90 protein-coding genes, 1 tRNA gene and 2 pseudogenes (1 of these 93 only partly in view) are annotated in these 115,343 nt (G+C 70.6%); 34 read left to right on the top strand and 59 right to left on the bottom strand.

Going from position 1 to position 115,343, the window contains the following annotated elements; translation table 11 throughout:
• A protein-coding gene (locus KYK13_RS17320) for a deoxyhypusine synthase family protein (RefSeq protein WP_223645681.1) crosses the window boundary here: on the bottom strand, positions 1 to 701 show its 5' portion. It extends 322 nt beyond the left edge of the window; only the first 701 of its 1,023 coding nucleotides appear in the window; it begins with the start codon at positions 699 to 701; its stop codon lies off the left edge, out of view.
• A 153-nt stretch (positions 702 to 854) separates the two neighbouring features.
• The gene (gene rph, locus KYK13_RS17315) at positions 855 to 3,461 is read right to left on the bottom strand and encodes a rifamycin-inactivating phosphotransferase (protein WP_223645680.1); all 2,607 of its coding nucleotides are present in this window, start codon (positions 3,459 to 3,461) and stop codon (positions 855 to 857) included.
• A 268-nt stretch (positions 3,462 to 3,729) separates the two neighbouring features.
• Between rph and KYK13_RS17310 the strand changes: the two genes are divergently transcribed.
• From KYK13_RS17310 to KYK13_RS17300, 3 genes are all read left to right on the top strand, one after another.
• Positions 3,730 to 4,629, top strand: a complete 900-nt coding sequence (locus KYK13_RS17310) for a hypothetical protein (protein ID WP_223645678.1) — start codon at positions 3,730 to 3,732, stop codon at positions 4,627 to 4,629.
• Between the two features lie 118 nt (positions 4,630 to 4,747).
• Entirely contained in the window at positions 4,748 to 7,108 is a 2,361-nt protein-coding gene (locus KYK13_RS17305) for an SH3 domain-containing protein (RefSeq protein ID WP_223645676.1), read from the top strand.
• Between the two features lie 8 nt (positions 7,109 to 7,116).
• Entirely contained in the window at positions 7,117 to 7,503 is a 387-nt protein-coding gene (locus KYK13_RS17300) for a hypothetical protein (protein WP_223645674.1), read from the top strand.
• Between the two features lie 9 nt (positions 7,504 to 7,512).
• Here KYK13_RS17300 and KYK13_RS17295 read toward each other — a convergent pair whose 3' ends face one another.
• Together KYK13_RS17295 and KYK13_RS17290 are read right to left on the bottom strand one after the other, a co-directional pair.
• Positions 7,513 to 8,310: an endonuclease/exonuclease/phosphatase family protein gene (locus KYK13_RS17295; protein WP_223645672.1), complete on the bottom strand. Its 798-nt coding sequence runs from the start codon at positions 8,308 to 8,310 to the stop codon at positions 7,513 to 7,515.
• Positions 8,311 to 8,385: 75 nt separating this feature from the next.
• On the bottom strand, positions 8,386 to 9,138 hold the full coding sequence (locus KYK13_RS17290) for a collagen-like protein (protein WP_223645670.1): 753 nt from the start codon (positions 9,136 to 9,138) through the stop codon (positions 8,386 to 8,388).
• Between the two features lie 100 nt (positions 9,139 to 9,238).
• On the opposite strand from KYK13_RS17290, the gene KYK13_RS17285 reads away from it, so the two are divergent.
• The 7 genes from KYK13_RS17285 to KYK13_RS17255 all read left to right on the top strand — a co-directional run bounded on the left by KYK13_RS17285 (position 9,239) and on the right by KYK13_RS17255 (position 22,101).
• A complete protein-coding gene (locus KYK13_RS17285; protein WP_223645668.1) occupies positions 9,239 to 9,568 on the top strand; it encodes a helix-turn-helix transcriptional regulator in 330 nt (109 codons plus the stop codon).
• On the top strand, positions 9,565 to 12,015 hold the full coding sequence (locus KYK13_RS17280; protein ID WP_223645666.1) for an excinuclease ABC subunit UvrA: 2,451 nt from the start codon (positions 9,565 to 9,567) through the stop codon (positions 12,013 to 12,015). Before KYK13_RS17285 ends, KYK13_RS17280 begins: the two co-directional genes overlap by 4 nt.
• Before the next feature lie 75 nt (positions 12,016 to 12,090).
• Complete coding sequence (locus KYK13_RS17275; protein ID WP_223645664.1) at positions 12,091 to 12,843, top strand: bifunctional 2-polyprenyl-6-hydroxyphenol methylase/3-demethylubiquinol 3-O-methyltransferase UbiG; 753 nt, start codon at positions 12,091 to 12,093, stop codon at positions 12,841 to 12,843.
• 235 nt (positions 12,844 to 13,078) lie between these two features.
• Entirely contained in the window at positions 13,079 to 14,620 is a 1,542-nt protein-coding gene (locus KYK13_RS17270; protein WP_223645662.1) for a hypothetical protein, read from the top strand.
• Positions 14,621 to 14,665: 45 nt separating this feature from the next.
• Positions 14,666 to 17,413 carry a TonB family protein gene (locus KYK13_RS17265; RefSeq protein WP_223645660.1) on the top strand — a complete coding sequence of 916 codons (2,748 nt, stop codon included), beginning with the start codon at positions 14,666 to 14,668 and terminating at the stop codon, positions 17,411 to 17,413.
• 1 nt (position 17,414) lies between these two features.
• Positions 17,415 to 18,338 (top strand): hypothetical protein, encoded by a 924-nt coding sequence (locus KYK13_RS17260; protein WP_223645658.1) that lies wholly within the window; start codon positions 17,415 to 17,417, stop codon positions 18,336 to 18,338.
• Between the two features lie 169 nt (positions 18,339 to 18,507).
• Positions 18,508 to 22,101: a VWD domain-containing protein gene (locus KYK13_RS17255; RefSeq protein WP_223645656.1), complete on the top strand. Its 3,594-nt coding sequence runs from the start codon at positions 18,508 to 18,510 to the stop codon at positions 22,099 to 22,101.
• 91 nt (positions 22,102 to 22,192) lie between these two features.
• Here the strand turns inward: KYK13_RS17255 and KYK13_RS17250 are convergent, their stop codons facing one another.
• Positions 22,193 to 23,599 carry a hypothetical protein gene (locus KYK13_RS17250; RefSeq protein WP_223645655.1) on the bottom strand — a complete coding sequence of 469 codons (1,407 nt, stop codon included), beginning with the start codon at positions 23,597 to 23,599 and terminating at the stop codon, positions 22,193 to 22,195.
• Between the two features lie 197 nt (positions 23,600 to 23,796).
• Here KYK13_RS17250 and KYK13_RS17245 point away from each other — a divergent pair, with 197 nt between their 5' ends.
• The gene (locus KYK13_RS17245) at positions 23,797 to 24,531 is read left to right on the top strand and encodes a DUF1361 domain-containing protein (RefSeq protein ID WP_223645654.1); all 735 of its coding nucleotides are present in this window, start codon (positions 23,797 to 23,799) and stop codon (positions 24,529 to 24,531) included.
• A 42-nt stretch (positions 24,532 to 24,573) separates the two neighbouring features.
• Here the strand turns inward: KYK13_RS17245 and KYK13_RS17240 are convergent, their stop codons facing one another.
• From KYK13_RS17240 to KYK13_RS17230, 3 genes are all read right to left on the bottom strand, one after another.
• Positions 24,574 to 25,227 carry a hypothetical protein gene (locus KYK13_RS17240; protein ID WP_223645653.1) on the bottom strand — a complete coding sequence of 218 codons (654 nt, stop codon included), beginning with the start codon at positions 25,225 to 25,227 and terminating at the stop codon, positions 24,574 to 24,576.
• 17 nt (positions 25,228 to 25,244) lie between these two features.
• Positions 25,245 to 26,102, bottom strand: coding sequence for an endonuclease/exonuclease/phosphatase family protein (locus KYK13_RS17235; protein WP_223645652.1), 858 nt, complete (start codon positions 26,100 to 26,102; stop codon positions 25,245 to 25,247).
• 82 nt (positions 26,103 to 26,184) lie between these two features.
• The gene (locus tag KYK13_RS17230) at positions 26,185 to 26,823 is read right to left on the bottom strand and encodes a glutathione binding-like protein (protein ID WP_223645651.1); all 639 of its coding nucleotides are present in this window, start codon (positions 26,821 to 26,823) and stop codon (positions 26,185 to 26,187) included.
• Between the two features lie 106 nt (positions 26,824 to 26,929).
• Here KYK13_RS17230 and KYK13_RS17225 point away from each other — a divergent pair, with 106 nt between their 5' ends.
• Together KYK13_RS17225 and KYK13_RS17220 are read left to right on the top strand one after the other, a co-directional pair.
• Positions 26,930 to 27,859 (top strand): LysR family transcriptional regulator, encoded by a 930-nt coding sequence (locus KYK13_RS17225; RefSeq protein ID WP_223645650.1) that lies wholly within the window; start codon positions 26,930 to 26,932, stop codon positions 27,857 to 27,859.
• Positions 27,860 to 28,078: 219 nt separating this feature from the next.
• On the top strand, positions 28,079 to 28,765 hold the full coding sequence (locus KYK13_RS17220) for a DUF72 domain-containing protein (protein WP_223645648.1): 687 nt from the start codon (positions 28,079 to 28,081) through the stop codon (positions 28,763 to 28,765).
• A 32-nt stretch (positions 28,766 to 28,797) separates the two neighbouring features.
• On the opposite strand, the gene KYK13_RS17215 is transcribed toward KYK13_RS17220, so the two are convergent.
• The gene (locus KYK13_RS17215; RefSeq protein WP_223645646.1) at positions 28,798 to 31,197 is read right to left on the bottom strand and encodes a M20/M25/M40 family metallo-hydrolase; all 2,400 of its coding nucleotides are present in this window, start codon (positions 31,195 to 31,197) and stop codon (positions 28,798 to 28,800) included.
• A 289-nt stretch (positions 31,198 to 31,486) separates the two neighbouring features.
• On the opposite strand from KYK13_RS17215, the gene KYK13_RS17210 reads away from it, so the two are divergent.
• The 4 genes from KYK13_RS17210 (at position 31,487) to KYK13_RS17195 (ending at position 36,612) form a co-directional block, all read left to right on the top strand.
• A complete protein-coding gene (locus tag KYK13_RS17210; RefSeq protein ID WP_223645644.1) occupies positions 31,487 to 32,248 on the top strand; it encodes a hypothetical protein in 762 nt (253 codons plus the stop codon).
• Between the two features lie 517 nt (positions 32,249 to 32,765).
• A complete protein-coding gene (locus KYK13_RS17205) occupies positions 32,766 to 33,593 on the top strand; it encodes a crotonase/enoyl-CoA hydratase family protein (RefSeq protein ID WP_223645642.1) in 828 nt (275 codons plus the stop codon).
• Between the two features lie 167 nt (positions 33,594 to 33,760).
• Positions 33,761 to 34,786, top strand: coding sequence for a methyltransferase (locus KYK13_RS17200; RefSeq protein WP_223645640.1), 1,026 nt, complete (start codon positions 33,761 to 33,763; stop codon positions 34,784 to 34,786).
• Between the two features lie 131 nt (positions 34,787 to 34,917).
• A complete protein-coding gene (locus tag KYK13_RS17195; RefSeq protein WP_223645638.1) occupies positions 34,918 to 36,612 on the top strand; it encodes a DUF4114 domain-containing protein in 1,695 nt (564 codons plus the stop codon).
• A 139-nt stretch (positions 36,613 to 36,751) separates the two neighbouring features.
• Here the strand turns inward: KYK13_RS17195 and KYK13_RS17190 are convergent, their stop codons facing one another.
• From KYK13_RS17190 to KYK13_RS17170, 5 genes are all read right to left on the bottom strand, one after another.
• Positions 36,752 to 37,267, bottom strand: coding sequence for an OmpA family protein (locus KYK13_RS17190; protein WP_223645637.1), 516 nt, complete (start codon positions 37,265 to 37,267; stop codon positions 36,752 to 36,754).
• 107 nt (positions 37,268 to 37,374) lie between these two features.
• A complete protein-coding gene (locus KYK13_RS17185) occupies positions 37,375 to 37,704 on the bottom strand; it encodes a helix-turn-helix transcriptional regulator (protein WP_223645635.1) in 330 nt (109 codons plus the stop codon).
• Positions 37,704 to 38,330: an SRPBCC family protein gene (locus tag KYK13_RS17180; RefSeq protein WP_223645634.1), complete on the bottom strand. Its 627-nt coding sequence runs from the start codon at positions 38,328 to 38,330 to the stop codon at positions 37,704 to 37,706. The genes KYK13_RS17185 and KYK13_RS17180 overlap by 1 nt, the downstream gene beginning before the upstream one ends.
• A gap of 222 nt (positions 38,331 to 38,552) precedes the next feature.
• Positions 38,553 to 39,155 carry a fimbrial protein gene (locus KYK13_RS17175; protein ID WP_223645633.1) on the bottom strand — a complete coding sequence of 201 codons (603 nt, stop codon included), beginning with the start codon at positions 39,153 to 39,155 and terminating at the stop codon, positions 38,553 to 38,555.
• Positions 39,156 to 39,212: 57 nt separating this feature from the next.
• Complete coding sequence (locus KYK13_RS17170) at positions 39,213 to 39,566, bottom strand: hypothetical protein (RefSeq protein WP_223645632.1); 354 nt, start codon at positions 39,564 to 39,566, stop codon at positions 39,213 to 39,215.
• A 293-nt stretch (positions 39,567 to 39,859) separates the two neighbouring features.
• On the opposite strand from KYK13_RS17170, the gene KYK13_RS17165 reads away from it, so the two are divergent.
• On the top strand, positions 39,860 to 41,017 hold the full coding sequence (locus tag KYK13_RS17165) for an alkaline phosphatase PhoX (RefSeq protein ID WP_223645631.1): 1,158 nt from the start codon (positions 39,860 to 39,862) through the stop codon (positions 41,015 to 41,017).
• Between the two features lie 29 nt (positions 41,018 to 41,046).
• Here the strand turns inward: KYK13_RS17165 and KYK13_RS17160 are convergent, their stop codons facing one another.
• From KYK13_RS17160 to KYK13_RS17125, 8 genes are all read right to left on the bottom strand, one after another.
• Positions 41,047 to 41,535, bottom strand: a complete 489-nt coding sequence (locus tag KYK13_RS17160) for a tenascin-X (RefSeq protein ID WP_223645630.1) — start codon at positions 41,533 to 41,535, stop codon at positions 41,047 to 41,049.
• A gap of 39 nt (positions 41,536 to 41,574) precedes the next feature.
• Entirely contained in the window at positions 41,575 to 42,006 is a 432-nt protein-coding gene (locus tag KYK13_RS17155; protein WP_223645629.1) for a MauE/DoxX family redox-associated membrane protein, read from the bottom strand.
• A 101-nt stretch (positions 42,007 to 42,107) separates the two neighbouring features.
• Positions 42,108 to 43,319 carry a proprotein convertase P-domain-containing protein gene (locus KYK13_RS17150; protein ID WP_223645628.1) on the bottom strand — a complete coding sequence of 404 codons (1,212 nt, stop codon included), beginning with the start codon at positions 43,317 to 43,319 and terminating at the stop codon, positions 42,108 to 42,110.
• 42 nt (positions 43,320 to 43,361) lie between these two features.
• Positions 43,362 to 44,861: a methyl-accepting chemotaxis protein gene (locus KYK13_RS17145; protein WP_223645626.1), complete on the bottom strand. Its 1,500-nt coding sequence runs from the start codon at positions 44,859 to 44,861 to the stop codon at positions 43,362 to 43,364.
• A 220-nt stretch (positions 44,862 to 45,081) separates the two neighbouring features.
• Positions 45,082 to 46,185, bottom strand: a complete 1,104-nt coding sequence (locus tag KYK13_RS17140) for a class I SAM-dependent methyltransferase (RefSeq protein ID WP_223645624.1) — start codon at positions 46,183 to 46,185, stop codon at positions 45,082 to 45,084.
• A 42-nt stretch (positions 46,186 to 46,227) separates the two neighbouring features.
• Entirely contained in the window at positions 46,228 to 48,141 is a 1,914-nt protein-coding gene (locus KYK13_RS17135; RefSeq protein WP_223645622.1) for a hypothetical protein, read from the bottom strand.
• Positions 48,138 to 48,869 (bottom strand): PIG-L deacetylase family protein, encoded by a 732-nt coding sequence (locus KYK13_RS17130; RefSeq protein ID WP_223645621.1) that lies wholly within the window; start codon positions 48,867 to 48,869, stop codon positions 48,138 to 48,140. The genes KYK13_RS17135 and KYK13_RS17130 overlap by 4 nt, the downstream gene beginning before the upstream one ends.
• Positions 48,862 to 49,863 carry a hypothetical protein gene (locus KYK13_RS17125; RefSeq protein ID WP_223645620.1) on the bottom strand — a complete coding sequence of 334 codons (1,002 nt, stop codon included), beginning with the start codon at positions 49,861 to 49,863 and terminating at the stop codon, positions 48,862 to 48,864. The genes KYK13_RS17130 and KYK13_RS17125 overlap by 8 nt, the downstream gene beginning before the upstream one ends.
• Positions 49,864 to 50,212: 349 nt before the next feature.
• Here KYK13_RS17125 and KYK13_RS17120 point away from each other — a divergent pair, with 349 nt between their 5' ends.
• From KYK13_RS17120 to KYK13_RS17100, 5 genes are all read left to right on the top strand, one after another.
• Positions 50,213 to 50,596: a PEGA domain-containing protein gene (locus tag KYK13_RS17120; protein WP_223645619.1), complete on the top strand. Its 384-nt coding sequence runs from the start codon at positions 50,213 to 50,215 to the stop codon at positions 50,594 to 50,596.
• A gap of 56 nt (positions 50,597 to 50,652) precedes the next feature.
• A complete protein-coding gene (locus tag KYK13_RS17115) occupies positions 50,653 to 52,602 on the top strand; it encodes a serine/threonine-protein kinase (RefSeq protein ID WP_223645618.1) in 1,950 nt (649 codons plus the stop codon).
• Between the two features lie 75 nt (positions 52,603 to 52,677).
• Positions 52,678 to 53,940: a hypothetical protein gene (locus KYK13_RS17110; RefSeq protein ID WP_223645617.1), complete on the top strand. Its 1,263-nt coding sequence runs from the start codon at positions 52,678 to 52,680 to the stop codon at positions 53,938 to 53,940.
• 136 nt (positions 53,941 to 54,076) lie between these two features.
• Entirely contained in the window at positions 54,077 to 54,988 is a 912-nt protein-coding gene (locus KYK13_RS17105; protein WP_223645616.1) for a serine protease, read from the top strand.
• 308 nt (positions 54,989 to 55,296) lie between these two features.
• Entirely contained in the window at positions 55,297 to 56,256 is a 960-nt protein-coding gene (locus KYK13_RS17100) for an alpha/beta fold hydrolase (protein ID WP_223645615.1), read from the top strand.
• A 4-nt stretch (positions 56,257 to 56,260) separates the two neighbouring features.
• Here KYK13_RS17100 and KYK13_RS17095 read toward each other — a convergent pair whose 3' ends face one another.
• The gene (locus KYK13_RS17095) at positions 56,261 to 57,910 is read right to left on the bottom strand and encodes a general secretion pathway protein GspE (protein ID WP_223645613.1); all 1,650 of its coding nucleotides are present in this window, start codon (positions 57,908 to 57,910) and stop codon (positions 56,261 to 56,263) included.
• Positions 57,911 to 57,969: 59 nt separating this feature from the next.
• Positions 57,970 to 58,359 (bottom strand): VOC family protein, encoded by a 390-nt coding sequence (locus KYK13_RS17090; protein WP_223645611.1) that lies wholly within the window; start codon positions 58,357 to 58,359, stop codon positions 57,970 to 57,972.
• Positions 58,360 to 58,386: 27 nt separating this feature from the next.
• Here KYK13_RS17090 and KYK13_RS17085 point away from each other — a divergent pair, with 27 nt between their 5' ends.
• Positions 58,387 to 59,748 carry a response regulator gene (locus KYK13_RS17085; protein WP_223645609.1) on the top strand — a complete coding sequence of 454 codons (1,362 nt, stop codon included), beginning with the start codon at positions 58,387 to 58,389 and terminating at the stop codon, positions 59,746 to 59,748.
• On the opposite strand, the gene KYK13_RS17080 is transcribed toward KYK13_RS17085, so the two are convergent.
• The 6 genes from KYK13_RS17080 to KYK13_RS17055 form a co-directional block, all read right to left on the bottom strand.
• Entirely contained in the window at positions 59,732 to 62,815 is a 3,084-nt protein-coding gene (locus tag KYK13_RS17080; RefSeq protein WP_223645607.1) for a hypothetical protein, read from the bottom strand. The two genes, KYK13_RS17085 and KYK13_RS17080, sit on opposite strands and share 17 nt — an antisense overlap.
• A 24-nt stretch (positions 62,816 to 62,839) precedes the next feature.
• Entirely contained in the window at positions 62,840 to 66,445 is a 3,606-nt protein-coding gene (locus tag KYK13_RS17075; protein WP_223645605.1) for a flagellar motor protein, read from the bottom strand.
• 74 nt (positions 66,446 to 66,519) lie between these two features.
• A complete protein-coding gene (locus KYK13_RS17070) occupies positions 66,520 to 68,424 on the bottom strand; it encodes an Ig-like domain-containing protein (protein WP_223646638.1) in 1,905 nt (634 codons plus the stop codon).
• Between the two features lie 182 nt (positions 68,425 to 68,606).
• Positions 68,607 to 69,575, bottom strand: a complete 969-nt coding sequence (locus KYK13_RS17065; RefSeq protein WP_223645603.1) for a FecR domain-containing protein — start codon at positions 69,573 to 69,575, stop codon at positions 68,607 to 68,609.
• Positions 69,576 to 69,607: 32 nt separating this feature from the next.
• Positions 69,608 to 71,446, bottom strand: coding sequence for an ATP-binding protein (locus KYK13_RS17060; protein WP_223645601.1), 1,839 nt, complete (start codon positions 71,444 to 71,446; stop codon positions 69,608 to 69,610).
• Complete coding sequence (locus KYK13_RS17055; protein WP_223645599.1) at positions 71,443 to 74,787, bottom strand: response regulator; 3,345 nt, start codon at positions 74,785 to 74,787, stop codon at positions 71,443 to 71,445. The genes KYK13_RS17060 and KYK13_RS17055 overlap by 4 nt, the downstream gene beginning before the upstream one ends.
• 196 nt (positions 74,788 to 74,983) lie before the next feature.
• Here KYK13_RS17055 and lexA point away from each other — a divergent pair, with 196 nt between their 5' ends.
• Complete coding sequence (gene lexA, locus KYK13_RS17050; RefSeq protein ID WP_223645598.1) at positions 74,984 to 75,652, top strand: transcriptional repressor LexA; 669 nt, start codon at positions 74,984 to 74,986, stop codon at positions 75,650 to 75,652.
• 49 nt (positions 75,653 to 75,701) lie between these two features.
• Here the strand turns inward: lexA and KYK13_RS17045 are convergent.
• From KYK13_RS17045 to KYK13_RS17025, 5 genes and pseudogenes are all read right to left on the bottom strand, one after another.
• Positions 75,702 to 75,944: pseudogene (locus KYK13_RS17045) on the bottom strand (imm11 family protein); the annotation flags it as partial.
• Positions 75,945 to 75,947: 3 nt separating this feature from the next.
• Positions 75,948 to 76,179: pseudogene (locus KYK13_RS17040) on the bottom strand (hypothetical protein); the annotation flags it as partial.
• 106 nt (positions 76,180 to 76,285) lie between these two features.
• Positions 76,286 to 77,428 carry a lipopolysaccharide assembly protein LapB gene (locus tag KYK13_RS17035; protein WP_223645597.1) on the bottom strand — a complete coding sequence of 381 codons (1,143 nt, stop codon included), beginning with the start codon at positions 77,426 to 77,428 and terminating at the stop codon, positions 76,286 to 76,288.
• Between the two features lie 17 nt (positions 77,429 to 77,445).
• Positions 77,446 to 78,492: a hypothetical protein gene (locus KYK13_RS17030; protein ID WP_223645596.1), complete on the bottom strand. Its 1,047-nt coding sequence runs from the start codon at positions 78,490 to 78,492 to the stop codon at positions 77,446 to 77,448.
• Between the two features lie 63 nt (positions 78,493 to 78,555).
• Positions 78,556 to 79,338 (bottom strand): SDR family oxidoreductase, encoded by a 783-nt coding sequence (locus KYK13_RS17025; protein WP_223645595.1) that lies wholly within the window; start codon positions 79,336 to 79,338, stop codon positions 78,556 to 78,558.
• A 176-nt stretch (positions 79,339 to 79,514) separates the two neighbouring features.
• Here KYK13_RS17025 and KYK13_RS17020 point away from each other — a divergent pair, with 176 nt between their 5' ends.
• Together KYK13_RS17020 and KYK13_RS17015 are read left to right on the top strand one after the other, a co-directional pair.
• Entirely contained in the window at positions 79,515 to 81,044 is a 1,530-nt protein-coding gene (locus KYK13_RS17020; protein ID WP_223645594.1) for an acyl--CoA ligase, read from the top strand.
• Positions 81,041 to 82,051: a 2-dehydropantoate 2-reductase gene (locus tag KYK13_RS17015; protein ID WP_223645593.1), complete on the top strand. Its 1,011-nt coding sequence runs from the start codon at positions 81,041 to 81,043 to the stop codon at positions 82,049 to 82,051. Before KYK13_RS17020 ends, KYK13_RS17015 begins: the two co-directional genes overlap by 4 nt.
• Here KYK13_RS17015 and KYK13_RS17010 read toward each other — a convergent pair.
• Genes KYK13_RS17010 through eno form a run of 3 tightly spaced genes read right to left on the bottom strand, consistent with a single transcriptional unit; the run spans position 82,048 to position 85,066 of the window.
• Positions 82,048 to 82,929 carry a peptidoglycan DD-metalloendopeptidase family protein gene (locus tag KYK13_RS17010; protein WP_223645592.1) on the bottom strand — a complete coding sequence of 294 codons (882 nt, stop codon included), beginning with the start codon at positions 82,927 to 82,929 and terminating at the stop codon, positions 82,048 to 82,050. The genes KYK13_RS17015 and KYK13_RS17010 overlap by 4 nt on opposite strands.
• Positions 82,930 to 82,973: 44 nt before the next feature.
• On the bottom strand, positions 82,974 to 83,765 hold the full coding sequence (gene surE / locus KYK13_RS17005) for a 5'/3'-nucleotidase SurE (RefSeq protein WP_223645591.1): 792 nt from the start codon (positions 83,763 to 83,765) through the stop codon (positions 82,974 to 82,976).
• Between the two features lie 2 nt (positions 83,766 to 83,767).
• Complete coding sequence (eno, locus tag KYK13_RS17000; protein ID WP_223645589.1) at positions 83,768 to 85,066, bottom strand: phosphopyruvate hydratase; 1,299 nt, start codon at positions 85,064 to 85,066, stop codon at positions 83,768 to 83,770.
• An 80-nt stretch (positions 85,067 to 85,146) separates the two neighbouring features.
• Between eno and KYK13_RS16995 the strand changes: the two genes are divergently transcribed.
• Entirely contained in the window at positions 85,147 to 86,235 is a 1,089-nt protein-coding gene (locus KYK13_RS16995; protein WP_223645587.1) for an ADP-ribosylglycohydrolase family protein, read from the top strand.
• A 105-nt stretch (positions 86,236 to 86,340) separates the two neighbouring features.
• Here KYK13_RS16995 and KYK13_RS16990 read toward each other — a convergent pair whose 3' ends face one another.
• The 4 genes from KYK13_RS16990 to KYK13_RS16975 form a co-directional block, all read right to left on the bottom strand.
• A complete protein-coding gene (locus KYK13_RS16990) occupies positions 86,341 to 86,520 on the bottom strand; it encodes a hypothetical protein (protein WP_223645585.1) in 180 nt (59 codons plus the stop codon).
• Between the two features lie 404 nt (positions 86,521 to 86,924).
• A complete protein-coding gene (locus KYK13_RS16985) occupies positions 86,925 to 87,350 on the bottom strand; it encodes a type II toxin-antitoxin system RatA family toxin (protein WP_223645582.1) in 426 nt (141 codons plus the stop codon).
• A gap of 44 nt (positions 87,351 to 87,394) precedes the next feature.
• Positions 87,395 to 88,360, bottom strand: coding sequence for a class II fructose-bisphosphatase (gene glpX, locus KYK13_RS16980; RefSeq protein ID WP_223645580.1), 966 nt, complete (start codon positions 88,358 to 88,360; stop codon positions 87,395 to 87,397).
• A 42-nt stretch (positions 88,361 to 88,402) separates the two neighbouring features.
• A complete protein-coding gene (locus KYK13_RS16975) occupies positions 88,403 to 88,813 on the bottom strand; it encodes a thioesterase family protein (protein WP_223646636.1) in 411 nt (136 codons plus the stop codon).
• A gap of 93 nt (positions 88,814 to 88,906) precedes the next feature.
• Here KYK13_RS16975 and KYK13_RS16970 point away from each other — a divergent pair, with 93 nt between their 5' ends.
• Positions 88,907 to 90,526 carry an alkaline phosphatase family protein gene (locus KYK13_RS16970; protein ID WP_223645578.1) on the top strand — a complete coding sequence of 540 codons (1,620 nt, stop codon included), beginning with the start codon at positions 88,907 to 88,909 and terminating at the stop codon, positions 90,524 to 90,526.
• Between the two features lie 92 nt (positions 90,527 to 90,618).
• Here KYK13_RS16970 and nadC read toward each other — a convergent pair whose 3' ends face one another.
• From nadC to KYK13_RS16950, 4 genes are all read right to left on the bottom strand, one after another.
• The gene (gene nadC / locus KYK13_RS16965) at positions 90,619 to 91,497 is read right to left on the bottom strand and encodes a carboxylating nicotinate-nucleotide diphosphorylase (protein ID WP_223645576.1); all 879 of its coding nucleotides are present in this window, start codon (positions 91,495 to 91,497) and stop codon (positions 90,619 to 90,621) included.
• 10 nt (positions 91,498 to 91,507) lie between these two features.
• On the bottom strand, positions 91,508 to 94,966 hold the full coding sequence (locus KYK13_RS16960; protein WP_223645574.1) for a valine--tRNA ligase: 3,459 nt from the start codon (positions 94,964 to 94,966) through the stop codon (positions 91,508 to 91,510).
• A 53-nt stretch (positions 94,967 to 95,019) separates the two neighbouring features.
• Positions 95,020 to 96,297: a PleD family two-component system response regulator gene (locus KYK13_RS16955; protein WP_223645572.1), complete on the bottom strand. Its 1,278-nt coding sequence runs from the start codon at positions 96,295 to 96,297 to the stop codon at positions 95,020 to 95,022.
• A gap of 117 nt (positions 96,298 to 96,414) precedes the next feature.
• Complete coding sequence (locus tag KYK13_RS16950) at positions 96,415 to 97,281, bottom strand: chemotaxis protein CheW (protein WP_370645379.1); 867 nt, start codon at positions 97,279 to 97,281, stop codon at positions 96,415 to 96,417.
• Here KYK13_RS16950 and KYK13_RS16945 point away from each other — a divergent pair.
• Positions 97,280 to 98,671 (top strand): diguanylate cyclase, encoded by a 1,392-nt coding sequence (locus tag KYK13_RS16945; RefSeq protein WP_223645568.1) that lies wholly within the window; start codon positions 97,280 to 97,282, stop codon positions 98,669 to 98,671. The genes KYK13_RS16950 and KYK13_RS16945 overlap by 2 nt on opposite strands.
• A gap of 13 nt (positions 98,672 to 98,684) precedes the next feature.
• Here KYK13_RS16945 and KYK13_RS16940 read toward each other — a convergent pair whose 3' ends face one another.
• Complete coding sequence (locus KYK13_RS16940; RefSeq protein ID WP_223645566.1) at positions 98,685 to 99,074, bottom strand: demethoxyubiquinone hydroxylase family protein; 390 nt, start codon at positions 99,072 to 99,074, stop codon at positions 98,685 to 98,687.
• 152 nt (positions 99,075 to 99,226) lie between these two features.
• Here KYK13_RS16940 and sinK point away from each other — a divergent pair, with 152 nt between their 5' ends.
• Positions 99,227 to 100,744 carry a hybrid histidine protein kinase/response regulator SinK gene (sinK, locus tag KYK13_RS16935; RefSeq protein ID WP_223645564.1) on the top strand — a complete coding sequence of 506 codons (1,518 nt, stop codon included), beginning with the start codon at positions 99,227 to 99,229 and terminating at the stop codon, positions 100,742 to 100,744.
• Between the two features lie 90 nt (positions 100,745 to 100,834).
• On the opposite strand, the gene groL is transcribed toward sinK, so the two are convergent.
• Positions 100,835 to 102,478: a chaperonin GroEL gene (gene groL / locus KYK13_RS16930; protein WP_223645562.1), complete on the bottom strand. Its 1,644-nt coding sequence runs from the start codon at positions 102,476 to 102,478 to the stop codon at positions 100,835 to 100,837.
• Between the two features lie 180 nt (positions 102,479 to 102,658).
• Entirely contained in the window at positions 102,659 to 103,015 is a 357-nt protein-coding gene (locus KYK13_RS16925) for a response regulator (RefSeq protein WP_223645561.1), read from the bottom strand.
• Positions 103,016 to 103,104: 89 nt separating this feature from the next.
• On the opposite strand from KYK13_RS16925, the gene KYK13_RS16920 reads away from it, so the two are divergent.
• Both KYK13_RS16920 and KYK13_RS16915 read left to right on the top strand, forming a co-directional pair.
• A complete protein-coding gene (locus KYK13_RS16920; protein WP_223645559.1) occupies positions 103,105 to 104,178 on the top strand; it encodes a metallopeptidase family protein in 1,074 nt (357 codons plus the stop codon).
• Positions 104,179 to 104,207: 29 nt separating this feature from the next.
• Complete coding sequence (locus KYK13_RS16915; RefSeq protein ID WP_223645558.1) at positions 104,208 to 104,492, top strand: hypothetical protein; 285 nt, start codon at positions 104,208 to 104,210, stop codon at positions 104,490 to 104,492.
• A gap of 10 nt (positions 104,493 to 104,502) precedes the next feature.
• On the opposite strand, the gene KYK13_RS16910 is transcribed toward KYK13_RS16915, so the two are convergent.
• Positions 104,503 to 105,804: a hypothetical protein gene (locus KYK13_RS16910; protein WP_223645557.1), complete on the bottom strand. Its 1,302-nt coding sequence runs from the start codon at positions 105,802 to 105,804 to the stop codon at positions 104,503 to 104,505.
• Positions 105,805 to 106,096: 292 nt separating this feature from the next.
• Here KYK13_RS16910 and KYK13_RS16905 point away from each other — a divergent pair.
• Positions 106,097 to 106,195: transfer RNA gene (locus KYK13_RS16905), tRNA-Sec, on the top strand.
• 154 nt (positions 106,196 to 106,349) lie between these two features.
• Here the strand turns inward: KYK13_RS16905 and KYK13_RS16900 are convergent.
• From KYK13_RS16900 to KYK13_RS16860, 9 genes are all read right to left on the bottom strand, one after another.
• Positions 106,350 to 106,700, bottom strand: a complete 351-nt coding sequence (locus tag KYK13_RS16900) for a DUF2019 domain-containing protein (protein WP_161666642.1) — start codon at positions 106,698 to 106,700, stop codon at positions 106,350 to 106,352.
• Entirely contained in the window at positions 106,697 to 108,208 is a 1,512-nt protein-coding gene (locus KYK13_RS16895; protein WP_223645556.1) for a hypothetical protein, read from the bottom strand. The genes KYK13_RS16900 and KYK13_RS16895 overlap by 4 nt, the downstream gene beginning before the upstream one ends.
• Entirely contained in the window at positions 108,198 to 109,529 is a 1,332-nt protein-coding gene (locus tag KYK13_RS16890; RefSeq protein WP_223645555.1) for a hypothetical protein, read from the bottom strand. The genes KYK13_RS16895 and KYK13_RS16890 overlap by 11 nt, the downstream gene beginning before the upstream one ends.
• Before the next feature lie 134 nt (positions 109,530 to 109,663).
• Complete coding sequence (locus KYK13_RS16885) at positions 109,664 to 110,908, bottom strand: protein kinase (protein ID WP_223645554.1); 1,245 nt, start codon at positions 110,906 to 110,908, stop codon at positions 109,664 to 109,666.
• 173 nt (positions 110,909 to 111,081) lie between these two features.
• Complete coding sequence (locus tag KYK13_RS16880; protein WP_223645553.1) at positions 111,082 to 112,917, bottom strand: serine/threonine-protein kinase; 1,836 nt, start codon at positions 112,915 to 112,917, stop codon at positions 111,082 to 111,084.
• A gap of 10 nt (positions 112,918 to 112,927) precedes the next feature.
• Positions 112,928 to 113,830, bottom strand: a complete 903-nt coding sequence (locus KYK13_RS16875) for a DUF2381 family protein (RefSeq protein ID WP_223645552.1) — start codon at positions 113,828 to 113,830, stop codon at positions 112,928 to 112,930.
• Between the two features lie 95 nt (positions 113,831 to 113,925).
• Complete coding sequence (locus KYK13_RS16870) at positions 113,926 to 114,222, bottom strand: hypothetical protein (RefSeq protein WP_223645550.1); 297 nt, start codon at positions 114,220 to 114,222, stop codon at positions 113,926 to 113,928.
• Positions 114,219 to 114,725 (bottom strand): hypothetical protein, encoded by a 507-nt coding sequence (locus tag KYK13_RS16865; RefSeq protein ID WP_223645548.1) that lies wholly within the window; start codon positions 114,723 to 114,725, stop codon positions 114,219 to 114,221. Before KYK13_RS16865 ends, KYK13_RS16870 begins: the two co-directional genes overlap by 4 nt.
• 26 nt (positions 114,726 to 114,751) lie before the next feature.
• Positions 114,752 to 115,321: a M15 family metallopeptidase gene (locus KYK13_RS16860; RefSeq protein WP_223645546.1), complete on the bottom strand. Its 570-nt coding sequence runs from the start codon at positions 115,319 to 115,321 to the stop codon at positions 114,752 to 114,754.
• Between the last annotated feature and the right edge of the window lie 22 nt (positions 115,322 to 115,343).

The following is a 115,343-nucleotide window of genomic DNA, read 5'->3' as shown; positions in this document are numbered from 1 at the left end:
CCCTGCCCCGCGGAGAGCTCCGCGTAGCGATCGTAGAAGTCAGCCATGTATTCGATGCCGGACTTGGCGATGCTCGCGTTGCATTCGCCTGTCTTCACGTAGGACGCGAAGATGTTGCCGAACGTCGAGTCCTCGTAGCCGGGGACGACGATGGGCAGCCGGCGCTTCGCCGCCTCCAGCAGCCAGCAGTCCTCGGGGTTGCCCTCGTACGCGGACGGCTCCAGCGCCAGGACGATGTCGTAGAAGTACTCGTGCCAGAAGCGCCGCTCGCCCCGCTCGGAGGCGCCCTTCCACATCGGGACGACGATCTTCTCCACCGCGCGGAACGCCTCGTCCTCGGGGATGCTCGTGTCGGTGACCCGCCGCATCCGCTGCTCCAGGATGCGCGTGTCGTCCTGCTTGGTGAAGTAGCGGTACTCCGGGAAGTCCTTGTAGGAGTCATGCGCGACGAGCCGGAAGAGCGACTCCTCCAGGTTCGCGCCCGTCACCGACAGGCCGTGGATGAGCCCCGCGCGGATGGCGGGGGCCAGGGTGATGCCCAGCTGCGCGGACGACATCGCGCCCGCGACGCTCCAGAACATCCGGCCTCCGCTGGAGACGTGCTGCCAGTACGACAGCAGCGCGTCGCGCGTGGCGCGGGCGTTGAAGTTCTTGTAGTTCGACAGGACGAACTCGAGCAGGGGGAGCTCGGACGTGCTCATGGGGTGCCTCCGGCGACAACGTGGTTGAAGCTCGGGAGGCAACGGTTGAGCAAAGCCACCCGAGGACACCCCTACGGTCACGACGAGACGTCGCGCCGCCATCGGGAGTGTCGGGTGGCTGCGGCGCCAATACCACGGCGGGCAGCCTCGTGGCTATGACAGCAGCTCGATGTAGCCCTCCGTCCCATGAACGCGGATCCGCTGTCCGTCGCGGATGCGCCGGGTCGCCTGCTCCACGCCCACGACGGCCGGCAGGCCGTACTCCCGCGCGATCACCGCACCGTGGGTCATGAGGCCACCGACCTCCGTCACCAGGCCCTTGATCGCGACGAACAGCGGCGTCCAGCTGGGATCCGTGTAGGCGGTGACCAGGATGTCGCCCGCTTCGAGGTCCGCGTCCGCCATGTCCAGGATGACGCGCGCCCGCCCCTCGATGAGCCCCCCGGAGACCGCCAGACCGACCAGCGCGCCGGCCGGCAGGTCGTCGCGCCGGTAGGCCCCGTTGATGGCCTCTCCATCCGACGTGAGCACCCGGGGCGGCGTGAGCGCCTGGTATGACCGGAACGTGTCCTTGCGCTGGCGGATGAGCGCGTCATCCACCCGGTTCGTGCGCACGACCTCGTGGAGCTCCTGGAGCGTGAGGAAGAAGCTGTCCTCCTTCTCGCGCAGCACGTGGGCCTGCACGAGCCGCTCGGCCTCTCCCAGCAGGGCCTGCTTGTAGATGAAGTAACGGTTGATGATTCCGTACTTCGGATACTCCCGGTACCCGATGAAGGTCCGGACGCGGTCGATCATCCGCTTCGTCTCTTCGGCCTTCGCCCCGCCCTCCGGCAAGGCCCGAAGGCGCTCCAGCACCTCCTGTTCCTTCTTCCAGGCCGCCTGACGCCCCTGCTCGAAGCGCCGCGCGCCAGCGCCCGGCTCGAAGCCCTGGATGTTGCCGAGGAGGATGGGCACGAGCGTGGCGGGACGCTCGCTCCAACGCGTCTTCGTGATGTCAATCTCCCCCACACAGCGCATGCCGTACTTGTCGAGGTAGCCCTGGAAGGCGTCTCGCGCTTCCTGCCCGCCCGGGAGCCGGGACAACGCGTCCAGGAGGTCTCCGTCGAAGCCGTCGGCATCGACCTGCCGCAGGAAAGCCACCACCTCCGGATGCGGGCGGACCACGTCCGCGACATCCAGGAGCGCGAGCCCCATCTCCGATGTGACGTTGTTGGGAGCGGACTGCGTGAGCGTGTCGGCCGCGTTCTTCTCGCCCAGCCACGCGCGCAGCTTCTCGTTGAGCCACCAGGTGGCATCGATCGCCGCCATGATCGCTTGATGGCTCTTCGGTTCGAGCAACAGCCGCTTCAGCTCCTGGATGTCCTCCTGGATGAAGTCGAACAGCGCCGAGCCGGTCTTCGTCTGGATGTCGCGCTTCAAGGCGGCGAGGGACGCCTGGGTGCGTGCGATCAGTGCGTCGACGATGGCCGGATCGGCCTCGATTGGAGAAGACCCGGCACCCGCCGGGAGCCGGCCAGGGCTCGCGTCCGGGAGCGGCCGGATGAAATCGCCACGGTTGAGCAGGATCTGAAGCGCGTCCCGGAACAGCGGATCGGATTTCTCCATCATCTCCAGCAGGCCCGCGCGGATCGCAGGTGAAGCCAGGGCCTGGGTGACGTCGACGAACAACCTCCCGCCGGCCTCGTACATCGGCCGCAAGGCCGTCAGCTGGAACAGGGAGAGTCCCAGGGGCTTCATGGCGTCAGTCATCATCTGCTGATGACCCACGGAGAGGTAGACGTGGTTCTCCCCGTCGCCAGCCGCGGGAATGGGGAACAGCGTGGTGATGGGCCGGCTCTGGACGAACTGGAAGCCGTCGTCGGTCAGACACCATTCGATGTCCTGGGGCCGGCCGAAGTGCGCTTCGATCCGCCGGCCCAGCTCCACGAGCCGCACGACCTGCGCATCCGTCAGCGCGGGCTGCTGCTGCCGCTCGGGCGCGATCGCCTCTTCGCGCGTCCCCCCTCCCGGCAAGGCATGGATGGCCCGATGCTTGGTGGCGATGGTCCTGTCGATGAGCTCGCCATCCCGCACCTTGTAGATGTCCGCGTTCACCAGACCGGAGACCAGTGTCTCTCCGAGCCCGAAGCTGGCCTCCACGGAGGCAATCTTCCGATTCGAGGTGACAGGGTCGGCCGTGAACAGGATGCCGGACGCCTGCGGGAAGGCCATCCGCTGCACGACCACCGCCATGCGGACCTTCCGGTGGTCGAAGCCGTTCCGCAGGCGATAGGTCACGGCCCGCTCGGTGAAGAGCGAAGCCCAGCACCGGCGGACGTGCTGGAGGATCGCCGCGGCCCCCACGACGTTCAGGTATGTGTCCTGCTGGCCCGCGAAGGAGGCCGTCGGCAGGTCCTCCGCCGTCGCACTCGAACGCACGGCGTAGGCGGCCTGCGCACCCGATTGAGCAAGCGCGTCGGTGATCGCCGCCGCCAGCTCGTCCGGGATGGCCGTCTCTTCGAGGGTGCGGCGGACCTCGGCGCTGAGCGCGCGGAGCTGCTCCCGGTCCGCTGGCTTCAGGCGCGACAGTGGATCGAGCAGCGCGTCGATCGACGGCGCTTCCGCCAGGATTCGCTGGAAGGCGTCCGTCGTCACGCAGAAGCCGGGCGGCACGGGGATGCCTTCGAGCCTCGAAAGCGCCCCCAGATGCGCGCCCTTGCCGCCAACGACCGCGACCTGCGTCGGGTCGATCTCGTGGAACCCCAACACGTAGCAGCGCATGCGCATACCTCCCACTCGGGCAAGGGCGGCACTCCACTCCTGCCCCCCGGAGTGAAGCGCAGCGAAGGCCCCGCCACCCATGCAAGGTTTGCCGGGCATGCGCAAGCCTTGCCGTGTCGATGCGAGCCAACATGCAAGCCTTGCGGGACATGGACGCCCACGGAGCCCGGTGACAGGGCGAGCGCCCTGCTTCGGGGTTGGCACCCGGGTTGCTCAAGGGAATGCGTGCCCGCCCATCCTCAAGACGGGTCAGACAATGAGGCTGCCCTTGAGAACCCGAGTCCTCCTATTGCTCGCAGCGTTGTTCTTCATTCACGTCCCGCTCGCCGCCCACGCCGACGAGCTCGACTCCCCGATGTGCGGCACTCCACCGAGGTGGTGGTGGAACAAGAACGGCCTCTTCCAGAAGGTCGATATCCGCAACTGGAACATCCAGCAGGTCGGCCGCGGGTTCCAGATCAGCTTCGACGCCGTGAACATCACGGACAGCATCATCGACACGGGGCCGGTGTTCACGTTGTCCCACGCGGCCGTGGACCCGGCCGGATACCGGGATCCCTCGTCGCTCACCCTCCCTGATGATCCCACCGCGATCCTGGGCACGGAGACGCTCACCCAGGGCCGGCTCCCGTCCCTGCGGCCCGGCCAGTCCGTCACCATCCGCGCGGAGGCGGAGGCCAGCGCCTTCCGGGAGGGGGCGAACCACATCCTGACGATCGCCTTCCTTGATCACGAGCAGGTGCGCCTCGTGTCGGCCCCCGAGCCGACGCCCTGGTTCTGGCTGCGAGTCCTTCAGCCGGACGAGCGGAATGCGCAGCTTCGCACCGTGGCGACGTCCCTGGAGCCCGCGCCCTCACGGATCCCCGGGTATGAGGCACGCCGCGTCAGCGTCACACTCCAGAACGTGGGCAGCGTCCCGCTGCGCGAAGGCACTCCCGTGGCCATGGGGCACGCCAGCGCGTCGTCCGCGGGGGGCATCTGGAGCCCGGAGGATGACAAGGGCCCGAACGATCCGGGCAACCCCTACGCCATCATCTTCCGCACGCTCCCGTTCCGGGGGGTGCTCGACAGGGCGCTGGCGCCGGGTGGCACCATCACCGTGGTGGGAACGGTGTATCTCCCGCCGGGCCCGTGCATCCAGCAGATCACCGTGTCCGTGGGCCACTGAGTCACGGCGACGAGGAGTACCGGAGGGCATGTCCGCCACAGCTGCCCCCCGAAGGGCCCCTGGTCCACCCTCCACCAACTGGCTAGCATCCATGGCTCCCGTCACCTGAAGGGAAGCCATGTCGAAGCAGTGGGTACTCTCCGGCGGCGGGGCCTCCTTTGTCGTCGTCCTGTGGAACGACGCGGAGGCGAAGGACACGAGCCGCCGGGTCGCTCCCGCCGTGATGCAGATGTGCCTCGACGGGTGGATGCGCACGCACCGGCAGGCCGTCCGGGAGATGTACACCGCCTGCGCGGCGACGGCGGGCTCCGCGACGTGGCCCGCCGATGCCGTGATGAAACAGCGCCTGGCGGATGCCTTCAAGACAGGCAAGCTCGTGGGGCTGACGCGCGCCCATACCGTGTCGGCCATCAAGCCCGTGTCCCCCATGCCCGTGCGCCCACCGGACGCGGATGCGTCCCCCGCGCAGGGCGTGGGCATCGTCGTGTGGAACAAGGCGCCGCCCCTCCAACTGCGCTCCAGCCCCGAACAGGGCAACAACGTCATCGGCAGCCTGGCGTTCAACACCGCCGTGCAGGTCATCGCGCCGATGCCCGGCGGCTGGCTGTCGGTGAGCACGCGCGACGGGCGCGTGGGCTTCGTCGCCGCCGACTACGTCTGGTCCGCGCCTCGCCACCCGATGCCCGAACCGAACGCCCGGCTCCACCGCGTCGCCAGCGGCATTGATGGCACCGCCATCGCCATCGCGGAGACCTACTACGGCGACATCGCGCGGGCCTGGGGCGCGGACCTGCGCTTCTTCGTGGCCGTGCTCGCCCAGGTCAACCGGCGGGCCATTCCCAACACCACGGCCGGCTGGAAGTCGCTCGAGTTCAAGGCCGACACGCTCATCTGGATTCCCAGCAAGGAGTTCGCCCAGGGGCTGCGCGGCACCGTCAACTCCGGCTCGTACAGCTTCAACGCGGTGGACGCGATCGCGTCCGGCTTCCAGCGGGTGGCCGAGCTGCTGGGCGACATCTGGGAGGCCATCAAGCTGTCGCTCCAGTACATCCCCGAAGCCATCGAAAGGCACGTCGAGCAGGCCCTGCGCACCGTGCTCATCGCGCTCCTCGAGATGGCGGTGGGCGCCATCCTCTTCCTCGCCATCTGCACGGCGGTGGGCGCCGCGCTGGGCGCGCTCGCGGGCGGCGTGGGCGCCGCGCCGGGGGCCGCCGCGGGGCTCGAGGTGGGGCTCGCGCTCCTGGACTGGATGGGGTTGGCCTTCCTCGCCACGTGGATCGTCGACGCGCTCAAGAAGATCAGCTCCGCGTTCGCGAAGTTCTTCGGCAAGGTGTGGGACGCGCGCGGGAACGCGCAGCGGCTGGACGAGGCGGCGCGCGAGCTGGCGGAGGTCATCGGGGTCCTCGCGGGCGTCCTCGTCGAGGTCCTCGCGCTGTGGGCCGCGGCCAAGGGCGTGGGCACCGCGCTCCGGTTGCTCAAGGGCACCGCCGTGGAGAAGTCCTTCGGCTCGACCCGCCTCGCGTCATGGCTCAAGGAGCGCGCCGCCAATCACGCCGCGGGCAAGTCTCCGATGCCCGGCCCCCGAGAGGCCGCCAAACGCCTGCGCGAGCGCGAGACGCCGCTCCCGCAGGCGCTCCTGGAGCTCGCAGAGAAGGCCTGGTCCCGCTATGCCAGGGAGCTGGAGCCCGCGCGCAACCTGATCGCGAAGGTGTTCAAGGGCATGGGCGAGGTGCAATGGCGCGCGAAGGATCCCGTCTCCGCGGCCAACCGGTTGCAGCGCGCGATCGAGCAATTCAAGGCGAAGGTCACCACCGTCGAGGAGGCCATCGCCAACCTCTGGGATGCCATTGGCACGCGGCTCGTCCTGTCGGACACCTCGCCGGCGGCGATGACGCGGGTGGTGAACCGGCTCGCGGACGCCATCCGTCTGGGCGAGCTGGAGGTCGTCGAGCTCAACAACCTCCACGGGCCGGGCGGAAAGCCCTACTTCTCCCCCGAACACCTGGAGACCTTGAACATCGCGGCCATCCAGGCCGGCAAGCCCCTGGTCATCAACAACAAGCGGATGGAAAGCGGGTACACGGTGGTGTGCGCGTACCTCAAGCATGCCAATGGCGTGCGGGGCGAGTTGCAGATCATCGGCAAGGAGGTGCTGACCATCGCCAACGCGGAGCACATCCCCTACGACGTATTGCTGCGCAAGCCGCTCGTGCGCAATGTGCCGAAGGCCGCGGAGGCGGAGCTCCAGAGCCTGGTCAAGCCCATGGAGGCCGCCATGGACGCGCTGAGCGAGGCGCAGAAGGCGCAATACCTCCAGTACCTCAATCAGGCATACATCCATGCCCGCATGGTGGAGCTCGGCCACGCGTCCCACCCGCCCCCGCTGCCTCCGGGCCTGAACCCCATCCTGAGTGTCGAGCGGATCCAGGCGCTCGAGCGCTCCATCGCGGCCATCAAGGCCCGATACAAGTCTCCCTGAGGAATCGCATGCAGGTCGTCCTGAACGAACAGAAGCTGCAGCAGGCGATTGGCGCCGCGCTCCACGAGCTGTCGGAGCGCGCACGCACGAGCCTTCCCGACACGGGGACGTTCACCGCGCTGAGCAGCCGCTTCGCGGGCGGCGCGCTCGTGGACGGCGTGGGGGATGTCGAACTGCACGTGGCCCCGCTGAGCGGGGACAAGGGCAAGCAGGAGCGCTACTTCGAGGTGCGGATCTTCACCGCCAGCGGCGCCGGCCGCTCCTCCATGTGGGTGTTCTACGGGAAGACGCCGGCCCTCAAGGAACTGCTCAAGAACGAAGCGACCCTGAAGGGGAAGATCCGCGCGGCCATCGTGGCGGAGGCGGAGTCCCTCCAGCGTCACGAGCTGACGTGAAGGTGCGCCTCACGCGTCACTGAAGCTCGCGGTCAGCGCGTGGTGATCCGAGGCCGTCCCCACGTCCACCACCTGGGCCGCGAGCAACCGCCGGGCCAGCGCGGGCGAGGCGAAGACGAAGTCCGTGCGGAAGTCGATGCTCTCCCCATCGCGTTGGCGCCGGGCGGTCGCCCACTGGGGCGAAGCCGGCTTGAGCCGCAGCGTGTCCACCCAGCCAAAGCCCTCCAGGTCGTCGATGACGTCGAAGCGCGGAGGATGGCCGTACTTGTCCACCCGAGCGCGGCGGACGCGGTCGGCCAGGTCCACCGGATAGGGATCCGCGCGGGACAGGGAGTTGAGGTCGCCGGCCAGCACGAAGGCCCGCTCACCGAAGGCCGCGGGGTCGATCAGGGAGCGCAGATAGCGCGCCTCCACGAAGCGCAGGGACTCGTGGTGGGAGTCGAAGTGGGCCACGAAGACGGTCAACGGGGCCGCGCCCGTCTCCAGCTCGCATTCGAGGAGGCAGTGGCCGATGAAGTGGGCGTTGGCGTGGGCGCGGACCGAGCGCAGCGGCAGGCGGCTCGCGATGGCGACATGGTAGCGGCTGCCACTGGGACGCGGGCGGGCGATGCCCAGCCGCACGTGCGCCTCCGTCGCGGGGAGGTTCAGCGCGGCGGCGACCTGACACAGACGCTCCCCCTCTTCCCAGCCCAGGCACTCCTGCAGCACGAGCACGTCCGGGTTCTCGCGGGCGATGAGGGCCAGGAGCAGCGGCATGCGCTCCTCGCCTCCCATCAGGATGTTCAGCGTCATCACCTTCAGCGGCATGCCGGGCAGACTACTCCATGCCCACCTCTCCCGGGCTCTCTGATGGCTCCGCCCCGTCGTCGAGCGCCTGACACGTCAGACGTCGCCGCCAGCGGAGCCCACGAGGCGGATGTCTCCCGAGCCCGGATTGCTGCAGGTCACATCAAGGCTGACCCGCCAGCTGGGAACATCCGAATGGACGATGAGTGACCCCGTCCACGCCGAGCAGGGAGTCGTGACGCCACCCGACTCGATGTGAATGCGTGAGTCAGGCAGGGTCACCCGCTGGCCTGGCGGCGGAAGGGGGCGACTGACGATGACATGGACGGAGCGGCCGATCATCACGGGGCACGTTCCCGTCGTCCTGGGCGGGTTGATGTAGAAGGACAGGCTGTCCTGGGCGCAGGTCGAAGGCGCCACGCAGTAGTTCTCTTTGTCTCGCGATCCGTCGTAGTCGTAGGTCCGTCCGGAGATGGCGGGACTCGTGAAGGACCACTCACACGTGGCCTTCCTGGGACGGCAGCAGGCGGCGGCGCCACCTCGGCAATCCGTCGTGAAACAGCCCACGGGATTGGTCGCGGAGCCTCCAGCGCAGGCGCCGAAGGTGACCGCATCCGTTCCGGAGCGAGTGCAATAAGAGAGGTTCTCGCCGTCGCAGAAGGGCTTTCCACGCACGCAGATGAACGGTTCCGGGTTGCCGCCGACCTCCTGGGGAGCAGCCGGCGGCAGGGCGCCCGTGAACACGGCGACGTCCTCGGGGACCGCGAGGCCTGGGGGGCTCTCATCTCCCAGACACGCGGCGACAAGAGACAGGCAGACACACCATGAAACCAAGACCAGGGAGCGCATGGACATGGCGGATCCAATAGGCCTCTTCCCTCCCTTGATGAATCCCTCGGAGGAGTAGGTCACGCTTGACAACACATAAGCACGAACTTATGCGTCGGACATGCAGCGCGTGGCCGTGGCCGAGAACAGGATCTTCCAGGCGCTGGCGGACCCGAACCGCCGGGCGATCCTCGAGTCACTCACGCGTGGCGAAGCGGCGGTGAAGGACCTCACGGCGCGATTCGACATCTCGCAGCCCGCGGTCTCCCAGCACCTCGCCGCGTTGAAGGAAGCCGGCCTGGTGAAGGGCCGGCGTGAAGGGCGTTGCACCTACTACCGGGTGGATCCCCGCGGAATGAAGCCGCTCATCGACTGGATCGCGCACCACCGTGCGTTCTGGTCGGAGCATGTCGACCGCCTTGAACAACTGCTGGAGAAGATGGACCCATGACCTCTTCCGACAAGACCGCAGCGCTGAGCCGTGCGAACCCCGCGGACAACCATGACCTGATCCGCGTCCAGGGCGCCCGCGAGAACAACCTGAAGGACGTGAGCGTCGAGCTGCCCAAGCGGCGGCTGACGGTGTTCACCGGCGTCTCCGGCTCCGGCAAGTCGTCGCTGGTGTTCGGCACCATCGCGGCGGAGTCGCAGCGGCTGATCAACGAAACCTACAGCGCGTTCGTGCAGGGCTTCATGCCCACGCTGGGCCGGCCCGAGGTCGACGTCCTGGAGGGACTGACGACCGCCATCATCGTCGACCAGGAGCGCATGGGCGCCAACTCCCGCTCGACGGTCGGCACCGCGACCGACGCCAACGCGATGCTCCGCGTGCTGTTCAGCCGGTTGGGCAAGCCCTACATCGGGTCGTCCAACGCCTTCTCCTTCAACGTGCCGTCGGTGCGCGCCACCGGCGAGATGACCGTCGAGAAGGGCGAGGGCAAGACGGAGAAGCGCGTCTTCAACGTCACCGGCGGCATGTGCCCGAAGTGTGAAGGCATGGGGACGGTCAGCGATATCGACCTGACCCAGCTGTACGACGACAGCAAGTCGCTCAACGAGGGGGCGCTCACCATCCCCGGCTATACGGCGGACGGCTGGCACGTGCGCATCTTCGGGGCCTCGGGCTTCATCGACCCGGACAAGCCGATCCGCAAGTACACGAAGCAGGAGCTGAACGACTTCCTCTACAAGGAACCGACCAAGGTGAAGGTCGAGAAGATGAACCTCACCTACGAGGGGCTCATCCCGCGCATCCAGAAGTCGTTCCTGACCAAGGACGTGGACGCGATGCAGCCGCACATCCGGGCGTTCGTGGAGCGCGCGGTCACGTTCGCCTCCTGCCCCGAATGCAAGGGCACCCGGCTCAGCGCGGCCGCACGCTCCTCGAAGATCAAGGGCATCAACATCGCGGACGCCTGCGCGATGCAGATCAGCGATCTGGCCGAGTGGGTCCGCGGCCTCGACGCGCCATCCGTCGCCCCCCTGTTGAAGTCGCTGCAACACACGCTCGACTCGTTCGTGGAGATCGGCCTGGGCTACCTCAGCCTCGACCGGCCCTCCGGCACGCTGTCAGGCGGTGAGGCGCAGCGAACCAAGATGATCCGCCACCTCGGGTCGTCGCTCACCGACGTGACCTATGTCTTCGACGAGCCGACGGTCGGCCTGCATCCGCACGACATCCAGCGGATGAACGACCTGCTGCTGCGGCTGCGCGACAAGGGCAACACCGTGCTCGTGGTCGAGCACAAGCCGGAGATGATCGCCATCGCCGACCATGTCGTGGACCTGGGGCCGGGGGCCGGCACCGCCGGGGGCGAGGTGGTCTTCGAAGGCACCGTCGAGGGACTTCGCGAAAGCGGCACGCTCACCGGGCGGCACCTGAGCGACCGGGCCTCACTGAAGCCCTCCGTGCGCAAGCCGTCCGGCGTCTTGAAGGTGCGCGGCGCCAGCACGCACAACCTGAAGAAGGTCGACGTCGACATCCCGCTCGGGGTGCTGGTGGTGGTCACGGGCGTGGCCGGGTCGGGCAAGAGCTCGTTGATCCACGGCTCGGTGGGGACCCGGGAGGGGGTGGTGTCCATCGACCAGGCCCCGATCCGCGGTTCGCGGCGGAGCAACCCGGCGACGTACACCGACCTGCTGGAGCCGATCCGCAAGGCGTTCGCGAAGGCCAACGGCGTGAAGCCCGCCCTGTTCAGCGCCAACTCCGAGGGCGCCTGTCCGACCTGCAACGGCGCCGGCGTCATCTACACCGACCTGGCGATGATGGCCGGCGTCACCACGGTCTGCGAGGACTGCGAAGGCCGCCGGTTCCAGGCGTCGGTGCTGGAATACAAGCTCGGGGGGCTCAACATCGCCCAGGTGCTCGACCTGCCCGTGAAGGACGCGGTCGGCTTCTTCGGCGCGGGCAAGGCGCAGACGCCCGCCGCGTCCGCGATCCTCCAGCGCATGGCGGACGTGGGCCTGGGCTACCTGCGGCTGGGCCAACCGCTCACCACGCTGTCGGGTGGCGAAAGGCAGCGGCTCAAGCTCGCGACGCACATGGGGACCGAAGGCGGCATCTACGTGCTCGACGAGCCGACCACCGGCCTGCACCTGGCAGACCTCGAGCAGCTGCTCGGGCTGATGGACCGGCTGGTGGACTCCGGGAAGTCTGTCATTGTCATCGAGCACCATCAGGCGGTGATGGCGCACGCGGACTGGATCATCGACCTGGGGCCGGGCGCGGGTCATGACGGCGGACGGATTGTCTTCGAAGGCACTCCGGCCGAGCTGGTGGCGGCGAAGTCGACGCTGACCGGCAAGCACCTGGCGGACTTCGTGGGCGGTCCGTCGAAGACTGCGTCGGAGAAGGCAGCCGAGCCGCCCCGCGCGCGCGCCCAGAAGAAGGGCCGTTGATTCCAGGCCCCGAACTTCCCGGCGGACGCAGTGATAGCGTCCGCCGGGAAGTCATCCCGTCACGCCGGGGGAGTCATGGGAATCACGTTGTCACCGCGGGAGTACGCCACGGCATTCCACCTGCTCGCGGCGGCCGCGCGGCATCCGCGAAACATCCACCAGCTCGTCACGGAGCGGCTGTTGCCAGGGTTTTCCGCGCACCCCACCCTGCTGGACGTGGGCGCGGGAGCGGGCAAGGTGGCGGAACGGCTCGCGCCGCATTTCGCTTCACTCACCCTGCTCGAACCCCACCCCGAGCAGAGCGCCGGCTTCCATCATGAGAAGGCGAAGGTCCTCCCGGTCACCCTGGAGCGCTACGACGCCCAGGACCGGTATGACCTGGTCGTCTGCTCACACGTCCTGTACCACGTGGCTGTCTCGGAGTGGGGCGGCTTCATTGACAGACTCCTGGGCTTCGTGCGCCCGGGAGGAGCCTGTCTCATCGTGATGGCCGCCTCCCGCGGCCCGACTCATGCGATGTGCCGGGAGTTCTCCAGCACCCTGTACTTCAGCGAGCACGTCGTCACGGAGCTGCAACGCAAGCAATTGCGTCACGAGGCGGTCGCGACGATGAGCGGGTTCGCCGCGAAGACCTTCGAGGAGATGCACACGCTCTGCCGCTTCCTCGTGCTGGAAGGGTGCTTCACGGCCGCGCAGCTGGCGGCCATGAGCCCGGAAGAGGCACGACAGCTGGATGCGCGAATCCGCGTGCACGCCGAGCGTTGCCTGCAACCGGACGGAACGTACCGGCTGGAGCAGGATGAAGACGTCATCCTCATCCCCCGGTAGGCCCGGTGCTCCGAGGCGGCTTGAGGCCGCCCCCAGTCCGCCCGGTCGGAGGTTCATGGCCGGGAGGCTGGGACCTAGAGTGAACCCACCTCCAGGGTCCGGCGAGGAGCGCGGCGCATCGGATCCTGATGGTGTCACGGCGAGTCCTAGCGCATCCTCCCGCGCGAATGGCTCCCCGGTCCGCCCCCCACGTCGCGCTTCAACGCCCTCCCCTCGCAGCCGCCCGGGTGAGGCCTTGAAGCGGAGCTTCGCGGAGCTCCTGGCGCTGCTGGGCTGGGCGCTCTCGCTGGCGCTCGCCCTGCTCTGCCTCCAGCCGGGGCTCGGGGGGCTCCCGCCGCTCAACTCCGACTCCGCCGTTCCACTGCTGATGGCGCAGGCGGAGCGGGTGGACCTGTTCCACGCGTACTACTGGGGGCAGGACCGTTTCGGGGCGTGGCCCTTCCTGCTCGCCCGGCTCGTGGGCGGACGGGACTGGTCCGCCGGGGGACTTCAAGCGGTGCTGCTCGTCGTGACCTGGACCGCGGCGTTCCCCCTGTCACGCCTGGTCCGCGCCTCGGCGTCCGCGGCGGCGGGCATGCTCGTGGTGGTGCCCCTGGCGCTGGCAGGCCCGGCGGAGGTGCGCAACCACGTCCTGGAGCTCGCGCAACCCTACGGCTGGCAGTTCACGATGCTCGCGTGGGGGTGGTGGAGCCTGCGGCGGCTGCTGGAGGCGGACGAGCGCCGGGCCCGCGTGGGCTGGGGCGTGGCGGCGACGCTGGCCGCCTCGCTTGCGTGCTGGGTGTCGACGTCGAGCATCCCCATCCTGGCGGTGGTGTGGGGCGTGGAGTCGCTGCGCGTCCGGGTCCGGGGGCACGCCGGCTGGCGTCCGCGGGTGACGGCGGCGGTCCCCGTGTTGCTGGGCGGTGTCTTCGAACGGCAGCTGCGGCGGCTGTATCACCGCTACGGCTCGCGGACGTACGGCACGACGTTCCGCACCAAGGTGGAGCTGGATTGGGGACACCTCTGGGACAACGCGGGCAAGGTGCTGGCCTCGTTGTGGTCGGGACCGGTGCCGCAAGGCGGCCTGCTGCTCGTGGGCTTCGGGCTCGCGGGTACGTGGCTCGTGCGCCACGCGCGGCGGGGACGGGCCGCGTGGGCGGAGCTGTCCGAGCCGGCATGGATGGCGCTCGCATGCGGGCTCGCGGCGCTGGCGCAGCTGGCGTTGCTGGTCGCGGTGGAGCACGTGCGCGTCAACCTCTTCGCACCGCGCTACTTCGCGCTGGCGCACCTGATGCTCCTGGTGGGCCTGTGCTCACTGCTCCTGCACCACCTGGCGCGATGGCTGCCAGCCCGGGCGCTGCGAGTCACCGGCGCGTCGGGCGTGACAGCGATGGGGGTGGCCCTGGCCTGGAGCTGGGCCCATCCGCCGCGAGTGCAGGAGCAGCACGAGCAGCTGCTCGACGCGGCTCAGACGCTGGCCCGGATGGCGCCCGGAACCCTGCTGGTGGGGGGCTACTGGAATGTCTATCGGCTGGCGGCGGTGCAACCGCTGGAGGTCCAGGCGAAGCCGGTGCCGGCGCCCAACTACGCCCAGCGTTCGCCCTTCCACATGGCGGAGCTGGCGCGGACACGGACGCTCGTCTGGGTGCGTACCCCGGATGACGACGAAGCAGGGGAGCCCCAGGAGCGGGAGCTGCACGGCCTCCGCTTCGTCCGGGACCCTGCCCCCATCGCCCAGCCTTCAGGCTTCACCTTCTGGCGCTACACGCGGGCGTCCCCCCACGAAACCGGAAGCTGAGGAACGGCGCGCGGCGCGGGCCGCATCCCGTATGCTCCGCGCCCCATGTCCCTGAACCTGAACGCCCGAAGCGCGCTCGCCGCGGCCTCGCTCCTGCTGGGAACTCCTGCGCTGGCGCAGGCGCCGCAGGCCGGCGCGCCGCCCGCGGAAGCGGCCCCGCCCGCGCAGGCCCAGCCGGTGATGACGAAGCCTCCGGAGCTGCTGCGGCAGGTGGAGGCCCCCTACCCGCCTGAAGCGCTCGCGGAAGGGCTCACCGCCTCCGTGCGCCTCATCATCACCATCGCCGCGGACGGCTCCGTGTCGGACGTGCTGCCCACGGAGCCCGCGGGCCACGGCTTCGACGAGGCGGCCATCGAGGCGGTGCGCCAGTTCCGCTTCTCTCCGGCGGAGGTGGACGGGGTGCCCGCGCCCGTGCAGGTGGAGTACGTCTACCACTTCACCCTCAACGCTCCCCCCGAGCAGGCCCCCACGACGGAGCAGGCCCCGGAGGCGAGGACGGCGACGCTCAAGGGCCAGCTCATCTCCCGCGGCAGCCGCTCGCGCGTGGCCGGAGCCACCGTGCGCTGCGGTGACGACCCGGAGGCCCCCGAGGCCGTGTCGGACGCGGACGGCCGCTTCAGCCTGGAGGTGCCCCCGGGCGAGTGCGCCGTGCGCGTGGTGGCGTCCGGCTACCAGCTCTACCAGACCAAGGAGCTGCTCCAGGAGAACGAGACGACGGAGGTGAACTTCTTCCTCGCCCCGTCCGGCGGCGCGCTGGAGACGGTGGTGCGCTCCGAGCGGCCGAAGAAGGAGGTCGTGCGCCGCACCATCACGCGCCAGGAGGCGCAGCGGACGCCGGGCACCTTCGGAGACCCCATCCGCGTCATCCAGACCCTGCCGGGCGTGGCGCGCGCGCCGTTCATCTCCGGCGAGCTGCTGGTGCGCGGCTCCAACCCCGGCCAGACGGCGACGATGATGGACGGGGTCCGCATCCCCCTCCTCTTCCACCTCCTCGGCGGCCCCTCGGTGGTGAACGCCGAGTTCATCGACCAGCTCGACTTCTTCCCGGGCGGCTACGGCAGCCAGTACGGCCGCGCGGTGGGCGGCATCGTGGAGGTGGGCACGCGCAAGGGCGCCGCCGACACGTTCCATGGCGCGGCGAAGGTGGACCTGCTGGACGCGGGCTTCTTCCTGGAGGCCCCCGTGACGGACGGCGTCAGCGTGGCCGCCGCCGCGCGGCGCTCGTACATCGACGCGCTCCTGCCCGCCGTCCTCCCCAAGGACGAGGGCAGCACGCTGTCCGTGGTGCCGCGCTACTGGGACTACCAGGTGCGCGTGGACTTCGGCGCGAAGCGGGAGGCCCGCTCGGAGGAGGAGGCGCAGTCGCTGGCGGGCGGCGGGCGCAGCACCGGCTACGTCATGGCCTTCGGCAGTGATGATCAGCTGCGCCTGGTGTCCTCCGGCCCGGAGACCGAGCGCGACCTGACGGTGGACACGCACACCCTCTTCCACCGCATCAAGGGTGACTGGACGTACCGCAAGGGCAACCTCACCTCCGTCTTCACGCCCTACGTGGGCTACGACGGCACCAGCTTCAAGTTCGGCTCCGCCAAGCAGGACGGCGTGGGCTACACCGTGGGCGCGCGCGAGGTGCTGGGCCTGGAGCTGTCCCCCGCCGTCACGGTGCGCACGGGCCTGGACCTGGTGTACGAGCACCAGTCCTTCGACGTGGAGTTCCCCGCCCCGGAGAACTTCGAGTATGTGGCCTTCCCCGGCGCCGAGTCCGTGGGCGAGCTGCTGGTGGAGCACATTGGCCTGGGCTCCTTCGACGGCGCGCTCTTCGTGGAGGCGGACTGGAAGGTGGGGCGGTTCACCTTCACCCCCGGGCTGCGCGCCAACTACCAGCGCGCGGGCGACGCCCGGAACGTGGCGTTGGATCCCCGGCTGTGGGTGGCCTTCAACGCCACCGAGCGCACCCAGCTCAAGGGCTCGCTCGGCCTCTACAGCCAGCCGGGTGAGACGTTCCGCTTCATCACGCTGCCGTACGGCAACCCGGACCTCGCGTACCAGCGCGCGTTCCAGAGCAGCCTGGGCGTGGAGCACCGCCTGACCGACGTCTTCAACGTCGACGTGACGGGCTTCTTCAACCGCCGCTTCAGCAACATCGTGGCGCCCGGGCAGATCGTCTCGCTCCCCGGAGGCGGCGTGTTCCAGGTGCCGTACTCCAACGACGGCATCGGCCGCGCCCTGGGCGTGGAGGTGATGGTGAAGAAGCAGCGCGCGTCCGCGACGGACAAGTGGTCCGGCTGGTTGTCGTACACCTTCAGCCAGTCGCTCGACGGGCGCGCGGGCCGCGTCCCCGAAAGGAGCGGAGACTTCGGAGGCTTCGGTCCCACCGGCGACGATACGGCGTACGGCCTCAGCCCCTTCGACCAGACGCACATCCTCACGCTGGTGAGCAACTACGTGCTGGGCAACGGCTGGGAGCTGGGCGGGCGCTTCCGCTACACCACCGGCCGCCCCACGACGCCGCTCGACCACACGTTTGACGTGTACCAGGTGGACCGCAACCGCTTCAGCGGCACGTACGGCCCCTACGCGTCGGCGCGAATGCGCGGCTTCCACCAGCTGGACGTGCGGGTGGACAAGAGCTGGCAGTTCCAGCGCTGGACGCTGGGGCTCTACCTGGACGTGCAGAACCTCTACAACGCGAAGAACACCGAGTTCACGTTCAACGACTACCGGCAGCGCCGCGAGTACGAGGTGCCCGGCATCCCCATCCTCCCCGTGGTGGGCGTGAAAGGAAGCTTCTGACATGAAGACCCTGCTCAACGCCGGAGTCCTGCTGCTGTGGGGGCTGGCGGCCGTCGCCTGCGTGGACCCCGAGGACAAGCCGTCGAACGTGCATGACCTGCGGGTGCTCGGCGTCTCCACGGAGCAGCCGGAGCTCATCGCCTCCACCTGCGAGCAGACGCCCGAGGCGTTCGACGAGCTCGCGGCGGAGGTGACGTACCGCGCGCTGCTGGTGGATCCCGCCGGAGAGGGGCGCCCCATCCAGTATGCGCTGTGGGCGTGCGCGGCCCAGGCCGACCGCACGTGCGCGACCGTGGCGGACCGGGTGCTGCTCGCGGAGGGCACCACGACCGCGGGCGAGCTGACGCTCCCCATCCGCCCCGGCGCGGCCCGGGTCGCGGGGGACAGGCTCCTGCTGGAGCGCGTGCTGGAGGAGGACTCGTACAAGGGGCTGGGAGGCATCCGCATGCCGCTCGTCCTCCGCGTGTCCGCGGGCAGCGAGGAGGTCTACGCGCAGAAGCTGATGGTCTTCTGGTGCCCGGTGGTGGAGGGCATGAAGGCCAACGTGCAGCCGGTGCTCCCGGGCCTGCGGGTGGACGACGTGCCCTGGCCGGAGAACGAGCCCCTGGAGCTGAGCGGCCCGGGCCCCTTCGTGGTGACGGTCGACGACGTGTCGGACCGGGAGGAGGACTACGTGGTGCCGGGCCTGCGGCTGGAGGCCATCCACCTCAAGGAGGCGTGGGTCATTGGCTGGTACAGCACGCTGGGGAAGTTCAACCTGTCGGAGACGGGCGGCGCGGACATCGGTGGCCAGCAGGGACGGCACCGCGTGGAGTGGGAGCCGGCCGAGGGCGCGGCGGCCCAGGAGGTGACGTTCTGGGCCGTGGTGCGCGACGGGCGCGGCGGCAGCTCATGGGTGGTGCGCCGGGCTCGCTGGAGCCCCTGAAGCAGCGTTCCCGCCAGGCCAGGGGCCAGGTGTTGCCGGGGGGGCCACATCCGAGTGGGCTTGTGGCCTCCCAGGCCACGGGGGCGTGGGCGCGGGGGGGGTGATTCCAGGCGGTTGAGCGCGGCCATCGCCTTGCAGCGTCCGTGGGCACTCCCACGGAGGTCCCCGCATGAGACGTCACCGACTCATTGCTTCATTCCCCTGGCCCCACATCCGCCCAGCCCTGGGCGCGCTGGTCCTCGCAACCTCCCTGGGCGCGGCGAGCGCCGAAGCCGCGGCGCTCCGGGTCATGCCCCTGGGGCTTGGCTCCGGCACCGTCACGGCGACGGGCATCAACTGCACCGCCAACCCGGCCAGCGACTGTGACGAGACGTACGCATCCACCGCCAGCGTCACCCTCACCGCCACGCCGTCCGCGGGCTCCACCTTCGCGGGCTGGAACATCGACCTGGACGCGGACCTGACGTCCACACCGGACTGCACGGGAACGGCCAGCACCTGCACCCTGACCATGAACGTGGCGCGCTCCGTGAAGCCGGTCTTCCGGCTCGCCGCGGGCACCGTCAATCCCATCCCCGTCGCCAACGCCAGCGCCATCACGCCGGAGGAGATCGAGGCGTACCTCAACGACCCCATCAACGCGGCGACGAACACCGTGGCCCGCTTCATCAGCGCCCTGCCGGACGAGTACCGGGCCAGCCCCATCCTGATGGCGCGCTCGGAGAGCCTCCAGACGGGGACGGCGGAGCACCCGCGCCTCCTGCTCGCCAGCAAGAACGCCCGGTCCGTCTTCTCCATCGGGCCCGCGCCGCACGCGTCCTATCCGGGCTCGCATCCGGACGTCATCGAGTACATGCAGTGGGACGAGGCGACGAAGAACTTCCGCTTCCATGAGATCATCCTCACGTCCATCCCGCAGATGGGCGCCATCCCTCCTCGCTCGCGCCACATCGAGAAGGATGACGTGAAGTGCTCGAGCTGCCACTCGACGCGCAACGTGCTCAACCGCACGGGCACTCCTGGGACGGACGGCGTTCCGCCGGGCCTCGTCAAGACGAAGAACAAGCCCAACTGGGACCCGTACGACAGCTGGGGCGGGATGCTCCCCTTCAACCGGGACCGGCTCTACCAGGGCTCGGTGGACACCGCCGCGTTCCGCAAGCTCTTCAATCCCTGGACGTGGCGGACACAGCCCGAGGTGCGGCGGCTCATCGAACAGCTGCGGCTGCAGCCGCCGGGACGGCTGCCCGCGGGCAGCCCCCACCTCATCACGCGCTACCGGGGCGGCCCCGGCGACGGCACGCCCCGCTTCTCCTTCGACACGTCGGCCCCGGTGACGACGGAGCCCGCACCGTCGGGGACCGCGACCATCGCGACGGCGTACTCCTTCGACGGGCTGGCGGGCACCGGCGCGCTCACGACCGTTCCCCGGGGCGGCGCGTCCGTCACACTGTTCCATGACTCGCCCATCTCCTCTGACGAAGGGCGCGGCGTGCAGCTGTTCGACCTGCTGGGCGGCCTGGACGGCAGCCTCAACCAGCGGCGGATCGCCGACGAGCTCGCCAGCCATCGCTGGGCGACCGGCAGCGTGTACGTCGACCCGCGCCCGGTGGCCCTGGCCATCACCCAGGGCTGCCTCAGCATCAACGCGTCGCTGAACACGGTGCAGAGCACCCCCGCGGGCCTGGCGGTGGACCAGGCGTTCTTCACGTCGCGCAACGGCATGAGCATCAATGCCCTGCGCGCGAACACCCTGGCGCGCACCCAGAGCATCCCGCGCCGCAAGGCCGATATCGAAAAGCTCAACCTGAGCCGCACGGGCGACGTGTACCTGGTGACCGGAACGACCGTGAATGGCCTCATCGCGCAGTACGGCGCGGCGACCAGCGCGTCGACGGATGCGTCGCTGTCCCGGCTGCGGGGCGAGGTGTTCCGCCGCCCCATCGACAATCCGGGCCCCGACGCGACGGTCATGGGCGGCATCCTCGTGGACCGCGAGCGGTACAACGACAACACCGATCCGGTGACGCTCTATCGATACTTCCTGGAGCCGCTGGGCGTGTCGGTGGACAAGTGGTCCATGGGCGTGCGTGGCCGCTCGCGCGCCTACGGCTTCGCGGACGTGTTCAGCACGTACCAGAGCGCCCTCCAGACGGAGCTCTCCGCCAGCCTGACGGCGGACCCCTTCCCCGGCCTGTCAGCGCCCTACACCTGCGCCAACCTGATTCCGGCGGTGAACGCCTCGCTGGCCTCGCTGCCGGCCGCGAACGCCGTCCCGACGTACACGGACGTGCAGCGCATCTTCAACAAGGGCTGCGTCGAGTGCCACGGCGGGCTGGACTACCCGCCGTACAAGAACCACAGCACCTTCCTGAACCTGGCCGAGGACCAGAGCAGCCCGGGCGTGAGCCCGCTCCTGGCGCCGTTCAACAAGGCCGTCCTCTACGCCACCAGCCTCGCGGGCCCGCTGTATGACCGCATCACCCGCACGTCCGAGGACTGCCCGTTCGGGATGATGCCGTGTGGGGGCCCGCCGCTGAGCAGGACGGACATCGAAACCATCAAGCGGTGGATCCTGGGCGGCAATCCCTCCACGTGGGGCGACCCGCACCTGACGACGGTGGACGGCGTGCGCTACGACTTCCAGGGCGCGGGCGAGTACGTGCTGCTGCGCGACCTGGACCTGGAGCTCCAGGCGCGCCACACGCCGGTGCAGACCGAGCAGCCCGTGGGGCCGGATGAGCACACCGGCCTGACGGGCTGCGTGAGCATCACCACGGCGGTGGCGGCGCGCGTGGGCCCGCATCGCATCAGCTACCAGATGAACGTGGAGAAGCCGGAGCTGCTGGAGCTGCGCGTCGACGGCAAGCCGGTGACGTTGGACAAGGAGCTGCTGCTGCCCTCCGGAGGACGCATCACGTCCACGCCCGCGAGCGGCGGCATCCGCATCGAGTCACCGGGAGGCACGCGCATCACCATCACGGTGGATTGGTGGGCGCACTATCACCTCTGGTACATGAACATCGGCGTGGAGCAGGCGCGCGCCACGGAGGGCCTGCTGGGCCCCATCGCCCCGGGCAACTGGCTGCCCACGCTGTCGGATGGGTCGCAGCTGGGGGCGCTCCCCGGGGACCTGACGGACCGGCACGTCGGGCTGTACGAGAAGTTCGGCGAGTCCTGGCGGGTGACGAAGGAGACGTCCCTCTTCGACTACGCCTCCGGGTACTCCACCGCGTCGTACACGCTGCGCGGCTGGCCGGAATACAAGGCGGACCAGTGCCGCATCACGAAGGCGCCCGTGGGCATTCCGGTGGTGGATCCGCTGAAGGCCCTCCCGCTGGAGGAGGCGGAGGCGCTGTGCAAGGGCGTGTCGGAGGAGCGCCGGCGCGAGTGCGTACAGGACGTGTCATCGACGGGTGAGCCGGGCTTCGCCGGCACGTTCATCACCACGGAGAAGCTGGGCCGGAACCTGCCGCCCGAGTCGCCGGCGCTGGTGTCGCCGCAGGAGAACACCGTCACGTCGTCGGCGGCGACCTTCAAGTGGAAGGAGGCGTACGACAAGGACGGCGACATGGTCTCCTACCGGCACTGCGTCTGGAACGTGAACACGCGCTTCACCTTCGCCGCCTGCACCAAGGTGGGGGCCGAGCAGTCCAGGACGGCGACGCTGGAGGGCGGCCGGGACTACTTCTGGAAGGTCCTCGCCGAGGACGGCCAGGGTGGCACCACGGAGAGCCCCACCTGGCGGGTGACGGTGAAGTAGCCGGATACGGCTGCTGAAGCACGAAGGCCCCGGACCGCCCGAGCGCGTCCGGGGCCTTGCTGTGTGACGCCTCAGCCCTCCTGACGCTGCATCACGGCTTCATCACGCCCGCGGCCCTCAGAAACTGCAGCATGGAGCGGACCTGCGGACTGCCCCTGGCATCCATGGCCTTCAACTGCTCCCCCAGCTTCGGGGTGTAGGACTCCAAGATGGCCCGCTTCAGCGGTTCCTGGTCGAAGCCCCAGTCGGCCATCGCCTGGGAGAGGAGCGTCACGGCCCTGGGGTCCTTCAACCGCACCAGCGCCGCGACGGCCGACGCCTTCCCCTGGGGACACTTCTGCGCGAGCTCATACGCCTTGTCCGCCGCCGCCTTCGTCCCTGCGTAGCCCAGCAGGGACAGGTCCCGTTGATCCACCCCGTTGCGGCAGAGGATGAGCCTCTGGATGGCGGCCCTGGCCTCGGGGTTGCCCTGCCGCACGGCGGCCTCCAGCTCGACCTGGTTCCAGTCGAGCCTCGAGGCGTCGAAGGTCACCTTCTTCTTCACTTCATGGCCCGCGATCACCAGCTCCGCGGCCGTCCGGTTGCGCTTCTGCTCCGGCACGTGCTCCAGGTCGCGCGCGAGCCGTTGTCCCGCGGCCTGCCGGAGCTTCCAATCGCCTTGCATCATGGTGGCGATGCTCATGATCAATCCTTCTTCGTAGGTGCCCTTCGCCGCCGCCGCGTCATAGGCCGCCACCGCGCACGCGGCGCTCAGCTCCACCCGTTCGCCGTTCTCACGCCGCACGTAGAACCTCATGGAGTCATCGGTCCCGGACCACCCCGAGGGCGTGGCCAATCCCTTGACCAGCTCCTCCACGAGGACCGGCTCCAGTTCCTCGGGTTCAACGCACCGCAGGGGCGCCCGCACCGCGTCCGCCAGCTCCTCCAGCTCGCGCGACGCGGCGCTCAAGGCCTCCTCGGAGCCGTCGTCCCGTTTCGCGGCCAGGCGCGTGAAGCACTCGGCGAACGAGGTCGCCCACAGCCGCAGCTTCGGGTCGGGCTCCATCCGCATCGCCATCAAGGCATCCACTTGCGTCGCGGGGGTCCGGGCGGATGCCGCGAGGGCCAATCCCCGGTCGAAGGGGTCCTCGGACCGCTGCGCCTTCTGCCGGAGGGTCGCGTCCTCCGCCAGCATCCGTCCCAGCAGCTCCGCGGCCCTCGATGACAGCGACGCGCGGTTCGGCTGCATCTCCCGGAAGCGCTGCTGGACGGTGAAGCTGCAGGAGGAGGGGTGACCCATGGCCTCCAGGGCCTGCTCCATCCCCCCGACCCGCGCGACCTTCGCCAGGACGCCGTAGGCCGTGGCGCCGCCCTTGAGCAGCGTGGCCTCCGAGCTGGCTCGGACCGCGGGGACGGGCTGCTCCAGCGAGAAGATCGCCTTCCACATCGCGGCTTCATCCGGAGCGGGCGCTGCGCCCGCGAGCATCAGCGCCGCGAGCAGGACTGGAGCGTGGACCATGACTCACCTGGGGAACGGGACGGGGCCCAGTCTCTCCCAGAATTCCCTCGCCTCGCACGCAGGGTGCTGGCCCGCGCATTGCTCCAAGCCCAGGCCGAAGGCTCCATCGACGGCGCACCCGGCTCCACGCCCTTCCCGGGGCCGCTTCCTCCGTGGTCATTCCGCCACGGGGCGCGGCTGGCTCGCCACACGCCACCATGTCCAGACCTCCTTCCCCCCCGTGCGGCCATGGCCTGCTGCCCGCGATTGTCTGCAGCATGCTCGCGGTGGACCTGCTGGCCGTCCGGCTCGACTGGAGCGAGCGCGCCAGCTACGCCTTCCTGTCGTGGAACCTGTTCCTCGCGTGGGCGCCCTACACCCTGGCCCTGGTCGCGCGGGTGCTCATGGCGCGAGGCCTGGACCGGCCGTGGCTCCTGACACCGCTGGCGTTGGGCTGGCTCGCGCTGTTTCCCAACGCGCCCTACCTCGTCACGGACTTCATCCACCTGCGTCAGCGGCCCGTGGTTCCGCTCTGGTTCGACGCCGCCCTGCTGGCCCTGTTCGCCGCCATCGGGTGGATGCTGGGCCTGCTGTCATTGGAAATCTGGAAGCGGTGGCTGGAGGAGCGCTGGGGACGCAAGGCGGCGTGGGCCTTCGTCGCCGTCACGTCCGTCCTGTGTGGCTATGGCATCTACCTGGGCCGGGTGGAGCGCTGGAACAGCTGGGACGTGCTCTCGGAGCCGGGGCGCCTCCTCGCGGCCATGGCCTCACACGTGAGGGATCCGCTGGCCCACCGCGCCCTGCCCCCGGTCACGCTCTTCTTCGCCCTGCTCGTACCCCTGTCCTACGCCGCCTATGAGGCGCTCGCCGCCCGCCGGTTCCGCCAGCGCGCCCCACCGGAGCCCGGATGCGACATGCGCTCCGAAAGGGATTGGCCGGCACGGAAGGACTGACGTGGGCCCCCTTGACGCGGCTGGCTCACGATGGCTTTTGCGTCAATGACGGCCGGTGTGTCCCCACCGCAGCGTCAGCCCGGCATAGCCGCCCGGGTGACGACGGCCCTCGCGCACGTCGAACGGCAGCTCGAGGCCGCCCTCGGCGCGCAGCTCCATGGACGGCGTCAGCCGGTACGCGACACCCAGCGAGCCTCCGGGAGAAACGAGGAGGCTCGCGCCGGCGAACCGGCCCTGGAAGACGGTGAGCGGGCCCGCGAAGCCTCCCATCAGCGACGCGCCCCCGGTGAGGGTCCACCTGGCATTGAGCCGGTAGTCGACCAGCGCCTGCGCGCCGAGCCGGAAGTTGACCGGCTCCGTGGAGTTGTTGGTGACGGGCACGTAAAAGACGCCCACGCTTGGGGCGAGTGACAGGGTCCAGGGCGAACGCTCGACGAGCCGATGCCGGGTCCCCAGCTCGAGTCCCAGGAGCGTGAGGCGGCCGCCCCAATCCCAGTTCTCGCCAGCCCCCTTGCGGAAGGTGAGCTCGGGGTTGGGCAGATACGCCCGCTCCCGGCCGCGCTCGAAGGCAATCGTGTTGACGGAGACGCCGACCTCGGTCGTCCCCACGGGCGTCGTCGCCGCGCCCAGGTTCCGCGCCCCGCTCATGCAGCCGGGGGCGACGAGGAGCAGCGCCCCCGCCCCCAGCGCCTTCATGCCGTGCCTCGGTGTCATCACGGCCATGCGAAGCGCACCCACACCGGCTGGTGATCACTCCCGGAAGGACGCTCGTCCACGCCGCGCGCCACCGGAGTGAGCCCCCTGGTGAAGACGGAGTCGAGCGTCAGCTTGCCGATGATGGAGTCCACGGTGTCCCCCGCGCCCTCGGAGGCCCAGGTGAAGCCCCAGTCCGTGAACAGCTTCACGGTCTGCTTGAGGCTGCCCGGGTCGGAGGTGTTGAAGTCACCTGCGATGACCTGCGACGGCGCCGCGCCTTCCACCGCGTGGATGACGGTCTCCGCCTGGTCCAGCCTCGCTCCCAACCCGACGATGGGCGTCGCGCCGTGCACGGAGACCACCTGGAAGGGAGTCCCCTGGATGTCCACCGTCGCGGCGACGCCGATGCGGTGTTGCTGGTGATACGGGTCGTCGTGGGGAAGGTTGATCTTCTTGTCCGCGATGATGGGCCAGCGGCTCAACACCGCGTTGCCGAAGTCATCGCCGTCCTTCGCCACGGAGGCCGGGTAATAGACATAGGCCAGCCCCAGCTCCTTCGCGATCCGCTCCACGGAGGGCGCGTCCATCTCCTGCATCGCGATGACATCCGCCCCCGCGAGCGGAGGGCTCGACAGGGATGTGATGGCCTCCGTGACGTGCTCGGCGAAGGCGAGGTTGTACGTCACCACGGTGACCGAGGAGGGAGCCCCGGTGGCGGTGGGGACGACGGGCCGGTAATCCCCGCCGTAGCGAGGCCCGGCCTCGTCGGGGTAGCTGGCCATCAGCGGACACCCGGTCAGCAGACCGAGCACCAGGAGGGCCCACAGCGGTGAAGCGACCGGGCGAGCCTTGTTGCACCGCGGGGACTTGCTCATCACCCACACGAACATTATGTGCCGCCCGAAATTGCACGACTCTCGGCGGCACTGGCTGCTCGCCTGCCCAGGGACCCGCGCTCTACGTGCGCGCCTTGCGCCTTTCGAGTTCGGCCCCATAGAGCTTCCGCTCCTCCAGGAAGGCCTTCGCGACGCTGGGCCGGTCCTGCAACCGTGCGAAGTACGCGAGGAGCGCGGGCCACTTCGACAGATCGATGGGCGTGGCCACGTGCCAGTTCAGCACCGTCACCAGGTACGCGTCCGCGACGCTGAAGCGGTCCAGGAGGAACTCACGGCCGGCCAGGTGCTTCTCCAGGTAGGAGAGCCGTCCGGCCCCCTTCTCCAGGGCGTAGCTCTTCGCCCCCTCGTTCGCCGAGGCGTCGAGCAGTGGGGCGAATGTCGCCTTGTGCAGCTCGGTGCCGATGAAGGACAGCCACTGCCGGAGCCGCACGCGCCCCCGGCTGTCCGCGGGTGCGAGGCCCGCCTGGGGCAGCGTCTCCGCCAGGTATTGCAGGATGGAGGCATTCTCCGTGAGCACGTCGCCGTCGTCGGTGCGCAGCGCGGGCACGAGCCCCAGCGGATGGACCTCCAGGTAGTTGTTTCCGTCATGCGTCCGCTTCGTCTTCGAATCGACTTCGATGAACGCCGCCTCCGCCCCCGCTTCGTACAAGCAGATGCGGGTCGCGGCGGAGCACGCCAGGGGAGAGAAATAGAGCTGCATGGGATGTCCTCCAGGACGTCAAACGTGGGCCTTCGCTGAACGACGGGGCACACTCTCCGCCTCCGGGAGGGATGCGTCCAACGCATCGTTTGCATAGGCTCGATGCATGGATGACATTGCTCCTCCGCCCTCCCCTCGCCTCGACGTGCGCGACCTGCGCGTGGTGCTGGCCCTGGCCTCCGCGGGCACCACGGCCCGGGCCGCGGAGGTCCTGCACCTCACGCAGCCGGCGGTGAGCCGCGCCCTGCTCTCCGCGGAGGAGCGGCTTGGAGCGCGGCTCTTCGACCGGACCCCTCGCGGGTTGGTGCCCACGCCCGCGGGACAGGAGCTCGTCGAGGGCGCCACGCGGCTCCTCGTGGAGTTGGGCGACCTGGAGCACCGCGTGCGCGCGCCAGTGGCGCCGTCCATCCGCCTCCGGCTCGTGTGCGAGTGCTACACCGCGTACCACTGGCTGCCGTCCGTGCTGGTGACGCTGCGCAAGAGCCTGCCGGGCCTCCACCTGTCCCTGGCGGTGGAGCACACCCGGGACCCGGTTCCGGCGCTGGTGGCGGGAGAGCTCGACGTGGCGCTCCTCACGACGTCATCCGTGCCTCGCGCCGGGCTGGAGGTACGGCCGCTCTTCTCGGATGAGATTGTCTTCGTGGTGGCCGCGACACACCCGCTGGCCTCCCGACGGGCGCTCACCCTGGAGGACCTCCGTGAGAACACGCTCCTGGCGGGGCAGACGCCCGCGGCGGAGTCGCACTGGTTCATGTCGCAGGTCTTCGGCCGCGAGCGCCCCCGGCTCCGCATGGAGCGGCTGCCGCTCACGGAGGCGATCCTCGACGTGGCCCGCGCGGGCCTGGGCATCGCGGTGCTCTCCGAGTGGATCACCACTCCGCACCTGGGCAAGGGCGACCTCGTCGTGAAGCGGCTCGCGTCCGGGCCCCTGCGGCGGCCCTGGCGGATGGCCTGGCGCAAGGAGATCGGAGACGCCGCGCTCCGCCTCTTCGCCGCGCTCGAGCCCACGGTGCCCCGGGGGCTCGCGGCGGGATGAAGGGTCCCAGCTCCTCCCAGGCGTGGTCCTCCGGCGAGGGCTTGACACCATGGCCCAGTCGGGCGCGCACACGATTTTCACCATCGGCGGAGCCCGCTCGACAGCGCCCATGCCGTCACGACCTCTCGTGCCCAGATTCCCGGCATGCGCCAGGGACCGTCCACGCATGTCCACGAACGCTGTCACGTCGGCTGTGCCGGCTGGAGCCTGTCGAGTGCGATGGCTGAGCACTTCCCCACGACGGGCACCCACCTGGAGCGCTATGCGCGCGTCCTCCCCGCCGTGGAGATCAACTCGTCCTTCTACCGGCCGCACCGGCCCGGCACCTATGCCCGCTGGCGCGACAGCGTTCCGGAGGCGTTCCGCTTCGCGGTGAAGGTCCCGAAGGTCATCACCCACGAGCTGAGATTGCGCGACGCGCGGGAGCCGCTCGAACGCTTCCTGGGGGAGGCGGGCCACCTGGAGGCGAAGCTGGGATGTTTGCTGGTGCAGTTGCCGCCCAGCCTCCCGCACGAGCCCGGCACGGCGCGCGCCTTCTTCCAGGCCCTGCGGGAGCGGACCGGAGTCGACATCGTCTGCGAGCCCCGACACCGGAGCTGGGCCACGGACGAGGCCCGGCGCACGCTGGACGATGCCCGCATCCGCTACGTCCGGGCGGATCCGCCCGCGGTGGAGGTGCCTCCCGTCCCTGACGCGGAGGTCGTCTACTACCGGCTCCATGGCTCGCCGAAGATGTATTCCTCGGCCTATTCACAGCCGTACCTGGAGACGTTGGCAGCGGACATCGCCAGCCACGAGCAGGCCGGCCGGCGCGTGTGGTGCATCTTCGACAACACGGCCGAAGGGGCGGCCCTCCCGAATGCCCTGACGTTGCTGCGACTCGACGGTCCACGTGCGCCGCGCTGAGCCCGCGGCTGTCTCCAGAGAGACGCCGGCGGTCAGGGCGTGGGGCTGGGAGAGACCGCTGGGGCCGCCGCTTCCAGCCGCAGCGTGCGCGTCACCCGCGTGCCCTCGTCCAGGCCTTCACCAAAGGGCACCGGCATGGTGTCCTCCGGGCGCGCGGGCAGCCCCTGCGTCACCGGCGCGGGCATCGCATAGGTGTGCTCCCCCACCCTCACGGTGGGACTGGCACCGGCCATCAGCTCCAGCTCCAGGTCGAAGCCTTCGGCGGACGGCACCCAGTAGCGCAGCAGCACGCCCTGGGCCGCGTCGCGAGTCCGCAGCACGTCACCCGAGGCCTGCTGGCCCGCGAGCCGCACGGACGCCACCGCGTCCCCGGGCAGCACCTGCACGTCCACGAAGGCCGCGTCCGGATGGGAGGGAGTGATGTGGAGCGCCACCTTCCGGCGCCCGCCCTCCCCCGGCTCCATTCGTGAATCGACAGCGGGGCCGCGCATGTCGTCCCCCGGCGCGGGCGCGGGCGCGTTCCAGAACGGCCCCTTCACCTCCGGCAACGCGTCCACGGCCTCACGCTTCGGGGCGTTGCCCAGGTAGGCCCGCGTCCAGTCGTTGAGCACCGCATCCGAGGACACCCAGCGCGCGGTCTTCGCATCCGCGTCCACCAGGTACAGCACGCCCGAGGGACGCGCTTGCTTCGCGTCGAAGCGCTGGCCCACGGCGAGCGACACCAGCAGGCCCAGCGCCAGGAGCGCGGCCCCGCCCGAGGCCCACGGCAGCGCCCGGCCCGCCAACCACAGCCAGCCGGGCGCGAGCAGGCAGATGCCGAGCATCACCAGGTCGGACGGCACCGCGGCCCGCTCCAGCGGAAGCACCGTGAAGAAGGTGGCCAGCACGGACGGCAAGAGCAGCAGGAGCGGCAGCGCCGCCAGGCCCCACAGCGGCACGTGCCATGGCGTGAGCGGCTGCGCCCCACGGCCTCCCAGCCACAGGAGCAGCACGACCATGCCCGCCAGGGGCCAGAGGAACAGCGCGCTCGCGCCCGGCAGCACGACGCTCACCAGGACGCAGAGCACCGCCCACGGCACGCATCCGCCGGCCGCCAGCTCCAGCACCGGGGCGCGCCGGCGGAGGAACAGCCCCACGCCCATCACCGCCATCACCAGCAACACCACCGCGAGGAAGAAGCGCGCGTTGTCCTGCGTCTCCGAACGGCTGACGGCGCGGAAGGCGGGCTGGAGCACCTTCAGCAGCGGCCACGAGAGCCTCGTCAGGCTGCTGGCCAGGAAGCCCACGACCAACAGCACCGCCGCCTCCCGGAACACGGCCCACACGCGCAACTGCTTGCGCCGGCGCGCCCGGAAGACCGCGAACACGAAGAGGCCGACCCAGACGAGCGCCAGCGGGACGGCCCAGGCCCTGGGGTAGTGGACGCGCAGCGGGCCCGCGTTGAAGTAGATGAGCTCCTCGCCCTGGGGCACGGACGCCTCGCGGGAGATGCGCCGGGTGAGCGCGAGCAGCGTGTCGCCCTGCTGCTGGAGGAGCCCGTCGGAGACCACGTCCACGGTCTCCTTGCGCGAGTGGTAGGCCTGCGTGCCCTCCACGTTGGCGAAGTTCAGCCCCTGCCACCCCCCCTGCCGGAGCGCCGTGAAGTCCGTGGCGTTCTTCATGCGCTGGTACACGGCCGTGAAGAGCGAGCCGGCGCCCACGTCCGGGGCCTCCTCGGCGAGCCTGCGCACGAGCCAGCCGCCGCCCGGGGAGACCTCGAACATCAGGAGCGGCCCCGCGTTGCCGCGCGCATCCACGTTGAGGATGACGCCGGATTCGCGGGCCCAGGGATGCGACGCCGCGAAGGCGGTGCTGCCCAGGAGGTGCTGCTCCTCCGCGTCCGTGAACAGGAACAGCACGTCGCCCGCGAGCGCCGGCCCCTGCTGGAGTGCCCGCGCCACCTCCAGGATGGACGCGACGGCGGCCCCGTTGTCGGACGCGCCCGGGCCCGTGGGCACGGAGTCGTAGTGGGCCACCAGCATCACGGTCGTGCCCTTCGCGCCGTCCTTCGCGCGCAGCCGGCCGACGATGTTCTCCACGTTCGCCGCGGGACGGGGAACCCCCTGCGCGGGCGCGAAGACGGCCTCCCGTTGAAGCTGGACCTCGGCGCCCAGCTCGCCCAGGCGCGCCTGGAGGTAGTCGCGCACCGCCGCGTGCCTCGGCGTTCCAATCGCGTGAGGCTCCGCGCCGATGAAGCGCAGGTGCTCCCGAGCGCGCGCGGCGGAGAACCGCTCCCCGGGCGCCGAGGCAGGCACCGGCTCCGGCAGCGGGCTTGCGCGCAGCACCAGCAGGACCACGCCCAGCCCGAGCACCGCGGTCACACACCGCGCGAGCCACGACGCGCGCAGGGAGGCATTCCGTTCCAGGCCCGCGGTCGCGGCGGGGTCGCTCATGGCTCAGTCCTTCAAGTGCGCCCCTCGTCCGGGGAGCGCGGGGCGCGGATCCGCGGCCACTCTACGTCACCCCGCATCCGGCGCACACGACGGTGTCACCCGCCCTGCCCCGGGCCATGAGACAGGGCGAGCCGGCCGGCGGCGCTCCACCTCAAACTGCCGAGCGCTGATCCGCCGCCTCGATTTCCATTCTATCCGTGGACATGACAGCATTCACCCCGGGCTCTCGCGAGCCCTCAAGGGGGGCATCATGAAGAATGTGTCACGAATGAATGGGATGTGGCGGTGGATGGGCATGCGTGGGGCCGCGCTCGTGGCCACGCTCGCGCTGGGGTGTGGAGGCGCGTCCGAGGAGCCGTTGGAGTCACCGGCCCCCGCGGCGCAGGAGGCGGCGCTCACCGTCAGCGGCGACTTCGATGGCGACGGCACCACCGACCAGCTCACCACCAGCCTGACGGGCATCTCCATCTACCACCCGTCGAAGGGCACGACGAAGGTCTACAGTTTCACAGGGAGCTTCGCCGTCAACAACGCCACCATGGATCTGGATGGGACGGCGGGCCTGGAGGTGGTGGTCGTCACCAGCGGCGGCATCAGCGTCATCACCGACAAGAAGGGGACGTCGAGCTTCTACAGCTTCACCGGCAACTTCTCGATCGTCAACGTGAGCGACACGGACGGAGTCGCGGGCGCGGAGATCGTCACGGCCGCGGCGGGCGGCGTCAGCGTCATCCGGCACCGGAGCGCCAACAGCACCTTCTATCCGTTCTCCGGCACGTATCAGATCAACACGGTGGTCGACACGAACGGCGTCGCGGGCGCGGACATCGTCGTCGTGGCGCAGAACAGCTCCGGCCAGGGCATCTCCATCATCCACGACTCGAGCCGCACTTCGCAGTACTACGCGTTCAGCACCAACTTCACGATCACCGCGGCGTGCAACTCGGATGGGGTCGCGGGCGCGGAGCTCTTCATCTCCACGTCCACCACCAAATATATCCTCACGGACCGGACCGGGACGACGACGACCACGCTCAAGACGGGCTGCTGAAGCCCAGACGTGCGCCGCGCCTCTCTTCGCCGGGAGGCGCGGCCATCCCTTGTCGCCGGGAGGGTTTCGCGTACGGGAGCCCAGGGGAAACGTCAGCTCCGGAATGCAGGATGCCATTGGCCTCGCGCGGAAAGCCACGCGGCCCGCATTGTCATCCCCATCCTCATGACAGGAGCACCGGTGCCAGCGTCACCACCCACGTTACACATGCCGAAGGTGTGCGCGAACCAGCTGTAATAGCTGGTGTCCGGGTCAAGGTCACACACACCCATTGCCTCCGAGGACGTCGGAATGGTCAGCGAAGCGAACACAGCCAGGGCCGCTGCCAACGAAGCGAGCTTGCTTGCCTTCACGAGTGCCTGCCTTGCACGGCTGCCGCGCTACTCCTGCAAAGCTACATAGTGGATGAACTCAATGTCGACGCAGGGCGGACAATTGCAGCGCCATCAAAACACCCACGGTCGACGCCGCGGTATCTGCTCAAGTGCCGTCCGCACACTTCGCCAGGAGGGAACGGATGGACGGCACATACAAGTCATTGCGCATCGAGAAGGGCGACGGGGTCGCCGAGGTGGTGCTCACCGGGCCGGGCAAGGGCAACGCCATGGGCCCCGACTTCTGGCGGGAGATGCCCGAGGTGCTCCGCGCGCTGGACTCCGACGACGCCGTGCGCGTGGTGCTGGTGCGGGGCGAAGGCCAGAACTTCACCTACGGCCTGGACCTGATGGGGATGATGGAGTCCCTGGGGCCGCTGCTCGCCGGCGAGAGCAACCTGGCGTTGGAGCGCGGCAAGCTCTTGAAGCTGATTGGCGACATGCAGCAGGCGACGGAGGGGCTGGCCCGGTGCAGGAAGCCCGTCATCGCCGCGGTGCATGGCTGGTGCATTGGCGGGGGCATGGACCTCATCGCCGCGTGTGATTTCCGGTACTGCTCGCAGGAGGCGAAGTTCTCCCTGCGCGAGGTGAAGGTCGGCATCGTCGCGGACCTGGGCGCGCTCCAGCGGCTGCCGCGCATCATTGGCGAGGGGAACACGCGCGAGCTGGCCTACACCGGCGGCGACGTGGACGCGGCGCGCGCGCTGCGCATGGGCCTGGTCAACGAGGTCTTCCCCTCCCCCGAGGCCCTGCTCACGGAGGCCCGCGCGACGGCGCGGCGCATCGCGGACAACCCGCCGCTCGTGGTCCAGGGCGCCAAGCAGGTGATGGAGTACTGCGCGGACAAATCCATCGCGGACGGGCTGCGCTACGTGGCGGTGTGGAACTCGGCCTTCCTCCAATCGCACGACTTCGCGGAGGCCTTCTCCGCGTTCGCCGAGCGCCGCCCGCCCCGCTTCCAGGGACGCTGACACGCGCGGACAAGTCCGCCACGAAATCCGCCCCAGCTAGACGCTGAGCCGCGCCGGAGGGACGGCGGGAGGCGTCATCCGCCAGTCGCATCCCGGGTCAAATCCAGCCGGCACCCCACCGCAGGCAATGGGGCGCCGGCTGAAAGAAACGGGATTAGAGTCACGCCATGGACTCCACGCTCGGCGAAACACCGTCCCCCACGCAGCAGTTGCACGCGGCCATCACAAGCTACTGGCGCACCCAGGTCGTTGGCACGGTGGCGCTGCTGGGGATCGCGGACAAGCTCGCGGGAGGTCCTCGCGACAGTGATTCGCTGGCGGCCGAGCTGCGAGTCCACCCGGACGCCTTGTTCCGGCTGATGCGCGGCGGCCTCGCCGCGGGCCTCTTCGTGGCCTTCGCCGAGCGGACCTTCGCGCTGACGGCCATGGGCGAAGGCCTGTGCTCGAACGTCCCCGGCTCGCTGCGGGAGCTGGCCATCACCCAAGCCAGCCCGTCGCACTGGCTGCCCTGGGGGCGTCTCACCGACGCGATCCGCACCGGGAGTTCTCCGGTGCAGGCCGCGCTCGGCTGCGACATCTGGGAACACTTCGCGCGCAACCCCGAGGAGGCGGAGCACTTCGCCAGGTCCATGGGGAACTGGTCCGAGATGGTGTCCAGCGAGGTGGCGCACCACGTCGACTTCGCCCGCTTCGCGCGCGTGGCGGACATTGGAGGAAGCCACGGCGACCTGCTGGCGCAGGTGCTGCGCGCCCACCCGTCCTGCCGGGGCATCCTCTTCGAGCTGCCCCAGGTCGCCGAGAGCGCGAAGCCCGTCCTGGCGTCCCGCGGACTCGCCAACCGGGTGGAGGTGGTGGCCGGGAGCTTCTTCGAGCCCGGCATCCCCGCCGCCGAGGCCTACCTGCTCAAGCACATCCTCCACGACTGGGATGACGACGTCTCCACGACGATCCTGCGCCGGCTCCATGAGGCCGCCCCTGCCGGCGCGCGGCTCTTCGTGGTGGAGCTGGTGATTCCGGACAACCGGAACCCGGACCCCACCCACCTGATGGACCTCAACATGCTGGTGGTCGCCAGCGGGCGTGAACGCACCCGCGAGGAGTTCTACTCGCTGCTCACCGCGACCTCCTGGAAGGTGGAGCGCCTCATCGCCACCCAGAGCGGGAGCAGCATCATCGAAGCGGTGAAGGGCTGAGCAGCGGCGCGGCGGGTCGCGCGGAGTGAGCGACTGCACGGGCAGGACATCCCAGCCCGCCGCCTGTTGTCAGATGACGTCAGGCATTGCCCGTCCCATTCAGCCAGCCCCTTCCACCGAGGAGTCACTTCGTGCGCCTGCATTCCCTTCACGTCCTGGGCTTGATGGCCTGGGGCACCTTGCTGTCCGTGGCGTTCCCAGGACCGGCCAGCGCCCAAACGTCGCAGCCCGGTTGCTACAATCTCGACCTGGAAGCCGATTGGGAGCCGCCCTTCTCGGAGGAGTCCTTCGAGTACCTGCAGCAGATGACGCTCACACCGCAGCAGACGCTGCGCGCCACCCCGCCACTGGCGCTCACGTCCGCTGAAAGCATCGTGCTCCCGGTGAACCAGCGGGTGACCGCCACGTATGTGCATGACGCCTCCGGCACGCGCCCCTCCCTGGGCTACCTCTACGTGGATGAGCTCATCACGCGGGGCTACCTCGACCTGAATGGCAATCTGCGGGATTCCAACGGCAATGGCATCGCGGACCTGCAGGAGGACATCTACAACCTCGCCCCCGCCACCGGCCCCCAGGCCCGCCCATACGTGGGCGCGACCCGGCGCTGCAACAAGGCCTTCACCTCGGGAGGCTTCACCTACAGCCAGCCCGATCTGGCGCTGAGGGAGGGCTGTGACAGCACCTTCACGTCCGGCGCACTCCTGCCGGACGCCCGCCCCGGCACGCACCCCGACGTGAGAGTCGACGTGGTGGGAAGCAACATGGTCGCCGTCCCGAGGACGGGGTTCTCGGACAATGGGCTCTACGCGCGCATCCCCAACCTGCTGGAGCCCGCTCACGCATTGAACAACTACCGAGGACTGGGCCACCCCGTCTTCTTCCCGGGGAGTGGACAGACGGTGGACCTGGGAGCCATCAAGGCGGAACGGGAGCTCGTCTTCTACCTGGTCGTCGCGAACGACGCCGTCACCAGCCCTGATGAGGGCCGGGTGTATCCGTGTCTGCGCAAGGCGGCCAACGGGCAGTGCACCCTGCACCTGAAGACCTCCACATCCGTGTTCTTCTCCAGAGCGAAGTGGAACCTGGACCAGGACCCCGTGGGCAAGTCGCCTGTCGCGGCCCGCAACATCGGATGCGCGTACTCAGAGGAGTGCCTCCCCGAACAGCCCAACCCGCGCAGCGGTGCATGTGCCGTCGCGGCCACCGGCCAGAACCTTTGCGGCTGGCTGGACCCGGAAGCCCTGACCCGGCTCGGGACGGCGCCCTACGGCAACACCTCGCTTCCCATGGAAGCCCGCGTCGTTCCTGTCTCGGGCAACGGCAACATGCCCCACGTCATCCTGGCGGCGCCCAGCGACACCCCGCGGAATTGGCTCCTGGCCTTCGAGGATTTCAGCGGGGGCGGCGACCGGGACTTCAATGACGCCGTCTTCCAGTTCCGGGGAGACGTGAGCAGCGAGGTGAGGTCGTACGTGAGGTATCCCGGCACCCGCACGATGCTGCCCTGGTGCGCCATCTCCCAGGTGCGCTTCCGCAAGGACGACGCGCTGGACTCCGGTTGTGATGCCAGCGCCGCCATTTCGTATGCGGTGGCCACGGACTGCCGCGTGTGCGACAGCCAGGACTTCTGCATTCGCAACTTCACGCCCACCTGGCAGCCGGTGACGTTCCCCGCGGGAGCCCAGGAAGTCATCCTCGATGTCTCCAGCCTCCCGGGCAACCAGCTCTGCTGGAAGGCCAGCATGGCCGGAACGAGCCCGACCTGCCTGCCCACCATCAGCAACGTGGACGTGGGTTACGTCCTTGTCCCCAGGTCCCCCTGAGCAAGGTCCACCTCGGCCTCATTCATTTCGCACGGCCTTTCCTGGCATCCCCCTGCCACGGAGGGAGTCTAGTCGTGCGCCCGTCTGGAATGGCAAGGGCGGCGCCAGGGACGCCGCCCTCGGTCCTCCGTGAGAGGGATTACAGCCGGACCTGGAGCTCGTAGCGGCGGTTCTTCGCCTTCTTCGCCTCGGTGTTGTCCGGCTTCTCCAGGGGGCGCTCGGAGCCGTAGCCCACGGCGGTGATTTCGCCGCGGGGGATTCCGCGCGCGACCAGCTCCTTGACGATGGTCTCCGCGCGCTGCTCGCTGAGCGTCTTGTTCTTCGCGGCGTCACCCGTGGAGTCGGTGTGGCCGGAGACCTCGAACTTGTAGCTCTTGACGCCAGCGGCGACGAGCTGCTTCTTCGCGTCGATGAGGACGTTGGTCAGCTTCTTGAGCTTCGCGTCGCAGCCGGGCGCCAGCTCGGCGGTGCCCGTCTTGAAGCTGCACTGGTTCTTCTTCGCCTCCTCCGTCAGCTTCGTGTTGACGCGCTTCTCGACGGTGGACTTGCCGGCGTCGCCCGCGGCCTTCTTGATGGAATCGAAAGGGCTTTGCGCGGCGGCCACGCCCGGGACGGCCAGCAGCGATACGGCGATGCAGAGCGCCTTGAGCTTCATTCGTGGAACTCCTTGGGCTCCAGGGGAAAGGGAGCCGGAGCCCGAGGCTGCCGAGGGACGCGCGTCGCGTCCAGCGACAAGGTGTGCCCGCGTGGCGCGCCTGCTCGCTAGCCGCCGCGCTTCTTCTTGCCCCGCGCGACTTCTGTAGCCAGGGCGTCCAACCTGGGCGTCCAGAACGCGCGGAAGCGGTCCAGCCAGGCGTCCACCTCCGCCAGCGGCGCGGCGTCCACGGCGTAGAGGCGCCGGGCGCCGTCCACCCGCACCGTGGCGAAGCCGTTGTCCCGCAGGACCTTCAGGTGCTGCGAGACGGCCGACTGGGTGATGCCGAACTCTCGCTGGATGACCTCCACGACCTCACCCGAAGCGTGCTCGCCTTCCGCGAGCAGCTCCAGGATGCGGCGGCGGACCGGATCACCGAGGACGTCGAAGGCGTGCATCAGCCCCCGGTATAGAACGCGGCCGTGCGCTCGGCCATCCCCCGTGCCACGTCCGGCGCCTCCCCGGCCGCCACGTGGGCGTCGGCCCAGGCCTGGGCGCACGCTCGCATGAACGCCTTGGCCTCGTCGGAGGCAACCCAGGAGGCGGCGGCCTCCGCGGCCACGTCCTTGCCGGTTGCGAGGTGCTCGCCCAGGCCCAGGAAGCCCAGGTCCCATCCCACGCCCGTGGCGCCGGGACCGAACTGGCTCCAGAACTGTTCCACGTCCGCGCTGTGCACGATGTGCTCGAGCGTCAGCCGCGTGCCCTTGCCCTCCGGCGTCAGACGGACGGTCACCCAGCTCATCCCTCCGTTCATCTCCCAGGTCAGATCGAACGCCGAGGGCTTGTCACAGCGGGTGATCGTCCCGCCCGCGTTCCCCTTGATCTGATAGCGGCCGCCCTTGTGCAGCGCTCCCTCGACGGGCGCGAACCACCGCGGGATGCGCTCGGCGTTGGTGACCGCGTCCCACAGGTCCTCGATGTCCGTGGGGTACACGCGCTGCGCGACCACCACGTGGGCCGGCTTGCCTTCGTGATCGCGTTCCACGCAGGTGCGGAACTGGGCGCCAATGAGCTGGTGAAGCATGTGCGGACCTCCTCCGTTCACCGGAATCACTACAGTCCGCACTCATATTAGTCAATCCTAATATAACCCCCTCCCTCAGTCGCGCTCCAGCAAGACGAACTGGAGGACGTACGAGGGCTCGTCGATCCACAGCGCCTTGCACACCGAGAACGCGTGCTACGCGGGTGGTTCGCGCATGAGCGGAGGGGCTCCGAGCCACACCGAGTGACGGCGGCGAAGCCGTCACTCCTGGGTGTCGTCCACGAGCTGCACGGGGACACCGGGTTCCGCGGCATCTCCGTTCACGTCCTGGAGGTCCAGCGGACCGGTGGAGAGGATCCAGAGGTCCAGGGTCGGGTCGTCGTCCGTATTCCCCGCGCAGACCAGGGTGATGTCGCAGGCGGGGCATTCGCCGGAGACGCCGAGCCGAGCCTTCACTGAGAGAGGAAGTGCCTCCACGTCGAGGGGACGCAGGTAGGTGAACCGGAAGGTGTCCACCCCGATGGCCACCGCCCCCTCGGGGATGTCGCTTCGCTCTGTGCCGCGGAGCTCCATCGGCCCCGTGCCCGCGAAGTAGGCATAGCGGTTGTTACGCTCGGGCGCGAAACCCACCTTCGCGAAGACCGGCTCGTAGGTGCGCGTGTCTCGGAAGTGGGCCTGCTGACGCTTGTACCAGGCTCTCAGGTTCGACTTGCACTCCGCCGCGCGGGCACGCTGACCGAAGCGCACGAAGTTGCGGACCGTGTTGACGGCCACGATCCCCAGGAACGAACAAGCCATCACGCCCAGGACGATGAAGAATCCCTTCCGTCCGGAACGCCCTTCCCCCTCCGGGCGCGGGCTCATCCCTGCACGTCTCCCGGATGCAAGAAGGCGCCCCACCCTGTCGTCTGATTCATGGCCTCACTCCTCTCCTGCGAAGGCGGAGACCACCCGTTCGATGACGTCGCGGCCGGCCTCGTCCGTCGCATCGGCGGTTGCCCACACGAGCCAGTCTCCGTTGACCGTGCCGGCGCCCTGCTTTCCCTCGGGCACCTGCTTCATCAGCCGCACCTGCGCATGGCTTGCTTCGTCGTAGCCGTCGAACAGATAGACCGACGCCCGGGCCGAGCACGCTGTCCAGGTCTGGCCGAACCCTGCTCGGGCTCCGAGGTCCTGCACGGCGGGAGCCGGCTCGGCAGGCAGGACCGCGTCGCGGCCGGTGCCATGGCGCAACAGCGCCTCACCGCGCTTGAGGGAGGGGTCATCCGGATTCATGGGGCTCCTTCGCGGCAGGCGCTCCTCGCCGGGCTCCTCCGCACGCTGCGATGGACCGCTGGCGCACGCGCCTGTCAGCACGGGAACGAGCAACGCGGAGGCGACGAGCGGCGCGAGGCGAGAGCGCATGGCCCCCTGCGATAACACCTCCGCGCGCCGCACCGCCACCCACCCTGCCCCCATCGCCGTGACGCGCCTGTCAACCCGTTCTCACGCCGACGTGGCGACACCAGGGGCCGGCGGACGTGAAGCTGCGCGCTCCCATTGTTCCGCTTCTGCCTGGAGGAGCACGGATGCGCCCGGACCGTCGTCACTTCCTTCGACTCTCCGCGCTGGGAGGTGGAGCCCTCGTCCTGGGCCCCGCGTTCTGGCGCAACGCCTACGCCGCCCCCGCGAAGCCCGGCCCCGGGCCCTACGGCGCGCTGGCGGGAACAGCGGATGCCCGGGGCGTGCGGCTCCCCGCGGGCTTTACGTCCCGCATCGTCGCGCGCTCGGGGAGCGCTGTGGCCTCCACGGGCTACACGTGGCACGCGGCGCCCGACGGCGGCACGTGCTTCCCCAGCGGGGATGGCGGCTGGGTGTACGTGTCCAACAGCGAGATGACCTCCGGCGGCGCCAGCGCGCTGCGCTTCGACGGCAGCGGCGCGGTGGTGGACGCGTACCGCATCCTGTCTGGCACACGCAGCAACTGCGCGGGCGGGCCCACGCCGTGGCAGACGTGGCTGTCGTGCGAGGAATACAGCGGAGGCCGCGTCTGGGAATGCGACCCGCTGCGCCCGTCCCAGGGCTCGGTGCGGCCGGCGCTGGGCACCTTCGCGCACGAGGCCGTGGCGGTGGATCCAGTGGAGCGGCGGCTCTACCTCACCGAGGACAGCACGAGCGGGCGCTTCTACCGCTTCACCCCTTCCGCATACCCCTCGCTGAGTACGGGCACGCTGGCCGTGGCAAAGGTGACGGGGGATCCGCTCACCGGCGCAGCGGTGAGCTGGGTGACGGTGTCCCCGGCGCAGCCGGCGTCGCAGCAGTCCAACGCATCCCAGTCCACCGTGTTCAACGGGGGCGAGGGCTGCTGGTACGACAGCGGCGTCATCTACTTCACCACCAAGGGGGACAACCGCGTGTGGGCGTACACGCCCGCCACGGCACGGCTGGAGATCATCTACGACGACGACCTCTACGCGAACTCACCGCTGACCGGCGTGGACAACGTGACGGTGGCGCGCTCGGGCGACATCTACGTGGCCGAGGACGGCGGCAACCTGGAGCTCTGCCTCATCACGCCGGACAGGGTGGTGGCGCCGTTCCTCCAGTTGGTGGGGCACAACGCGTCGGAGATCACCGGCCCCGCGTTCAGCCCGGATGGCAAGCGGCTGTACTTCAGCTCGCAGCGCGGCACCACCGGCGCCAGCGGCAATGGCATCACCTTCGAGGTGACGGGGCCCTTCCGCTGAAGGCCCCGCCGCCAGCACATCCACCCCTGCTACAGGTTCTGCGGCTGCTGCGGGCAGTTCGGTCCGGTGCAGGGCGGAGGGCAGTCCGCCGTGCACCAGTTCATCTCGCTGAAGTCACACAGGCCGTCACCGCAGGACGGGCCATTGCAGTCCTGCGGGCAGGTCGCGGACGTCTCCGCGCCGTTGCAGCTACCGTCGCCGCACCAGATGACCGGGCCGCAGTCCTGGGGACACGTGCTGGACGTCTCGCCGTTGTTGCACCAGCCGTCGCCGCAGGAGGCAAGCGGAGGGCAGTCCTCGGCGCAGTTGTCGCTGGACTCTCCGTGGCGGAAGTCACAGACGCCGTCGCCGCAGATGAAGGCACACGGCAGACAGTTCGACGGGCCCACGCCCCCACAGGGACATTCGGCGCCGAGCTCGGACTCCGACTGCGTCAATGATGCTTCATCCACGTTGCCGCAGGCGGCAAGCAAGCCCAACGACAACGACGCGAACACCATCCACAGACGTGCTTTCACGGAGACTCCCGGCTGAAGAGACTCCCAGTGATAGCACACCTACCCCGCGCGACGGGCCCGCCGCCACGCATCCACGGAGCGGGAGTCGTGATGGGCGGTGGCGAGGAGGACGACGTAGAAGCCCAGGTAGGTCATCTGGATGCTCGCCGCGTTCCAGTTCTGCGCGGAGCAGGCGCCGCCAATGAGCAGCAGCATCAGCAGCGCCCCCGCGACGAGCACGCGCCGCACCTCCACGCCCAGAAACAACAACAGGCCAATCACCGCCTCCGCCACCGGGATGGCCAGGCTCACCGCGTACACCCACGCGGGCGGCAGCGGGCTCTTGTCGAAGGAGTCGCGCATGCCCGCCGCGAACGCCGTGAGCTGCGGCAGGCGGACGAGGCCGTGAAGGGCGATGTTGAGCCCCAGGCCCACCCGGGCCAGGGCGTACGCGAGGCCGGCGTTGTCCGCGGGCTGCGAGGGCACGGTCATCGGGAAGACCTCCGGTGGCGTCCTGTGTCCCTCCGAACGCCCGCGAGGACAAGCCCCGCGGGCGTCAAATCATTCTTCGATGGACTCGAAGGATGGGCGCATCAGTCCCAGCGGCTGGTGAGCTTCAGCTTCCACTCGCGCAGCTTGCCGTTGCCCGTGCCCGACGGGTTGACGACGTGCAGCTTCCACAGGCCGTTGACGGAGCCGTCGCGCGGAATGCCTCGCGTCACCGGGATGCGCTTGGGCGGCGTGCCCTCGTTGGGGCCGTCCCACAGGAGCGCCGTCTCACCGCCCGGATCCTCCAGCGTGAGCACCAGCTTGGACGGGTTGTTGTGCGCCAGGTCCAGCTCCACCGTGATGTCCTCCGGCACCGTCGCCAGGCCCACCACCGGCTGCGTCGACGTCCGCGGCGTCGTGTTCCCCGGCAACGCCAGGTCCGCGAACGCCGTGAACTCGCCCGACATCCACGCCGGCCGGCACCAGCCCTCCGTCGCGCCCGAGTCCAGCCCGTGGCACGCGAGCCCCTCCTCACACGGCACGAAGCGCGAGCACGACGCGCCGTCGCCCGGGATGCTCGCCGTCGTCACACAGCGGCCGTAGGGGCTGGAGCCGTCATACGGGATGCCCTCGCAGTGCAGCCCCGTCCCGCACGTCGCCGCGCCCGTGCACGGGTCGCCCTCCGCGCCCTCCTGCGTGGCCGCCTTGAGGTTCTGCAGCGCCGCCGCGTCCACGGACGGCAGCCGGCCCAGCTTGAGGATGTCGTAGAACGGCCGCGCCGCCACCATCGCGTCCGCCGCCACCGCCGGCACGTTGTACGTGGTCTGCAGCGCCGCCAGCGACTGCGTGTTCACCACCGCCAGCACGCGGCGGGCCTCCGCCACGTTGAAGGACACGCCCTGGAACGTGCCCACCCAGCCGTCCACCGGCAGGTCCACCCGGCCCGTGCCCCGGGCGTACGTCTCCAGCGCCGTCAGCGCCGCCGGTCCCACGTTCTGCAGCGCGGCCACCTGCTCGATGGAGACGAAGCGCCGGTCATCCGCCGTGTGCGCGATGCCATCCGGCCCGTAGCGGAAGTTGATGATGCTCTGCGCCGCCTGCGAGTTGAGCGGCACCTGCGTGTCCAGCACGGCGAAGGTCGTGGCCCACTCGTTGAGGAACAACACCACCCCGTTGCCCGCGGGCGTGCCCGAGGCCAGCTCCTGCGCCCGCGCGGACAGCGCGTCCGCGGGTGTATCCGACACCGCGGCCGCGCCGCAGCTCAAGAAGAGGGGAACCGAGGAAAACGAAAGAAAACGACGGAGTCTGGAGTTCATGGCGTCCATGTACTCCAAGACAGGCCGCGTGTCGGCGACCGTTCAGGTCCTCTCTTGATAGAGCGCGATGACCGCGTGGACCTGGTCGGTGACCTGCTGGAGGCGGTCCGCCGCGGCGTGGGTGGCCTCCACGCGGGCCACCGAGGCCTGCATCACCGCGTTCAGGTCCGACACGGCGTTGAAGATTTGCGACACGCCCGCGGACTGCTGGCTCACCGACGCCGAAATCTGCCGCACGGCATCCGCGTTGCCCTTCACCAGGCCGGACAGCATGCCCAGCCGTTCGCCGGAGGCCCGGATGGTCTCGATGCCCCGGCCCATGCGCTCGCCACCCTGGCGGGTGAGTTCCACCACCCCCTGGATTCGCGAACGCGTGTCATCCAGCACCGCGCGCACCTGTTGCGTGGCCGTCACGGACTGGGACGCCAGGCCTCGCATCTCCCGTGCCACCACCGCGAAGCCCTTGCCCACGTCCCCGGCCCTCGCCGCCTCGATGGCCGCGTTGATGGCGAGCACGTTGGACTGGTCCGCCAGGTCCTGCACCGTCCGGGTGATGCCGGCGATCCGCTCCGTGTGCGTGGCCAGCGCCTGGATGCGCTCGGTGAGGTCCACCGACTGCGCGCGCACGTCCGCCAGCCCCTCCACGCTGCGGCCGATGGCCTCCTCCACCGCCTCGCCCACGTTCCCGGCCTCCTGCGTGGCGCCCAGCACCCGGGCCGCCTGCGCGGAGGCCGCCAGCGACGTCTGGCGGATCTCCTCCGCCGTCACCCGCGTCTCCTCCAGCGCGCGGGCCTGCCGGGTGAGCTCCTGGCGCTGCTCGCGGGTGGACTCCATCAGCGTCGTCACCGAACTGCGCAGTGCGCTCGCGGTGCCCATGAGCGGCTGGACGACCTGCTCCTCGACCGCGGCCCGGGACAGCTCCAGCTGCGCCTCGCGCCGGGCCATCGTCTCCAGGGCGCGCTGGCCCTGCACGCAGGCGACGATGAGGAAGAGGTCCTCGAAGGCCACCCACGCCGTGTGCTCCAGCCACCGCCAGGCTTCATGCGCGTGGACGCCGAAGATGGACTCCGGCCAGAGCGAGCCGCGCAGGACGAGGTCCGCCACCACCACGCCGCTGAAGGTGAGCAGGACCTTCCAATCCCGGTAGAAGGAGAACAGCGCCAGCGAGCCGAAGATGTGGAAGTGCGTCTCGATGCGGCCGCCCATGAGGTGGACGAGCAGCCCGGACATCAGCGCCTGCCCCACCGCGATGACGTGCCGGGTGGACGCGCGACCGGGACGCGTCAGCGCGAGCACCACCGGCGGCGCGCTGAAGAGCAGCCCCAGCCCCACCGCCGCCTCCACATGGAACCGGACCGCGCTCTCCAGGCCCGCCCAGACGCGCGGCGACACGAACACCGCCGCCGCGATGCCCGCGAGCCACTGCAACACCACCAGGGCGACGAAGGTCCGGTCCGTGCGCCGCGCCAAAGACAGACATTGCGCTTCATAGAGCTGGCGCGACCGCGTGGACACGTCGGCTTCGGACAGGTGGATTCTCATCGCGGAGCTCTCCGCACGGGGATGCCCGGGCCGGGGCATCCTCGGGGCCATGCCCGGCAACGGGGGCTGCGGGCATGGCCATGCTGGAGAGTTCGCGCGGGATTGGCAATACACTCTTCTCAGACACGGATAAGCGTCAACTCCAGACGCCAGAGCGTTCCGCGAGAACCGAGCCCCCTCCCGCGGGAGACCCCGGAGTCTCACCCGTGAATTCTTGTGTTCACTGTTCCCAGAGCCGGATTTCAGTGCCCGCGCGGCGCACGAGCAGCGGGCTCGAAGCGCCGTCCACGGGCTCGATGCGGCCCGGAAGCGCCGCGGCCTGGACGCACCTCCAGCCTCGCCCGGCGAGCGCGGCGTGCACCCGGGCGCCGAAGCCTCCGCCGTAGGACGTGAGCACGTGGGACGCGCGCAGCCGGTCCAGGAGGTCGCGGCAGGCGTCGTCGGAGAGGTAGTAGAGCACCTCCGCGAGCAGCACCAGGTCCGCCTCCAGCGCCACGTCCTCCGCGCGGGCCTGCACGATGCGCACGCGCGCGTGGCGCCCCAGCCGCTCCCTCAGGCGCGCGACGAAGCGGGGCTCCGACTCCACGGCCTGGACGTTCGCGTCCGGGAAGAGTGACAGCAGGTGGCCGGTCATCATCCCCTCGCAGGCGCCCACGTCCACCACGCGCCGGGGCGGGCCCGCGTGGCGCAGCGTCGCGAGGACCTCCTCCGTGAGGGCGAAGCGCTCGACCTCGTAGGTGGAATGGGCGAAGCCCCACGGGTCCGCGAGCTCCGCGAAGACCTCCGGCTTCGTGAGGGACAGGGCGCGCACCATGTCCCCGGCCCGGACTTCGGTGAAGGCCTCGATGCCGGGCCCGTCGCGCACGGGGTCCGTGCATGCGCCGGAAGCGGCTCCATCCGGACGCTCCCGGTAGAGCGAATTGAGCAGGCCCAGCTTGCGCTGGAAGGCCGCGTCATCCAGCACCGTGCAGACGGTGGGCCGCGCCCCCGTGGCGGGCACCCACAGCCGGTCGAAGGCGCGGCTGGCGAGCAGCGCCACCTCGCGGTGCAGCGGCGCGTCCTCCTGGGGGCTGTGCGTGTAGACGCGGACGTCGCTCCGGGCGCGTTGCTCGCGGCACCACGGCCCCACCTCCGAGGGGCACAGCAGGAGGTGCGTGCTCCTCGCGCCCAGGGCCCGGCCCACGGCCTCCAGCTCCCGGCCCGTGCTCCCGTGCTCCATCACCACCGCCACGTCCGCCCCCGGCGCCACCGTGCTGAACAGGCGCACGACGTCCTCCGGGTGGGCCACGACGATGAGCGCCGGGGCCTTCTCCATCTCAGCCATGCTTCGCACTCCCACTTGGAAAGGGACTCCGTCAGGGGCGGCTCAGCCGAGGGCCGCGCTCCAGTCGGACACGTCCTGCGCCTCCTGCTTCGGGAAGCGCAGCAGCGGCAGCAGCTGTTCGCGGATGAGCGGCTCCCAGCGCAGCCGCTCGGACAGCGCCCAGCCCGTCGCCAGCAGGAGGCGGCCCTCGTGCGCGTCGCGCGGGAGGCGGCGCACCACCTCCTCCGCCACGCGCTCCGCGGTGCGCAGCTCCTCTTCCCGCAGCACGCTCGCGGGCAGCGCCTTCCACGTCTCCACCGAGTGCGCCAGGCGCGCCGCCCGGGCATCCGCCACCGGATCCGACACCACCAGGTTCGGATGCGCCGCCTCCGACAGCCCCTGGCGCTCGCACAGCGCCTTCAGGGCGCGCCGGGCGCCGCTCACTCCGGAGATGACGCAGATGGCGCCGCAGCCCAGGGCCTCCAGCTGCGCCAGGCCGTACGACTCATACAGCGACTGGCCCAGGGACACGTCCGTGGCGCGGTGGAGGTCATCCCGCGTGAAGTCCAATCCCTCGGGCCACGTGGGCTGGTTCACCAGCGCGATGTGCAGGCCCGTGTCCTTCGCGTTGAACGCGTCCACCCGCGTCCTCAGGGCGCGCAGGTTGTCGGACGGCTCCGCGTCGTTCCACTCCGTCACCATCACCAGCAGCGCGGGCTTGCGCTCCGGGGGCAGCCGCGTGGCCAGGTGCTCGCACACGTCCACGTCGCGCCAGAGTCCCTTGCAGACCTCGTCCCTCGCGATGTGCGTGAGCAGCAGGCGGAAGTCCCTCCCCCACTGCCTGCGCGCATGGGCCAGCACCTTCGCCCGCGAGGCCTCCTTCGCGTCCCAGCCCGTCTCGATGGGCCGGTGCCCGTGGGGCACCACCGTCACCGGCTGGAGCGAATAGCGCGTGTCCAGGAAGCGCAGCTCGTCCGCCACGGACGCGCTCACCGCGCCCACGCGGTCGCACAGGTGGCCGTTGCGCAGGATCTGGAAGCTGGGCCAGGTGCCCACCGGATACACCTCGTCCAGCGTCTTCCCCTGCTCCATCGCCAGGCGCTGGATGTTGTAGAAGCGCGCGTCGGACGGGCCCTGCCCTCCCTGGCCGTACTCCACGAGCACCCGGGGCGTGCGCACCTCGCCCGCGTAGTACACGGTGCGGCACCAGGCGCGCCCGTCCAGCAGCGCCTTGTACGCGAGCGGCAGCGACAGGTGCTCCTGCGCCAGGATGACCGTCCCCGCGCCATCCTTCGGACGCAGCCGCTCCAGCGCGTCGAAGACGGGCTCCGCGAGCACGATGGCCAGCATCGCGTCATGGTCCAGCGCGGGCGCGTCCAGCAGGCCATGCCGCACGGCCTTGCGGAACAGGCGGTTGACCCAGGGCGCCGCGCCCAGCCGCGTACCGAAGCGCTTGCGCCACATGCGCGACAGCCCCCGCCACGCCGCCGGACGCGGACCCCGGCAGTCGAACGGGAGGTCCACGCCGAGCAGCGTGTGCAGCCGCGCCAGGAACTTCGGCAGCGTGCCCAGGCGCACCCGGTAGCCCCGGAGCACGTCCGTGAGGTCCACGAGCAGCACCTCCACGGGGCCGCCCGGCGCGTCGCGCCGCCCGTAGATGAACGACACGTCGTGCTGCTCCTCCACCGGCTGGAAGACGCGCGTCCACCGCTCCGGGTTGTCCCGGCGCAGGCCGCTGTAGAACACCTCGCCGTGCGCCTCCAGGTCGCGCGCCAGCGACTCCTCCGGCGCGTAGGTGCCCAGGCCGCACGGCCGCACCGTGGGGCTCACCAGCAGCGTGCGAGGGAAGGCCTGCCGGTACTCGGGCGCGGACACCAGGTGCTCCAGCACCACGCCCATGCCGCCCAGCGTGCGGGTGGCTTCATAGGAGAGGTGCACCAGCATGTCCCCCTCCGCCCAGGGTTCCCGCGTGCTCATGACGCCACCGTCCAGACGCGCTCGCACAGCCCCCGGCCCGAGCCCAACCGCCGCGCGTGCGCCTCCACCGCGGGCAGCGTGTGGGGCTCCAGCTGGCTGGCGTAGAAGGACAGCCCGCGCACCTTCGCGGCCCACAGCGCCGTCATGTCCAGGCACCGGGGCGACAGCCCGAGCGCCCAGGCGTAGTCGACGATTTCGTCCTCCGGGTGGTGCGCGGAGTACGGCAGGTCCTCGTAGTAGACGACGTTCCGTCCGCCGCGCAGGGCCCGCACCGCGTCGCGCACCATCAGGTGGTCCACGTGGCTGGAGATGCCCAGCGGCACGTAGCAGACCGCGTCCGGGGAGACGTTCACGAGCACCTCCTCCAGGGCCAGCCGCACGCGCGAGGCCAGCGCGGCCCGGGCCTCCTCCGGCTCGGGAAGCCCCCCCGGTGGTGCACGCAGGCTGGTGTCGCGGAAGCCCAGGTGCACCAGGTCCGCGCCGTGCGCCCGGGCGAACCGCCGGTCCTCGCCCATCCGCAGCGACGTCACCGCCATCGCCCGCGAGGGGTCCACCGGCAGAGCGAACTCCCAGCAGCTCTGCGAGAAGACCGTGACGAGGGTGGGCACGACGCCTCGGGGTACTCCGAGCAGGCTCGCGTACGCGCACAGCGCCACGTCGTCCGGATGCGGGGAGAAGAAGACGTGCTCCGCTGCCTCTTGCTTCGGGTCGCGCGCGCGCTCAGCCACGGGCGCCTCCCGCGAGCGGCGGCGTGGGCCACGCGTCCAGCGGCAGGTCGTGCAGGTCGCCCTCGGGCGTGACGAAGCCCAGGATGACCACGCGCTCGCCGGCGTTGTGCACCGTGTGGCGGAACGCGCGCACCGGCGCGTCCAGCTCGCGCGTCAGCCCTTCCGAGAACCGGCCGGAGGTGATGAGCCAGTGCCCTTCATCGTTGGGCATCAGGCGCGGCGTGTCCCCATCCAGCCACACCAGCCCCGGGCGGGACTCCCCCATGTTGAAGGTGAAGAAGCTCTTGTCCGAGTGCGGCTCCGACGCGTGCGCCACCACCTCCCGCCTGCGCCGCGCGGTGCTGGGCGCGTGGTACTTCACGAACCGCACCGCCCCTTCCGTGCGGCGGCGGAACAGCCGCGTGAGCCCACCGGCGCGCAGGCCGTAGCCCCGCTCCAGCGCCTCCAGCAGCGCGATGCCCACGGCGTGGCAGGCGTCGTACGCGTCCTCGGAGGCCTCCAGGAGCTCCCGCACCGGCTCCGGCACCACGCGGCGGCGGAAGCCCGTCCACATCGCGGGCTTGGCCATGAAGGCCTCGATGGGCTGGCGCACCTCCGGCGACTCCGGGAACCAGGTGGCGTTGTAGCCCGTCTCGAACACCGTGGCCGCGGGCAGGAGCGCGTGCAGGTACGGATGCGCGAGCAGCGCGTGCTGGAAGGTCGCCTCGTAGCGCTCGAACAGCCCCGCCAGCGCGTGGCGCTCCAGGAAGGCCGCGGGACGCTCCAGGTAGAAGAAGCCTCGCTCGGACAGGTAGGTGACGAGCCGCCGCGCGAAGGACTCCCGCTGGCGCGGCGTCCCGGACACGAAGTCCTCCAGCCGCAGCGGCCGGATGTCCGCGAAGCGCTGGGGCTGTCTGCGCACGAGGCCATCGCGCGCGGAGGCGAAGGGTCTGGGAGGCAGGGACGGAGCCGGTGTCCGTGGCGCGGTGGCGGGCATGGGATGTCGGGTCGTCATGGGTGGGACTCGGGCTGGAACGTGTCGCAGGTTACGGGCGGCGTCTGACATGCATGGATCCGCCTTGACCCAGCCCCCGCCCAATGCCTCTCAAACCCAGCCACCTGCCGGGTCCTGCGGACCGCACGCGGCGTCGCTCGGGCGCACGGCGTCATGGGCCACGGACGGCGCCCGTCCGCCCACATGCGAACATCCCTTATTCGCTCGGGATGACGGCCTGGGCCGGTGGGTCTGGAAGGCACCTCCCGCGAGCGCTGCTTTCGCCGGGTTGTATGGGTGGGAACAGCGATTGCGACGCGAGGGCCGGTGCCTTGACGGAGTCCCCCGCGCTCACGCTCCAATCCCTGTCATGCCTGCGCATCCGAGACGCCGCTTCATCCTGCTCCTGATGGCGGGGGCCTGCGCCTGTACGCGCGCCCCGGCCCCGCGGGACGTCGATGCCCTGGCGCTCTTGCGGCGGAAGGACTTCCGTTCCCTGCGGCCCGCTCCCGCGGCGAAGCCGGAGCGCCCGGGGGTGACGGGGCTGCGCCTGGACGTGATGCCGGAGCACGCGCGCGTCTTCGTGGATGGCCGCGCCATGGGGCTCGCGCGGCAGATGGGGGCGCTGCTGCCGCTCTCGCCCGGCGTTCATCAGGTGAGCGTGCGATTGGAGGGCCACGCGACGTGGCGGGCCGAGGTGATGGTGGGCGACCGGCCGGAGCCCATCCAGGTGACGTTGACCGCTTCGCCCTGACGCGAAGCGGGCCGTGACGCGCAGCACACCGGCCATCCGTCGGGGGAGGCACACGCGTGAAGCAGCCAAAGAGGAAGGGCCGGCTGTTCCGGTTGCCGTTCGCGGATGCGCCGGAGTCCCGCGCGCGGCTGTGGAAGAGCATGACGGAGCACGGCCTGTTCGTCCCCGAGGACACGCCGCAGCCCATCGGGACGGAGTTCGCGCTCCAGGTGGCCTTCCAGGGGGACGGGCCCGTGGTGTCCGGCCGCGTGCGGGTGATGGAGCACGGCGTGTCCGGCTGGGTGCGCGGCTACTTCGTGAAGTTCGTCGCGTTGGACGCGGGCAGCCTGCCCCTGCCCCTGAGCCCCCGCGAACCCCCGCCCCCCCCGGTGGCGGCGCCCGCCGCGAGCTCCCCCGGCGGCGCGCCCGCGGCGAGCGAGGCGACGTGGAGGGAGGAGCCGACCCCGGTGGGCATCCGGCCGCGCTCCACCGTGGATGGCATGTCCGCGCTGAATGACTACTCGCACCTGGAGCTGCTGCACGTGCGCGACCCGGAGGCGTGGCAGGGCGGGCTGCGGCCGTTCGACGCGTTCGGGCGGTATCAGCTGCTCCAGCGGCTGGGCGCGGGCGGCATGGCGGAGGTCATCCTCGCCCGGCGCACGATGGCCGAGGGCGTGGACAAGCTGGTGGCGCTCAAGCTGGTGTTCCAGGAGTACGCGCGCCACCCGCGCCTGTCGGCGCTGTTCCTCACCGAGGCGCGCTTGAGCGCCACGTTTCAGCACCCCAACGTCATCCAGGTGTTCGACGTGGGCAGCGCGGCGGGCCGGCCCTTCATGGCCATGGAGTACGTGCACGGCCGCAACGGCGCGGACCTGGTGCAGGCGCTGCGGCGGCGCGGCCGGCCGCCGCCGGTGGCGCTGGCGGTGGCGGTGGCCATCGAGCTGGGCAAGGCGCTGGAGTACCTGCACGGGCAGCGCGACCTGGATGGACGCCCGCTGCACCTGGTGCACCGCGACGTGAGCCCGGGCAACGTGCTGGTGGGGCTGCACGGCGAGGTGAAGCTGGTGGACATGGGCGTGGCGTCCGCCAGCATCGCCAGCGGCAATGACCTGCTGGTGGTGGGCAAGCGCGCGTACATGGCGCCGGAGCAGGCGGCTGGCGGCCGTCCGGAGCCCGCGTGGGACATCCACGGCATGGGGCTGGTGCTCTATGAGCTGCTCACGCTGCACCGGGCCTCGGAGGCGGCCTGCGGCACGGAGGGGCCCCCCGGGCTGTTGAAGCCGTCCCACTTCAACTCCCAGGTGACACCGGAGCTGGAGCGCCTGGTGCAGTGGGCCACCGAGCCGGAGCCGTCCGCCCGGGCCTCCAGCGCGAAGGTGCTGCGGCAGGCGCTGGAGCAGGTGCGGAGCACCCTGCCCCCCTTCGACCTGGTGCAGACGATGCACGAGCTGTTCGGCGACTCGCTGGATCAGGCCCGGCGCGAGACGGAAGCGCTGATGGGGATCGCGCGGAACAAGGACCGGTCGCATGCGTTCCCGCGCTACCGCCGGTGGCGCCATGCCGTGGAGCGGCGCATCCCGGCGGCCGTGAAGCTGGCGGCCGCGCGGCACGGGCGCGCGCTGCGGTGGGGCGCGCTGGCGCTCACCGTCCTGTGCGCGACGGGGGTGGCGTTGCTGTGGCCGCTGCATACGAGGGAGGTGGCGCTGGCGCGGCATCTGTCTCGCGCGGACCGGCTCATCGCGGTGGCGAAGCTGTCGGGCGCGGGCGAGGACACGGCGCTGGCGCAACTGCAGGCCGCGCGGGCGCTGCGGCCCGAGGATCCACGCGTGCGCTCCAGGCTGGCGGCGCTGGCGGATACGTTCGAGCGCCTGGCCACGGAGGCGACACGGCGCGGGGACGTGGCGGAGGCGATGGCACACCTGCGTGCCGCGCTGGAGGCGGCGCCCGAGCGGAGCGCGGTTCGCGTCCGGCTTCGATTCCTGGAGGAGGAGTTGCGCAAGGCGCCCTCGGGTTGGAGGGTTCGGTGAGCGCGCCCTTCCCGCGTGGAGGCCGCCGCGGCGCGGGCGATCCACCGGGCGCGGTGGCTCCGTATGACTGACGCCATGCGCGATTCCGAGCTTCCACGTTGCAGCGTCCTGGGGTGCGTCCTGCTCCTGTGGATCGCGGGTTGCGCCCGGACCTCGGAGGACGAGGGGGCGGTGGGGACCGTGTCTCAGGAGCTGGACGCCATCGTGGCCACGTGCGCGGTCGCGCGCGGTCACGTGGACGCGCTGCGTACGGCGAGCGCTTATTGGGAGCCGTTCGAGGCGGGCGCCACGTTCCGCTCCGGCGACTGGGTGCGCACCGGTCCGGATGCCTCCACGCGCATCGAGCTTCGGGGCGGTGGCCGCATCGAGTTGGAGGAGCGCACCGTGGTCATGGTGGAGCGGTCCGCGCCTTCGGCGGAAGCCGGCTCGGTGGTGGCGCTGGAGTCGGGAACGGCCCGGGGCCTGATCCCCGAGGACGCGCTGTCCGGCGGGCCGCTCGTGCTTCGCGGAGACAACGGGCGGCAGGTGGCGCTCACGGCGGGGGCGCACGCCGGCACCACGGAGTTCCGCGTCACCCGCACCGCGCGCGGCATGCACCTGAGCGTGTCCCGCGGTCGGCTGCTGCTGTCCGAGGGCACGCACCGCCGCACCCTCGAGGCGGGCAACGGGCTGGACGTCGCGCGAGGCCTGGAGGATGCCGAGCACGATGGCCCGCCCTTCCCCACCAGCCTCTCGCCGGGCGTGGACGCGCGCATCGCGTGGAGCCCGGAGCTGCGCATCCCCCTGAACTGGAAGCCGTTGGACGGCGCGCGCAGCTACCAGGTGCAGGTGGCGCGCGACCTGGGCTTCCGCCAGCGCATCGTGGACACGCAGGTGGAGGGCCTGGCCTTCACGTTCGTCCCGCCGGGGCCCGGCGTGTTCGTCTGGCGCGTGTCCGCGCTGGACGCGGAAGGGCGGCCCGGCGAGTCCGGCTTCGCCCGCCGCATCTTCGTGGAGCGCCAGTTGCCCCGAGGGCTGCTCGTCACGCCACGGGACGGCTACCAGTCCCCGGCGGGTCCGGCATCCGAGGCCCTGGTCTTCGCGTGGCAGTCCCCCGGCGGAGCGCCGAGCTACCGGCTGGTCGTCGCGCGTGACCGGGAGCTGAGGAACCCGGTGCTCGTGCGAGAGGGCAGCCCGCAGCAGGTGGTGGTGCCCGGCCTCCCTCCCGGCGAGTACTACTGGGGCGTCTACATGGCGGAGGATCCACCCGTGCCACTGTTCCAGAAGGCCCGCAGGCTGGTGGTGACGGGGCCGGCCGAGGACCGCGCACGCGACGCGGTCGTCTCCATGGAACGCTGACGCGTCATGTGCCTCCGCTGACGTGTCACACGGCGACGTGCTGGCGCGCGTCTCCTCCAGACAGCCAGGGCGCATGCTCGCGGCATGTCGCTTGCTTTCTCACTCCGCACTTGAACCAGGAGGTTGCGTGCGCTTCATGAGTGGAGTCGTCGTCGCGGTCGGTCTTCTCGGGTGCGGTGGTTCGGAGTCCGAGCAGGACCTGATCGATACAGTGGGTCAGACGGAGCAGGAGATCGTCGGAGGCATCGACGCCCGGCCGAACTCCATCCCCTGGATTGTCAGCCTTCAGCAGAACGGCAGCCATTTCTGCGGGGGCAGCCTGGTGCGCGTGGGCGACAAGGAGGAGAGCGACATCGTCCTCACCTCCGCCCATTGCGTCTATGACGGCGTCTCCAACGTCACGGCATCCGCGGGTGCGCATGACCTGAACCGCCCCACGTCCACGCAGGTGACAGCCCGGGTGATGCGAGCCGTCTATCATCCCCAGTACAACCCGCACACGACGATGAACGACATCGCCGTCCTCAAGCTCGACAAGCCCATCAAGTTCGATACGGCCGTCGCCAGGGCCTGCGGCCAGTCCTCGGGCATGCGCCCCAACGTGGCAGCTCCGCTCGCGGGCGGCAATACGCGCGTCCCTGTCTGCCTCCCCGCGTCCGGGGAGCTCGTCGCTGAAAATACGATGGCGACGGTCGCCGGCTGGGGCAAGACACGGGAGGGCGGATACGACACGTCCAGCCTCTTGATGCAGGTGGGAGTCCCCGTCCTCAGGCATCAGGACGTCGCCAACAGCTACAGGCGTCAAGGAATCACCATCGACGAAAATGCCATGTTCGGGGCCGGGTATCAGGAGGGGGGCAAGGACGCATGCCAGGGCGACAGCGGCGGGCCGCTCGTCGTCCAAGGTCCCCAGGGCTACGTGCTCGAGGGCATCGTGAGCTTCGGGGTGGGCTGCGCGCGGGCAGGGTTGCCCGGCATCTACACGCGGGTCTCCCACTACATCCCGTGGATCAACACGCAGATCCGGATCCTCAGCGCCGTCAGGTAGGGCGCCAAAGAGACGAATGTGGATGCCTTCCAGGAATGTGATGCCGCCGGCCTCACGAGCCAGTTCGGTCGCGAGCCGAAAGAGCGCCAGGACCAGGCCGTGATGCCGGGGCGCTCGCTGGGCATCCGGGCTCCAGGACCTCTGCAAGGAATTGGGCCGGCGGGCCCCCGCCTGGCGGAAGCCCTGCCAGCACCTGACAGACACCGCCGCGCCTTGAAGCGGCGGGAGGCCAACCCGGCCCTTATGATGCGCGCCGTGTCACGGGCCGTCCGCCACAAGGCGCCGGCCCCTCCGTCCCGGGTGAGTGCATGTTCGTCGCTCTTGGAGTCCTCGCTGGCGCCGCCGTGCTCGTGCCCACCGCGCGCTGGTGGTTGATGCACCGGGTGGGCATGCCCCGCGCGAGCGAGCCCTTCGACGGACACGTCTACCGGGTGGGCAAGGCCGTCATCGCCGAGCGTCGCTGCGAGCACCCCCGCGCCACGGTCATCGTCATGCATGGCTTCGCGGCGGACATGCGCTACTTCACGCACCACTACCGCGAGCCCGACCTCCAGCTCATCCTGCTGACGAGCTGCGACTACCACCTGCCCATCACCGACCCGCGTGAGGAGTCCGCCCCGTGGGCGAGGGTGCCAACGGAACCCGAGGGCACCATCGCCCATGACGCCGCGGTGCTGGTGCAGGCCCTGGAGCACCTTCCCCGGACGGACGTGGTGCGCGTCCATGGACATTCGCGGGGCGGCGCAGTGGTGTTGGAGGCCGCGCAGCTGCGGCCGGACCTGTTCGAGCGCGTGGAGGTGGTGCTGGAGGCGCCCGTGCTCCCGCAGGCCCGCCCCTACCGGAGCCTGACGCCCTCGCAGCTCTGGCTGCTGCCGTTCCTGCTTCCCCTGTGGCGGATGGCGCCCATTGCGCGGCACAACCGGGACGCGTGGGGACCGCTGGAGAACGCTCGCAAGCGCGAGCTCATCATGGCCTTCCCGTTCAACCCGAAGCGGGTGGCGACGATGATGGCCAACCTGCGGGACATCGAGGCGTGGAGCCAGACGCGCGATGCGTCCCTGTTCGCCAACGTGCGGCGCGGGACGGTGCTCGTTCCGGGGAAGGACCGGGTGCTGGAGTCCGCCTCCATGCGGGAGAGCGCCGGGCGCGCGAAGCCGGGGCTCGACGTGGTGGAGCTGGACGGGTGCAGCCACTTCGTCCTGTGGGACCGTCCGGATGCGATGCCCGTGCTGGGTGGCGCACCGGAGCGGGCCACCGGCGACGATTGAGGCGCTATGCGCTCTTGCGACGCCGCATCATCGCTTCGTACGAGCGGCCCACGCCCTGCGAGAGGATGAGCAATTCGCCCACGTCCGGCGGGGTGAACTGCTCCGCGCCGTTGTCCACGTAGAGCAGGTGGACCACCTTGCCGCGCACGAGGAGCGGCAGGATGACCGCCGTCGCGGGGAAGCCTCCGCCGAGCAGGCGGTAGAACATGCCCATCGCCGCGTCGCGCTTCACCGGACCGACGTAGTGGGAGCGCAGGTCGCGCACGAGTCGGAAGGTGCTCTGGTCGCGCAGCGGCACGCCGATACGGCGGACGGCTTCGTTGCTCACGCCCTGCCCCATGCCGTGCCAGCCGGTGACGAGGTTGCCCTGCACGGACAAGAGCAGGCACCGGCGCCACTTGCCCATCGCGAAGCGGAGCACCGTGCGGGCCACGTCCTCGCGGTCCGAGCTGCGCGCCAGCTCCGCCTGGGCCTCGGGGAACGTGAGCGGCGTCGGAGGAGCCACCTGCTTCGCGGCCACCGGAGGAGTCGCGGGCGCGCCCGTCGCGCCGGCCTGCGCCGCGACCTGCGTGGGCACGCCGACCCCGCCACGAGCCTGCGCTGGCACTCCCGCTTGGGCCGCTACGCTCCGCGCTCCAGGCGGAGCCGCGAGATGCGCGGGCACGCCCGGTGCGCCCGCCTGGGCCGCCACGTGCGCGGGCAGGCCCGGCGCTCCCGGCTGACCTGCGAGATGCGCGGGCACTCCTTGTGCTCCAGCCTGAGCCGCCGGACGCGAAGCCGTGCCCTGGGTGCCCGCCTGAGCCGCGACATGCGCCGGCACACCCTGCACCCCAGGCTGCCCCGCCAGATGCGCGGGCACTCCCGCGCCCTGCCCCGCCGGATTCCCGGCACGGGCCGCCTGCGCGGGCACTCCCTGCGCCGGAACCGGCGGCGCGATGTGCGCGGGGATGTCCACTCGCGGGGACGCGGTCGCTCCGGCTCGCGGCTGCGCGGGCCCGCCCTGCGGCGGCGCGGCCACGGGCGCCTCCATCACCTCCTCGCCGGTGATGACAAGCTCCCCTTCCAGCACGTCCGCTTCCGCATCCGAACCGCCGCGCAGCGCCTGCGCGTAGACGGACTGGAACTCCTCCTCGCTCATCAGGTCCGGCGGCCGCTCCGCTGCCTTCGCCACTTCCGCCGCCGCGCCCTTCGCGGGCCTCGGGCGGACCGCCTCCATGTCGATGGCGCGCAGCTGCCGGAACGCCTTCGCGTGCCGGCGCAGCAGCTGGTTCATCCGGAACTCGGGGATGACCACCGGCACCACGCGCTTGCCCGTCTTGAACGCGATGGCGTCCAACGTCGGGAAGTCATGCGGGTTCACCACCGCGACGCTCAACCGCGTCGCGTCCGCCCGCATCGGCAGGAACTCCTTGTCGTCCGCCTCGTTCAGGTTCACCAGCGCCACGGCCTTCGGGTCGGGTACCATCTCCCCGGACGCGTAGGCACAGTTGTGAAGCCGGCCCAGCGCCTTCGCCAGGTCCTGCTCGGACAGGAGCCCCAGCTCCACCAGGTTCGTCCCCAGCCGGCCGCCGTGGACCACCTGCGACTCCAGCGCCTCCTCCAGCCCCGCCGCCGACACCAGGCCGTCCTTCACCAGCATTTCACCCAGGCGCATGGGGCCGCTTGTAGCCATGCCCCATCCCCCTCCGCAAGCACCCGGCCAGGCGCGCAGCCCTAGTCGTCCGGATGGTGGCTCAGCCCCACCCGGTTGCCCTCCGGGTCCCGCACGTAGAGCGTCCAGCGCGTCTCGTGCTCCAGCGGCACCCCCGCGCGGGCCAAGGTCTCCACCACCCCACCCCGCGCCTCGCGCGGGATGCGGAACACCACCATCAAGAGCCCCGGCGCGGAGTGGCGGAACGGCACCACCTCCGGTGTCCCGTCCACCGCCTCGATGGCCAGGAAGGCGCCCCCGGGGACGCCTACCCAGATGCTCCGCAGGGTGCCGTCCTCCCGCAGGTGGCGCTTGAGTTCCGGAAAGCCCAGCAGGTCGCGATAGAACGCGGTCACGCGCTCCACGTCCTTCGCCTGAATCGCCACGTGGTGGAAGCCCTGAACGTCCTTCATGGGGATGATGGTAGGGTCTGCCGGCCCATGGCGCGACTGCTCATCGTGGAGGACAACCAGGAACTCGCCTCCCTCATCGCCACGGTCGCGCAGACCCGGGGCCATGAGGCGGTCACCGTCTTCACCGGTGAGTCCGCGCTGGAGGCCCTGGGCCCCCACACCCGCTACGACGCCGCGCTCGTGGACCTGCTCCTGCCGGACATCCGCGGCAGTGAAGTGCTGGGCGCCCTGCGCGCGCATGGCATCCCCGCCATCGCCGTCAGCGGCGTCTACAAGGGCGACCGCTTCGCCCAGGAGGCCACGCAGGTGCACGGCGCGCGCGCCTTCTTCGAGAAGCCCTTCGAACTGGACGCCGTGATGGACGCGCTGGAGGAGGCCGCCGGCGTGCCGCCCGTGACGCACGGCGAGCTGCTCGACGAGGTGGACCTGCTCGTCCTGGAGGAGCTGGTCGAGGAGCCGGAGCCATCCACGCCACAGGAGCCCGCGCTCGAGTCCGTCCTCTCCCCTTCCGAGCAGCCGGAGCCCGTCGCGCCCGAGGAGGGCTCCGACGTGTCGGAGGCCCTGCCGCTGCCCTTCGCCCAGCGCGACGCCGTGTGGACGGAGGCCGCGCCCGCCCGCGTGCGCCAGCGGCGCCAGCTGCCCGAATGGTCCCTCAGCGGAGACCTGGCGCACACGTCGGTGCCGCGGCTGCTCAACGCCTATTACGAGTCGCGCCACCACGGCGAGCTGAAGCTGCGCCAGGGCACGGTGCTCAAGGTCGTCTACTTCGAGGCGGGCCGCGTCGTGTACGCCGCGTCCAACCTGGCCCCGGAGCGCTTCGGCCGCTTCTGCCTGCGCAAGGGCGCGCTCACGGAGGCCCAGCTCGCGGAGGCGGCGGGCTACGCGCGCGAGCACTCGCTGCGCACCGGCGAAGCGCTGCTCAAGCGCGGCCTGCTGAGCCCGCGGCAGCGCCGTCAGCTGCTGGAGGAGCAGGTGAAGGACATCCTCTGGTCCACCTTCGGGTGGACGGAGGGCGGCTACGGCTTCAGCCCCATGCGGCCGCAGCGCGCGGACCTGGTGCCGCTGTCGCTCTTCCCCGGCGACCTCATCCTCGAAGGCGTCGCGCGCACGGAGACGCTGGTGACGCTGCGCCAGCGCATGGCGCCCGGACGCCGGCTGTTCCCCGCGGCGGATCCGCCCTACGGCCTGCACGAGCTGAAGCTGGCGGGGCCGCAGGCGATGCTGCTCGCGTTCGCGGACGGCACGAAGACGGTGGAGGACCTGCTCGCCCTCACGGACCTGTCCGAGCGCGAGGCCCTGGCCACCCTGCGCGGCCTGGAGCTGTCCGGCGTGCTGGAGGAGCGTCAGCAGACGCCCAACCGCCGCCAGCGCATCAGCTTCGGGCTCTGACGCCCCGGCGGCGGCGCGCGGCCCACGCCAGCGCCCCCAGCCCGAAGGCCGTCACGCCCGAGCCTCCGCCGGAGCACCCGCAGCCCGACGTGGAGTCCGGCGGCGGCTCCGCCCGGGACACGACGACCTCGCGCAGCGTCGCCGTACCGGAGTACTTCGGCGGGGTCAGCAGCCCCGTGCGCACCACGTACGTGAGCGTCGCGGAGGAGCCCGCGGTCAGCGGCACCGGCTCCAGCGCGAAGTGCTGCTCGGACGCGTCCACCGGCGTCACCGGCTGGCCGTTCAGCGTCACGCTCTGGGGCACCACCTGCGCGCCGGTGACGCTCTCCACGTAGCGGATGGAGCGCACGTCGCAGGCCGTGTCGTTGCGCAGCGTCACCGTGACGCCCACCTGGCCGGCGTTGACGCCCGCGCCCGGCTCCGCGCGCCGCTCCACCGTCACGAAGGGCCGCGCGCCAATGCGCACCGAGTGCTCGCGCGCCGCACCGCTGGCGCCCTCGCCCGTGGCCGACACGTCCAGGGTGACGTGCGCGCCCACCAGGGACTCCAGCTCCGTATCCACCGTGGCCAGCGCCGCCGAGTCCCCTTCCGTGACGAGCCGCTCCAGCGCCGGCCCTCCGGTCGGTGCCCACGACAGGTCCACCGTCGAGCAGGCCCCCTCCGGAATCGTCTGGCGCAGCGTTCCCCGCGCGCCCTCGCCGCAGGTGGCGATGAGCTCGCCGCTCAGCTCGCCCAGCACCACGTCGCGCGCGTCCCGCGTGACGGACTGGACCGCCTCGGGAGCCTGGACGGTGCCGCCGTCCGCCGACGACTCCGAGGAGCGGACCCGCACGGTGTAGCTGGCGCTGCCGCAGGTGGGGGGCAGGTCCAGCTCGAAGGTGCCCGCGGCCCACGGGTACGCCTTCGTATCGAACACCCGGCCCGGGTCCACCGGGTCCTCCAGCGTCACCACCGTGGTGAGGGGCCGCGAGCCCGCGCAGTTGACCAGGGGCTCCGTCGCCACGCGGCCCCGCACCTTGCGCTCTTCCGGCTTCTCCAGCGTCACCATGGGCTTCACCGAATCCAGCGGCACCCAGCGCGGCTTCACGGAGACCTCCACGTCGGCCGCGGGGCTCGTGAGCGCGATGCCATCCACGGTGATGCGATTGAAGGCCCGCAGGTTCACCTTCTCCGTGTTCACGCACGTCGCCGAGGCGAGCAGCACCGATTGGCCCTCGACAGCCTCCGCGCCCACCCGACGGCGGTCGCCCCCTTGCAGGGCCAGCACCTCCACCGCCGAGGAGTCATCCCGGAGCGACCACCACGTCGACACCGGAGGCAGGCCCAGTGCGGGAAGCGGCTCCGCGCACAGGTGGGTCTGCTGGGGGGCCAGGGTCGCCCCGGAGAAGACCTCGCGCGAGGCGTCCGTGAACGGCGCCTTGGGGGCCCCCCACGGGTGGATCCGCACGGGGACGGTCGTGGGTGGGGACTTCACCTCGCCGTCATCCGCGCGGACCTCATAGGTGTAGACGGTCGTGCCCGGCTTGCAGCGCTCCGCCAGGCTCGAGGGAGGCGTGAGCGTGGCCACGCCAGCGTTCACGGGGAGCGCCGGCGAGCCGGGGAGCGGCCCCCAGGTGTACGTGATGGGCTCGCAGCCGGTGGCGCCTCGCGTGGGGGTGAGGGTGCCCGTGGGCCCGCCCATGAAGAAGGCGCCGCCATCCACCGACTCGACCACGCCCTGGGGCGCCCCGGGCGCGACGGTGTGATGCAGCACCAGCGCCACCGCCTTCGGCGTGTCATGCGCGCTCAGCCCGTCGGAGGCCACCACGTCCAGGTAGGACGTCTGGGAAGCGCAGATGCCCGTGGGCGCGGTGAGCGTCAGCTTGAGCCCGCTGTCCTCGCGCGAGTCGAGCGGTGACGGGACGACGGTGATGGGACTGCCCGGAGCGCGCACCGTGGCGGACAGCCGCACGGCGTCCCCGTCTGGATCGCGCAGCATGAGCAGCTCGGTCTTCGTCTCGCCCTCGTTCACGTCGATGATGGAGCGCAGGCCGTTCACGTCGGGAGGGGCCGCGTTCTCGTAGATGAGGACGTTCTGCGCGTAGCCGTTGAGGATGGCGACGCAGTAGGACGCGTCCGCGCAGGCCATCTGCACGCCGGCCTGGGTGATGCCCGTGGGCAGCTCCGGGTTCCGCCGCCAGAGCGAGCCCGGGAGCGCGGGAGGAAGCACGGGCTCCGCGCTGTACGCCGCCACCTTGCCATCCGGCTGCTTGAGCAGCAGCAGCCCGAACCCGCTCGCCGCGTCGAGCGCGAGCGCATCGACGGAGCCGGTCGCCAGCGGGAGGGGCTCGAACGGGTTGGCCGCGCCGCCCAGCGTTCCGCGGAACAGCCCCGTGTCGTTGCCGAAGAACGCGAGCGGCCTGTCCGGCGTCGCGCCCGGCAGCAGCGCCACGGCGCGGGCCGTGTTCGGCGGGGTGATGCCCGAGGCCACGTAGGACACCGGGGACGTGCCCCGGTACCAGACGAAGTTGGCCTTGGTCGAGGACACGGAGAAGAGCGCCTGCGGCAGGCCGTCCGTCTGCGGGGGCAGCACCGCGAGCTGCGGCTGGGCATTGAGGCCCGTCAGCGGGGGAGTCAGCGTGCCCCACTCGGCCGTGCCCTCCTTGGGCAGGAGCGAGGTCCGGAACTGCGGCGTCATCAGGGGCGGCTCGGCGGCGGCGGCGTAGCCCACGCCTCCGTCGGCCGTGATGCGCACGGCGCGCACCTCCTGCTCGCCGCCGTCGGGGAACAGGTGCTTGCCGTCATCCGCCGGCGAGCAGCCGCCCACGCTCCGCAGCGTCCCGTCCGTGCGGATGCCCACCACGCAACTGGCGCCGCGCAGGAAGCTGCCCGCCATGCCCTCGTTCAGGGTCGTCACGGCGCCATCGCGCGACACGTACAGTTGCGTGTCGGTGGCCACGGCGAAGAAGCCGGGCCGGAAGACGTTCACGTCCTTCGGCAGGCCCGTCTGGGTCTGGATGTGGGTCCACTCCGCGCGAGCCACGCCCGCGCACAATCCCAGCCCCAGGATGATCCGCCAGTGTCGCACGTTCGACGTCCCTCGGCCCGGCGCCTACCAGGCCACTTCCGCCCGGAGATAGAGGCGATCCCGAGCATCCTCCGATTCGGCCTCCAGACCCAAACCGCTGAAGCCCAGGACGGTGTACCCCAGCGCCACCCGCAGACGGTCGTCCAGCCGCCAGGCCACCTCCGGCCGCAGCGCCGTCAACCCCTGGTCGTCCGCCGCGGACGTGCGCCGGGCGGCCTCCACCGCGACCTCCAGTTCGCCCAGCACCCGCACCGCGGGCCGCAGCGTGCCGGTCCACACCCAGCGCGAGGACCCGCCCAGGCTGGAGCGTCCGACGTGCAGGCCCGACGCCACGGAGAGCCGCTCCCCCAGCCGCACCGCCGGCATCAGCGACACCGTCTGGAGCACCCGGTCGCCGAAGGCGAAGCGCGCCCCGGGGGACAGCTCGCGGGTGAGGCCATAGCGGGCCACCACCAGCCAGGGGCCGGGCCGCCACACGAGCGCCGCGAAGCCTTCCGCGAACCGCGCCTCCAGCCCTTCCCGGCCCACGGTGTGCGCGAAGTCCAGGCGTCCGGAGGCCGTGACGTCCTTCGCCAGCTGACCCTCCGCGGCCAGCGCCAGCACCACCTGCGTCCGGTCCACCGGACCGGAGGCACCGCGCGCGGGAGTGCCCTCCTCATGGCGCACCTCCGCGCGCACGTCCGCCCGGAAGCGCTCGCGCAGCCACTGCGCGGACACGCTGGCCACGTCGCGCGTGAGGTTGCTGCCGATGTCCAGCGGGTGGCGCACGCCGCGCTCGTAGCGGGCGCCCACGTTGATGCCGCTCTGGCCCACCGCGTACTGGAAGCCCACGGCGCGGGCCCGGCGGATCGCCTGCGCGTCATGCGCGCTCACGTCCTCCACGAACAAGGTGGTGCCGTCCCCCACCTCCGTGCGGGCCCCCGTCACCGCGCGGCCCAGACCGAAGTCCGGCCCGTCCACGTCCACGGAGTAGCCGCCGTAGTACATCTCGTTGCCGCGCCGCGCGCGCGCGTCCAGCCAGACCTGCGGCCCCAGCTCCGGGCCCCAGCCCCCCTTCACGCCCACGGATGTGTCGTTGTCCAGGCTCAGGTCCACGCCCGCGGAGGTGAACGTGTCGTTCATCCGGCCCAGGCCTTCGCCGCGCTCGTGCAGCCGCTGCCGGTGGCCCGCGGACACGCTGAGGCGGGACGTCAGCATGCGGGACACCGACACGCCCAGGGAGGTCCGGCCACCTTCCAGCGCTTCGCCCTCGCCGGGCACGTCCGTCGCGCGCAACCAGCTGTCGCGCAGCTCCAGGCGCACGTTTCCTTCGCCGCCTTCGTAGGCCACGGCCGCGCCCAACGTGCGGGCGCCGAAGGGCGTGTCCTCGAAGGGCAGGCGCGGATCCGCCGAGCGGCGCTCGTCGCCCAGGAGGATGAGCGACACCGGGCCCACGGGCTGCGTGGCGCGCAGGGACAGCTGCCGGAAGCGGGCGACGTCCAGGTGCGCGCCGTCGGAGAAGCCACGCGAGCGCTCGCGCCATGCGGCATCCAAGGACCCGCCAGCCCCCGGGCCCAGGACGCCGGGGCCGCTCAGGCGCAGCGTCGCCGCGCCTCCATGGTCGTCCCGCGCGCCCACGGGGCGGAGGAAGGACAGGCCGCCGTCGTCCGACACGCCGAACACGGTGGGCGCCACCGCGGTCCCCCGGCTGCTCGCGGCCTCGGCGAGCAGTGAGTACCCCCACAGCTTCGTCTGGCCCCGTCCCGACAGGAGCTGGAAGGGCGCCCCCAGCCGGCGCTCGCGCACGGCGGACAGGCCGACGTTCGTGTCGCGCCAACGCGCCCAGGCCTCGCCGCCCACCGAGTCGCGCGGGTCGCCCGTGTGCAGCACGGCGTAGTCCACGACGAGCACCGGCGCTGGCGCCTGGGTGAGCGCGTCCGTGCGCAGGAGCGGCGTGCCGGTGAGGAACGACAGCGGCCGCGCGAGGAGGATGCGGCCCGCGAGGTAGTCGATGTCGTAGTCGCGGCCCCGGATGAGGTGTCGTTCTCCCAGCGGCAGGCCGGTGACGCCGTCGCGCAACTCCACGCGCACCAGCTCGGAGCCCTCCGAGATGGAGGCGCCGCCCAGGTAGTAGAGGCTGCCGCCGGTGGCGCTCAGCTCCTCGTGCGCGGGCGTCGCGGACAGGCCGCGCGTCGGGTCCACCAGCCCGCCAGCGAACATGTCCAGCCCCACGCGCACGGGGCCCACCTGCTCCTGCAACTCCGCGTAGGGGCCGAAGAGGGGGCGGTGGTAGCGGCCCACCTCGCGGTCCTGCAGGAGCGCGCGGTAGGTGCCGAAGCCCGCGCGGCCGTACTGTTCGTGCCGCACCTCCAGGCGCAGGCGCCCCTCCGTGGGGTTGGGCGTGAGGGACACGGAAGCGTCGCCCCACTCCGCCGGGGCGAGGTCGGGGTCGGGCCAGCGTTCGAAGCGCTCGGGGAAGCGGGGACGCAGCCAGTCCGCGAGCGGCGCGTCGTCCAGCTGGCGCAGGTCGGTGTCGGTCAGGTCCAGCTCGCCCACCACCTGCACGGGGCCCAGCCAGGCCTCACCATGGAGGGCGCCGCGCCCTCGCAGCCGGAAGCCGCCGCCGGCCGGCGCGAGGCTGGCCTCCACGTCGAGCAGGCCCACTACGAACGGCTGGGCGCGCGCTTCGACGGTCACGGAAACGCTGCTCCAGGGCGCCTCTGGCGGAGCCAGCGAGAGGGGGACGGTGTTGCGTCCCGGCACGAGCCGCACGGGCACGCGGACCTCGCCTTCGGGTCCCGCGACGAGCTGCGCCTCCGGGGTCACCACCCGGGTGCCGGGCGCCGCCTCCAGGCGCAGGACGGTGTCGCCCGTGGGCAGGGGCGCGTCCGGCGACAGCCCTCGCACGGCGCCCAGGCGCACCTTCTCGCGAGGGATGACAATCCAGCCGTGCTCACCGCGTCGAACCACGTCGAAGGACTGCTGGGCGAACTCCACCGCGCCGGCGGGCGAGGTGGTGGTGATTCCGACGACGTTCTGGCCCGGAGACAGCAACACGGTCGCGAGCCACGCGCCGGAATCCTCCACGGTGGCGTCCACGTCGCCCGCGCGGACCCGGTCTCCGGGAGAGGCCTGACCGGTGATGAGGAAGCGCAGGTTCCCCCGAGCATCGGCGCGCGCTTCAGGGGGGCGGCTGGCCATGGGGGCGGAGGCAGCGCGGGGGCGGGTGGGCGGCGCGCGCACGGCGAAGTCCTGGAGGACGGCGGCGCCCCAGGGCACCTCCACGTTCGCGACGCGGGGGACCACCTGACTGGACGGAGGCAGGCTGCGCGGATCCACCTTCAGCGCATGGCGCCCGGGGCGCAGGTGCGGGCCGCCAGTGAGGTCCGGCACGCGCGAGTCCACGCCGGTGAGGTGGTAGCGGCCGGAGGCATCGGTTCGCACCTCGCGGCCGGTGGCGAGCACCAGGCGCACCTCCGCGAGCCCGGGCTCATCGGGGCCACAGAGCCCATCTCCATCCACGTCCACGCAGACGCGCCCGGCGATGGTCGACGCCTGCGTCGCCGGATCCGACGACAGCGACTGCGCGGACGCCGCGGACGGCAGCAGGAGCAACGCGAACAGGAGGCTCACGGGGATGCAGGGGAGCACGGCCCGACGCCGCGCCTGTTCCACCCGGCCCCTCCGGGGTGCTCGCGCATCGCGATGCGCCGGGCGCGGAGGCCTCAAGGCCGCACCTCTTCCACCGCCGTCACGCCGGTGCGCACGTCCGCCACGGACACGCTCACGGGGCCCTTCGCGCCGTGCACGGTGAAGCGCGTGAGCCCGTCCTGCACGGACAGGTCCCCCTTCTCACCTTCGGACAGCGCGACGTGCAGCGGGCGCTCCTTCAGCACGTTCCCGCTCGGGTCCTCCGCCCAGCACGTCACCCGCGCGCCCTCCACCCGCACCCGCACGTTGATCGGCAGCGGCGGCGCCACCTCCACGCGCTGCACGACGGGCGCGGGCACCAGCGGCGCGGACGCCGGGAACACCGGTCCTTGCGTCCCCAGCACATGCACCGTGACGTCGAGCCCTGACCACACGGCATGCGACACGCGCACCTTGCCGGGGACCATCGCGCTCACGAACAGCGTCCCGTCCTCCCCCGTCACCCGCTCCGCGCCGTTCACCCGCAGCGGCTGATGGGGCACCGGCCAGCCCGCCAGGTCCACCACGCCCGCGACGAGCCCCGCGTCCGCCCGCCACACCGCGAGCCGTGCGGGCTCCGTCCCCACCGGGCCGTACGCGCGCACCGTCACATCCGTGCTCGACCGGGCCCCGTTCTCCGGCGCGGTCCAGGGAACCGTGAAGGTCCCCGGCGGGGACTCCACCGCGGGCCCCACGGTGCCTTCGCGAGAGACGACCACCACCTTCGCCTCCGGCCGGGGCTGCCCGGCCGCGTCCCGCGCCGCCACCCCCACCCGCGCCACCGACCCCGCGTGCACCACCGGCTCGGACAGCGACACCGTCACGTCGCGCACCGCGCCCTGCACCAGCTGCATCGGCAGCGACTCGCGTGAGCCGGGGCCCCGCTGAGGCCACGCCGCGTCGATGCGCTCATCCGCCGCGAGCGCGCGCGGCGCCGTGTAGCGCCACTCCAGCATCCCGTTCGTGTCGCGAATGGGCCCCTCCAGCCGGCCGTACTTCGCCTTCACCGTGACGCGCGCATCCGCCACGGGGAGCCCCTTCGGATCACTCGTCGCGCACAGCAGCCGGGCCTGGGACACGCCGTCCGCGGGCAACCGCTGCGGGTTGAGCACGCACGCGAGGCCATCCGTAGGCGGCAACTGGAGGTCGATGGCGATGCGCTCCACGTGGCCCGAGTCGTCCCTCACTTCACCGCGCGCCAGCGGGTAGCCGGGCGGCACCACCAGCGGCAGCACGAAGCGCCCGGACGCGTCCACCGGCACGGGCCCGAAGCGCGTCCCGGCCACCTCCAGTGACACCTGACCTCCGGGCTCGCTCCGGCCAGGCAGGTTCACCGACGCAGCCAGCGGCACCAGGAGTCGCCCGTACGCGCCATGCACCGACTGTGGATGCGGCCATGCGGACAGCGCGACGAGGATGGCCGCCTCGGGGAATCGCGTGGGGGGCAGCACGTACCGAGCGATGTACGTGCCCGGCCCGATGTGCTGAAGCCCCTCCAGCTGCCCGGTGCTCGCGCGCAGCACCGGCGGTGCGCCGCTGTCATCCGGCGTGCCGTCCGGCCGAAGCCGCTTCACGGTGAGCGTCGCCTCCTTGTCGCGGCCCTTCACCGGAAGCGAGGGCTCCAGCGACAGCTCCATCCGGCTCGCGGGCGGCCCCACGTCATAGCGGGCCTGGGCCTCCTCGCCGTCGCCCTTCACGCGCACCACCACCTCGCGCGCCTGGGCCTTCGGCACCACGACGTAGGTGCGCAGCGGGAGGGACCCCGGTCCGGGCTTGAGCTCCGCGCCCTCCGCGGTCACCGATGCCGGGCTGAACGCCACCGGTTGGCCCGTGGCGTCCCGGCGCACCACCGCGACCACGAAGCCCTCTGGCGGCACGGGCGCGTCCGGGCCGAGCAGCTCCAGCGAAGCCGCCCAGACCGGGGCACAAAGCAAGACGATCGCGGAGAGCAGGAGACGTTCCAGGGCTTCCCGACTCTACAAGGCCCTCCGCCGGGACTGCACCACTTTGCTGCCGCTGGCCGCGGTGGGGGCGCCTCGCCGGCCCCGCGGACCCGTCCGGCCCTCCACCTCACCCTCCAGGTGGGCCCATTCTCACAGGACCCGAGGCCCCGCCACGCGGATCAGGGCGCGGAACCTCCGGTGGTACCCCACGGGTTCTCGACATCCATGATCGGCCCCGTGTCGAGCCGCAGGTCACGCTTTTCCTCCTGACGCGCGCCGCCCACGCCCACGGCGGTCACCTGAACGGTGTTGGTGCCATCCTTGAGGGAGACGTTCAGCGTGAACCTTCCGTCCGCGTCGGTGGGCACGCTGACGCCGTCCACCATCACCCGGTTGCCCGGGTCGGTATGGCCGGTCACGGCGAGCTCCGCCTTGCGCTGCTTCTTGCGCGTGGGCCACTCCATCTTCAGGAACACGGTGCTGGGGATGGCGTCGGGCTCGGTGGGGGCCTGACCGGGGCGGACGATGGACCGCTGGCCGGCGCGGACGATGACGAACTTGCCCTCCTTGCCGGTCAGCTTCACGTCGCCCTCGCGCGTGCCCACGCTCACGGTGCCCTTGCCGTTGTTGCTCATGGTGAAGGTACCCTGGGACGTGCTGGCCTCCGCGTCGCCGTTCTTCGCCTTCAGCACGAAGGTGTGGCGGACGTTGGGGCGGCCCCGCACGGTGGCGGTGGCAAGACCGCTGCCCAGCAGCACCTTCGACAGCTCGTCCGACAGCTCCTCCACGGAGATCTCCGTGTCGGCCTCCATGCGCAGCTCCACGGACTCGCCGTTGAGCACCACCGCCCAGGACCCGCGGCCGGTGCGCACCACGTCCGTGGGCCGCAGCGGCATGTCCTTGCTGGCGGACTCCCAGGGCCCTTCGCCGTGCCGCACCTGCACGTCGCCTTCGAACGAACTCAGCACCAGCTCCACCACCTTCTTCGCCTCCGCCGCCGTGACGACAGGGCGCGGAGGCTCGGGCGGCGGCAGCGGCGCGGGAGGCTCCCGCAGGAAGACGAACCAGCCCACCGGCAGCGCGGCCAGGATGAGCACGAGCCCGATGAGGAACGGCGCCTGTCGCCTGCGGGATGGGGGAGCAGCCATGCGAAGGCCCTAGCTAGCACACGCGGCGGGCTTCATGCCCGGGGCAGCACCACGGTGAACCGGGCCCCCTGCCCTTCTTCCGAGCGGACCTCCAGCGTCCCCCCAGCCTCCGTGACGATGCGCCACGCGACGCTCAGCCCCAGGCCCACATTGGACCAGACGTCCTTGGTGGTGAAGAAGGGCTCGAAGATGCGCGGCCGGATGTTCTCCGCGATGCCCTTGCCGGTGTCCTCCACCTCCAGGGTGCACATCCCGTCGCGCTCGCCGGTGCGCAGGGTGAGCCGCTTCACCGGCGTCTTCAGCATCGCGGTGCGCGCGTTGGACAGGAGCGCCAACACCACCTGCGACAGGTGCCCGGGGTCCGCCTTCACGCGAGGCAGCTCCGGGTTCAACTCCGTCACCAGCTCGATGCCCTCCCCGCGCGTCTGGTTCTCCGTGAGGCTCAGCGCGTCGCGCACCACCGCGTTCAGGTCCACGGGCCGCAGGTCCGGGCGCTCGCGCTGCTGGGAGAAGCGCAGCAGGTTCTGGGTGATGTCCTTGCAGCGCTTGGCGCTCTGCTCGATCTTGCGCAGCGTCTCGAAGTCCACGTCATTCGGCGACCGGTCCAGCAGCAGGAGCTGCACGTTGCCCAGGATGCCGGCCAGCGGGTTGTTGATTTCGTGCGCCACGCCCGCGCCCAGCTGGCCCACCGCCGCCAGCTTCTGCGCCTCCACCAGCTGCAGCTGCGCCGCCCGGAGCTCCGCGGTGGCCTCCTCCACCCGGACGCGCAGGTCGTCGTTCCAGCTCATCAACCGCGCGCGAGACGCCTCCAGCTCCTCGCCCATGCGGTTGAAGGTGGACGCCAGCTCGCTCAGTTCGTCCTGGCCCTCCACGCGCAGGCGGCGCTCCAGCTCGCCGCGGCCATAGGCCTCCGCGCCCTGCACCACCTCCGAGAGCCGCCGGTCCAGCCGCCGCGTGAAGAGCGCGCCCAACGCCAGCAGCACCAGCAGCGCGCCCGCCACGGACACGAGCACCGTGGTGCGCAGCTCCCGCACGGGCGTCAGCGCCAGGGACTCGTCCTCCGTCACGACGACGCCCATCTCCAGCGTGTTCACCCACGCCACGCTCACCCGGCGCGCGGGGTCCTTCAGCTGGAAGCTGCGCCCGCCTTCCGCGCCCAGGGAGGACTCCAGCGCCTTGCGCAGCTCCGGCTCCAGCGCGGCCATGCGCCGGGCGGGCTGGGAGCTCGCCACGACGCGCCCCTCGGCGTCCACCACGTCCAGCTGCTGCCCGTCGTTCGCGCGCCGCGCGAGCAGCGCCTCCAGCTGGGTGAAGACGAGCTCCGCGATGGCGTAGGGCGCGTTCTCCGCCGCCCCCAGCTTCACCGCCACCGCCACCGCGGCCACGCCCGAGCCCGCGTGCACGTACGCGCTGCCCAGCGCCGCCTGGCCCTTGCCGCCGTCCCGGAACTGCTCCACCGGCACCGCGTGCGCCAGCTGGGGGACGTTCGCGGCGTCGAACGCGGGGTGGTGCTCGAGCGGCTCCGCGCTCCGGAACACCGCGGGCCCCAGCGGCTGCCCGTTCGCGTCCGCCTCGATGACCGCGCTCACCGTGGTGGACTGGCCGTAGAGGAGCAGCAGCATGCCGCGCACCTCGTCCGGCGTGGCGCGCTCCCAGGGCAGGAGCTCCGCGGAGCGGGCCAGGCCGTTGACGACCTCCATCAGGCTCGCCTCCACGGCCTCGGCGGTGGCGGTGGCGATCGCGCGCTGCTGCTCGTCGATGCGCTGGGCGAGCGCATGCTCCGAGCGCGACAGCAGCAGGAAGCCGACGATGGCCAGGGGCAGCACCGTCGCGGCGAGCATGAAGAGGATGAGCTGCTGGTAGAGCCTCATCCGGTGACGGACCGCACCACGCGCTCCGGATCACTGCGCAGGTAGACGGACCCGGGGATCGCCTTGGCGCGCTTCTTCATGTCCGCGGCGCGGCGGGCCAGCTCCGCGTGGTCATGCGCCACGCCGTCCGTCATCACCGCCACCACGGACACGCTCATGATGGGGAAGTGGCGCTTCTCCCCGAAGCGGTCCTCCGCCTCGATGTGGCCGCGCTCCCGGTCCTGCCGGTCGTAGTAGAGCGGGATGATCCGGTCGAACGCTTCAATCGCCTTCTGGCACACCCGGTCCACGGACTCCACGGAGGTGATGAAGACGAAGTCGTCGCCGGCCACGTGGCCCAGGAAGTCCCCCGGGGCGCCCTCCTGCTGGAAGATCTCCCGCATCAGGTCGCCCGTCTGGCGCACCACGCCGTCCGCCTTCGCGAAGCCGTAGTAGTCGTTGTAGGCCTTGAGGTTGTCCAGGTCCAGGTAGCAGAACGCGAACGGCTGGCGCGCGCTCAGCCGGCGCTGCACCTCGCGCTCGATGGCGGTGGAGCCCGGCAGCTGCGTGGTGGGCGACGAGGACAGCTCCTGCTCCTTGCGCCGCAGCATGCTCTCCACGCGCGCGCCCAGCTCCAGCGCGTCGAAGGGCTTGGTGATGTAGTCGTCCCCACCCAGCTTCAGCGCGCGGACCTTGGACGACGTCTCCGTGCGCGCGGAGATGAAGATGACGGAGATGTGGCCGCTGGCGCGCTCGGCCTTGATCTCCTCCAGGAACGCGAACCCGTCGCCGTCCGGCAGCGTGACGTCCAGGAGCACCGCGTCCGGCCTGCGCTCGCGCAGGGAGCGCCGGCCCTCCTCCACGCTGTGCGCGACGCCGACCTCGAAGCCCAGCCCCTCCAGCACCTCGCGGCAGATGAACGCGATCTTCACGTCGTCATCCACCACCAGCACGCGCCCGTGCCGGCCCCCGCCGCGCCCGCGCGCCAGCGAGTCCACCGTGGCCAGGAGCTTGTCGCCCGCCAGGGGGCGCACGAGGAACGCGTCCGCGCCGGCCCGGAAGGCGCGCTGGCGCTCATCGAACGCGGAGGTGAGCAGGAGCGGCGCGCGGCGCGTCTCCGGATCATGCCGGAGGATCTCCGCCAGGCGCAGGCCATCCACGCCCACGTCCGGCAGCCGCACGGACACCAGCACCACGTCCGGGTGCATGTTGCGCGCGGCGGACAGCCCCTCCTCCGCCGAGGCCGCCAGGCGCACCCGGTAGCCCCGGGCGCCCAGCAGGGCCTTCATGATGTGGCCCACCTCGGGCTCGCCCTCGATGATGAGCACCTTGCCGCGCGAGTCCGCGCGGATGGGCTGCGGCGCGGGCAGCAGCGTGTCCACCGCCGCCTGGGACAGCACGTCCTGGGGCGGCTCGGTGGGGAGCACGGCGATGAAGCGCACGCCGTCGTGCGAAGGCTCGGACCAGATGCGGCCGCCGTGGGCCTCCACGATGTTGCGGCAGATGGGCAGGCCCAGGCCGGTGCCGCGCACGGTGCGGTTGGCCTGGGTGCGGGCCTGCTCGAAGCGGTCGAAGATGCGCTCCAGGCTCTCTTCGGGGATGGGGTCGCCGCTGTTCCAGCAGGACAGCACCACGTAGCCGGGCAGGCTGGACGTGGCGCGCAACTCCACGCGCACCTCGCCGCCCTCCGGCGTGAACTTCACCGCGTTGTTGAGCAGGTTGTTGAGCACCTGGTTCACGCGGTTGGGGTCCACCATGGCGCGCAGCGGGTGCTGCGGCAGGTGCGGCACCACGCGGATGCGCTTCTCCGCGAACGCGGGCCCGTACTTCTCCACCACGCGCTGGACGAGCTCCTCCAGGTAGATGCGCTCGAAGCTCATCTTCAGCCGGCCCTGCGCGTACTTCGACAGGTCCAGCAGGTCATCCACGATGCTGTTGAGCTTCTCCGCGGAGTCCTTGGCCAGGGACAGGTAGCGGTGCTGCCGCTCGTTGATGTCCCCCGCCATCCGGTTGAGGACCAGATCCAACGCGCCGGTGATGGAGGTGAGCGGCGTGCGCAGCTCGTGGCTCACCATGGACACGAAGGTGTCCTTGCGCTCCTCCAGCCGCTTCTGGTCGGTGATGTCGCGCAGCACCACGCACACGCCACGCAGCGTGCCGCGCGCGTCGTTGACGGGCGTCACGGTGGTCTGCACGGTGCGCTCGAAGAGCTTCACGTCCTCGCGCAGCACCTGGTGGCCGCTGTACTCCAGGTTGCGCACCAGTTGGAACGGCTGGAACCCCAGGCGCTCCTCCAGAAGCCGGTTCGAGGGCCCCTGCCCCTCCTCACCCACGTGCAGGATGCGGCGGGCCGCGGGGTTCATCACCACGATGTCGTTCTTCTCGTCGGTGAGCACCACGCCGTCCGCCATGGACGCGACCATGCGCTCCATGCGGTGGCGGGCCTCCTCTTCCGCCGAGCGCAGCGACTGGATGGCGTCCGCCGTCTGGTTGGCGAGCACGTCCAGCAAGAGCCCGTCGTCCTCCGTGAACGCGTCCGCGCGGTGGGAGAACAGCGACAGCATGCCCACGGGCTTGCCGGCGGCGGTGAGGTTCACCGTGAGCTGGTTGGGGTAGACGACCGGGGACGCGGAGTCCTTGGTGGTGGTGCCGGTGACGCGGGTGATGACCCGGTCCTCCGGGAGCGTCAGGCCGCTGCTCTTGCGGTACGCGCCGAGCATGGACTCCTTGACGCCCAGCAGCGCCTCCTCGCCCACGTTGCCCACGCAGCGCAGGCGCAGGGTGGCGCCGCGCTGCCCGTCCGGCGCGATGAGGGCCGCGCCGCAGTCGTACGGCAGCACCCGGGCCACGGCGGTGAGGACGCGGTCGATGATGGCGTCGTAGCTGGCGGGGTCGTTCGCGCTGGCGCGGCTGACCTCGTAGAGGACGAAGAGGGCCTCCACCCGCTGGTGCAGCTGGCGGATGAGCTTCTCCTTGTCCTTCTTGAGCTGGGCGAACTCCACCGCGTTCTTCACGGTGATGAGCAGGTCGTTCACGTCCCAGGGCTTGGTGACGTAGCGGTACACCTGGCCCTGGTTGATGGCCGCGATGATGTCCTGCGGGTCCGTGTAGGCCGTCAGCAGGAGCGTGGTGACGTCGATGCCCTCCGCGCGAGCGGCGTTGACCAGGTCGATGCCGGTCATCTCCGGCATGCGCTGGTCGGTGACGAGGACGTCCACGGACTCGGTTCGCAGGATTTCCAGGGCTGCCTTGCCGTGGGGAGCGGTGAGGACGCGATAGCGTCGCTGGAACATCCGGCTGAGGATGTCCAGGACGTCGGCCTCGTCATCGACGAAGAGCAGCGTGTGGCGGAGGTCGGACACGGCGGCGCCAAGTGTACGCTGAGATCAACGCGCGGCCTCAAGCCGCGAGAGAGCCGGGCCCGACGCAGCACGCACGGTATGGGTGGGGGTACTGAACAGATTGACTCTACACGTATGTTCAGGGAGCATGGGCCACTGAAATTCTGTTGCCCATCACCGCCAGAGCAGGCGGGCGACCGAGCGAAGGAGTGCGGCCATGGAAGAGCTCACGGAGCGCCAGCGCGAGATCCTGACCTTCATCGTGAAGGAGACGGAGGTCCGGGGCTTCCCACCGACCATCCGGGAGATTGGGGAGCACATGGACATCCGCTCGACCAACGGGGTGAACGACCACCTGAAGGCCCTGGAGCGCAAGGGCTACCTGACGCGCGGGGAGCAACAGAGCCGCTCGCTGGTGCCCACCAAGCGGGCGAGGCTGCTGTTGGGCCTGGGGATGAAGAGCCGGGAGTCCGGCATGGTGGAGATCCCCCTGCTGGGCAAGGTGGCGGCGGGTGCGCCGGCGCTGGCGCAGGAGCACATGGAGGACTCGGTCAAGATCGACAGCTTCCTCCTGGGCGGGGTGAACGGCCGGGAGGTGTTCGCGCTGAGGGTCAAGGGCCAGTCGATGATCGACGACGGCATCCACGACGGGGACTACCTCTTCGTGAAGAAGACGCCGTCGGCGCAGCCGGGTGAGATCGTGGTGGCGCTCATCGAGGACGAGGCCACGGTGAAGCGCTACTACCCGGAGGCGGATCGGATCCGCTTCCAGCCGGCGAACGCGACGATGCAGCCCATCTACGTGAACCGCTCCGACTTCCGCTCCACGATGATCCTGGGGCAGGTGGTGGGCGTGTACCGGAAGCTGCAGGGCGGCCGGACGTAAGCGGCCGGGGTGCTGTTCCGCCCGGGCACCGTGGGTCCGGGCGGAGAGCTCAAACGGGGGTGAAGCGGACGCCCGTGGCGCGGATGCGCTCCAGGGCGAGCTTGATGTCCTCGGAGACGATGAGGGCGATGGACCAGCCCCACGTCCGGAAGACCTGAGCATCGCCGACCTGCGGCGGATCGATGCGCATGCCGTCGACGTCACGGTACTGGCCCACCCGGTCCGGCCGGCCATCTTCAGGCGTCCACCGGATCACCTCTTCAGAGGCTTCATCATCGATGCAGCGGATGAGCCACCCTGCTTCGCGCAGTTCGTCGAACGTCATCGCGCGGTCGGCCTGCTTCACCAGCGTCAACCATCCGTTCAACAACCCCCCACACCGTGTCCACGCCCAGATATGCGATGGCCGTCGCGGTCATCAGCGCCGTGAGCCCCTTGGACACGGGCTCCGGCAAGGACCACAGCAGCAGATAAACCGTGACGGAGGCCGTCACGGTGGCGAGCACCGCTCGCGGATTCACTGTGTCACGACCAAGGACTCCGCGCGCCCTGTCTCCAGACGCACGACCCGGCCGGACGCGCAGCCCGTCAGGAGGCACAGCAGCATCAGGCACAGCCATCCACGGCACATGCCTACGGGCACTTCACCACGCCACCATCCGTCGCCGCCGCTGCCACGCGGGCACAGGCGGCCTGCACGGTGACCGTGTCCTTCAACTCACGCGCAAGTCTCGCGGTGGACAACTGCAGGTCCACGTTCTTCACTTGCCCCGGCTCCGCGCCCAGGCTCGTCAGGATTCGCAGGGCGTCCTGCTTGCGCCCCATCGACGTGAGCAGCTCCGCGAGCTCCTGCATCTCCCCCACGTCCCCACCCGACACCGTGTCCAGGGCCTTCTGCAGCTCGCCCTCCGCCGCCGCGCGCTCGTTCGCCGCCAGGTGCGTCCTCGCGAGCGCCACGTGCACGATGGCGCGGTCCTTCACCTTCAATGACTCGCCATACGCCTTCAGCGCTTCCTCGCGCTTGCCCAGCTTGAGCTGGATCTCCGCCACCAGCTCCCACAGCGTGGGGTCCTTGGGCGACTTCTTCGCGGCCTCCGCATAGGCCGCCGCCGCTTCCGGCAATCCGCCCGCGCGCACCTCCGCGTCCCCCAGCGCCGTCAGCACCTCCGGCGTCCGCACGCCCTGCCCCGTCGCCTTGCGCATGAGCCCGAGCACCTCGTCCTGCCGCCCCTGCTTCGTCAGCACGTCCACCGCGCGCACCAGCAGGTCGGACTTCGACGCGTCCGGCGCGGCCTCGGCCGCCTGCGTGAAGTCACGCACCGCCTCGTCGTGGTCGCCGCGGTCCTCGGCCAGCTCGCCCAGCTGCTCCAGCGCGTTGAAGTCCTTCGCGTGCAACGCCAGCGCCTTCTGCAACGACTGACGGGCTTCGTCCTTCTTGCCCAGCTGCGCCTGGATGAACCCCAGCCGGCTCCAGTTGGTGGAGCGCTTCGGATCCAACCGCAGCGCGGCCTCGAACTCCTTCGCGGCATCCTCCAGGCGGCTCATCGACAGCAGCACCTCGCCCCTCGCGGCGGGCAGGCGCGGGTCGCTCGGCATCAGGGCCTTCATCTCGTCGAAGGACTTGAGCGCGGCGTCGAAGTTGCCCTTGAGGTACTCGGAGTTGCCCTGGAGATAGAGCCCCTCCGCCTGATCCTTCGGATCGAGCTTCGGCGTTTCGGTGCAGGCCCCCGAGGCCAGCAGGGCAAGGAGCGGAAGGGCGCGCAGACGCGAGGACATGAGAGGCTCCGGAAGACTCAGAAGTGGTATGCGATGCCGGCGTTGACATCCAGGTTGAGGCCGTTGCCCGCGCCGCCGTCCGCGAGCCCCAGCACCGCCTGCGCGATGTTCGTCCCCAGCTCCAACTGGAAGGCCACGTGGCCCACCAGCAGGTACTCCAACCCCACGAAGCCCACCACGGACGGCAGCGGGCCCGTGCTCTGGAAGATGCCGTAGTCGCCGAACGACAGCTGCACGCCCAGACCGAAGCCCCAGTACGGCCGCAGGGACTTCTCCAGCCGGTGGTAGTGCCTCGCGCCCACGATGCTGGGCAGCACGCTGAGCTCACCCTCGTCGTTGCCGCCAGCGTGTACCCACGTGAAGCCCACCTGGACGAAGCCCTGCCATTCCGGGTGGAACCAGTAGCCCACCTCCAGGTCCAGGCCCGGATTCAACGACGACAGCTTGTCGATGAAGCTGTTGTTGAAGCGCACCCCCAGCGCCAGCCCGCCTCCCGGCGACGACACCGCGGCGCCGCCCAGCAGTGGCCGGGGTTTGATGGATGGACCGGGCGGCTCCAACGCGACGCTCAGCTCGTCGGACACGGCGACGACCGTGCGCACCAGCTCACCGTCATTGGACGCCTCGGCGCGCGGCCGGCCGAGGCTGTGGCCGTCCTTCGCGTCCATCAGGGCCGCGGAGAGCAGGTACTGGTTCCCAAACCGGTCCAGGCGGCCCGTGAGGATGTAGCGGGCGCCGGTCAGTGACGACAGCGCCTGGAGGCAGTCCGCCTCGTCGCAAGACGTGCTGCCTACGAGTTCCCGCTGGCGCTCCGCGCCGACCTTGGACTGGACCTCGCGCTGCGACAGCACGCGCAGCCTGGGCGACTCCGCGAGCCGGCTCGCGATGAGCGACGTGATGCCGGGCGCGGCCTCCTCCGCCGCCGCGTTGGCCTGCAGCGGCAGCACCGCCACCGTGAGCGGCGCCGGGTCCGTGGACGGAGTGACGGCCGTCCCGCCCTGCGCGAGTGCAGGCGACGCCAGCGACACGAGGCACGCGATGAGGAGCCGGGGGAGGCGAGACACGCCCGACACTCTACCCTCCTCCCGGCCCGCGCCCAGGCCTTCCATGGCCGCTTCCCTGCCCGCTCAGCCCCGCTGGTTGAGCTTCGCCGCGATGGAACGCACCACGACCCGGGGACTGAGCCGCAATGAGAAGGCCGCCAGCCAGTTGAGCGCGCCGTGGATGACGACCACCCGCCCCTTCATCATCGCCGCATAGGCATGGCCCGCGACCTCGGGCGCCTCCGCCACGCCCGGCCGTTTGAAGAGGCGCGACTCCGCGTTGCCGGCGCGGTCCGCGAACTCCGTGCGCGTGGCGCCCGGACAGTGGCAGGTCACCGTCACGCCCGTGCCCTCCAGCTCGACCGCGAGCGCCTCCGTGAACGACAGCACGAACGCCTTCGTCGCGTAGTACGTGGCCATGTACGGCCCCGGCTGGAAGCCCGCCGTGGACGCGATGTTGAGGATGCGCCCCTGCTTGCGCTCGCGCATGGGCCGCGCGAACAGGTGCGTGAGCTTCAGGAGCGCGGCGCAGTTGACCTCCACCATCTCCGCCTCGCGCGCGATGTCCTGATCCAGGAACGCTCCGGAGGAACCGAACCCCGCGTTGTTGACGAGGAAGTCCACCGCGAGCCCCAGCTCCCGCACGCGCGCGAAGAGCTGCTCTGGCGCGGAGGGCTGTCCCAGGTCCGCTGGCAGCACGTGCGCCTTCACCCCGTGCGCCTGCTCCAGCTTCCGGGCCAGCTCCTCCAGCTTCGCCACGCCGCGCGCCACGAGGATGACGTCGTGCCCGTCCTTCGCGAACTGCTCCGCGAACTGCACCCCAAGCCCCGCCGATGCACCGGTGATGAGCGCCACTTGCCGCGACATGGTGATGCCTCCCGGCAGGCCGGTATAGCAGAGCGCCGGAAAGCCGCGTGCCGGGCCACGCTCGAAGCGGGAAGTGCCTCCTGGAAGCAGAAGGCCCCAGGCCCGCGCACAAAGCGGTTGCCCGGGAGGATCCATGGCCCTATTCGGAAGGGGACCCCGAGGACGTGGAGGCCGGCATGGAGCGCATGGAGACCCTCGAAGCGCTGCTCGCTCGCGGACGGACGGAGGACGTAGCGCTCGCTGCGCCCGGCAGGCAGGGCATGAGCCACGGCGCGCTGCGGGAGCTCACCGCGCGGATCCGCGAGCAGTTGAACGCGTGGGGCCTGGGCCAGGGGGACCGCGTCGCGCTGGTGCTCCCCAACGGCCCGGAGATGGCGGCAGCGTTCCTCGCCGTGGCCAGCGCCGCGACGACCGCGCCGCTCAATCCCGCCTACCGCGCGGAGGAGCTCGCGTTCTACCTGGACGACCTTCAGGCCCGAGCGCTCATCGTGCTCGAAGGAACGGAGGCGCCGGCCCGCGAGGTCGCGCGCGCACGCGGCATCCCGCTCATCGAGCTGAGTCCGACGGTGGATGGGCCGGCGGGGCACTTCACCCTCAAGACGGCACAGCCGCCATCGCGCCAGGCGCACCGGCCGGGCACCGCCCACGCGGACGACGTCGCACTGGTGCTGCACACGTCGGGCACGACCGCGCGGCCCAAGCAGGTGCCGCTGACGCACGCGAACCTCAGCGCCTCCGCGAAACACATCGGCGCGCAGCTGGACCTGGGGCCCACGGATGCGTGTCTCAACATCATGCCGCTGTTCCACATCCACGGGCTCGTGGCGGCGGTGCTGTCCAGCCTGGGCGCCGGAGGCCGCGTGGTGTGCTCCCCCGGCTTCAACGCCCTGCGCTTCTTCACCTGGTTCGAGGAGGTCCGCCCCACCTGGTACACGGCCGTGCCCACCATGCACCAGGCTCTGTTGGAGCGCGCCCGCCGCAACGCGGACAGCCTGAAGGGCCACCGGCTGCGCTTCATCCGGTCCTCCTCCGCGTCGCTGCCGCCGCAGGTGATGGAGGAACTGGAGCGCGTCTTCGGAGTGCCCGTCATCGAGAGCTACGGCATGACGGAGGCCGCGCACCAGATGGCCTCCAATCCGCTGCCACCGCGTCCCCGGTACGCAGGTTCGGTGGGGCTCGCCGCCGGGCCCGAGGTCGCCATCATGGACGACGCGGGCACGCTGCTGCCTCCGGGGACGCCCGGCGAAGTGGTCATCCGAGGTCCCAACGTCATGTCCGGCTACGTGAACAATCCCGAGGCCAACTCGCGCGCCTTCACGCACGGATGGTTCCGCACGGGCGATCAGGGCACGCTCGACGCGCAGGGCTACCTGCGGCTCACCGGCCGGCTGAAGGAGCTGATCAATCGCGGCGGCGAGAAGCTGAGCCCGCTGGAGGTGGACACCGTGTTGCTGGATCACCCCGCCGTGCAGCAGGCCGTGACGTTCGCCCTGCCCCATCCCAAGCTCGGTGAGGAGGTCGCCGCCGCGGTCATCCCGCGCGAAGGCCACCAACCCACCGAGCGCGAGCTGCGCGACTTCGTGGCGGCGCGCGTAGCGGACTTCAAGGTGCCCCGCCGCATCGTCTTCCTCACGGAGCTGCCCAAGGGCCCCACCGGCAAGGTGCAGCGCATCGGGCTCGCGGCGCGGCTGGGGCTCACGTCATGAGGGTCGCCATCTTCGGCGCGGGCGCCATCGGCGGGTTCCTCGGCGTCAAGCTGCTCCAGGCCGGCGCGGACGTGACGTTCATCGCGCGAGGCCCTCATCTGGACGCCATGCGCGCGAATGGCGTCACGCTCACCAGCGGCGGCGAGACGGTCACCGTGCGTCCGCATTGCACGGACTCACCCGACGACGCGGGCCCGCAGGACTACGTCTTCCTCACGCTCAAGGCCCACGCGCTGCCCGCCGCCGCACCTCAAATCGCGCGGCTGCTGGGCCCGGAGACGGCGCTCGTCACCGGCATCAACGGCGTGCCCTACTGGTACTTCCACGGACTCGAAGGCGCATACGCGGGCCGCCACATCGAGAGCGTGGACCCCGGCGGAGTGCTGCTGCGCACCCTGCCTCCCGAGCGCGTCATCGCCACCGTGGTGTACCCGGCCGCTGAGGTCGTCTCCCCCGGCGTCATCGTGCACACGTACAACGACCGCGTGACGCTGGGAGAACCCGACGGCAGCAAGAGCCCCCGCGTGCAGGCCCTCTCACGGCTCATGATGAAGGCCGGGCTCAAGTCGCCCGTGCGCCCCCGCATCCGCGACGAAATCTGGGTGAAGCTCTGGGGCAACCTCGCCTTCAATCCGCTGTCGGCACTCACCGGCGCGACGCTCGACGTGCTCGCGCGCCAGCCGGACCTGCGCGCGGTGGCTCGCGCGATGATGCTGGAGGCCCAGGCCGTGGCGGAGCTGCTGGGCACGCGCTTCCTCATCGACGTGGATCAGCGCATCCAGGGCTCGGCCCAGGTTGGCGCGCACAAGACGTCCATGCTTCAAGACCTGGAGCGCGGGCGCCCCATGGAGATCGACGCGCTGCTGGGCGCCGTCGTGGAGCTGGGCCAGCTCACCGGCAAGCCCATGCCCACCTGCGAGAACATCCTCGCCCTGGTGCGCGAGCGTGCGCGTCACAGCGGCGGCTATCCGCCCCGCGAAACACCCCCCGCGCCCCAAGGCACCTAGTCGGACGCGGACGGCATCACGCCCAGGTACTCCAGCGGATCCGCCGGCTTGCCGTCCACGCGCACCTCGAAGTGCACGTGCGGGCCGGACGTGCGGCCGGACTCGCCCACCGTGGCGATGACCTGCCCGCGCCGGACCTTCTGCCCCGTCTTCACGCGCAGGTCGCGGTTGTGCGCGTAGAGCGTGATCAGCGGCGGCGCGTGCTCCACGATGACGATGAGGCCGTAGCCCTTCTGCTCGCCCGCGTAGAGGACCGTGCCCTCCTGAGCGGTCTTGACGGGCGTGCCCGCGGGCGCCGCCAGGTCGATGCCGTCGTGCGGCTCCTTCCCCTTCTTGCCGAAGCGGCCATACAGCACGCCGCGCAGCGGCCAGTCGAGCATCCCCTGCGTCGCGAGCTTCGGACGCGACGGCGCACCCGGGCGCCCCGACACCACGCGCGCCCTCGGCGGCTCCTCCTTGCGCGACACCGCCGGCACCGGACGGCGCGGCGTGGACACCGGCGCCTGCCCCGGCTTCGACAGCACCAGCTCCGGCTCCTCGTCGGACAGCGGCCCCGGGTCGCCGTACGTCGGCGGCTCACTGCCCGGGATCATCAGCTCCTGCCCCACCGCCAGCTCGCGCGGGTCCTTGATGCCGTTGGCCTGGGCCAGCTCCTCCACCGTGATGCCGTACGTCTTGGCGATGCGGTACATCGTCTCGCCCGGGGCCACGCGGTGGCGCACCGCCACCAGCTCCGGCTCCTCGTGCGTGGGCCTCAGCGCGAAGGACAGCGGCTTGCCGCTCCCCGCCGACTCGGGCTGCACGGCGGTCTCCAGGCCCGAAGCGGAAGCGCCCCGGGTGCTCGCGCAGCCGCCGAACAGCGCGGCCGCGAGCAACACCCAGAGCGCCCTGCCCGCTCGGCTGGAGCCGCCCGGCCCCAACCTCAGGCACCGCCGCCCGAACCATGCCGCGTGAAGCCCTGCAGGTTCCACCCCGAGAGCTCGGGGATGCGACCGTGGTCGGTCATCTCGAAGTGCAGCGGCGTCACCGACACGCGCTTCTCGTCGAAGACGGCGTTGCAGTCGCTGCCCGGGATGTCCTCGTGCGCGTACTCCGTGCCGCCAATCCAGTAGTACTTGCGGCCGCGCGGGTCCTCCTTCTCCACGACGTTGTAGCCGTAGGAGTGCCGCCCCTGCCGGGTGATGACGTAGCCGTCCGGCTCCACGCCCCCCGGGATGTTCACGTTGAGGAGCATCCTCGGCGGCAGGGGCCGGGCCAGCGCCTCCGTCACCAGCGCCCGCGCGAAGCGGCCCGCCGGCCCGAAGTCGAACGGCCCCCGCGTCACCAGGCTGAACGCGATGGCCGGGACGCCCAGGAACGCCGCCTCCATGGCCGCCGCCACCGTCCCGGAGTACGTGACGTCGTCCGCCAGGTTCGCGCCGTGATTGATGCCGGAGACCATGAGCTGGGGACGATTGTCCTTCAGCAGGTGGTTCACCGCCAAATACGAGCAATCCGTGGGGGTGCCGTCCACGGCGAACCACCGCTCGCGCACCTCCTTGATGCGCAGCGGCCGGTGCAGGCTGATGGCATGGGAGGCGGCGCTCTGCTCGCGGTCAGGCGCCACCACCCACACCTCGCCCAGCGGGCTGACCGCCTCCACCAGCGTCTGCAACCCCTCGGAGAAGTAGCCGTCGTCGTTGGAGACGAGGATGCGGGGACGCGAAGTGCTCACGGTCACTGCTTCTTCGCGAGCGAGCGGAAGGCGGACCGGCCGGCGTACCGGGCCCCGGACCCCAGCTCCTCTTCAATCCGCAGCAGCTGGTTGTACTTGGCCACGCGGTCGGAGCGCGACGCCGAGCCCGTCTTGATCTGCCCGCAGTCCAGCGCCACCGCCAGGTCCGCGATGGTGGTGTCCTCGGACTCGCCGGAGCGGTGGCTCATGATGGACGTCATGCCCGCCTTGTGCGCCATGCGCACCGCGTCGAACGTCTCCGTGAGCGAACCAATCTGGTTCACCTTCACCAGGATGGAGTTCGCCGTGCCCGTCTCGATGCCCTTGGACAGGCGCTCCACGTTGGTGACGAAGAGGTCGTCGCCCACCAGTTGGACCTTGTCACCCAGCGCGTCGGTGAGCTTCTTCCACCCCTCCCAGTCATCCTCCGCCATGCCGTCCTCGATGGAGATGATGGGGTACTTCTGGCTGAGGCTCCGGTAGTACTCCAGCAGGCCCTGCGAGTCGTACTCCTTGCCCTCGCCCTTGAGCTTGTACTTCTTGGAGCCCTTGTCGAAGAACTCGCTCGCGGCCACGTCCAGCGCGAGGAACACCTGCTCGCCGGCCTTGAAGCCCGCGGCGTCGATGGCCTCCATGATCAGCTTGAGCGCCTCCTCGTTGGCCGGCAGGTCCGGGGCGTAGCCGCCCTCGTCGCCCACGCCCGTGGCCAGCTTGCGGCCCTTGAGGATCTTCTTGAGCGCGTGGAACACCTCCGCGCCCCAGCGCAGGCCCTCCGCGAACGTCTTGGCGCCGGCGGGCACCACCATGAACTCCTGCACGTCCACGCGGGTGTCCGCGTGCGCGCCGCCGTTGAGGATGTTCATCAGCGGCACGGGCAGCGTGCGCGCCTGGAGGCCGCCCACGTAGCGGTACAGCGGCAGGCCGTGCGCGTCCGCCGCGGCGCGCGCGGTGGCCATGGAGACGGCGAGGATGGCGTTGGCGCCCAGCTTGGACTTGGTGGACGTGCCGTCCAGCTCGATCATCCGCTTGTCCACGGCCACCTGGTCCACGGCGTCCATGCCGATGAGCGCCGGCCCGATGGTGTCGCGCACGTGGTCCACGGCCTTCTGCACGCCCTTGCCCAGGTAGCGGCTCTTGTCGCCGTCCCGCAGCTCGTGCGCCTCGTGCTCGCCGGTGGAGGCACCGGACGGCACCGTCGCGCGGCCACGCGAGCCGCCCACGAGCAGCACTTCGGCCTCCACGGTCGGGTTGCCACGGGAATCGAGCACTTCACGCGCCAGGATTTGAGCGATCTCGGTCATAGGGCGCCGTTTCTACGGGGCACGGCCAGAACGGGCAAGCGCGCTCGCAAGGGCCGCCTGCTACAGTGTCCAGCCGCCGAATGCCTCCTCCTCCCAAGCGACGCACCACGGGGCCCGACCCGTTGCCCGGCCAGCGCGCCCGGGGGGCCCTGCTGGGCCTCGCCATCGGCAACGCGCTCGCCGTCCCCACCGCGGGGAGGCCCTTCTACGCGCCGGCCTTCCCCCAGCTCGCCGAGGGGCCGTACCTGGGCATGCACGGAGGCGGCCCGCACGACCTGCGCAAGGGGCAGGTGACGGAACCCACCCAGCTGGCGGTGGCGCTGGCCCTGAGCCTGCGGGACATGAAGCGCTACGACGCGGGGGACGCCCTCAAGCGCTACCGGGCCTGGCAGTCCCACGCCATCTCCGTCAGCGAGCCCATGAAGGAGCTGTTCCAGGAATGTGACGCCAGCCTCCCGCCGCAGCTGATGCACTCCGGCAAGCGCGTCTGGTTGAAGAACCTCCGGCGCCTGGCCCCCGCGGGCGCCCTGCCGCGGGTGGTCCCCCTGGGCATCCACCTGGCGAGGGACTCGTTCGCGCTGGCGAAGGCCGCGCTGGAGGACACCGCCCTCACCCACTTCGACCCGCGCAGCCAGCTGGCCAGCGCGGGGCTGTGCGCCGCCATCGCCAAGGCGGTGACGGGTGGCCCGAACCTGAAGGCCGCGGACCTGCTGCCCGCCGCCGAGGTGGGCATCTCCCTGGCGGGCGCCGCCCTGGGGAAGCAGGAGAAGGACTACGTGCAGGAGGTGGCCCAGGCCGCGGCCCTGCTGCGCGAGGACCTGGCCCTCGCGGCCAGGGACGACCCGCAGCTCTACGGGCCGGAGCTGCACATGCACCGGCCCGGCAACAACGCGGTGCGTGCCGCGTTCCGGCTGGCCTTCTGGGAGCTGCTCCACGTCCCCACGGCCGAGGCCGCGCTGCTGGACGTCATCCACCGGGGCGGCGACACGGAGGTCCACGCCGCCGTGACGGGAGCCCTGGTGGGCGCCTTCCATGGGGAGGAGGCCCTGCCGGAGGAGTGGCGCCAGAAGGTCCTCCTGGCCTTGCAGCCCTACAACCCCCTCCAGAAGGGCACGGTGCTGTGGGAGGTGTACCACCCCCGGCACCTGCTGCTCCTGGCACCGGCGTAAGGCCGCCCGCAAGTGAGAAGCCCGCGGGAGCCGCCCTTCGAGGGTCGGCCCGGCCGCGGGCTTGAAGACACGCCGTGGCACCGGAGCCACGGGTGGGATGGGTCATCAGGCGCGAAGGTCGATGACGACAACGCCTCGCGACGGCTTCTCGTCCTCGGTGTCCGTCCTCCGGTGGGGACGGTCATCGGGTGCAGGCAGTGGGAGCTCCACCACCGGCCGCTCGTAATCCTCGCGGCGGAGCCGCTCGCGGCGCTTGATTTCTTCAATGATGAACGCGTCGAGCATGGGTTCGGTTTCTCCCTCAGCCTACGTACCCCAATGTACGCCCGCCGTCCCGCCCCCTTACCACTTCCACATCTCTTTGATGCAAATTAAGAACCCCGGTTTCTTTCTGGGGATGGCCCCCTGGTTCCGCATGGCTGCTCGTCCAGCTTCGGACATCCAGGCCAGGGCCACCGTGCCACGGATGTCAGAGCGTCGCCCGTGGACGTTCAAAATTCGCCTGATCCTAATGCGTCCGCCGCGCGCTGCAACACGACTCATTTCAGGTGGCCCCCCTGCCGTCGCGTGGCACGGCTCCGGCCGAAAAGGGCCCGCCCGCCCTCCTGCTCTCTTGCACGGCCCGGGCCGTGGAGGAGGACAGGCAGGCGGGCGGAAAGCCGACGCAGGACGTCAGGCGCCGGGGAGGCCTAGGTGCTCTCGGCGCGGCGCTTGAAGGCGTCCAGCATCTTGGGGAGCTGGGTCTCCGTGAGGGTGTTGATGATGGCCTTGGGGATGAGGGCGCCCAGGGCCATCTCCACGTTGTAGGTCGCGCGCGTCTTGCCCTCGCCCTCGGGCTCCAGCGTCCAGCTGCCCTTGTTGTCCTTCATCACCTCGCCCTCGATGAAGGTCCAGGACATGCGCTTGGGGCGCTCCTCGGTGACGCGGATGGAGTAGCGGATGCGCTTCACCACATCGACCTCGTAGTGCACCTCGACGGTGTTCCCCTGGCGCTTCCCGGTGGTGATCTTCTTCACCTCCGGGAGGAACTCCGGGTAGCGGTCGTAGTTCGTGATGATGTCGAAGACCTTCTCGACGGGGGCGTTGATGGTGATGGTGCGCGTGGCGCCGGCCATGGCGGTGTCTCCGGGAGGCTGGGGGGTCGAGTCCGACGGACAGCTTACGGCGCGTAGCCCGGCTTCTTGTCGAACTTGTGGATGGACTGGATGAAGCGGACGGTGCCCGTCTTGCTGCGCATGACGACGGAGTGCGTCTCGCAGCCGCCGCCGAAGAAGCGCACGCCCTTGAGGAAGTCGCCGCTGGTGACGCCGGTGGCCGCGAACATCACCTCGCCCCTGGCCAGGTCCTCCGCGGCGTAGATCTTGTGGATGTCGGTGATGCCCATCTTCTTCGCGCGTTCAATCTCGCCCTGGTTGCGGGGCACGAGCCGGCCCTGCATGTCGCCGCCGGTGGCGCGGATGGCGGCCGCGGCGATGACGCCTTCAGGCGCGCCGCCGATGCCCATGAGCACGTCCACGCCGGAGCCCTCGAAGCAGGTGGCGATGGCGCCCGCCACGTCACCGTCCTCGATGAGGCGCACGCGGGCGCCCGCGGCGCGGACCTCCTTGATGAGGTCGGCGTGGCGCTCGCGGTCCAGAATCATGACCGTGAGGTCCTCCACGTAGAGCTTCATGCGCTCCGCGATGGAGCGCAGGTTCTCCGTGGGGGACTTGCGCAGGTCGATGGCGCCCTTGGCGCGCGGGCCCACGGCGAGCTTCTCCATGTACGTGTCGGGCGCGTTGAGCAGGCCGCCCTGGCTGGACATGGCCACGACGGAGATGGAGCCCGGGCGGCCGTAGGCGCACAGGTTGGTGCCCTCCAGCGGGTCCAGGGCGATGTCCACCGGGGGGGCGCCGTCCTCGCGGCGGCCCACCTTCTCACCGATGTAGAGCATGGGCGCCTCGTCGCGCTCGCCCTCGCCGATGACGACCGTGCCGTCGATGTGCAGCGCGTCGAAGGCGCGGCGCATCGCGTCCACGGCGGCCTGGTCGGACTCGTCCTTGTTGCCGCGGCCCATGAGGCGGGCGGAGGCGATGGCCGCCATCTCGGTGACGCGCACGACCTCCATTGCCAGGTTGCGATCCATTGTCGGGTGCTCCTCGTTCGGGAATACGGGAAGGGAAGAAAGTCAGGTGTCGGTGTCGTCCGCGGCCTTCAGGCGGGCGATGGCTTCGGGGAGCCGCTGGGGCCTGCCGTCGCGCCCCACGCAGGCGTGCATGGTGCGGCCGGTGCACAGGAGCGCGGGGACGTCCCCGTCGCGCAGCAGCTCGTATGTGAACACGAGTGACGCGCGGCGCAACTCGCTCAGGGTGGTGCGGATGAGGAGCATGTCGTCGTAGCGCGCGGAGGCCTTGTACGCGGCGCTGGCCTCCACCACGGGCAGGAGCAGCCCGGTGCTCTCCAGCTCCCGGTAGCTGCCTCCGTGGGCACGGAAGAACTCGCTGCGGGCGAACTCGAAGTAGCGGAAGTAGTTCGCGTAGTAGACGACCCCCATCTGATCCGTGTCGCCATAGATGACGCGCAGCCGTGCCTCGACCATTGGGGCGGCCATATCAGGGCGGGGTGACGTGTCCAAGCGGCGGGCGCTCATGTTGGTTGCTTCTGTTCATCCGCCCGGAGAGGCTGCCGCCCCATGTCGCGTCTGCTCGCCGCCCTCCTGCTGCTTTTCGCCCTGCCCGCCTCCGCCAAGGCCCCGAAGCTCACGCTGTTCATCAGCGTGGACGCGCTGGGCAGCGACCTCCTGCTCCGAAGCCGTCCGCGCCTCACGGGGGGCCTGGGGCGGCTGCTCTCCACTGGCGCGTACTTCCCCTACGCCCGGTACGCCTACGCGGAGGCCCGGACGGCTCCGGGCCACGCGACGCTGGCCACGGGCGCGAACCCCTGGCGCCACGGCATCGTGGACAACGACACCTACGACCGCGCTGCGGGCCAGGCGGTCCAGGTCTACACGGACCCGACGCATCCGGTGTTGAACGCGGAGACGCCCCCGGGGTCGGACACGAGCCCGGTGAACCTGATGGCGGAGACGCTGGCGGACCGGCTGCGCGTGGCCACGCAGGGCCGGGGCAAGGTGGTGGCGCTGTCGTACAAGGCGCGCGCGGCCATTCCGCTGGCCGGGCGGCAGGGCCAGGCCTGGTGGTTCGACGAGGCCACGGGGCGGATGGTGACGAGCACCTGGTACGCGAAGGAGGAGCCCGCGTGGATGCAGGCGTTCAACGCGCGCAAGCTGGCGGACGCGGGGTTCAGCAAGACGTGGGAGCTGTCGCGGCCGCGCGCCGAGTACGTGGGCGAAGATGACCGCCCCATGGAGCCGGAGGCCTACGGCATGGGGCGCGTGTTCCCGCATGAGCTGAAGGGCGGGCTCCAGGCGCCCGGGCCGGCGTCGTACCGGGCGTTCGCGGTGTCGGGGTACTCGCATGACCTGCTGGTGCAGGCGGCCAAGGCGGCGCTGGAGGGCGAGGGCCTGGGCAAGGACGACGTGCCGGACATCCTCGCGGTGAGCTTCAGCGGCACGGACGCGGTGTTCCACGCGTTCGGGCCGTACTCGTGGGAGATGCAGGACACGATGCTGCGGTTGGATCAGGCGATTGGAGAGCTCATCGCCGCGGCCGAGCGCGCGGCGGGGGGCAAGGCGAACCTGGTCATCGCGCTGTCGGCGGACCACGGCGGCGCGGAGATCCCGGAGGCGTGGGCGCAGGCGGGCGTGCCGGCGGCGCGGCTCAACCCGGTGGAGGCGGCGAAGGGGCTGACGCAGGAGCTGAAGGCGAAGTTCGGTGTGGACGTGACGGCGAAGATGTTGGAGCTGGATGTGTACCTGGGCGGCAAGGCGCTGGAGTCCGGCCAGGTGGAGGCGGTGGCGGTGCGGCGCGCGGCGGCGGCGTGGCTGGCGAAGCAGCCCTACGCGGCGTGGGCGGTGGCGAAGGACGACCTGGACACGGCCTCCGACGCGGGAGGGCTCATGGCGGCGATGCGCCGTGGCTACTACCCGGTGCGCAGCGGTGACGTGGTGTTCATGGCGAAGCCGTTCCAGGTGGTGAGCGACTATCCGCGCGGCACGAACCACGGCACGCCGTATTCGTATGACACGCAGGTGCCCGTGGTGTTCGCGGGCAAGGGCGTGAAGCCGGGGTTGTATCTGGAGGAGATCAACCCCGTGGACGTGGCCCCGACCCTGTCCGCGCTGCTGGAGATGGGGATGCCCGCGTCGGCGGAGGGCAAGCCGCGCGCGGAGGCGCTCACCGGGGCACGGTGAGCACCCGGCACGCATGAAACGCAAAGGGCAGGTCGAGTCGGCTTCCACCGACCCGCCCTGCCCTTCAAGTCACCATGACTGAAAGCCGTGCGTCAGCCCTGCGCGGAGCGGGGCTTGCGTGCGGACCTCTTCGTCGTCTGGATCTCCAGCGACAGGTCCATGGCCCGCGCCGAGTGCGTCAGCGCGCCCATGGACACGAAGTCCACGCCCAGCTTCGCCAGCCGCGGCAGCCGGTCCAGCGTGACGCCGCCCGACACCTCGATGGGCACGCGGTTCGCCGTCAGCTTCACCGCTTCGCGGATCTGCGCGTCGTCCATGTTGTCCAACATGATGACGTCCGCGCCCGCCACGAGCGCCTCCTCCAGCTGCTTGAAGTTGGTGACCTCCACCTCGATCTTCACCAGCCGGGGACCATTCAGCTTCGCGCGGCGCACCGCTTCGGTGATGTCGCCACCCACCGCCGCGATGTGATTGTCCTTGATGAGGATTCCGTCGAAGAGGCCGAAGCGGTGGTTGGACGCGCCGCCCATGCGCACCGCGTGCTTCGCGAGCCCACGCATGCCCGGCGGCGTCTTGCGCGTGTCCAGCACCCGCAGCTTCGACCCCCGCACCGCCGTCACCGCCTGCTGGGCCAGCGTCGCGATGCCCGCCGCGCGCTGCACCAGGTTGAGCGCGGTGCGCTCCGCGGCCAGCAGCGAGCGCAGCTTGCCGTGGACCTTCGCGGCGACGACCTTCGGTTTGATCTCCTCGCCGTCCCGCTTGAGGACCTGCACGTCCACCTCCGCGTCCACCATGTGGAAGACGCGGACGAAGGCATCCAGGCCGGCGATGATCATCTGCTCCTTCGCGACCAGCTCACCGCTGCCCTCCGCATCCGCGGGGACCACCGCCAGCGAGGTGACGTCCCCCGCCGCACCGAGGTCCTCGTCGAGGGACAGCGCGATGAGCCGATCGAGATAATCCTGCTGCACCTTCTGCCTCCTACCGGCGCGCCTTGCGAGCCGGCTTGCCCCGAGTGGACTTCTTCGCCGCCGCCTTCTTCGCGGCGGTCTTCTTCCCCGCCGCCTTCTTCGCGGAGGCCTTCTTCGCCGGAGCCTTCTTGCCCGCGGCCTTCTTCGCAGAGGCCTTCTTCGCGGCCGGCTTCTTGCCCGCGGCCTTCTTCGCCGGAGCCTTCTTGCCCGCCGCCTTCTTCGCAGGGGCCTTCTTGCCCGCGGCCTTCGCGGCGGTCTTCTTGCCCGCGGCCTTCTTCGCGGAAGCCTTCTTCCCCGCGGCCTTCTTCGCGGGGGCCTTCACCGGCTCCGCCGAGCCCTCCGGCGCCTCACGGGTGTCGCCACCCTCCTTGGCCCGGTCGAACTCGCGCATCGCATCGTCCACGAGCCCCATGCTCATGTACGCGACGCCCAGGTCGTGGTGGTCCGCCGCGGACAGGCCTTCCTTGGTGCCCTCGCGCAGCTTGTTGAGCGCCTCCTCCACCACCGGATCCGCCGCCTGGGGCGACTTCGAGGCCTCTTCCGCCTCGATCTCACCCTTCAGCTCCTGGCCCAGGTTCACCTCTTCGCCCTTTGGTGCCGGCGGCTCGGTGGCCACCTTCACCTGCGCGGTCTCGGGCGCGGGGACTTCGGACGCTTCAGGGGCTTCGGACTCGGTGCTGCCCGGTAATGGCGACGGCGTCTCGGACATGGGGGGCTCCGGGGCGATGCGCTGGAGGTGATCCTGCAGCTTGACCGTGCGCTCCTGGAGCTCCGCCACCCGGGCCTTGTCCTTCTCCACCACGTCCGGCGGAGCACGGGCCACGAAGTTCGGGTTGTCCAGCTTGCGCTGCAAACCGGCGAGCTCCTGCTCGGAGCGGGCGATCTCCTTCTTCAGGCGGTCGCGCTCCGCGTCCAGGTCCACCAGGCCCGCCAGGGGCACGTAGATCTCCAGGTTGCCGCTCACGAACGCCGCCGCCTGCGGAGGCTTGGCGCCCGGAGGGCCCACCACCACCTCGGACAGACCCGCGAGCGGCATCAGGTACGCGCGCCAGCGCTCCAACAGCTCGCGCGTCGTCGCGTCCGGGCTCTGCACCACCGCCTTCACCTTGGCGGACGGCGGCAGGTTGCTCTCGCCGCGCAGCGTGCGCACGCCCTCGATGGCCGCGATGACCGGCGCCATCTCCGCCTCCGCGCCCGCGTCCACCCGGGCCGGCTCCGGCTCCGGGTACGCCGCGATGCAGATGCTCTCCGTGGGCCGGGACATCGGCAGCTTCTGCCAGATCTCCTCGGTGATGAACGGCATGAACGGGTGCATCAGCCGCAGGATGCGATCCAGGCACGTCACCAGCACCGCGCGCGTGGTGTCCTTGGCCTCCGCGTCGTCGCCGTACAGCGAGCCCTTGGCCAGTTCAATGTACCAGTCGCAGAACTCCGCCCACAGGAACTGGTACAGCGTGGACGCGGCCTCCGCGAAGCCGAACGCCTCCAGCGAGGCGTGCGTCTCCATCGTGGCCTTCTGCAGCCGGGAGAGGATCCACCGGTCCGCCAGCGTCAGCGCGCGGCCCTCCAGCGGCGTCTTGTCCAGGCTGAAGTCGCCCATGTTCATCAGGGCGAAGCGGCTGGCGTTCCACAGCTTGTTGCAGAACGCCTTGTAGCCCCCCAGCCGGTCCATGGACAGCTTGATGTCCCGGCCCTGCTGCGTGAGCGACGCGAGCGTGAAGCGCAGCGCGTCCGCGCCGAACGCGGGCATGCCCTGCGGGAAGCGGTTGCGCAAGGACGGCTGCAGCGACTCCGCCTTCGCGCCGAGGATGACGTCCAGGGGATCAATCACGTTCCCCTTCGTCTTGGACATCTTCTCGCCCTTCTCGTCGCGCACCATCGCGTGCAGGTACACGGTGCGGAAGGGCACGTCGTTCATGAAGTGCAGGCCCATCATCATCATCCGGGCGACCCAGAAGAAGATGATGTCGTGGCCCGTCTCCATCACGGACGTCGGGTAGAAGGTCTGGAGGTCCGCCGTCTGCTTCGGCCAGCCCAGCGTGGAGAACGGCCACAGCGCGGACGAGAACCAGGTGTCCAGCACGTCCGGATCCTGCGTCAGCTCCTTGCCGCCGCACTTGGGGCAGGACTCCGGCGCCGTGCGCGACACGATGACGTCCGCGGTGTCCTTCGAGCGCTCCTCGGGGGGCGTGCACGCCGTGCAGTACCACGCGGGGATCTGGTGGCCCCACCACAGCTGGCGGCTCACGCACCAGTCGTGGATGTTGTTCATCCAGTGGAAGTACGTGTTCGTCCAGGACTCGGGGACGAACTTCGTGCGGCCCTGCTGCACCGCCTCGATGGCCGGCTTCGCCAGCGGTTCAATCTTGATGAACCACTGCGGCGACAGGCGCGGCTCCACCACCGTGGCGCAGCGCTGGCAGGTGCCCACGCTCAGCTTGTGCGGCTCCTCCTTCTCCAGCAGGCCCTGCTCCGTCAGGTCCGCCAGCACCTGCTTGCGCGCCTCCGCGCGATCCAGGCCCGCGTACTTGCCGGTGTCCTTCGTCATCCGCGCCGCTTCGTCCAGGATGGACAGCATCGGCAGCTTGTGGCGCAGGCCCGTCTGGTAGTCGTTGAAGTCGTGCGCGGGCGTGACCTTCACCACGCCGGTGCCGAACTCCATGTTCACCAGCTCCGCGTCCGCGATGATGGGGATCTCGCGGTCGGTGAGCGGCAGGCTCACGCTGCGGCCCACCAGGCCCAGGTAGCGCGGATCCTCCGGGTGCACGGCGACGGCCGTGTCGCCCAGGAGCGTCTCCGGGCGCGTGGTCGCCACCGTGAGCGTCCGGTCGCTGTCCTTCACCGGGTAGCGGATGTGCCAGAGCGAGCCGTTCTTCTCCTCGTGCTCCACCTCGAGGTCGGAGAGGGCCGTGCGGCAGGACGGGCACCAGTTGATGAGCTTCTGGGCCCGGTACATCAGGCCCTCTTCGTACAGCCGGACGAACACCTCGCGCACCGCGGCCGAGGACACCTCGTCCATGGTGAAGCGCTCGCGGCTCCAGTCCAGCGACGCGCCCAGGTAGCGGTGCTGCTCACCGATGCGCGCGCCGAACTTGCCCTTCCACGTCCAGACGCGCTCGAGGAACGCCTCGCGGCCCAGGTCGTGGCGGCTCTTGCCTTCCGTCTTCTTGAGCTCCTTCTCCACCACCATCTGCGTGGCGATGCCCGCGTGGTCCGTGCCGGGCAGCCAGAGCGCGTTGAAGCCGCTCATCCGCTTCCAGCGCGTGAGGATGTCCTGGATGGTCGCGGTGAGCGCGTGGCCGATGTGCAGGCTGCCCGTCACGTTGGGCGGCGGCAGCACGATGCTGAACGGCGGCTTGGCGGAAGGGGCTTCGGCGCGGAAGTAGTTGCGCTCCAGCCAGTGGTTGTACCACCGCGCCTCCACTTCGGAGGGCTCGTAGGCCTTGGACAGTTCAGTCGTGTCAGTCATTGCAAGCGGCCGGCCCCCGACGGGGCCGGCGGGGAATCAGAGGGAACTGCGAATCAATGCTGGGTCTCGCGGTCCTTGATGAGCCGCTCCAGCTCTTCCCGGATGATGGTCTCCGCCAGCTGCGGGACGACCTCCCAGGCGATCTTCTCGATGACCTCGCGGGACGCCTTCGACAGCGCCTCGCGCAGCAGCGCCTCGCCGCCATCCGCGGCCGGACGGGCCTGGGGCGCGGGCGGGGCGGCAGGGGCCGGAGGCCCGCCGATGTCCAGGGAGATCTCCTCCGCACCGCTGGTGTCCGGCAGCGAGTCCTCGATGCGGATGCTCTCCTGGCGGGCCTGCGCCGCGGGCGGAGCGGACGGTGCGCCCAGCCCGAACGGATCCCGGGCCCGGGCCGCCGGCGGCACCGCGGCCGGAGGAGGCGCGGACGGCAGCGTCGCGGCGCCCGGAGGACGCGGGAAGCCACCCGGGATGCTCGGAGCACCAGGGCCCGGAGGACGCGCGGCCATGCCCGGAGGCGGAGGCACGCCCGGCCCCGGAGGCCGCGCGCCGGGAGGCGGTACGCCCGGCCCCGGCGGACGCGCGCCGGGAGGAACCGCGCCCGGGGGCACGGCACCCGGAGGACGCGCGCCCGGAGGCATGGCACCGGGAGGAGGACGCGCGCCCGGGGGCATGGCGCCAGCTGGCGGCGCGCCCGGAGGACGGGCCCCCGGAGGCACCGCGCCCGGCAGCGGACGCGCCGCGCCGGGAGGCGGCGGAACACCCGCGCCCGGAGGACGCGCGCCCGGAGGCGGAGGCACGCCCGGCCCCGGAGGACGGGCCCCCGGAGGCACCGCGCCCGGAGGCGGCGCACCCGCGGGACGCGCGCCCGGAGGCACCGCGGCGGGCGGAGCAGCGGCCGGGGCGCCCGGAGCGGCGGCCTGGGGCAGCACGCGCGTCGCGGCGGAGGCGGGCATCGTGTTGGACTTCTGGCCCACCAGCGCCTTCACCTTGTCCAGGAGGATCTGGCTCTCGAAGGGCTTGGTGATGTGGTCGTCCGCCCGGGCGGCCTTCGCGCGGTTCTCGTCGAACGCCTCGAAGGTGCCGGCCAGGAGCAGCACCGGGATGCCCTGCGTGGCGGGGTCGTTCTTGAGCGCCTCGCAGACCTCGTAGCCGCTCTTGCCCGGCATCATCACGTCGGCGAGCACCACGTCCGGACGCAGCTCACGCGTGCGGGAGATGGCGTCCAGCCCGTTGTCCACCGCGGTCACCTGGAAGTCTTCCGTCGCGAAGATCATCCCGATCACCTTGCGGATGGTGAGCGAGTCGTCGGCGATCAGCAGATTCTTGGGCATCGGCTCCGGCCTCGGGGGGCGCATACCCCCCTGAATTCGTTTGAGATTTCGGGCGAGCAAGCCTGCCTGCACGCCCTGTGTCAATCGGAGAAGCTTAGGATTCGCGCTTTGGGCCGATCAAGAAAACATGCGCTGCAGGTCCAGTAACATCACCGGATCCGGCAGCCCTGGCGCCCGGAATGTTCCAGGCAGCTCGGCCGGCTTGAACTTCTGCAGCACGCCGAGCACCCGGGTGGCCGCCAGCCCCACGTTCCGGCCCGCCAGCTCCGTGAGGACGAACAGCTCCTCCACCCGGGCCGGCGCCCCCAGGAGGGCCGGAATCGAGCAGATGGGCCACAACGCCTGTGCGTGGGGATAGACCCCCGCCACCGGCCCGCTCTGCACCGGGAGCACGCTGAAGGCCTCGCCCCGGGGCACCACCTGGGAGACGCAAGCGAGCGGCACGCCGAAGAGCACCCCCTGCGACTCCAGCACCAGCGCCCGCTCCGGGGGCACGTCCGCCCAGTGCACGGGCCGGGACTCCGGTGGGGTCGCCCGGGGGCCCGCCCGGTGCGGCAGCGCCTCCACGATGAGCTCCAGGTACAGCCGGTCCTTGTGCAGCACCGCGCCCCGGCTGAGCGGAGCCAGCGAGTCCGCCAGGCCCGGGGGCAAGAGGAAGAACGGATCCCGCGCGACGTCCGCGACCTCCACCACGGAGCGCACCCGCACCGCGAGCGTGGGGCTGACGTCCAGCACCACGACCATGCCTGGCACGTCCTCGGGCGGGCCGCCGAGCAGCGCGGAGAGGTCCTTCACCTCGAGTACGCCGCGCAGGCTCGCGCCGCGTGCGCCCGGCATCGCGACCTCGATGACGGACGTGGCCTCCACCGCGTAGCGCGTCTCACCGGCCTCCACCAGCAGGCAGAGCCGCCGTCCGCTTTCAAAGGGCACGGCCCGGGACCCTAGCAGCCTTCCGGCGTTGGGTGCTAAGCCGAGAACAGTCATGGCGCGACTGCTCCTCGTCGACGACGAAAAGATCGCCCGCAATCTCTACGGCGACTACCTCACGGCCGCGGGCCACCTCGTCACGGCGGTGCCTGGCGTGGCGGATGCGAAGGCCGCCCTCTCCGCGGAGCGGTTCGATGCGGTGGTGACCGACCTCATCCTCCCCGGCGGCGACGGCATGGAGGTGCTCCGCCACGTGCGCGAGCGCTACCCCGGCGTGGAGGTGGTGGTCATCACCGGCCTGGACAAGGTGGCCCCCGCGGTGCGCGCCATCAAGAGCGGCGCGGCGGAGTACCTCGTCAAACCCGTGGCGCCGGAGGCCCTGGAGCACGCGCTGCGCCGCGCGCTCACCACGCGCGACCTGATGCGCGAGAACGCGTCCCTGCGGCAGCACGTCGCGCTCCTGGAGGCGGGCCAGCGCATCGCCACCACGCTCGACCGCGAGCGCCTGTCCACGGCCGCCGCCGACGCGCTGGAGTCCATGGCCAACGCCTCCGCGGTGATGCTCCTGGAGCGCGATCCCTCCGGCACGGGCTTCCGCTCGCATGGCATGCGCGGGCTGCCGGTGGACCTTCATGAGGCGCTCGTGCCGCAGCTCATCGAGCGGCTCTCGGGCACGCGTACGTCCCTCTCGCTCGACGGCCTGCAGGTGCCGTGGCCGCGCACCCTCTCCTTCCCCGCCATGGACGGCGACCTGGTGCTGGGCCACGCGGTGCTCTTCCACGACAGCGCGCCCGCGGAGCACCACGCGGAGACGGTGGGATTCCTCGTGCGCAACTGGGCCCTGGCCCTGCGCAACATGGGCCGCTTCGCCGCCGTGGAGGACCTGGCGTACGTCGACGACCTCACCCGCCTGTTCAACACGCGCTACCTGCACCTGGTGCTGGATCGCGAGGTGAACGAGGCCCTGCAGACCGAGCGCCCCTTCTCCCTGCTGTTCCTGGACCTGGACCGCTTCAAGGCCATCAACGACACGCACGGCCACCTGGTGGGCTCGCGCGTGCTGGTGGAGGCCGCGCGCGTGCTCAAGGGCTGCGTGCGCGACCCGGACGTGGTGGCGCGCTTCGGCGGCGACGAGTACGTGGTGCTGCTGCGCGGCACGGACTCCGGCGGGGCCCTCAAGGTCGCCGAGCGCATCCGCCGCACCATGGAGACCCATCAGTTCCTGGGCCGCGAGGGGCTGGCGCTCAAGCTCACCACCTGCATCGGCGTGGCCAGCTTCCCCGAGCACGCCCAGGACAAGGACCACCTGTTGGATTTGTCCGACCGGGCCATGTACCGGGGCAAGCGCGGCACGCGCAACGTCGTCTACATGGCGGCGCAGGACCTGGAGGCCACTCCGGCCGAGCGCCGTCAGAATCCGCCGCCCCAGCAGGGCCAGGGCGGCTGAGCCGGCCGCCGCGCTACTTGCGCAGGCTGCCCACGGTGAGGCGCTTGGGCAGCTCCACCTCCGCGGGCTCGGCGCCACCGCCCTCCCCCACCGCCTCCACCGCTTCGTGAGGGGCGCCGGTGGTGATGAGGTGGTACTTCTGCGAGGCCTCGCGGTCGTGCTGGGCCTGCTCCGGGTCCAACCGCGCGATGAGCTGCCAGAACAGGGCGGCGTGCTCGCGCTCCTCGTCCATCACGTGCCGCAGGATGGCCTTCGCCTCCTCGTTGTCCGTCGCGTCCAGGTGCGCGGCATAGAGGTTGATGGCATCCAGCTCCGCCTCGATGTTGAGCCGGATGGAGCGGGCCAGTTCGGAGTCCGTCAGCTTCCGGGGCACCAGCGAGTGGAACGGGTTCGTCTGCGGCATGAAGGGCCTCTGCGACAGGGAGGGTCCCCAGCGGGCCAGGCGGGCACGGCTGGAGGGCGCTCACGAGCATCCGTTCGGCCGCGAGCGCGGTCAACCGAATCCCGCCGGGGGTGCGTTGCGTGTGAACACCCGCCTCCGCCATGCTCCCTCGCATGGAGACCCCCTCGCCGCTCACGCAGCTGCTCCAGGCCCTGGACGCGGGGGACTTGGAGAAGGCACGGCTCGCGGCCGTGGCGCTGCAACGCGCCAACGCCCACACCCACCAGGTCGCCGCGGAGGTCCTCCACGAGCTGCGCCAGCCCCTCTTGGGCGCGAAGGCCTACGCCCAGCTCCTGGCCGAGGAGGGCGGCTCCAGCGGCCCGCTGAAGCTGCTGCTCGCGCAGGTGGAGCGGATGGAGCAGATCGTCTCCGACTTCATCCGCCTGGCCAGCGAGCGGCCGGCCCCGCAGCAGCGGCTGTCCCTGGCCGCGCCCATCTGGGCGGCGGCGAAGGTGTTCAGCGTGAACCCGGACTCGGCGCGCATCTCGCTGGAGGTGGAGGCCCCCGAGGACCTCACCGTCCAGGGCAACGCGCGCCTCATCGAGCAGCTCACGCTCAACCTGCTCAACAACGCGCGCGACGCCATGTCCGGCCGCGGCCGCGTGAAGGTGACGCTCGCGCGGGAAGGCGCGTCCGCGGCCCTCTACGTGTCCGACTGGGGCCCGGGCATCCCGGACGAGCTGCGCACGCGCATCTTCGAGCCCTACGTCTCCGCCAGCAAACGCGGCACGGGGCTGGGGCTCGCCGTCTGCCGGCGCATCGCCCAGGAGCACCACGCGCAGATTGCCCTGGTGCCGCCCACGACGCTGCGCGAGGTGCCGCCCCCGGCCACGGTGTTCCGCGTGCTCTTCCCGCCCACGGACGCGCCCCGCCCGCCGCGCAAGCGGCTCCTGGTGGTGGACGACGAGGGCATCATCCGGATGGTCTTCAAGGACCTGATGGACAAGGAGTGCGAGGTCATTGAAGCGGCCACGGGCGAGGCCGCGCTCGAAATCCTCCGCGCGTCGCGCGTGGACCTCATCGTCACGGACAAGAACCTGCCCGGGCTGTCCGGCCTGGAGCTGGCCCAGCACGCGCGCAAGCTGGACCCCGCGTCGCGCGTCATCCTGATGACGGGCTATCCCTCGCTGGTGACGACGCAGCAGGCGCTGCAGCTGGGCGTGGTGGACTACCTGCTCAAGCCCTTCGATGACATCCGCCAGGTGCGCGCGCTCCTGCGCCAGGCGCTGTACACGCCGGCCGCGCCGCCCGCCCCGGCCCCCGCCGCCACCCTGCGCCGCGTGGACGTGCTGGAGGACAACCCGGCCACCGCGCGGCTCATCTCCGAGGCGCTGACGCAGCTGGGGCTGGAGGCGCGCGTCGTCGCCAGCGCGGAGGTGCCCCCGCTGGAGCCGCCCGTGGGCGTGGTGGTGTCGTGGGACTTCGCGCCGGCCTACGGCAAGAAGGCGCTGGAGCTGGCGCGGGGCCTGAGCCAGGGCGCGCCCTTCGTCGTCCTGGCGGAACACCTCACCATGGACACGGCGCTGGCGTCCCTGCGCGCCGGGGCCGCCGCGTGCCTGCCCAAGCTGCTCTCCGACACCGCGGCGCTCAGCCGCGAGCTGGCCCTGGCCTTCAAGAAGACCCCGGCCTGAAAAAGACCCCGGCCCCGGGCGCCTCCGCATCGCGCGGAGGCCCACCGGGGCCGGAAGATTCCTACGGCGCTACGGAGCCTTCAGCGAGGCTCAGTAGTCCATGTCGTCGCCGCCGTACTCCGGCATGGCGCCGCCGCCCGCGCCGCCCTTGGCCTTCTTCTTCGGGCGCTCCGCGATCATCGCCTCGGTGGTGAGCAGCAGGGACGCCACGGAGGCGGCGTTCTGCAGCGCGGTGCGCTCGACCTTCGTCGGGTCGATGACGCCGGCCTTCTCCAGGTCCTCGTAGACCTCCGTGCGCGCGTTGAAGCCGAACGCGCCCGTGCCTTCCTTCACCTTGTTGATGACGACCGCGCCCTCGATGCCGGCGTTGCTGGAGATCTTGCGCAGCGGCTCCTGCAGCGCCTTGCGGATGATCTCCACGCCGAAGTCCTGCTCGCCGCCCAGCTTCAGGCCGTCCAGCGCCTTGAGGCTGCGGATGTAGGCCACGCCGCCGCCGGGGACGATGCCCTCTTCGACGGCCGCGCGGGTCGCGTGCAGCGCGTCCTCCACGCGGGCCTTCTTCTCCTTCATCTCCACTTCGGTCGCCGCGCCGACGTTGATGACCGCCACGCCGCCCACGAGCTTCGCCATGCGCTCCTGGAGCTTCTCGCGGTCGTAGTCGCTGGTGACCGTCTCGATCTGGGTGCGGATGAGCTTGATGCGGCCCTCGATGTCCGCCTTCTGGCCGGCACCGTCCACGATGGTGGTGTTGTCCTTGTCCACCGTGATGCGCTTGGCGCGGCCCAGGTCGTTGAGGGTCAGGTTCTCGTACTTGTGGCCCAGCTCCTCGCTCACCACCATGCCGCCCGTCAGCGTGGCGATGTCCTTGAGCATCTCCTTGCGGCGGTCGCCGAAGCCCGGCGCCTTCACCGCGGCCACGTTCAGCACGCCGCGGATCTTGTTCACCACCAGGGTGGCCAGGGCCTCGCCCTCGATGTCATCCGCGATGATGAGCAGCGGCTTGCCCGAGCGAGCGACCTGCTCCAGCACGGGGATCATGTCCTGCATCGACGAGACCTTCTTCTCGCTGATGAGGATGTAGGGGTCGTCCAGCACGACCTCCATGCGGTCGCGGTTCGTGACGAAGTACGGCGACACGTAGCCGCGGTCGAACTGCATGCCCTCCACCACGTCGAGCGTCGTCTCCAGGCCCTTGGCCTCCTCGACGGTGATGACGCCCTCCTTGCCCACCTTCTCCATCGCGTCCGCAATGATGGTGCCGATGGTCTCGTCGCCGTTGGCGGAGATGGTGCCCACCTGCGCGATGGACTGCTTGTCGGACGTGGGCTTGGAGAGCTTCTTCAGCTCCGCCACCACCACCTCCACCGCCTTGTCGATGCCGCGCTTGAGGTCCATGGGGCTGTGGCCGGCGGCCACCAGCTTCAGGCCCTCCTCATAGATGGCGCGCGCGAGCACCGTCGCCGTGGTGGTGCCGTCGCCGGCCTTGTCGGAGGTCTTCGACGCGACCTCCTTCACCATCTGCGCGCCCATGTTCTCGAAGCGGTTCTCGAGATCGATCTCCTTGGCGACGGTGACGCCGTCCTTGGTGATGGTGGGCGAGCCGAAGCTCTTCTCGATGACGACATTGCGGCCCTTGGGACCGAGCGTCACCGCGACCGCGTCCGCGAGGACCCGGACGCCACGCAGGATGGAATCGCGCGCGGACTGATGGAAGAAGATTTCCTTCGCTGCCATCGTAACCTCCGAAGATACTTGGGGAATTTCTGCGAATGGGGATGGCCGTTAGCACTCGGCCATGTCGAGCGCCAACATAAGGGCCGCATCGACGATGTCAACGGAAAGGGGCAGGCGTGTGGGGCTGAGGACGGCTTCCCGCCCGCCCGGACGGGGGGCCCGGGCAGGCGGGAATGGCGCCTACTCCGCGAAGCGCACGAGGTTGAGCAGCTGCCCCATGTCCAACGGCTTCTGCAGGGTGATGGCGACGCCCTTGCGCAGGCCCTTGTCGGAGATGTTGGCGTCCGTGCTGGCGGTCATCATCAGGACGGAGATGTTCTGGAAGCGGGGGTCCGCCTTCAGCATCTCCGTGAAGTGGATGCCGTCCAGGTGGGGCATCAGGTAGTCCGTGATGACCAGGCCCACGGGGTGACGCTCCATGATGTCCAGGGCCTGGAGCGCGTCCGACGCCGAGAACACGGTGTAGCCATGCATCTCCAGGTAGCGAGAGAGCATGGTGCACAGCTCGTAATCGTCGTCGACGACCAGGATGTTCACGGAGGTTCGGGCCGAAACGGGGCGGTGGAAGGTAACAGCGACGCCGGTCGTTGACAACGCGAAGGGCGGCTTCTTAGCTGCCTGCTCGTATGGCCAAGCGCATGGCGAAGCAAGGGGATCCGAGGGGCGTGGACGCGCGGCTGGAGGGGGTGGCGGACGCCTTCGAGGCGCGGGACTTCGAGGCCGCTCTCGCCAGCGTGGACGCCCTGCTGCGGGACGTTCCAGACTCACCAGAAGCCCTGCACTTCCGGGCCGCCGCGCTGGTGGAGGTGGGCCGCCTGGAGGAGGCGGGCAAGGCCTACGGCGCCGCGCTGAAGGCCGCCCCGGAGGACCTGGAGATCCTCTTCAGCGCCGCGGAGTTCCTCGTGTGCCGCACGGGCGAGGACCGCGAGGCGGTGGAGGAGGGACTGGAGTGGTGCGGCCGCGGCCGGAAGCTGGCGCACAAGCGGGACGACGTGGAGCTGGTCTACGAATTCCTCGTGCTGGAGGGCATGGGCCTCAACCAGTTGGGGGAATGCGAGGCCGCGCTCAAGAGCCTGGAGCAGGCGCTGACGCACATGCCGCGCTCGCCGGACGCGCAGCTGGAGCGGGGCATCGCGCTGTTCGAGCTGTGCCGCTTCGCGCCCGCGCAGGAGTCCTTCGAGCGGGTGCTGAAGGACGCGCCGGATGAGGCCTGGGCGCACCACTACCTGGGGCTGATCGCAGAGCGGCGCGGGGACGCGAAGGAGGCGAAGAAGCGCTTCGCGCGGGCGCAGGCGCTGGCGCCGGAGGAGCTGCCGCCGCCGGTGGCCTTGGAGGAGGCGGCGTTCGACCGCGCGGTGGAGGACGCGATGCGCGCCCTGCCCTCGCAGGTGAAGCAGTACATGGACAACGTGACGCTGGCGGTGGAGGACCTGCCGTCGGACGAGGACCTCCTGGGTCAGCAGCCGCCGCTGTCGCCGTGCATCCTGGGGGTGTTCCGGGGCACGCCCGTGGGCGAGCGCAGCGTGATGGACGCGGCGGATCACTTCCCGCCCTCCATCGTGCTGTACCAGAAGAACCTGGAGCGCTTCGCGCGCACCCGCGAGGAGCTCATCGAACAGATTGGCATCACGGTGATGCACGAGGTCGGTCACCTGATGGGTCTGGATGAAGACGACCTGTGGGAGCGGGGGCTGGACTAGCGCCGCTCTCCCCTGCCCTGATGCGCGCCATGCAAGCATGGATGAGGCTGGGGCTGATGGCGGTGCTGGGCCTGACGGGGTGCCTGGGCGGCGGTTCCGAGAACCCGAGCGTATGTCCGCAGGTGGTGGTCTTCGCGCGCTCGGACAGCGGGACGTGTCAGTCCTACTCGACGCCGTGCGACGTGCCGGAGGGCTACGTCAAGTGCTGCGGCGGGCTCTTCGGAGGCTGCGAGTCGGGGAAGGCCTGCGTGGATGATCCGTCCGACACGTGCACGCCCGGGCGCAGCGCGGACTGCCCGGGCATCTGCCAATAGGCGCCGCGGTTCAGGCGGCGCGCGAGCCCTTGTCCTCGAAGTAGGCGCGGCGAGCGCGGGCGCAGGTGGGGCACTGCCACTGCACCAGGGTGAGGTGGCGGTCCCCCAGGACCACGGCCTCGTGGCGGAGTGAGTCGCGAGGGGCCTCGCTGCTGGTCCCGCAGGCGCAGCGCAGCCGGCCCAGCGTGGACAGCACTTCCTGGGGACCGGAGATGGGGATGGCGGACCAGGCGCTGTCGCCCTGGTGGTCCGCGTCGAACTTTCGCGCGAAGGCGCGGCGCCGGCCCCATGCGCGCCCCTTGCGGAAGAGCTCCAGCGGGCCGCCCTGCGCGATGACGAACCACAGCCCGACGCACGTCGCGATGACGCCCAGGAGGATGGCGCCGGCCTCGCAGGACGGAGCGGGCGAGGCCTGGCGCCGGGCGGTACGGCCCCCGAGCTGGATGTAGTAGCCGCGCTGGTCCTCGGTGGCGCGCACGGCCTTCACGTACTCGGCGATGCGCTCGGGCGGGACCGAGTCCGCGGTGCTGCGGTAGCGGTAGTCGAGCAGCAGCGTCCGGCCGTCGACGCGGGTGTCGACTTCGAAGTGGAAGGCCGGGCCGTCCACGGCATCGTGGTCCGCGCCGTCCTGGAGCGCCTCGCCGGCCTTGAGTCGGATGCGGTGGCGGGCGAAGACGGGGTGCTCCACCTCCAGCGGGAAGGCGCGGTGGGAGTAGCTCGGCTCGGTGAGGTATCGGCGCAGGGCATGCGCGCCGAATTCCCGGCGACCGTCCGAGGACCAGAAGTCCTCGATGCGGTAGTGCTCGCGCAGGATGACCACGTTCTTCACGGCGTCGTCGTCCACCGTCATGGGCTGCGCGATGGAGATCTTCGCGTCCTTCTTCGCGTAGAAGTTGAAGTAGTAGCGGGACAGCTCGGACAGGGACGTGCTCGCGAGCGCGCGGCGCATGGAGTTGGCGGACTCCCCCGTGCGCGTGGTGACGACGTCGAGCGTCGCCGGCCCGTCGCGGTCCAGCGCGGCGTAGGTTTCGTCCACGAAGAGCGAGGGCTCCGTCAGCGTGGGCGAGGGAATGACCGAGAGCGCCGTGGTGCCGGGGGCGACGATGAGGGCCCGGCCGTAGGAGGGCGGTTCGTAGCTGTCGAGCCCCCCGCGCTCCAGCGTCGCCGTGGGGTCCACCCACAGCTCGCGGCCGGCCACGTTGCCGTGGACGAACGCAGTGGAGGTGGGGCGCAAGCCGTCCAGCAGCTGCGTGAGGTTCGTGTTCACGAGCGCCGGCTGCGCGTCGATGCCCATCCCCTTGAGGAGTGACACCAGCAGGAGCGACTTGTCCTTGCAGTCGCCGAAGCGGCGCTGGAGGACCTCGTCGGGAGACGGAGCGCTACCCGTCGCAGTTGCGGTGGGCGGGGTTCCAGGACGCGAAGGTGGAGTCGATTGCCGGCGACGTGTGCCCGGCGGTGAACACGGCGCTGGTGGAACTGCGGGGATGACGCCGGAGCAGTTCCAGTGGCCCGCGCTGTTCAACTGCGGCGAGTACGCCCTGGTCTCCGCGCGCAAGCCGTGACCATGGTTGACGGATTGGCGCGGAGCGGCGGTAATCAGAAGCGGTAGGGCCTCCGGACCTGGTGGCCGGCCCGGTCTTCAAAACCGGTGAGGGGCTGCGAGAGCAGTCCCTGGCGAGTTCGATTCCCGTGCCCTACCGCCAATGCTTCCGAGGGGTTACGCCCCCATACTGCCATCTTCGCAGTATCGGACCCGTCCAGCAGCGTCCGGTGGAGTCTACCTGATGTCGTTAGCGCGTCGTTAGCGGCAACGACCTGATGGGCCCCTTGAATCGCGTCTCCACGGGGTGATGGGCGCTACGCCGGGTCCAGGTTCCAGGCCCCCTCCTCCCATCGCTTCAGAACCTCTGATGCCTCAAACGCCGCCAACCCCTCCCCGCCTGCGGCGTGCTCCAGGACGGCCTTCGCTTCGTCAGTCCTGTAGCGGAGGAGATACGCCGCTGCTGCGACTCGTACGTCCATCCGAGAGTGTCTCAGTAGAACCGTGAGCGCTTCGCGACCTTCGTCCCCGAAGTCTCGGAGCTTCTTCATCGCAGTTTCGTACTTCTTTGCGTGCTTGTTGCCGGTCTTGGCATCTCCTCGGAAGATCGCGTCAGTCTGCGCCTCAACGTGATAGGCGAAGTCATCGACGAGTGCTGTAGGCGTCATCGCCAATATCCTTTCTTGATGTTCTCGATTGCCCGCAGACCGAACGCTCGTTGTGCTTCGAGTGACTGGGCACTCAGCCACTGCCTCACGGTCAGCGACTCTGCGCCGGTAATGAACTGGCGCTTGGACGAGTAGAATGCGCTCACCGAGTTATGAAGTGCCTTGTCGAGCGGGATGATGTTCTCGGTGTTGTGGAGCGCCTGCGGTCCGAAGCGTGCCGCGTTCCCGTCCGTCTGCTCCACGATGTGGTGCCACTCCTTGCCCTCCCCTGCTGGCCCCATGGCCCTCTTGAACGACTTGAAGGACGAGTAGCCCTTCGGCCCACTCGACGGCGCTGCACCCTGTGCGCCGTCACCGCTTCCGCCACCTGAACCCGCCGAATCCCCTGCCTTCAGAAGGATGATGGCCGCCCCCGGCCCTCCGCTCAACACCGACGCCGCGCGTCCTACTGGCACCGCGACGCGCTCGAACGCCAGCGCGCCCTCCGCTGACAGCGAGAGCACCGGCACCGTGGCTTCCGCACCCGCCGCCAAGCCCGTCAACGTTCGCGTCGTGGCCGAGGCCGCCCCCCAGGTCGCGATGACGTTCGTCGTCAGCCGCGCCACCTCGCGGACCTGCTCGCCCTGCGTCATGTACCGGAAGCGCTCCCAGTACTCGGGCGATGACGCGATGAGGGCCGCGACGCCAGCGGGCAGGTTGCCCAGCGCCGCGACGCTGTCCATGGGGCGGGAGAGGGCCTGCCCCAGCGCGTGGTACAGCTCCACGAAGGCATCCTGTGCCCCATCCAGCGAGCGACTGATGACGTCCGCGTCGCTGTACACCTCGGCCAGGGGACGCCAGTCCGAGGCCTGGAGCTGCGCGTCCACGGCGCGGAAGACGCCACCCTTGCCGCTGTAGAAGCGGCCCAGCTCGAAGCCGTGCGCACGGAAGGCACCGTCCCGCCATTCGACGCGTGCCACCTTCTGCTGCGTGTTTCCGTTGAGGGCCCATGCGAGGTAGCCATCCGGTCGGAGGACGGCCACCTGCTCCCGGGCGAATCGCTCCACGCGGCGCAGCAGCTCCTCGCGCGAGACTTCACCGCGCTCCAGTACCTCGCGCAGCAGGAAGCCCGCCGCCATGCGAGGCGGGAAGTTGCCCAGCGTCACGGGTTTCTGCATCAGCTGGCCCAGCAGCCGCGCGGCCTGCGTGGGCGTCAGCGAGCCGCCCGCCAGGGGACGCACGTCCTGGGCCTCCAGCCCGGCGTCCGTGAGCAGCTTCTCCCATGCGTCCTCTTCGGACGCGCTGCGCGACATGGCCTCACGCACCGGCCCTGCCGCAATGCCGACACTGGCCCCCGTCACTTCGACCACGGGGACATGGCGGCGTGGCAGCCGCCCCTCGCCCTCGAAGCCTGTGCCTCCGCCCACCGGGCCGCTCATGTGCAGCGTCCCGCGATGCCGCGCGGAGGGCATGGAAGCGCAGCCCGTAGTCAGCACCGCCAGGGCCAGCAGCAAGGCGTCAGCGCGCATTGTCCACCCCCAGCCCCACCGAGGCGAACGCGCTCGGCCGCAGCGAGCCCTCCCCCTCGGGGAACAGCAGCGTGCCGCCCGTCCCCATCACGTAGAGCTTCCCCCCGAGGAATCGCCAACGGACCTCGGTGGCCCCCAGGTAGCGCGCCCCAGGCTGCCCCATCCCCAGTCCCGAGCCCTTCAACGCCACTTCGAGGCTGCGCGCGAAGAGCTGTACCGCCACGCGCCCGTCCACGTCGAAGCGGCCCCAGTTGAAGGCTTCCACGCCCAGCGACAGCTTCAGGTGCTTGTAGAGGCCGCCATAGCTGACCGCATCCCAGCCCACCTCCGCCTCGCTGAAGACGGAATAGCCGTCTGGGAAGGGCGCCTCCGCCAGCGGCACACCCTCCGGGCCCGGCGCCTTGAAGCGCGCCAGCTCGTAGTCCGGGCCGAAAAAGCCTTGCCGGAAACCGCCGTGCTGACGGCGCACCTCCAGACGCAGCACCAGGTCCAGCGTCGAGGTGACGACGTCCAGTCCCGCTCCCGCCACCGCGCCCCAGGCCCCGCCTTCCCCAGGCCGTCCGCCCCAGCCCGCCGACAGGTGCACTTCGTACGTCGGCCGCACCACCACCACGGCCATGGTGTCCAGGTGCGCCAGCGTCGCCGAGGGCGCCCGGCCCCCGGCCTTGCCCCAGTCGTGCACCGCCGAGAGCGCCAGCGTGTACCGCGCCGCCTCGCGCGGCTTGCCGAAGAGGACGTGCTCCACGTCCAGGGAGAACTCCGCGCCCATGAGGCGCGCGCCCAGCAAGTCCGAGACGAAGGCTTCCGTGTAGAGCGGCCCCAGCGTCCCAGTGAGGAAGCCCCCCGCTGGGTGATAGTCGGGATTGCCCCGGTTGGAGTAGCGCCGCACGAGGTGCCCCGACAGCAGGCTGTAGTTCTCCATCGCGCCCAACCAGACGGCCAGCGGCGCATTCGGGGCGCCCAGCTTGAGGCCGCGCAGCACCTGCCCGAAGTCCGAGAGGCTATCCCAGTCCTCCCGCCGCACGAGGCCCGCCCCTTCTCCTCCTCCCCACAACCGCAACCGCAGCGGCGTGCCCAGGTTGACACCGAACTCCGCGCCTCCGTCGAGGATGAAGGTCGGCTCCACCTGCACGAACCCTTCATCCAGCCCCACGCCCGCGCGCGGCTGGAACATCAACGTCGTCGCCTCCAGGCGCGTCAGGTAGTGCCATGCGTTGGCCGGAGCACTCGCTGGCGGCGTGGGCTCCGGGACATCCTCCGCCCATGCGGCCACCGGCAACACCAGCCACAGCCAGACAGCCCACCTTCGCGTCATTCGCATACACGTCTCCCAGGAATGCCCCCAGCGAGGGGAGCAAAGGACACACGTCTGACGTTCAGCCCGGCACTGGCCGGCTTCGCGTCGCTGCTCAGGGTTGAGGGAAAGGGGTGCCGGCCGACTTGGGCCAGCGAGTGCTAATGCCGCGTCAGGCGCCGGGCGCCCGGCTGCGGCTCCGTCGTCGTCTCGTCCGCACTACGCAGGGGCCGGGGCTCTGTCTGGATGTCGTCCTGACTCGGTGGCGGAAAGGCCGGGACGATGCCGCCCTCGTCCTCCACCAAGTTCAATTCCTCCAGCGCTTCGCCTCCCTCCAGCATCGCCAACTGGACTTCCTTCACCGCGTCCGCCCCCGTGTAGGGCCCCAGACGTGCCAGTTGCGCGCGCAGTTCCACCTCCAGCGCCGCCGCCGTCGCGAAGCGAGAGGACGGATTGCGGCTCAGCAGCCGGAGGAAGACGGTGCGCAGCGACTTGGACAGCCCGAAGGCTGCCTCCTTCACGTCCTCGACCCGGTAGGCCATGGCGCACCGGAGCGCGTCCTCCATGAAGGGCGGAGGGTGTGCCCCCATGGACAGAGCCGTCATCTTCAAGGCCTTCAGGTACTGCTCCCGCGAGCGACGGAAGGGAGCATCCTCCGGGTGGATGTCGCCCGGGTCATACAGGTGCCGTCCCGTGGCGAACTCCAACAGCGTCAATCCCAGGGAGAAGAGGTCCGAGCGTGCGTCCGTCACCTCCCCTATCAGCGCCTCCGGTGAGGCGTAGATGACGTCCCCGACAGGGCGCGGCATCGTCGTGGACGGGCGCCCCTGGAGCAGGGAGAAGGCCACGCCGAAGTCCGTCAGGGCCACGCCGCCACCGGGCCGCAAGCGAATGCAGCCGGGGTTGATGTCGCGGTTGACGATGCCCAGGGGATTGCCCGCGTCGTCCGTGCGCGTGTGCGCATGCGCCAGGGCCGCCGCCACCTCTGCCCCCACGTAGAGGACGAAGGATTCGGAGAAGTAGCGCCCCCGAAGCTGGGCGATGTCGAGGAGGGTGTTCAGGCTGAAGCCCTCGATGTGCTCCATGACGGCGCCCAGGCCGTGCTTCATCTCGAAGAGGCCATGGACGCGGGCGATGTTGGGGTGCTGGAGGAATTGCGCCAGCCGCACCTCCTCTTCCAGTCGCACACGCGCCCGCTGGAACTTCTCCAGCACGGGCCCTTCCGGCAGGGGGACGCACTTCACCAAGACCTTGCCCTGGTAGCCAGAGGGGGTCCGGGGCCGGGCGAACAGCACGCGCTCCCCGTTGCGGCCGACCCCCAGTTCCTGGAAGAACTCGTAGGAGGTGTCACCTTGGCAAAAGAGGACCGTGCCCCCGGCGAACCGGGAGTCAGAACCACTGGACATGAGAGGGGCTCCTGAATGCCCGCGCGAGAGAGCCGCGCAAAGGCAGACGGAAAGCTACCTCCAGCCGCCTCCCCGCGTGAACGACGCCACAGGTCCTCAACTTCAAATTCTCCTGCTATTCCTGGAATGAGCCCCGCAACGCCAGAAACGCAACGAGTCGTTACTTTCCGGATTCAGGGCCAGCGCTCCACGACATAGGCAACCTGGACGCGAGAGTAGACGACAGCCCCCGGTTTGGAGCCCGCCCAGGCCTCCTGGGGGCCGTTCTTCCCAATCGCAAGACACACGGGAAGGGTGCGCCCATCAGGCAAGCGCGCTTCGGTGTAGCGGGCCAGCAGGAACGTCCCGTCTCCCGTCCACAACCGCCCATAGAGCACCGTGCCTTTAGGGATGCCTCGGGGACCAGTGGTGCCCTTGTAGACAACCCCTGTCACGGGGCCATCCTGGAACACTCCGTCATCGCCCGGATCGCCCGGCTGGCTCCTATCGATGGTGACGTTGAGGGAGGAACGCGTTGTCAAGAACAGCTCATCGAACATGGCAGTGCGCGCCTCCTCGGGGCACGCCCCTGATTCGGGACGAACCTGGGAACTGCTGGGGCAGCCAAGCTGCAAGGCCACGGCGGCGCTCACCGCAGCGCACTTCGCGAGGAACTCCGCCCTAGCGCTGGTGGCGGGGGCCTTCTTGTCCAGGGAGGTGGACGGGCTTGCGACGATGGGAGCACGCTTCACGGCGGAGCTTTCCTTCCGGACAGAATCAAGAGGGGGCAAAGCTACCCCAGGGGACGACGCGGTCAGCATGTCGCCCGCGTCAAGTGAGGGGCCCGCGTCCCCCGAATCGGTACGCGCGAGCGAAGGCACGAGGGAGGCGCCCCCCGCATCCCTTGGCGCGGCGGGCTCAGCCGAATGCACTACGACTTCCCTCGGGACAGGAGGCGGCGGCGTGGGGCGCAGCCACGCGAAGGCTCCCACCACCGCCGCCACGACGAGAAGGGCCACCCCGGCATCCACCGCCCTAGCGCGCCTCACGCGGCGCGCTGGGGGCGTCTCCTCGTTCGTGTTGGAGGCTGGGGCAGTTGGGGGCTTCATCGAAGGGATATGGACCGGCACGGTCCACTCCGGTCCTGCCTCGCCCGCAAGGGCTTCCAACTCGCGGCGCATCACCTCCGCCGTGGGAGGGCGTTCGTCAGGGCTTCGCGCGATGAAGCGCATCGCCACGTCACTGAGTCCCGCTGGCACCCGCGCGTTCAGGTCCCGGGCTTGCTGGGGCACCCACCGGCCTTCGACAGCGGCTTTCGGGGAACCGCTCGTGGGCTCCGGCGTCGTCAGCACGTCATAGAGGCAGACACCCAGCGCGTAGACGTCATCCGTCACCTTGAACTCATACCGCGCCCCCTTCTCGTCCCCATGCTCCTTCAGGAAGCGCGAGGCCTCGGGCGAGCGATAGCGGCGGGTGCCCGGCGGCAGGGGGGCGTCCGTCAAGTCCTCGGCGTGCGTGTAGTCGCCTGCGCTGAAGTCGAGGATGACGGGCTCGCTATCCTTGGCGCGCACCATGATGTTCACGAGCTTCAAGTCGCGATGGAAGACACCGCGACCGTGCATGTAGTCCATCGCGCACGCGAGCTTCTCGAAGACGCGAACCACCTCCTGCGCCGTCGGGTGCATCCGCTCCACCCACTCCGCAAGCGTGTAGCCCTCCACGAAGTCGAGGACGACATACAGCCAGCCCGTCCGAAGCTCCGGGAAGCGACCGTGGGCGTGGAGCCCGACGATGTTCGCGTGGCGTAGGTGAACGAGGCATCCCAGCTCACGCATCAGCCGCGCGTCCGCCTGTTCCGCATCCCCACTGCCAGGACGGTGCATGGCGATCTTCATCGCGAAGTGGTGGCCGTTCATCTCGACGCGGTAGACGGCACCGTAGGTGCCTGCGCCCAGCAGCTTCACAACGCGCCAGCCGTGAATCATGTACCCAGGCGGTAGCTGCGCGGGATGGTGGATAACCGTCAGCATGGCCGACCCTCTACAGCACTACACGAGGAACGAGAACGCGGCGCGCGCCCGACGAATCCATCAATTCCAGGAGGAACACTGTCCCCGCCTTCCAGGACACAACGTCCGTCTCCACCACGACTGTGCCGACTTCTCCGGGCCCAATCTGAGGCTGCTTCATGCGCACGCCGAGCACCTGCACTTGCACGCCTCCCGTTGAGCTAGTGAGGCGCGCCTCCGTGGGCATCCAGTGCGTCCTGCCACTATTCTTCACGTCCACGGACACAACTCCCCAGGAAGGAGCCCGGAGGCTAAAGCCATCCACGACATGCAACGAGGACCTCGCCTCCTGCTTCGATTGGGCTTCAACCTTGCTCGACGACACCCCGCCCTCATCGAGGAGCCCCTCCAAGGTGAGGCCCGCTGGGCTATGCACCTCGCTGCGCTCTCGAAGTGCCGCAAGCTCGGCATCCTTCGCTTTGAGTTGGGCACGCACAGCCGCCAACTCTGCCTGAAGGGCTCCAATCGACTGCGCCCGGCGGAAGACCTGGACCCGCGCATCAACCTCAGACGGGTGAGTCACCAGCATGAAAACCGCATGCTCGGGACGTGCGCCATCGGAGAACCTCACCCGGAGCCCCAGCCGCTCCCCGGCCCCCAAGTCTATGGCAGGCTCGAAGAGGAGGGAGCGCTCCCCGACGTCCACGAGCCGGAATCGCTCGCGCCCCTCCAGTTCCACGGAGGCCCGGTCCAACGACGCATCGAAGAGAAGCAAGGTGACGGCGCCGGCCGCGACGTGCAGCTCCGGCACGGGGTCCGAGGGGCTATCCGGAAGGGCGATGCGCCGCTCCTGGCGCTCGCGAGAGGCGGGGGCGGGTTGCGCAGGGGCGGCGGTTCCCAGCAGCAGGACGAGAAGGGCGGCAAGTCGCGGCAACGGAGGCTCTCCGACGCGGAACCGTACCAGACGGGAAAATCTCCATCGTCTGGAAAGGCCTTGGAGGCCTCCATTGCAGGTGGGGCGTTGCTACCTCACCTTGCGAGTCGTGCCGCCGCGAAGCCGACGCCCGCTCCGAGCACCACCGCCACCAGCACCACCACGGGCACGCGGGCGGACTGCCTGCGCAGCTCCGCGTTCTCGGCGTCCAGGCGCCGCAGCTCGCGGGCCGTGAGGACGCAGCGCTCCGTGGACAGCCAGCAGCCCTCGGACACCGCCAGCGTGCGCCCGTCCTGAAGCGTCACAGTGGCGCGGGCCACGTCCAGCACCTCGCCCTCGGCGTGCGCCGGCCCCGCGAGGGCAAGGGCCAGCGCGAGCACCAGGGGCCTCACGACTTGCTGCCGGGCGTGAGGGACTCCAGCGCGGCCACCGCCGCCGCCTTGCCGGCAATCTCTCCGGCTGCTGCCTCCCCCGCCTTCTGCACGGCCTCGGCCTCCGCGTCGCCGAAGAGGAGCGCCTTCACCACGGAGAAGCCTCCGGCCGCCCCGAGGCCGATGGCCACCGCCTTCAGCAGCAGCGCCACCGTGAAGGCTTCCTCCGCCAGCAGTGCGTTGGCCACCGCGCCCGCGACAGCCAGCAGCACCGCCAGCACCGCGCCCACCCGCGCCGTGCGCAGCACCGGCCACCAGGCCCCCACGTACCGGCGCAGCACGTAGACGAGGGCAACGACGGCAAGGGACGCGACGAGGGCCCAGTTGCGGGCCGTCACCGCGTCGAGGACGAGGCGCGCGAAGGCCTCCACGTTGCCAGGGTTCAGCGCGGTGGCCACCTGGGCGAAGGCGACAGCTGGGAGGAAGAGGGACAGGGACAGCACGACAGCAAGACGTCGAAGCATGGGCATTGCCTTTCGTGGGTGAGGAGTCAGGAGCCGAGCCGCGCCAAGGACGCAGCCAGCGTGGGGTTGCCAGCGCGCCAGTCGGGCCGCGCTCGCGTCGTGTCGAGGAAGCGCCAGACGGAGGCGAGCCGCTGCGCGTCCGTGGCGCTGGCCGGCTCCGAGAGGAAGAGGCCACGCACGGGCTGAAGCTGCGTGCCGCTCACGAGGCCGGGCCACTGGCAGTGCGGCGCATCTCCGAAGGAGCCGCCCCACACGAGGCCCGCGCGCCGCGTCTCCTCGCCGAGGACGGCATACGCAGCCGTGTCCCAACGCGGTTGGAGTCCCGGACGGTCCACGTCCGCATCGCGGCAAAAGTCCACGGCGAGGCCGTAGTTGTGGGCCGAGAGGCCCGCTGGGGCCGCGCGTCCGCCCTCGCCTCGGAGGTGCCGAGCGTGGAGGACCTCCTGCTCGGCGAACGTGGCGAAGCCGCGCGTGGCCACGTAGTCCGCGCCTCGCGCTCGGCAACGGGAAATGACTTCGGCCATCACCTCGCGGAAGGGCGGGTAGAGGGACGCCAGGGCGACGCGGGAGAAGAGTTCAGGGCAGGGAGTCGTCATTCCCCCTTTCAATGGGGGCAAC

It is taken from the genome of Corallococcus sp. EGB (assembly GCF_019968905.1).
GTDB lineage: Bacteria > Myxococcota > Myxococcia > Myxococcales > Myxococcaceae > Corallococcus.
The sequence above is the reverse complement of the archived record's forward strand: the minus strand, read 5'-3'. Positions and strand labels throughout refer to the sequence as shown.

Bases quoted from the DNA above. Each gene is read 5' to 3' on its own strand.
- KYK13_RS17290 (WP_223645670.1), bottom strand. From the start codon at position 9,138: ATGCGCTCCCTGGTCTTGGTTTCATGGTGTGTCTGCCTGTCTCTTGTC.
- KYK13_RS16865 (WP_223645548.1), bottom strand. From the start codon at position 114,725: ATGCTTCGACGTCTTGCTGTCGTGCTGTCCCTGTCCCTCTTCCTCCCA.
- KYK13_RS16995 (WP_223645587.1), top strand. From the start codon at position 85,147: ATGCCTCCTCCTCCCAAGCGACGCACCACGGGGCCCGACCCGTTGCCC.
- KYK13_RS17015 (WP_223645593.1), top strand. From the start codon at position 81,041: ATGAGGGTCGCCATCTTCGGCGCGGGCGCCATCGGCGGGTTCCTCGGC.
- KYK13_RS17095 (WP_223645613.1), bottom strand. From the start codon at position 57,910: ATGCGCCTGGGTGAAATGCTGGTGAAGGACGGCCTGGTGTCGGCGGCG.
- KYK13_RS17265 (WP_223645660.1), top strand. From the start codon at position 14,666: ATGTCCCTGAACCTGAACGCCCGAAGCGCGCTCGCCGCGGCCTCGCTC.
- KYK13_RS17100 (WP_223645615.1), top strand. From the start codon at position 55,297: ATGTTCGTCGCTCTTGGAGTCCTCGCTGGCGCCGCCGTGCTCGTGCCC.
- KYK13_RS17175 (WP_223645633.1), bottom strand. From the start codon at position 39,155: ATGAGCCCGCGCCCGGAGGGGGAAGGGCGTTCCGGACGGAAGGGATTC.
- KYK13_RS16895 (WP_223645556.1), bottom strand. From the start codon at position 108,208: ATGCGCGCTGACGCCTTGCTGCTGGCCCTGGCGGTGCTGACTACGGGC.
- rph (WP_223645680.1), bottom strand. From the start codon at position 3,461: ATGCGCTGCTACGTGTTGGGGTTCCACGAGATCGACCCGACGCAGGTC.
- KYK13_RS17260 (WP_223645658.1), top strand. From the start codon at position 17,415: ATGAAGACCCTGCTCAACGCCGGAGTCCTGCTGCTGTGGGGGCTGGCG.
- KYK13_RS17165 (WP_223645631.1), top strand. From the start codon at position 39,860: ATGCGCCCGGACCGTCGTCACTTCCTTCGACTCTCCGCGCTGGGAGGT.
- KYK13_RS17145 (WP_223645626.1), bottom strand. From the start codon at position 44,861: ATGAGAATCCACCTGTCCGAAGCCGACGTGTCCACGCGGTCGCGCCAG.
- KYK13_RS17210 (WP_223645644.1), top strand. From the start codon at position 31,487: ATGGGCATGCGTGGGGCCGCGCTCGTGGCCACGCTCGCGCTGGGGTGT.
- KYK13_RS17110 (WP_223645617.1), top strand. From the start codon at position 52,678: ATGCGCGATTCCGAGCTTCCACGTTGCAGCGTCCTGGGGTGCGTCCTG.
- KYK13_RS17275 (WP_223645664.1), top strand. From the start codon at position 12,091: ATGGGAATCACGTTGTCACCGCGGGAGTACGCCACGGCATTCCACCTG.
- eno (WP_223645589.1), bottom strand. From the start codon at position 85,066: ATGACCGAGATCGCTCAAATCCTGGCGCGTGAAGTGCTCGATTCCCGT.
- KYK13_RS17285 (WP_223645668.1), top strand. From the start codon at position 9,239: ATGCAGCGCGTGGCCGTGGCCGAGAACAGGATCTTCCAGGCGCTGGCG.
- KYK13_RS17215 (WP_223645646.1), bottom strand. From the start codon at position 31,197: ATGAGCGACCCCGCCGCGACCGCGGGCCTGGAACGGAATGCCTCCCTG.
- KYK13_RS16920 (WP_223645559.1), top strand. From the start codon at position 103,105: ATGGCCAAGCGCATGGCGAAGCAAGGGGATCCGAGGGGCGTGGACGCG.
- KYK13_RS17205 (WP_223645642.1), top strand. From the start codon at position 32,766: ATGGACGGCACATACAAGTCATTGCGCATCGAGAAGGGCGACGGGGTC.
- glpX (WP_223645580.1), bottom strand. From the start codon at position 88,360: ATGGATCGCAACCTGGCAATGGAGGTCGTGCGCGTCACCGAGATGGCG.
- KYK13_RS16860 (WP_223645546.1), bottom strand. From the start codon at position 115,321: ATGACGACTCCCTGCCCTGAACTCTTCTCCCGCGTCGCCCTGGCGTCC.
- KYK13_RS16900 (WP_161666642.1), bottom strand. From the start codon at position 106,700: ATGACGCCTACAGCACTCGTCGATGACTTCGCCTATCACGTTGAGGCG.
- KYK13_RS16985 (WP_223645582.1), bottom strand. From the start codon at position 87,350: ATGGCCGGCGCCACGCGCACCATCACCATCAACGCCCCCGTCGAGAAG.
- KYK13_RS17065 (WP_223645603.1), bottom strand. From the start codon at position 69,575: ATGGCTGCTCCCCCATCCCGCAGGCGACAGGCGCCGTTCCTCATCGGG.
- KYK13_RS17105 (WP_223645616.1), top strand. From the start codon at position 54,077: ATGAGTGGAGTCGTCGTCGCGGTCGGTCTTCTCGGGTGCGGTGGTTCG.
- KYK13_RS16890 (WP_223645555.1), bottom strand. From the start codon at position 109,529: ATGCGAATGACGCGAAGGTGGGCTGTCTGGCTGTGGCTGGTGTTGCCG.
- KYK13_RS17035 (WP_223645597.1), bottom strand. From the start codon at position 77,428: ATGTCCTCGCGTCTGCGCGCCCTTCCGCTCCTTGCCCTGCTGGCCTCG.
- KYK13_RS16885 (WP_223645554.1), bottom strand. From the start codon at position 110,908: ATGTCCAGTGGTTCTGACTCCCGGTTCGCCGGGGGCACGGTCCTCTTT.
- KYK13_RS16880 (WP_223645553.1), bottom strand. From the start codon at position 112,917: ATGCTGACGGTTATCCACCATCCCGCGCAGCTACCGCCTGGGTACATG.
- KYK13_RS17235 (WP_223645652.1), bottom strand. From the start codon at position 26,102: ATGAGCAAGTCCCCGCGGTGCAACAAGGCTCGCCCGGTCGCTTCACCG.
- groL (WP_223645562.1), bottom strand. From the start codon at position 102,478: ATGGCAGCGAAGGAAATCTTCTTCCATCAGTCCGCGCGCGATTCCATC.
- KYK13_RS16970 (WP_223645578.1), top strand. From the start codon at position 88,907: ATGTCGCGTCTGCTCGCCGCCCTCCTGCTGCTTTTCGCCCTGCCCGCC.
- KYK13_RS17300 (WP_223645674.1), top strand. From the start codon at position 7,117: ATGCAGGTCGTCCTGAACGAACAGAAGCTGCAGCAGGCGATTGGCGCC.
- KYK13_RS17240 (WP_223645653.1), bottom strand. From the start codon at position 25,227: ATGAAGGCGCTGGGGGCGGGGGCGCTGCTCCTCGTCGCCCCCGGCTGC.
- KYK13_RS16940 (WP_223645566.1), bottom strand. From the start codon at position 99,074: ATGCCGCAGACGAACCCGTTCCACTCGCTGGTGCCCCGGAAGCTGACG.
- KYK13_RS17020 (WP_223645594.1), top strand. From the start codon at position 79,515: ATGGAGCGCATGGAGACCCTCGAAGCGCTGCTCGCTCGCGGACGGACG.
- KYK13_RS17170 (WP_223645632.1), bottom strand. From the start codon at position 39,566: ATGAATCCGGATGACCCCTCCCTCAAGCGCGGTGAGGCGCTGTTGCGC.
- KYK13_RS16955 (WP_223645572.1), bottom strand. From the start codon at position 96,297: ATGCCCAAGAATCTGCTGATCGCCGACGACTCGCTCACCATCCGCAAG.
- KYK13_RS16950 (WP_370645379.1), bottom strand. From the start codon at position 97,281: ATGACTGTTCTCGGCTTAGCACCCAACGCCGGAAGGCTGCTAGGGTCC.
- KYK13_RS17225 (WP_223645650.1), top strand. From the start codon at position 26,930: ATGGATGACATTGCTCCTCCGCCCTCCCCTCGCCTCGACGTGCGCGAC.
- KYK13_RS17230 (WP_223645651.1), bottom strand. From the start codon at position 26,823: ATGCAGCTCTATTTCTCTCCCCTGGCGTGCTCCGCCGCGACCCGCATC.
- KYK13_RS17085 (WP_223645609.1), top strand. From the start codon at position 58,387: ATGGCGCGACTGCTCATCGTGGAGGACAACCAGGAACTCGCCTCCCTC.
- KYK13_RS16945 (WP_223645568.1), top strand. From the start codon at position 97,280: ATGGCGCGACTGCTCCTCGTCGACGACGAAAAGATCGCCCGCAATCTC.
- KYK13_RS17140 (WP_223645624.1), bottom strand. From the start codon at position 46,185: ATGGCTGAGATGGAGAAGGCCCCGGCGCTCATCGTCGTGGCCCACCCG.
- KYK13_RS17090 (WP_223645611.1), bottom strand. From the start codon at position 58,359: ATGAAGGACGTTCAGGGCTTCCACCACGTGGCGATTCAGGCGAAGGAC.
- KYK13_RS17135 (WP_223645622.1), bottom strand. From the start codon at position 48,141: ATGAGCACGCGGGAACCCTGGGCGGAGGGGGACATGCTGGTGCACCTC.
- KYK13_RS17150 (WP_223645628.1), bottom strand. From the start codon at position 43,319: ATGAACTCCAGACTCCGTCGTTTTCTTTCGTTTTCCTCGGTTCCCCTC.
- KYK13_RS17280 (WP_223645666.1), top strand. From the start codon at position 9,565: ATGACCTCTTCCGACAAGACCGCAGCGCTGAGCCGTGCGAACCCCGCG.
- KYK13_RS17120 (WP_223645619.1), top strand. From the start codon at position 50,213: ATGCCTGCGCATCCGAGACGCCGCTTCATCCTGCTCCTGATGGCGGGG.
- KYK13_RS16960 (WP_223645574.1), bottom strand. From the start codon at position 94,966: ATGACTGACACGACTGAACTGTCCAAGGCCTACGAGCCCTCCGAAGTG.
- KYK13_RS16975 (WP_223646636.1), bottom strand. From the start codon at position 88,813: ATGGTCGAGGCACGGCTGCGCGTCATCTATGGCGACACGGATCAGATG.
- KYK13_RS17245 (WP_223645654.1), top strand. From the start codon at position 23,797: ATGTCCAGACCTCCTTCCCCCCCGTGCGGCCATGGCCTGCTGCCCGCG.
- KYK13_RS17255 (WP_223645656.1), top strand. From the start codon at position 18,508: ATGAGACGTCACCGACTCATTGCTTCATTCCCCTGGCCCCACATCCGC.
- KYK13_RS17180 (WP_223645634.1), bottom strand. From the start codon at position 38,330: ATGCTTCACCAGCTCATTGGCGCCCAGTTCCGCACCTGCGTGGAACGC.
- KYK13_RS16990 (WP_223645585.1), bottom strand. From the start codon at position 86,520: ATGCTCGACGCGTTCATCATTGAAGAAATCAAGCGCCGCGAGCGGCTC.
- KYK13_RS17305 (WP_223645676.1), top strand. From the start codon at position 4,748: ATGTCGAAGCAGTGGGTACTCTCCGGCGGCGGGGCCTCCTTTGTCGTC.
- KYK13_RS17155 (WP_223645629.1), bottom strand. From the start codon at position 42,006: ATGACCGTGCCCTCGCAGCCCGCGGACAACGCCGGCCTCGCGTACGCC.
- KYK13_RS17190 (WP_223645637.1), bottom strand. From the start codon at position 37,267: ATGAAGCTCAAGGCGCTCTGCATCGCCGTATCGCTGCTGGCCGTCCCG.
- KYK13_RS17295 (WP_223645672.1), bottom strand. From the start codon at position 8,310: ATGCCGCTGAAGGTGATGACGCTGAACATCCTGATGGGAGGCGAGGAG.
- KYK13_RS17200 (WP_223645640.1), top strand. From the start codon at position 33,761: ATGGACTCCACGCTCGGCGAAACACCGTCCCCCACGCAGCAGTTGCAC.
- KYK13_RS17185 (WP_223645635.1), bottom strand. From the start codon at position 37,704: ATGCACGCCTTCGACGTCCTCGGTGATCCGGTCCGCCGCCGCATCCTG.
- sinK (WP_223645564.1), top strand. From the start codon at position 99,227: ATGGAGACCCCCTCGCCGCTCACGCAGCTGCTCCAGGCCCTGGACGCG.
- KYK13_RS17125 (WP_223645620.1), bottom strand. From the start codon at position 49,863: ATGACGACCCGACATCCCATGCCCGCCACCGCGCCACGGACACCGGCT.
- KYK13_RS17060 (WP_223645601.1), bottom strand. From the start codon at position 71,446: ATGAGGCTCTACCAGCAGCTCATCCTCTTCATGCTCGCCGCGACGGTG.
- KYK13_RS17220 (WP_223645648.1), top strand. From the start codon at position 28,079: ATGGCTGAGCACTTCCCCACGACGGGCACCCACCTGGAGCGCTATGCG.
- KYK13_RS16915 (WP_223645558.1), top strand. From the start codon at position 104,208: ATGCAAGCATGGATGAGGCTGGGGCTGATGGCGGTGCTGGGCCTGACG.
- lexA (WP_223645598.1), top strand. From the start codon at position 74,984: ATGGAAGAGCTCACGGAGCGCCAGCGCGAGATCCTGACCTTCATCGTG.
- KYK13_RS17025 (WP_223645595.1), bottom strand. From the start codon at position 79,338: ATGTCGCGGCAAGTGGCGCTCATCACCGGTGCATCGGCGGGGCTTGGG.
- KYK13_RS17250 (WP_223645655.1), bottom strand. From the start codon at position 23,599: ATGGTCCACGCTCCAGTCCTGCTCGCGGCGCTGATGCTCGCGGGCGCA.